Annotated in this window: 107 protein-coding genes, 1 tRNA gene and 1 pseudogene (1 of these 109 running past the window's edge); 57 read left to right on the plus strand and 52 right to left on the minus strand. The window is 52.3% G+C overall.

Translation table 11 applies throughout. The features are described 5' to 3' along the window. Positions 1 to 318: CoA transferase (locus AB1K62_RS11530; protein WP_367003708.1), on the plus strand; the 318-nt coding region annotated here is incomplete at its 5' end. Between the two features lie 480 nt (positions 319 to 798). Here AB1K62_RS11530 and AB1K62_RS11535 read toward each other — a convergent pair. Next, positions 799 to 1,020 (minus strand): AlpA family transcriptional regulator, encoded by a 222-nt coding sequence (locus tag AB1K62_RS11535; protein WP_367004045.1) that lies wholly within the window; start codon positions 1,018 to 1,020, stop codon positions 799 to 801. After that, positions 1,013 to 1,504 carry a helix-turn-helix domain-containing protein gene (locus tag AB1K62_RS11540; RefSeq protein ID WP_367003710.1) on the minus strand — a complete coding sequence of 164 codons (492 nt, stop codon included), beginning with the start codon at positions 1,502 to 1,504 and terminating at the stop codon, positions 1,013 to 1,015. The genes AB1K62_RS11535 and AB1K62_RS11540 overlap by 8 nt, the downstream gene beginning before the upstream one ends. Positions 1,505 to 1,868: 364 nt before the next feature. On the opposite strand from AB1K62_RS11540, the gene AB1K62_RS11545 reads away from it, so the two are divergent. From AB1K62_RS11545 to AB1K62_RS11630, 18 genes are all read left to right on the plus strand, one after another. Then, positions 1,869 to 2,180: a hypothetical protein gene (locus AB1K62_RS11545; protein ID WP_367003711.1), complete on the plus strand. Its 312-nt coding sequence runs from the start codon at positions 1,869 to 1,871 to the stop codon at positions 2,178 to 2,180. A gap of 29 nt (positions 2,181 to 2,209) precedes the next feature. After that, positions 2,210 to 2,497: a type IV conjugative transfer system protein TraL gene (gene traL, locus AB1K62_RS11550; RefSeq protein ID WP_367003713.1), complete on the plus strand. Its 288-nt coding sequence runs from the start codon at positions 2,210 to 2,212 to the stop codon at positions 2,495 to 2,497. 12 nt (positions 2,498 to 2,509) lie between these two features. Further along, complete coding sequence (locus AB1K62_RS11555) at positions 2,510 to 3,076, plus strand: type IV conjugative transfer system protein TraE (protein ID WP_367003715.1); 567 nt, start codon at positions 2,510 to 2,512, stop codon at positions 3,074 to 3,076. Between the two features lie 6 nt (positions 3,077 to 3,082). Continuing rightward, the gene (locus AB1K62_RS11560; RefSeq protein ID WP_367003717.1) at positions 3,083 to 3,898 is read left to right on the plus strand and encodes a type-F conjugative transfer system secretin TraK; all 816 of its coding nucleotides are present in this window, start codon (positions 3,083 to 3,085) and stop codon (positions 3,896 to 3,898) included. After that, positions 3,898 to 5,220 (plus strand): TraB/VirB10 family protein, encoded by a 1,323-nt coding sequence (locus tag AB1K62_RS11565; RefSeq protein ID WP_367003719.1) that lies wholly within the window; start codon positions 3,898 to 3,900, stop codon positions 5,218 to 5,220. The genes AB1K62_RS11560 and AB1K62_RS11565 overlap by 1 nt, the downstream gene beginning before the upstream one ends. Further along, on the plus strand, positions 5,217 to 6,095 hold the full coding sequence (locus AB1K62_RS11570; protein WP_367003720.1) for a DsbC family protein: 879 nt from the start codon (positions 5,217 to 5,219) through the stop codon (positions 6,093 to 6,095). Before AB1K62_RS11565 ends, AB1K62_RS11570 begins: the two co-directional genes overlap by 4 nt. Beyond that, complete coding sequence (locus tag AB1K62_RS11575; RefSeq protein WP_367003722.1) at positions 6,095 to 6,685, plus strand: hypothetical protein; 591 nt, start codon at positions 6,095 to 6,097, stop codon at positions 6,683 to 6,685. The genes AB1K62_RS11570 and AB1K62_RS11575 overlap by 1 nt, the downstream gene beginning before the upstream one ends. Continuing rightward, the gene (traC, locus tag AB1K62_RS11580; RefSeq protein WP_367003724.1) at positions 6,682 to 9,240 is read left to right on the plus strand and encodes a type IV secretion system protein TraC; all 2,559 of its coding nucleotides are present in this window, start codon (positions 6,682 to 6,684) and stop codon (positions 9,238 to 9,240) included. The genes AB1K62_RS11575 and traC overlap by 4 nt, the downstream gene beginning before the upstream one ends. Continuing rightward, positions 9,240 to 9,632 carry a hypothetical protein gene (locus tag AB1K62_RS11585; protein ID WP_367003726.1) on the plus strand — a complete coding sequence of 131 codons (393 nt, stop codon included), beginning with the start codon at positions 9,240 to 9,242 and terminating at the stop codon, positions 9,630 to 9,632. Before traC ends, AB1K62_RS11585 begins: the two co-directional genes overlap by 1 nt. Next, positions 9,629 to 10,015, plus strand: coding sequence for a type-F conjugative transfer system protein TrbI (locus AB1K62_RS11590; RefSeq protein WP_367003728.1), 387 nt, complete (start codon positions 9,629 to 9,631; stop codon positions 10,013 to 10,015). Before AB1K62_RS11585 ends, AB1K62_RS11590 begins: the two co-directional genes overlap by 4 nt. A gap of 2 nt (positions 10,016 to 10,017) precedes the next feature. After that, a complete protein-coding gene (locus AB1K62_RS11595; protein ID WP_367003730.1) occupies positions 10,018 to 10,539 on the plus strand; it encodes a S26 family signal peptidase in 522 nt (173 codons plus the stop codon). 11 nt (positions 10,540 to 10,550) lie between these two features. Beyond that, entirely contained in the window at positions 10,551 to 11,168 is a 618-nt protein-coding gene (gene traW / locus AB1K62_RS11600) for a type-F conjugative transfer system protein TraW (RefSeq protein WP_367004046.1), read from the plus strand. A gap of 47 nt (positions 11,169 to 11,215) precedes the next feature. Then, positions 11,216 to 12,190, plus strand: a complete 975-nt coding sequence (gene traU, locus AB1K62_RS11605) for a conjugal transfer pilus assembly protein TraU (RefSeq protein WP_367004047.1) — start codon at positions 11,216 to 11,218, stop codon at positions 12,188 to 12,190. 32 nt (positions 12,191 to 12,222) lie between these two features. Continuing rightward, positions 12,223 to 12,945: a type-F conjugative transfer system pilin assembly protein TrbC gene (gene trbC, locus AB1K62_RS11610; protein ID WP_367003731.1), complete on the plus strand. Its 723-nt coding sequence runs from the start codon at positions 12,223 to 12,225 to the stop codon at positions 12,943 to 12,945. Then, positions 12,942 to 14,681 carry a conjugal transfer protein TraN gene (locus tag AB1K62_RS11615; RefSeq protein WP_367003733.1) on the plus strand — a complete coding sequence of 580 codons (1,740 nt, stop codon included), beginning with the start codon at positions 12,942 to 12,944 and terminating at the stop codon, positions 14,679 to 14,681. Before trbC ends, AB1K62_RS11615 begins: the two co-directional genes overlap by 4 nt. 53 nt (positions 14,682 to 14,734) lie before the next feature. After that, complete coding sequence (locus AB1K62_RS11620; RefSeq protein WP_367004049.1) at positions 14,735 to 15,520, plus strand: conjugal transfer protein TraF; 786 nt, start codon at positions 14,735 to 14,737, stop codon at positions 15,518 to 15,520. Between the two features lie 76 nt (positions 15,521 to 15,596). Then, the gene (locus AB1K62_RS11625) at positions 15,597 to 16,946 is read left to right on the plus strand and encodes a conjugal transfer protein TraH (RefSeq protein ID WP_367004050.1); all 1,350 of its coding nucleotides are present in this window, start codon (positions 15,597 to 15,599) and stop codon (positions 16,944 to 16,946) included. Positions 16,947 to 16,963: 17 nt separating this feature from the next. Beyond that, entirely contained in the window at positions 16,964 to 19,666 is a 2,703-nt protein-coding gene (locus AB1K62_RS11630; RefSeq protein WP_367003734.1) for a conjugal transfer protein TraG N-terminal domain-containing protein, read from the plus strand. A 658-nt stretch (positions 19,667 to 20,324) separates the two neighbouring features. Here the strand turns inward: AB1K62_RS11630 and brxL are convergent. Genes brxL through AB1K62_RS11665 form a run of 7 tightly spaced genes read right to left on the minus strand, consistent with a single transcriptional unit; the run spans position 20,325 to position 33,103 of the window. Beyond that, positions 20,325 to 22,400, minus strand: a complete 2,076-nt coding sequence (brxL, locus tag AB1K62_RS11635) for a BREX system Lon protease-like protein BrxL (RefSeq protein WP_367003735.1) — start codon at positions 22,398 to 22,400, stop codon at positions 20,325 to 20,327. Positions 22,401 to 22,409: 9 nt separating this feature from the next. Beyond that, positions 22,410 to 24,905, minus strand: a complete 2,496-nt coding sequence (gene pglZ / locus AB1K62_RS11640) for a BREX-1 system phosphatase PglZ type A (protein WP_367003737.1) — start codon at positions 24,903 to 24,905, stop codon at positions 22,410 to 22,412. After that, the gene (locus tag AB1K62_RS11645; protein ID WP_367003738.1) at positions 24,902 to 25,585 is read right to left on the minus strand and encodes a hypothetical protein; all 684 of its coding nucleotides are present in this window, start codon (positions 25,583 to 25,585) and stop codon (positions 24,902 to 24,904) included. Before AB1K62_RS11645 ends, pglZ begins: the two co-directional genes overlap by 4 nt. After that, positions 25,546 to 28,362, minus strand: a complete 2,817-nt coding sequence (gene pglX / locus AB1K62_RS11650; RefSeq protein WP_367003740.1) for a BREX-1 system adenine-specific DNA-methyltransferase PglX — start codon at positions 28,360 to 28,362, stop codon at positions 25,546 to 25,548. The genes AB1K62_RS11645 and pglX overlap by 40 nt, the downstream gene beginning before the upstream one ends. After that, positions 28,362 to 31,880, minus strand: a complete 3,519-nt coding sequence (gene brxC, locus AB1K62_RS11655) for a BREX system P-loop protein BrxC (RefSeq protein ID WP_367003742.1) — start codon at positions 31,878 to 31,880, stop codon at positions 28,362 to 28,364. Before brxC ends, pglX begins: the two co-directional genes overlap by 1 nt. Positions 31,881 to 31,884: 4 nt before the next feature. Continuing rightward, the gene (locus AB1K62_RS11660; protein ID WP_367003744.1) at positions 31,885 to 32,487 is read right to left on the minus strand and encodes a DUF1788 domain-containing protein; all 603 of its coding nucleotides are present in this window, start codon (positions 32,485 to 32,487) and stop codon (positions 31,885 to 31,887) included. A 1-nt stretch (position 32,488) separates the two neighbouring features. After that, the gene (locus AB1K62_RS11665) at positions 32,489 to 33,103 is read right to left on the minus strand and encodes a DUF1819 family protein (protein WP_367003746.1); all 615 of its coding nucleotides are present in this window, start codon (positions 33,101 to 33,103) and stop codon (positions 32,489 to 32,491) included. 128 nt (positions 33,104 to 33,231) lie between these two features. Between AB1K62_RS11665 and AB1K62_RS11670 the strand changes: the two genes are divergently transcribed. Both AB1K62_RS11670 and AB1K62_RS11675 read left to right on the plus strand, forming a co-directional pair. Then, positions 33,232 to 33,510, plus strand: a complete 279-nt coding sequence (locus tag AB1K62_RS11670; protein WP_367003748.1) for a hypothetical protein — start codon at positions 33,232 to 33,234, stop codon at positions 33,508 to 33,510. A 470-nt stretch (positions 33,511 to 33,980) separates the two neighbouring features. Next, positions 33,981 to 34,616, plus strand: a complete 636-nt coding sequence (locus AB1K62_RS11675) for a S24 family peptidase (protein WP_367003750.1) — start codon at positions 33,981 to 33,983, stop codon at positions 34,614 to 34,616. A gap of 636 nt (positions 34,617 to 35,252) precedes the next feature. Here the strand turns inward: AB1K62_RS11675 and mobF are convergent. From mobF to AB1K62_RS11690, 3 genes are read right to left on the minus strand one after another with little or no spacing between them, the layout of a single operon-like run. Further along, complete coding sequence (gene mobF / locus AB1K62_RS11680; protein ID WP_367003751.1) at positions 35,253 to 38,180, minus strand: MobF family relaxase; 2,928 nt, start codon at positions 38,178 to 38,180, stop codon at positions 35,253 to 35,255. 46 nt (positions 38,181 to 38,226) lie between these two features. Continuing rightward, positions 38,227 to 40,560 (minus strand): type IV secretion system DNA-binding domain-containing protein, encoded by a 2,334-nt coding sequence (locus AB1K62_RS11685; protein WP_367004051.1) that lies wholly within the window; start codon positions 40,558 to 40,560, stop codon positions 38,227 to 38,229. Then, positions 40,550 to 40,879, minus strand: coding sequence for a hypothetical protein (locus AB1K62_RS11690; RefSeq protein WP_367003752.1), 330 nt, complete (start codon positions 40,877 to 40,879; stop codon positions 40,550 to 40,552). Before AB1K62_RS11690 ends, AB1K62_RS11685 begins: the two co-directional genes overlap by 11 nt. A gap of 555 nt (positions 40,880 to 41,434) precedes the next feature. Here AB1K62_RS11690 and AB1K62_RS11695 point away from each other — a divergent pair. Then, positions 41,435 to 42,364: a HEPN domain-containing protein gene (locus tag AB1K62_RS11695; RefSeq protein WP_367004053.1), complete on the plus strand. Its 930-nt coding sequence runs from the start codon at positions 41,435 to 41,437 to the stop codon at positions 42,362 to 42,364. 654 nt (positions 42,365 to 43,018) lie between these two features. Beyond that, positions 43,019 to 44,980 (plus strand): AAA family ATPase, encoded by a 1,962-nt coding sequence (locus tag AB1K62_RS11700; protein WP_367003754.1) that lies wholly within the window; start codon positions 43,019 to 43,021, stop codon positions 44,978 to 44,980. A 100-nt stretch (positions 44,981 to 45,080) separates the two neighbouring features. Here AB1K62_RS11700 and AB1K62_RS11705 read toward each other — a convergent pair whose 3' ends face one another. Then, entirely contained in the window at positions 45,081 to 45,473 is a 393-nt protein-coding gene (locus tag AB1K62_RS11705; RefSeq protein WP_367003755.1) for a hypothetical protein, read from the minus strand. Continuing rightward, a complete protein-coding gene (locus tag AB1K62_RS11710) occupies positions 45,470 to 45,820 on the minus strand; it encodes a hypothetical protein (RefSeq protein WP_367003756.1) in 351 nt (116 codons plus the stop codon). The genes AB1K62_RS11705 and AB1K62_RS11710 overlap by 4 nt, the downstream gene beginning before the upstream one ends. A gap of 475 nt (positions 45,821 to 46,295) precedes the next feature. On the opposite strand from AB1K62_RS11710, the gene AB1K62_RS11715 reads away from it, so the two are divergent. Further along, on the plus strand, positions 46,296 to 46,529 hold the full coding sequence (locus AB1K62_RS11715) for a DUF6437 family protein (RefSeq protein WP_367003757.1): 234 nt from the start codon (positions 46,296 to 46,298) through the stop codon (positions 46,527 to 46,529). A 99-nt stretch (positions 46,530 to 46,628) separates the two neighbouring features. On the opposite strand, the gene AB1K62_RS11720 is transcribed toward AB1K62_RS11715, so the two are convergent. The 6 genes from AB1K62_RS11720 to AB1K62_RS11745 form a co-directional block, all read right to left on the minus strand. Then, positions 46,629 to 47,015, minus strand: coding sequence for a single-stranded DNA-binding protein (locus AB1K62_RS11720; RefSeq protein WP_367003759.1), 387 nt, complete (start codon positions 47,013 to 47,015; stop codon positions 46,629 to 46,631). A 489-nt stretch (positions 47,016 to 47,504) separates the two neighbouring features. Further along, complete coding sequence (locus AB1K62_RS11725; RefSeq protein WP_367003761.1) at positions 47,505 to 47,855, minus strand: HNH endonuclease; 351 nt, start codon at positions 47,853 to 47,855, stop codon at positions 47,505 to 47,507. A 927-nt stretch (positions 47,856 to 48,782) separates the two neighbouring features. Continuing rightward, positions 48,783 to 49,724, minus strand: coding sequence for a DUF2493 domain-containing protein (locus AB1K62_RS11730; RefSeq protein WP_367003762.1), 942 nt, complete (start codon positions 49,722 to 49,724; stop codon positions 48,783 to 48,785). Between the two features lie 319 nt (positions 49,725 to 50,043). Further along, entirely contained in the window at positions 50,044 to 50,463 is a 420-nt protein-coding gene (locus tag AB1K62_RS11735) for a hypothetical protein (protein ID WP_367003763.1), read from the minus strand. 13 nt (positions 50,464 to 50,476) lie between these two features. After that, positions 50,477 to 51,430, minus strand: coding sequence for a zincin-like metallopeptidase domain-containing protein (locus AB1K62_RS11740; protein ID WP_367003764.1), 954 nt, complete (start codon positions 51,428 to 51,430; stop codon positions 50,477 to 50,479). Between the two features lie 393 nt (positions 51,431 to 51,823). Continuing rightward, positions 51,824 to 52,735 carry a toprim domain-containing protein gene (locus AB1K62_RS11745; protein ID WP_367003765.1) on the minus strand — a complete coding sequence of 304 codons (912 nt, stop codon included), beginning with the start codon at positions 52,733 to 52,735 and terminating at the stop codon, positions 51,824 to 51,826. Positions 52,736 to 52,868: 133 nt separating this feature from the next. Between AB1K62_RS11745 and AB1K62_RS11750 the strand changes: the two genes are divergently transcribed. After that, the gene (locus AB1K62_RS11750) at positions 52,869 to 53,495 is read left to right on the plus strand and encodes a lytic transglycosylase domain-containing protein (RefSeq protein ID WP_367003766.1); all 627 of its coding nucleotides are present in this window, start codon (positions 52,869 to 52,871) and stop codon (positions 53,493 to 53,495) included. A 96-nt stretch (positions 53,496 to 53,591) separates the two neighbouring features. On the opposite strand, the gene AB1K62_RS11755 is transcribed toward AB1K62_RS11750, so the two are convergent. After that, positions 53,592 to 54,743, minus strand: a complete 1,152-nt coding sequence (locus AB1K62_RS11755) for an integrase arm-type DNA-binding domain-containing protein (RefSeq protein ID WP_367003768.1) — start codon at positions 54,741 to 54,743, stop codon at positions 53,592 to 53,594. A gap of 153 nt (positions 54,744 to 54,896) precedes the next feature. After that, positions 54,897 to 54,984: transfer RNA gene (locus tag AB1K62_RS11760), tRNA-Ser, on the minus strand. A gap of 118 nt (positions 54,985 to 55,102) precedes the next feature. Between AB1K62_RS11760 and AB1K62_RS11765 the strand changes: the two genes are divergently transcribed. The 5 genes from AB1K62_RS11765 to AB1K62_RS11785 all read left to right on the plus strand — a co-directional run bounded on the left by AB1K62_RS11765 (position 55,103) and on the right by AB1K62_RS11785 (position 59,541). Then, positions 55,103 to 56,182, plus strand: coding sequence for a peptidylprolyl isomerase (locus tag AB1K62_RS11765; protein ID WP_367003770.1), 1,080 nt, complete (start codon positions 55,103 to 55,105; stop codon positions 56,180 to 56,182). Positions 56,183 to 56,600: 418 nt separating this feature from the next. Then, positions 56,601 to 57,572, plus strand: coding sequence for a peptidylprolyl isomerase (locus AB1K62_RS11770; RefSeq protein ID WP_367003771.1), 972 nt, complete (start codon positions 56,601 to 56,603; stop codon positions 57,570 to 57,572). A gap of 87 nt (positions 57,573 to 57,659) precedes the next feature. Continuing rightward, complete coding sequence (gene ald, locus AB1K62_RS11775) at positions 57,660 to 58,772, plus strand: alanine dehydrogenase (RefSeq protein ID WP_367003772.1); 1,113 nt, start codon at positions 57,660 to 57,662, stop codon at positions 58,770 to 58,772. A gap of 8 nt (positions 58,773 to 58,780) precedes the next feature. Next, a complete protein-coding gene (locus tag AB1K62_RS11780; RefSeq protein WP_367003774.1) occupies positions 58,781 to 58,984 on the plus strand; it encodes a DUF5818 domain-containing protein in 204 nt (67 codons plus the stop codon). Between the two features lie 2 nt (positions 58,985 to 58,986). Continuing rightward, positions 58,987 to 59,541, plus strand: a complete 555-nt coding sequence (locus AB1K62_RS11785; protein ID WP_367003776.1) for a GNAT family N-acetyltransferase — start codon at positions 58,987 to 58,989, stop codon at positions 59,539 to 59,541. 157 nt (positions 59,542 to 59,698) lie between these two features. On the opposite strand, the gene rpoN is transcribed toward AB1K62_RS11785, so the two are convergent. The 5 genes from rpoN to AB1K62_RS11810 all read right to left on the minus strand — a co-directional run bounded on the left by rpoN (position 59,699) and on the right by AB1K62_RS11810 (position 64,137). Next, the gene (gene rpoN / locus AB1K62_RS11790; protein ID WP_367003777.1) at positions 59,699 to 61,240 is read right to left on the minus strand and encodes an RNA polymerase factor sigma-54; all 1,542 of its coding nucleotides are present in this window, start codon (positions 61,238 to 61,240) and stop codon (positions 59,699 to 59,701) included. Between the two features lie 19 nt (positions 61,241 to 61,259). Then, positions 61,260 to 62,066, minus strand: a complete 807-nt coding sequence (gene lptB / locus AB1K62_RS11795) for an LPS export ABC transporter ATP-binding protein (protein WP_367003779.1) — start codon at positions 62,064 to 62,066, stop codon at positions 61,260 to 61,262. A gap of 207 nt (positions 62,067 to 62,273) precedes the next feature. Beyond that, on the minus strand, positions 62,274 to 62,822 hold the full coding sequence (locus AB1K62_RS11800; protein WP_367003780.1) for an LptA/OstA family protein: 549 nt from the start codon (positions 62,820 to 62,822) through the stop codon (positions 62,274 to 62,276). Further along, entirely contained in the window at positions 62,823 to 63,467 is a 645-nt protein-coding gene (gene lptC, locus AB1K62_RS11805) for an LPS export ABC transporter periplasmic protein LptC (protein ID WP_367003781.1), read from the minus strand. Positions 63,468 to 63,519: 52 nt separating this feature from the next. Continuing rightward, complete coding sequence (locus AB1K62_RS11810) at positions 63,520 to 64,137, minus strand: ribonuclease D (protein WP_367003782.1); 618 nt, start codon at positions 64,135 to 64,137, stop codon at positions 63,520 to 63,522. A 145-nt stretch (positions 64,138 to 64,282) separates the two neighbouring features. Here AB1K62_RS11810 and AB1K62_RS11815 point away from each other — a divergent pair, with 145 nt between their 5' ends. Together AB1K62_RS11815 and AB1K62_RS11820 are read left to right on the plus strand one after the other, a co-directional pair. Continuing rightward, a complete protein-coding gene (locus AB1K62_RS11815; RefSeq protein WP_367003783.1) occupies positions 64,283 to 64,645 on the plus strand; it encodes a DUF4870 domain-containing protein in 363 nt (120 codons plus the stop codon). Positions 64,646 to 64,833: 188 nt separating this feature from the next. Further along, positions 64,834 to 65,505, plus strand: coding sequence for a cold-shock protein (locus AB1K62_RS11820; RefSeq protein ID WP_367003784.1), 672 nt, complete (start codon positions 64,834 to 64,836; stop codon positions 65,503 to 65,505). Positions 65,506 to 65,712: 207 nt separating this feature from the next. On the opposite strand, the gene AB1K62_RS11825 is transcribed toward AB1K62_RS11820, so the two are convergent. The 3 genes from AB1K62_RS11825 to AB1K62_RS11835 form a co-directional block, all read right to left on the minus strand. Beyond that, on the minus strand, positions 65,713 to 66,177 hold the full coding sequence (locus AB1K62_RS11825) for a DNA starvation/stationary phase protection protein (RefSeq protein ID WP_367003785.1): 465 nt from the start codon (positions 66,175 to 66,177) through the stop codon (positions 65,713 to 65,715). 135 nt (positions 66,178 to 66,312) lie between these two features. Then, positions 66,313 to 66,879 (minus strand): TMEM165/GDT1 family protein, encoded by a 567-nt coding sequence (locus AB1K62_RS11830; protein WP_367003787.1) that lies wholly within the window; start codon positions 66,877 to 66,879, stop codon positions 66,313 to 66,315. A 3-nt stretch (positions 66,880 to 66,882) separates the two neighbouring features. After that, complete coding sequence (locus AB1K62_RS11835) at positions 66,883 to 67,341, minus strand: hypothetical protein (protein ID WP_367003788.1); 459 nt, start codon at positions 67,339 to 67,341, stop codon at positions 66,883 to 66,885. Positions 67,342 to 67,423: 82 nt separating this feature from the next. On the opposite strand from AB1K62_RS11835, the gene rpmG reads away from it, so the two are divergent. Further along, entirely contained in the window at positions 67,424 to 67,591 is a 168-nt protein-coding gene (rpmG, locus tag AB1K62_RS11840; protein ID WP_367003789.1) for a 50S ribosomal protein L33, read from the plus strand. 39 nt (positions 67,592 to 67,630) lie between these two features. On the opposite strand, the gene AB1K62_RS11845 is transcribed toward rpmG, so the two are convergent. Further along, on the minus strand, positions 67,631 to 67,999 hold the full coding sequence (locus tag AB1K62_RS11845; protein ID WP_367003790.1) for a response regulator: 369 nt from the start codon (positions 67,997 to 67,999) through the stop codon (positions 67,631 to 67,633). A 54-nt stretch (positions 68,000 to 68,053) separates the two neighbouring features. Here AB1K62_RS11845 and AB1K62_RS11850 point away from each other — a divergent pair, with 54 nt between their 5' ends. Genes AB1K62_RS11850 through AB1K62_RS11870 form a run of 5 tightly spaced genes read left to right on the plus strand, consistent with a single transcriptional unit; the run spans position 68,054 to position 71,420 of the window. After that, entirely contained in the window at positions 68,054 to 68,341 is a 288-nt protein-coding gene (locus AB1K62_RS11850; protein ID WP_367003791.1) for a DUF3572 domain-containing protein, read from the plus strand. Beyond that, positions 68,338 to 69,012: an HAD family hydrolase gene (locus AB1K62_RS11855; RefSeq protein WP_367003792.1), complete on the plus strand. Its 675-nt coding sequence runs from the start codon at positions 68,338 to 68,340 to the stop codon at positions 69,010 to 69,012. The genes AB1K62_RS11850 and AB1K62_RS11855 overlap by 4 nt, the downstream gene beginning before the upstream one ends. A gap of 13 nt (positions 69,013 to 69,025) precedes the next feature. Beyond that, positions 69,026 to 69,493: a RidA family protein gene (locus tag AB1K62_RS11860; protein WP_367003794.1), complete on the plus strand. Its 468-nt coding sequence runs from the start codon at positions 69,026 to 69,028 to the stop codon at positions 69,491 to 69,493. Continuing rightward, a complete protein-coding gene (locus AB1K62_RS11865) occupies positions 69,465 to 70,244 on the plus strand; it encodes a glycerophosphodiester phosphodiesterase family protein (protein ID WP_367003795.1) in 780 nt (259 codons plus the stop codon). Before AB1K62_RS11860 ends, AB1K62_RS11865 begins: the two co-directional genes overlap by 29 nt. Before the next feature lie 6 nt (positions 70,245 to 70,250). Next, complete coding sequence (locus AB1K62_RS11870; protein WP_367003796.1) at positions 70,251 to 71,420, plus strand: GNAT family N-acetyltransferase; 1,170 nt, start codon at positions 70,251 to 70,253, stop codon at positions 71,418 to 71,420. 17 nt (positions 71,421 to 71,437) lie between these two features. On the opposite strand, the gene AB1K62_RS11875 is transcribed toward AB1K62_RS11870, so the two are convergent. The 5 genes from AB1K62_RS11875 to AB1K62_RS11895 all read right to left on the minus strand — a co-directional run bounded on the left by AB1K62_RS11875 (position 71,438) and on the right by AB1K62_RS11895 (position 75,373). Continuing rightward, positions 71,438 to 71,734, minus strand: coding sequence for an SEL1-like repeat protein (locus tag AB1K62_RS11875; RefSeq protein ID WP_367003797.1), 297 nt, complete (start codon positions 71,732 to 71,734; stop codon positions 71,438 to 71,440). A 163-nt stretch (positions 71,735 to 71,897) separates the two neighbouring features. Further along, positions 71,898 to 72,746: a pantoate--beta-alanine ligase gene (panC, locus tag AB1K62_RS11880; RefSeq protein ID WP_367003799.1), complete on the minus strand. Its 849-nt coding sequence runs from the start codon at positions 72,744 to 72,746 to the stop codon at positions 71,898 to 71,900. Positions 72,747 to 73,132: 386 nt separating this feature from the next. Further along, positions 73,133 to 73,360: a hypothetical protein gene (locus AB1K62_RS11885; protein ID WP_367003801.1), complete on the minus strand. Its 228-nt coding sequence runs from the start codon at positions 73,358 to 73,360 to the stop codon at positions 73,133 to 73,135. Between the two features lie 124 nt (positions 73,361 to 73,484). Continuing rightward, entirely contained in the window at positions 73,485 to 74,984 is a 1,500-nt protein-coding gene (locus AB1K62_RS11890) for an HWE histidine kinase domain-containing protein (RefSeq protein WP_367003803.1), read from the minus strand. A 98-nt stretch (positions 74,985 to 75,082) separates the two neighbouring features. Continuing rightward, the gene (locus AB1K62_RS11895) at positions 75,083 to 75,373 is read right to left on the minus strand and encodes a hypothetical protein (protein WP_367003804.1); all 291 of its coding nucleotides are present in this window, start codon (positions 75,371 to 75,373) and stop codon (positions 75,083 to 75,085) included. A gap of 171 nt (positions 75,374 to 75,544) precedes the next feature. On the opposite strand from AB1K62_RS11895, the gene AB1K62_RS11900 reads away from it, so the two are divergent. Next, complete coding sequence (locus AB1K62_RS11900; protein WP_367003805.1) at positions 75,545 to 76,375, plus strand: response regulator; 831 nt, start codon at positions 75,545 to 75,547, stop codon at positions 76,373 to 76,375. 152 nt (positions 76,376 to 76,527) lie between these two features. Here the strand turns inward: AB1K62_RS11900 and AB1K62_RS11905 are convergent, their stop codons facing one another. The 6 genes from AB1K62_RS11905 to AB1K62_RS11930 form a co-directional block, all read right to left on the minus strand. Continuing rightward, positions 76,528 to 77,124, minus strand: coding sequence for a sigma-70 family RNA polymerase sigma factor (locus tag AB1K62_RS11905; RefSeq protein WP_367003807.1), 597 nt, complete (start codon positions 77,122 to 77,124; stop codon positions 76,528 to 76,530). Next, positions 77,117 to 77,365, minus strand: coding sequence for a NepR family anti-sigma factor (locus tag AB1K62_RS11910; RefSeq protein WP_367003808.1), 249 nt, complete (start codon positions 77,363 to 77,365; stop codon positions 77,117 to 77,119). Before AB1K62_RS11910 ends, AB1K62_RS11905 begins: the two co-directional genes overlap by 8 nt. Before the next feature lie 399 nt (positions 77,366 to 77,764). Then, positions 77,765 to 81,964: a translocation/assembly module TamB domain-containing protein gene (locus tag AB1K62_RS11915; RefSeq protein ID WP_367003809.1), complete on the minus strand. Its 4,200-nt coding sequence runs from the start codon at positions 81,962 to 81,964 to the stop codon at positions 77,765 to 77,767. Then, the gene (locus AB1K62_RS11920) at positions 81,964 to 84,102 is read right to left on the minus strand and encodes a BamA/TamA family outer membrane protein (protein WP_367003811.1); all 2,139 of its coding nucleotides are present in this window, start codon (positions 84,100 to 84,102) and stop codon (positions 81,964 to 81,966) included. Before AB1K62_RS11920 ends, AB1K62_RS11915 begins: the two co-directional genes overlap by 1 nt. Before the next feature lie 201 nt (positions 84,103 to 84,303). Then, positions 84,304 to 85,224, minus strand: a complete 921-nt coding sequence (locus AB1K62_RS11925) for a DMT family transporter (RefSeq protein ID WP_367003813.1) — start codon at positions 85,222 to 85,224, stop codon at positions 84,304 to 84,306. A gap of 221 nt (positions 85,225 to 85,445) precedes the next feature. Beyond that, positions 85,446 to 88,019: a TonB-dependent receptor gene (locus AB1K62_RS11930; RefSeq protein ID WP_367003815.1), complete on the minus strand. Its 2,574-nt coding sequence runs from the start codon at positions 88,017 to 88,019 to the stop codon at positions 85,446 to 85,448. Positions 88,020 to 88,355: 336 nt separating this feature from the next. On the opposite strand from AB1K62_RS11930, the gene gpmA reads away from it, so the two are divergent. Next, positions 88,356 to 89,042: a 2,3-diphosphoglycerate-dependent phosphoglycerate mutase gene (gene gpmA / locus AB1K62_RS11935; protein WP_367003817.1), complete on the plus strand. Its 687-nt coding sequence runs from the start codon at positions 88,356 to 88,358 to the stop codon at positions 89,040 to 89,042. Between the two features lie 124 nt (positions 89,043 to 89,166). On the opposite strand, the gene AB1K62_RS11940 is transcribed toward gpmA, so the two are convergent. After that, positions 89,167 to 89,661: a GGDEF domain-containing protein gene (locus AB1K62_RS11940; protein ID WP_367003819.1), complete on the minus strand. Its 495-nt coding sequence runs from the start codon at positions 89,659 to 89,661 to the stop codon at positions 89,167 to 89,169. Positions 89,662 to 89,952: 291 nt separating this feature from the next. On the opposite strand from AB1K62_RS11940, the gene purE reads away from it, so the two are divergent. The 8 genes from purE to AB1K62_RS11980 all read left to right on the plus strand — a co-directional run bounded on the left by purE (position 89,953) and on the right by AB1K62_RS11980 (position 98,345). Then, positions 89,953 to 90,465 carry a 5-(carboxyamino)imidazole ribonucleotide mutase gene (gene purE / locus AB1K62_RS11945; RefSeq protein WP_367003820.1) on the plus strand — a complete coding sequence of 171 codons (513 nt, stop codon included), beginning with the start codon at positions 89,953 to 89,955 and terminating at the stop codon, positions 90,463 to 90,465. Positions 90,466 to 90,472: 7 nt separating this feature from the next. Continuing rightward, positions 90,473 to 91,543, plus strand: coding sequence for a 5-(carboxyamino)imidazole ribonucleotide synthase (locus AB1K62_RS11950; RefSeq protein WP_367003821.1), 1,071 nt, complete (start codon positions 90,473 to 90,475; stop codon positions 91,541 to 91,543). Between the two features lie 35 nt (positions 91,544 to 91,578). After that, positions 91,579 to 92,073 (plus strand): dihydrofolate reductase, encoded by a 495-nt coding sequence (locus AB1K62_RS11955; RefSeq protein ID WP_367003823.1) that lies wholly within the window; start codon positions 91,579 to 91,581, stop codon positions 92,071 to 92,073. Next, entirely contained in the window at positions 92,070 to 93,290 is a 1,221-nt protein-coding gene (locus AB1K62_RS11960) for a dipeptidase (RefSeq protein ID WP_367003824.1), read from the plus strand. Before AB1K62_RS11955 ends, AB1K62_RS11960 begins: the two co-directional genes overlap by 4 nt. 9 nt (positions 93,291 to 93,299) lie before the next feature. Beyond that, a complete protein-coding gene (locus AB1K62_RS11965; protein WP_367003825.1) occupies positions 93,300 to 94,220 on the plus strand; it encodes a bifunctional riboflavin kinase/FAD synthetase in 921 nt (306 codons plus the stop codon). 64 nt (positions 94,221 to 94,284) lie between these two features. After that, positions 94,285 to 97,353, plus strand: coding sequence for an isoleucine--tRNA ligase (locus tag AB1K62_RS11970; RefSeq protein ID WP_367003827.1), 3,069 nt, complete (start codon positions 94,285 to 94,287; stop codon positions 97,351 to 97,353). Further along, on the plus strand, positions 97,350 to 97,871 hold the full coding sequence (gene lspA, locus AB1K62_RS11975) for a signal peptidase II (protein ID WP_367003828.1): 522 nt from the start codon (positions 97,350 to 97,352) through the stop codon (positions 97,869 to 97,871). The genes AB1K62_RS11970 and lspA overlap by 4 nt, the downstream gene beginning before the upstream one ends. Before the next feature lie 66 nt (positions 97,872 to 97,937). Then, positions 97,938 to 98,345: a DUF3035 domain-containing protein gene (locus tag AB1K62_RS11980; protein WP_367003829.1), complete on the plus strand. Its 408-nt coding sequence runs from the start codon at positions 97,938 to 97,940 to the stop codon at positions 98,343 to 98,345. 33 nt (positions 98,346 to 98,378) lie between these two features. Here AB1K62_RS11980 and purH read toward each other — a convergent pair whose 3' ends face one another. From purH to AB1K62_RS12005, 5 genes are all read right to left on the minus strand, one after another. After that, entirely contained in the window at positions 98,379 to 99,971 is a 1,593-nt protein-coding gene (purH, locus tag AB1K62_RS11985; RefSeq protein ID WP_367003831.1) for a bifunctional phosphoribosylaminoimidazolecarboxamide formyltransferase/IMP cyclohydrolase, read from the minus strand. Positions 99,972 to 99,980: 9 nt separating this feature from the next. Beyond that, positions 99,981 to 101,786 (minus strand): heparinase II/III family protein, encoded by a 1,806-nt coding sequence (locus AB1K62_RS11990; protein ID WP_367003832.1) that lies wholly within the window; start codon positions 101,784 to 101,786, stop codon positions 99,981 to 99,983. After that, on the minus strand, positions 101,783 to 102,460 hold the full coding sequence (rpe, locus tag AB1K62_RS11995; RefSeq protein ID WP_367003834.1) for a ribulose-phosphate 3-epimerase: 678 nt from the start codon (positions 102,458 to 102,460) through the stop codon (positions 101,783 to 101,785). The genes AB1K62_RS11990 and rpe overlap by 4 nt, the downstream gene beginning before the upstream one ends. 108 nt (positions 102,461 to 102,568) lie before the next feature. Continuing rightward, entirely contained in the window at positions 102,569 to 103,864 is a 1,296-nt protein-coding gene (locus AB1K62_RS12000; protein WP_367003835.1) for an RsmB/NOP family class I SAM-dependent RNA methyltransferase, read from the minus strand. A gap of 90 nt (positions 103,865 to 103,954) precedes the next feature. Next, positions 103,955 to 104,860, minus strand: coding sequence for a M48 family metalloprotease (locus tag AB1K62_RS12005; RefSeq protein WP_367003837.1), 906 nt, complete (start codon positions 104,858 to 104,860; stop codon positions 103,955 to 103,957). Between the two features lie 176 nt (positions 104,861 to 105,036). Here AB1K62_RS12005 and AB1K62_RS12010 point away from each other — a divergent pair. From AB1K62_RS12010 to AB1K62_RS12040, 7 genes and pseudogenes are all read left to right on the plus strand, one after another. After that, positions 105,037 to 105,201: pseudogene (locus tag AB1K62_RS12010) on the plus strand (DUF1674 domain-containing protein); the annotation flags it as partial. Positions 105,202 to 105,218: 17 nt separating this feature from the next. Next, the gene (locus AB1K62_RS12015) at positions 105,219 to 106,217 is read left to right on the plus strand and encodes a nitronate monooxygenase (protein ID WP_367003839.1); all 999 of its coding nucleotides are present in this window, start codon (positions 105,219 to 105,221) and stop codon (positions 106,215 to 106,217) included. An 86-nt stretch (positions 106,218 to 106,303) separates the two neighbouring features. After that, on the plus strand, positions 106,304 to 107,128 hold the full coding sequence (locus AB1K62_RS12020; protein WP_367003840.1) for a TauD/TfdA family dioxygenase: 825 nt from the start codon (positions 106,304 to 106,306) through the stop codon (positions 107,126 to 107,128). Positions 107,129 to 107,336: 208 nt separating this feature from the next. Beyond that, positions 107,337 to 108,149: a division plane positioning ATPase MipZ gene (locus AB1K62_RS12025; RefSeq protein WP_367003841.1), complete on the plus strand. Its 813-nt coding sequence runs from the start codon at positions 107,337 to 107,339 to the stop codon at positions 108,147 to 108,149. Between the two features lie 4 nt (positions 108,150 to 108,153). Further along, a complete protein-coding gene (locus AB1K62_RS12030) occupies positions 108,154 to 108,579 on the plus strand; it encodes a J domain-containing protein (RefSeq protein ID WP_367003843.1) in 426 nt (141 codons plus the stop codon). An 82-nt stretch (positions 108,580 to 108,661) separates the two neighbouring features. Further along, positions 108,662 to 110,071 carry a phosphoglucomutase/phosphomannomutase PgmG gene (gene pgmG / locus AB1K62_RS12035; RefSeq protein WP_367003845.1) on the plus strand — a complete coding sequence of 470 codons (1,410 nt, stop codon included), beginning with the start codon at positions 108,662 to 108,664 and terminating at the stop codon, positions 110,069 to 110,071. Between the two features lie 6 nt (positions 110,072 to 110,077). Next, entirely contained in the window at positions 110,078 to 110,800 is a 723-nt protein-coding gene (locus AB1K62_RS12040; RefSeq protein WP_367003847.1) for a pentapeptide repeat-containing protein, read from the plus strand. 20 nt (positions 110,801 to 110,820) lie between these two features. Here the strand turns inward: AB1K62_RS12040 and AB1K62_RS12045 are convergent, their stop codons facing one another. Continuing rightward, complete coding sequence (locus AB1K62_RS12045) at positions 110,821 to 111,900, minus strand: AI-2E family transporter (RefSeq protein ID WP_367003849.1); 1,080 nt, start codon at positions 111,898 to 111,900, stop codon at positions 110,821 to 110,823. Positions 111,901 to 112,037: 137 nt separating this feature from the next. Between AB1K62_RS12045 and AB1K62_RS12050 the strand changes: the two genes are divergently transcribed. Further along, positions 112,038 to 113,012 carry an aspartyl protease family protein gene (locus tag AB1K62_RS12050; protein ID WP_367003850.1) on the plus strand — a complete coding sequence of 325 codons (975 nt, stop codon included), beginning with the start codon at positions 112,038 to 112,040 and terminating at the stop codon, positions 113,010 to 113,012. Positions 113,013 to 113,088: 76 nt separating this feature from the next. Next, a complete protein-coding gene (locus AB1K62_RS12055) occupies positions 113,089 to 114,063 on the plus strand; it encodes a retroviral-like aspartic protease family protein (RefSeq protein ID WP_367003852.1) in 975 nt (324 codons plus the stop codon). A 2-nt stretch (positions 114,064 to 114,065) separates the two neighbouring features. On the opposite strand, the gene AB1K62_RS12060 is transcribed toward AB1K62_RS12055, so the two are convergent. The 3 genes in view from AB1K62_RS12060 to AB1K62_RS12070 are tightly spaced (at most 35 nt apart) and all read right to left on the minus strand, a layout consistent with a single transcriptional unit that may run on beyond the window. Beyond that, positions 114,066 to 114,335, minus strand: a complete 270-nt coding sequence (locus tag AB1K62_RS12060; RefSeq protein WP_367003854.1) for a hypothetical protein — start codon at positions 114,333 to 114,335, stop codon at positions 114,066 to 114,068. Between the two features lie 35 nt (positions 114,336 to 114,370). Next, positions 114,371 to 115,018, minus strand: a complete 648-nt coding sequence (locus AB1K62_RS12065; protein WP_367003855.1) for a glutathione S-transferase — start codon at positions 115,016 to 115,018, stop codon at positions 114,371 to 114,373. Beyond that, positions 115,015 to 115,343: the 3' end of a rhodanese-related sulfurtransferase gene (locus tag AB1K62_RS12070; protein WP_367003857.1), read on the minus strand. 622 nt of this gene lie beyond the right edge of the window; 329 of the gene's 951 nt are visible here — the last part of the coding sequence; the start codon falls outside the window, past its right edge; its stop codon occupies positions 115,015 to 115,017. The genes AB1K62_RS12065 and AB1K62_RS12070 overlap by 4 nt, the downstream gene beginning before the upstream one ends.

Here is a 115,343-nt window from a genome sequence, read left to right on the forward strand (position 1 = left end):
GAGCTGATCAGCAGTTATACCCGTGATGAACTGATTACCAAACTGGAAGGCACCGGCCTGCCCTTCGCGCCTATCGGTCGCCCCCAGGACATGTTTGATGATCCCCACCTTAACAACGGAGACGGGCTTGAGGAAACAATATTACCTGACGGCACAGCGACAAAGCTTCCTGCCCTGCCCATAGCGATGGGCGGCAAACGTTCCTCACAATCATTCACCATGCCCGAACCGGGCGCAGATGTGCATGAAACTCTAGCTGCTTTGGGATATGACGATAAAACTATTGAAGACTTACTTTCCACTGATGCTGTCGGCTAAGATAAATTTTTATTATAATATAAAGATAATGATTGCACGAGTAACATTGGGTCTTGTTAGGGTAAGGACCCATTAGCTTAGCCAGAATCTGATGATGGCTGCGATTACGATGGGTGACATACAGATGTGAGCGCACCGGCGGTATAGGTTCTTGGCGCAACTGGTCGGTAAATCCGTCCCGGGTTGAATTTAATTAAATTAATAGCTTATCGGAAGATAAGAAGTGATGTTCTATGTGGCAAAACGTAGGTTCGCCCAAACTAGGCAAGATATTTAGGCATAAACAGACGCACGATGAAGAGCTCTATGCGACATCGACTTGAGCGATTGTTACAGCAAGAATTAGATAACGAGATATAGATGTTAGGGCTATAATGCGGTTTTGTGCATAATAGAGCTATTTGAACATGCTAATATAACTTACACATTAATCTCTGTCACTAACCAAGAAATCCACGGACGGTAAGCTGTATGGATAGATCAATCGTGCGGTGCTATTCGCTGCGCGATCCATTCATCGATCTCTTGCTCGAGCCAGGCGACAGCATGACCGCCAAGCTGATAAGGTTTGGGGAAACGGTTATCGCTCATCCACCGGTAAATGGTTGATCGCCCAAGGCCAACGCGTTTCTGGACTTCTGTTAGTCTTATGAGCCGCGCAGCTGAAGAGCGATCTTGTATCTGGATTGATGGCTCAGGCATCGACGCCACTTTCGAGCCCCGCATATATGTCGCCAAGCAATGCGTCTTTGCGCTCGAGCTCTTCGAGGTGATCGGACAAAAGCCGTGCCAGTCGCTGCGCGGTCCCTTTGGCCCAGCGCGATTTGACATTGTTAATCTGATTTCCCAAGATGCGCTCAAGGGCGTTGGGTAGCTCGCAGAAAAACTCTTCAAAAAATAAAGCTATATCTGTGTGAAGCCAATCGGACGAACGCTCGCTGCCCGCCACCAGAAAAAGTACAAGATGTGCATGCGGCGAAGCGCCGGATGCGCGCATAATCCGCAGTGCCTCGGCTATGCTCGCTGAGCGCTTTCCTTCCAATATACGGCGCAGGGCATCTTTATGTATGCCTGCTTCCTTGCCAATATCCGTGCGGGTCCGGCCGCTGTCGGTCACTGCCGCGAGCAACAATCCTGCAAGGTCACCGCGTATCTTATGTTCGGCGAGCATCTCCATTTCTACCATCACTTCATATCCTTTCCGTGTTTTTGAAAACCGACTCAGCAAATAAGCCAAGAGGAAAACTGTAGGAAAACAAAAAGAACATATAAGGAACAAATAGGAGGAGCCGAATCATCTCACATTGAGATTCGCGGGATCTGCGGCAGGCAAATCGCAATAGCCGCCTTACCGAGCGCATATCGCGGTAATATGAGCGCAATTTGTCATCATGGCCGCGCCAATATTCAATTCCGCATGCCGATTTGTCGGTTTTTGCTTGGAAAGCCTATATAACCACACGTCCTGTTTTCCTACAGGCCGGACGCTATTCCAGAAAGAACATACAGCGAACGATTGGTCGCTGTCCGTTCATCAACTGGAGTATCCTATGACACAAATCTCTCGCAAATCCCGCAGCCGATTTACTGACTATATTATTCCTGCATGCGCCGCTTTGATTTGCGCCGGTGCAGCTTATGCGGGCGCTGACACGACCTTTGATCCTGCGCTTACAAAATTCACTGACTTTCTCGAAGGCTCAGGCGGTAAGATTATCACCGTTCTCAGCCTCGCTGCTGGCCTGATCGGTCTTGCCTCCGGTCGCTTCTCGCTGGGCCAAATCGCTGTGCCAGTCGGTGTCGGGATCGGCGTCGGAACCGGTGTTCCGATTGTCACCTCGGTCGTGACGGCGATCATTTAAGCCTTAGCGAAAAACAGGAGGGCGGCATCATGGCTGACAGATATTTAATCCCCAAGAGACTGGATGATCCTGAACTTATTGGTCTTTGGACCATCGATGAGTTTGCCGGGATACTCATTCCTTTTGCCTGGGGTATATTAGCCCAGCATATCATTATCGGCATCGCTCTTTCCTGTATTTCCTGGTTTGCTTTGCGGAAGGCTAAATCCGGTGGGAAAGCAGCGCGGCTTATCCATGCTGTCTATTGGTATCTCCCAGCCGGATTTCTAGGCCTCAAAGCCACGCCTCCCTCCTGTCACCGTCTTTTAGGCGGTTGAGGAGATAGGAACATGCGCGCCCAAGTCGCCCACGAACAGGCCCAATCCTATTTACGCCAACGCAACCGTCTTGCCGTGCTCGCGAGTGCAGCGGGTCTAGCCGCGATCATCATGTCCGGTTTTGCGATGACCAAATCACGCGAAATCGTGCTGGTGCCCGTCACCGCGCAGCAAATAAGCGTTTCTACTGCGGGCGTCACCGCACCGTATCTCGAACTCGTGACTCGCGACACCGCGTTGATGCTGCTTAATCGCTCGCCGCAAAGCCTCGACTATTGGATGGATGAAATCCTTAAAGTTGCCGATCCGGCAACGCACGGCCGTCTCAAAGCCGAGCTGGTTAAAATCGTCGAAGAACAGCGCGGCTCCGATATCAGTCAGACCTTCATTATCCGCGCGCTCACCGTCGACCCCGCATCACTAATTTCAACCGCAACCGGCACGCTCAAAACCTTTGTTGGCGCGCAGGTGATTGCTAGCGAGGACCGGGTCTTTGAATTTAGCTGGTCGCAGCGCGGCCTGAGCCTTGCGCTCACCGGTTTCCGCCGGCTCCCCCAAGATAAATCGAACAAGGACTAACGCGATATGAACCTGATTTCCTCTTGTACTTCTGGCGCGCTCGCAGGCACGGGACTTGCTCTCTTCAGCTTTGGCGTATCGCGCAGGCTCGACTTAGGCTTTAAGCCGTTGGGCTTAGCGATGCTGGCCTTTGCCGTAACCGTAGCGCCTGCTCATGCCGACCAGTTTGTCGAGGCGGCTGACAATGCCCAGATTGATTGTTTGCTTTCACGCGGGGAACTGACGCGCATTGCTTTGGTGGACGACGGCTTTGCCAATGTGTCTAAAATAGCCAGCGGCTATCCCTATAATGATTTCAGCGTGACCCATGAGCCGGTGCGCGGCGATATTTATATCTCGGTGCCGGTGCAATATGCTTCGGACCGGATCAGCTTCTTTGCCACCTCGAAGGCTGGTTATGTCTATAAATTTGCCTGTCGCGCACAGATGGCGGACGCAAGCCAGATATTCATTACCAACGCCGCGCTCGCCAAAAGCGAAGCCAGGGATTGGGAAAATGAAACCGATCCGCAAATGGCTGAAATTCGCCTCATCGAAGCCATGGCGTCGGACGCAGTACTGCCCGGCTTCACTGTTACGCAGAAAATCGGGCATCCGAAAGTCACGGCAGGTCTCGAAGTCCAGTTGATCGGGCAATATGAGGGCGCGCAGCTCTTTGGCCAGCATTTTTTGATCCGCAACAAAAGCAGCGAGACGCTTGACCTCACGCGCGAGCGCGATGCGCCTGCTGGCGCGCGCGCCTTTGCTTACGGAGCCGAAACGCTCGAACCCGGCCAGAGCGCCAGCGCCTTCCTTGTCTTTGCAAAAGGAGGGATAGATTAATGGATATTCAGCCAGAAAAACAAGCGGCGGAAACACCGCCAGACGCGCAGCGTCAAATTGCTCGGCGCGGTTTGAACCGGCAAATTGCCCAGCGCCAGAAATTGCTTCTGGGCGGTATCGGCGCGCTCGCTCTCATCAGCGGAAGCTGGATCCTTTTTGGCGACGACAGCGATGATGGCAGCGAAGGCAGTAAAGGCGCCGTCACCATTGACACTGGCGGGCTGGTCAACCGCGATCTCGCTAGCCGCGAATTCGTTGCAAGCTACGGCAACCGGCTCGATGCGCTGGCGCGCGAGCAAAAGACGCTGAAAGATGCGCAGTTGCCGCGGCCTGCCATTGAACAAGAATTAGATGCGTTGCGCCAAGAAAATGCGCAGATGCGCAGCGACGGTCAGGCGGCAATTGATGCTATTTCGGCAGAAAATTCTTCGCTTAAGAGCGAGCTCCAAAAAGCAGCGGCTGCGCCGCCGCCCGTATTAGCTCCTCCACCTGATTTTGGTCCCGGTACAGGAGGCCCCAATAACAGAGTAAATCCATCTGGTCCCCCGAACGCCGCAGCGCTCGGCCCGGAGAGTGACGCCAAAGTCAGCCTGTTGAGCTTTGCAGGCAGCGCGCCGTCTAAAGACGGCAAAGGCGCAGCAAAGACCTCTGTTTCGCCATTGCTGCTCGAAGACAGCCTAGAATATCTGCCACCCAATAGTTATGCTCCGGCGCGCGTGATTGTTGGCGTCGATGCCTCCACCGGCGTTGCCAGCCAAAGTGATCCTCTCCCTGTGGTGCTGCGCATCACTGGCCCGGCACGCTCGGTGATGAGAGGCAATAAGCTGCTCACCACCGACATCACCGGGTGCCTCGTCAACGGGTCAGCGCGCGGCGATCTCTCCGCTGAGAAGGTTTATGTGAAGCTGGCGCGAATGACCTGCGCGCAGCCGGGGGGACGTTATGCCATCAGCGAAGTAAAAGGCTTTATCAGCTTTGCTGGGAAATCAGGCGTGCGCGGACGGATTGTCAGCCGCGAGGGCAGTCTTGTCAGTCAAGCCCTGCTTGCTGGAATAGTGGGCGGCTTCGGACGCGGTTTTTCAGCCAATGCCAATGGCATCTTTGCCGGCAATATTGGAGAAGATGGCAGACGCAGCAATTTGTCCGGGGCTGACATCCTAACCGGCGGCCTTGGTCAAGGCGGTGCGCAAGCCGCCGACACGGTGAGCAAATATCTCATTGAACGCGCAGAACAATATCAACCCGTCGTCGAGATGCCGACCGGCATTTCTGTTGAGATCGTCTTTCTTGATGGCGTCCATGTGAGGAGCAAAAGCAAATGAATATTGCCGATTTTACCACCCAAGAACGATGCCTGAAGACAACGGCAATAGCAGCGTTGCTCGCTGTTACCAGCGCCGGGATTGTCGGCGCATCGGCGATCGCAGCGGTCACCGGCGTGAGTGGATTTACTCAAAGCAGCAAAAACCTAGTCATTGCCGCACTAAAATTACGGCTTCCCAAAACACCGGTCACCAGCATTGAGTGCGCAGGATTTGGCGGGCTGTGCGAAGTGATATCACGCAAGGCGCTTTTTTATATCGATGAGCGCGCGCGGTATCTGTTTGTCGGGCGGCTTTATGATATGGAGACCCGCGCGGATCTAACGGCGGCAAAATTGCTGGCGATAAATCCCGACATGTTGGTCGCAAGCACGGCTTCTGCCAGCCAAAAAACAAATGTCCACATGCCCGCTGCCAATGCAGCGCCGCAATATGTCAATCTCGAGGGTCTGCCCAAAGAGGGCGCAATTACTTGGGGTAAGCCCGGTGGTCCCAAGGTCATAGTCTTTTCCGATTTCCAGTGTGGTTATTGTAAACGTCTGGCGGGCGAACTCAAAAAGGCGCGCGTCCATGTGGAAGAGCGGCCGATTTCAATTTTCGGCGCAGCGAGCCGCGCCATCTCCCAAAGCGTAATCTGCGCAAAAGACACAGAAGCGGCCCTACAGCGTGCTTATGCCGGAGAAAAAACAAAAACCCGCGCATCGTGCGATACCAACGGACTTGATGCCAATGAAGCCTTTGCAAGGGAGAACGGCTTTTCCGGAACGCCGGTCATGGTCCGCGCCTCTGATGGCGCGGTGATGCAAGGCTATCGCAGCGCGCCAGAAATACGGGCATTTCTAAACGCATCTAACGCCCAAGAAGGAGCACGCTAATGGCTAAGCTTCTCCTCTTTGCTGCGCTTACATCAGCAGCACTTTCCTTAAGCGGCTGCGCCAGTCTTGGCGGCAATATTAGCGGCAGCTTTGATTGCCGCGCGCCGGGCGGAACTTGCGCCCCCACTTCGGCCATTGATGTCGAGGCGACCGGGCAAGATCTGTCGCCCGTCCTATCCGCCACGCCAAAGCCCCGCGCGGCCAAGGCAAATGGGCTGATGCTCAGGGTCGTGCTGGCGGGATACCGCGACGCGGAAGGCCGTCTGCATGATGCGCGCGTCGTCCATGTCGCGCTGCCGGAGGCGGCCAGCGCTAACTTTCAGCCCGCCAAGAGCGCTGCAGATATCGGCAAGGCCATCGCGCGGACCATAAGAGCCCCGCAACAGCAATTGCCTGATGAAACCAACCTACCCAACCCTTTCTCTTTGCCGGACGCGATGGTTTTCCCCTCGCCAAAGCCGATGGCAGATCCCGGTGTCCTCCTGCCGGGACACGAGGGGTCCGGCGTGATTGCTCCCCTGCATGACCGGGCCCCTTACTTTAAATTGCCGCAAACAGACACAGCCAAGAAAGAGGATGTGCATCCATGAGATTTTCCCTTGCAACAGCACGCAATGCGCTACTTTCTGGTTTATTTGCTGATACCGCCAAACCTGAAAGCGTCCGTCCGCAGATGGCAATTGATATGCTGTCAGACTGGCTTCCTTACCGGGCGTTCGATGAGGAGGCGAAACTCTATTATAATGCGCGGTCCAAAGGCTTTATCCTGGAGGTGACGCCGCTCATCGGCGCGGACGAGCGTACCGGCGAAATATTGGCGCAATTTTTCTCTGAAGGCATGCCGCAAGGCAGCAGTCTGCAGATCCTCAATTTCGCGTCCTCAAGAATTGGGCATATCGTCGGACCTTGGTTTGCCAAGCGCTATGAGCAAGGCGGCATATATGAAGATATTGCCCGTGCGCGCACCGACCGGCTCTATGATCTTGTCTGGAAATCGGGCTCAGCGCATGCACCGTTTCATGCCCGCGCGACCCGGTTGGTGATTTCCTTGGGCGTACCAGCAGATGCGGGCACCGAGGACAGCGAACTGGTGCAATGCCGCGAAGGTCTTATCGGGATGTTGCAGTCTTTGGGGCTTACCGCACGCGAAACCCCGCCGGCTGAACTGCTCAGTCTTATTGATGATCTTACCTCGCCGACGAGCGCGAGGGATACCGAAGCTTCCTATTGGAACCCGCTCGATCCAATAGCCGATCAAGCGATACGGCGCGATATTGAACTGGAAGTGGAAGACGACCGGCTCATCTTGCGGACCGAGAGATTTAGAAGCCTTGGCCGCGATAGCGATGGCAGCCCGCAGATTGGCGAAACATATCCAGACCGCTTTGATTTGCGTCATTACGGCGTTCGCGCAATGCCCGAGCGCTGGAGCCCTTGGGAATGCGCGCGGCTGATCGGCGATATGTTCACCGACAAGCTGCGTTTTCCCTGCCCAGTGGCAACGATGCTGTGCCTCCAATATCCTGATCAAGAAGCCGCGTCTGCAAAAGCGGGCTATAAATTCATGCGGACAACCAGCCTTAGCCAGACCAAAAGCGCTCGCTTTTTACCCCGCCTTGCCGAACAGTCTGCCGAATGGAGCCATGTCCAAGCAGAATTGCAGGCAGGCAAAAGACTGGTTAAACTTTTTTACGGCCTCACCAGCTACTCGCCTTTCGGCCAAGGCGACGCGCATGAACGTACCGTCAAGGCCCTCTATAAGGCCGCAGGTTGGGATCTGACCGATGAGCGTTTCCTGCAACTGCAAGGCCTGATCGCATCCTTCCCCTTGAGCCTCGCCGATGGGCTGGGCGATGACATGCAGCGGCTCAAACGCTTCCGCACGATGCTCTCGACAACAGCGGCGCATATAGCGCCGATGCAGGGCGAGTTTCTGGGCGGAAATATCCCCCATCTGCTGCTCATCGGACGGCGCGGCCAGCCCTTCTGGTGGTCGCCATTTGAAAATGATGCAGGCAACCATAATATTGCGATCTGCGGCAAATCAGGTTCGGGAAAATCAGTACTGCTTCAGGAATTATGCGCGGCGCTTCGCGGCGCAGGCGCTAAGGTTGTGGTGATTGATGATGGCCGCTCGTTTGAGCATTCGGTAAAATTACAAGGCGGACGCTTTGTTGAGTTTACGCTCAAATCGGGCTTTTCGCTCAATCCCTTTTCGATGGTCGATGATGCGCGCGCGCTTGATGAGGAGGATTACCGGCTTGATTGTTTTGCGATGATCAAAGCGATCATTGCGCAGATGGCGCGGCATAGCGAAGCGCCAAGTGATGTCGAGCGCGGATTGATCGATCAGGCCGTGACCAAGATCTGGGAAAGCCTTGGTAGTGGAGCGAGCATTGACGATGTCGCCCGCGCGCTCGTGGCAACAGCAAACCCGATTGCCGAGAATCTCGCCGTATCGATTGCGCCTTATATTGAAGGCGGCAGCTATGGCGGCTTTTTCACAGGGCCTGCCAGCTTTGCGCTCGATGATGCTTTTACCGTTTTTGAGATGTCGGATCTAGCCTCGCGCGAAGACCTACGCAGCGTGGTTCTCTCGGCTATCATGTTCATGACCAGCCAGGCGATGACGCGCGGGCCGCGCAGTACCAGAAAGATGCTGTTGATCGATGAGGCCTGGAGCATGCTGCGCGGCGGCTCAATGGGCGAGTTTGTCGAGACCTATGCCCGCACGGCGCGTAAATATGGCGGCGCGCTGGCAACGGCCACCCAGTCGCTCAATGATTATTATAAATCAGACGGCGCGCGCGCGGCGCTAGAAAATAGCGACTGGATGCTGGTCTTGCAGCAAAAGGCCGAGACCATTGCAGATTTTCGCAAGAATGACCGGCTCGATATGGATGACCGGACAGAAACGCTGATCCGCAGCCTCAAACGCTCCGGCACCGAATATAGCGAGGTCTTTATCAAGGGCCCGGATACGCAGGCGATTGGGCGGCTGGTGCTCGATCCCTTTTCGGCCACGGTCTATTCCTCCTCTCCCGATGTCTATGCGGCGATCGAAGAAGCGCAATCAAATGGCCAAACACTGGCGAAAGCCATTTCCCATGTCTTCAGCCAAACAGACATGCAAGGAGAGCGCTGATGGCGAGCCTCATAGAAGCATCAATAGCTCGGCGGCCTCGCAAAGAGCCCGCAGCAACCATCGATATTAAAAGCATAGCGCAGGGTAGCTGCATTGTTTTCCTCGAGACAGCGCGGCTAGCCATTTCAACCATGTTCATGGTTCTGGGACTGCCGCTGTTCGTCTTTCTGTTTCTGGTGGGCTGGGACTTGGGGCTATTCTTCACCCAGCTTGGCAATCTGGCTGCGCATTATCTTAGCGCCGAGCCGGGTCAGCGGCTGCTATTTTCAGCTGATCTTAAAATCACCTTCATCCTGCTTTCCAGCGGCCTGCTACTCGTCCGTATGCCGCGCTTTTTTGCGATACTGGACCAGGCTTTTCCCGACAATAACGAGAGAGGGCCAAGCCAGTGACCGAGCCAGCATCATTATTATCACCAAAGCCACATCTGCCCCGGCTTGCCTTGCTGCTTGGCTGCATCGTTGCGGTGCTGTGGGCAGGATGGGTAAGCCGCGCGATTTTAGAGCCTGACAAACCGCAGATCGTCACAGTCCGATTGGCACAGACAATGGGGAAATTTGTCGAAGCGCAGGCGCGCGGCTCAAAAGACCCAGAAGCAACCAAAGCCAATATTGCCGTCTTCCTGCGCGCTAGCGAGCAAGCTGTCCAGGATATGGGCCGAGATGGCCGGATCATTCTGGTCGACCAAGCCGTTCTGGCCGGAAATGCGCCCGATGCAACACCCGAACTTGAACGCCGGATAGCTACGCGTCTGATAGCAGGAGAGGCTCGGTGAAAATGGCATGCTCAAAAAGCAAAGCACCGCGCCGTATCAAACATGTTGTGCTTTTAACCGCGCTGATCGCTGTGCCCCTCGCGTTGCAGCCCTTTGAGAATTTTCGCGACAATCATGCGTTTCTGCTTAACGCCAGCCCCAGCCTGCCCAACTGGGCCTTCTGGCTTGACAAGCGGGCGCCGATCAAACGCGGCGGGCTGATCTTTTTCGAACCTAAAAAATCCAAAATACTGACCTCGCATTTTGGCAGCAAGCCGCAGCTCTTTGGCAAATATGTGCTTGGCATGCCCGGTGACCGCGTGGCGCATGTGGGCCAAGATGTCCTGATCAACGGCAAAATCATTGCCCGAACAAAGACAAAAACGCGCCTTGGCCTGCCGCTTAGCATAGGTCCATCGGGTAAAATCCCGCACGGATGCTATTATGCCGGAAGCTCGCATAAGTACGGTTTTGATAGCCGTTATGCCGAGATCGGCTTTGTTTGCAGGCCCCAGATATTAGGCAGCGGGAGGGCGATCCTGTGAAATTAGCTGCCATGCTCAGTGTTGGTATTCTCATTTGCTCGCCGCAAGTTCAGGCCCGGGATTACGGGCAGCACGGCGCGATATTTCCGGTGATCGAGCGCGACCTTCTCAAGCAAATTCAATCGCGGCTCATCGCAATGCAGAAGAGCGGAGAAATGGACCGGCGCAATGCCGAGCTCAAAAGCCGCACATTGGCAAAGGTTGAAAGGCCCGCGCCAGTGGCAGGGCTCATAAATGCGCGCGCCACTCGCAGCTGGCAATTTGATCCGACAATCATGCTGGCCGATGATATATTGGACGCCAAGGGAAAGCGCATCTGGGCGCGCGGTGCGCGGGTCAATCCGCTCGACAGTGTGCGCCTCAGATCGGATTTACTCTTTCTCGACGGCGATGATGCGGGACAGCTCAAATGGGCGCTCGCGCATCAGAAGAAAGCCAAGCTCATCCTCACTAAAGGCGCACCGCTCTTACTCATGCGCACACAAAAAAGACGCTTCTATTTTGATCAAGGCGGCAAGCTCGTTCGCCATTTTGGCATCAAAGCCCTGCCTGCGCGCGTGCGCCAGAATGGGCGTATGCTTGAAATCAGTGAGATTGCCCTATTGCCTGATCGGAGGTCCGCGCAATGACAATAGGAACAGCTATAACTCGCAAAATCGCATGTCTGTTATCGATAATGATGATGGTCAGCCTTGCCAGTCCCGCACGAGCGGATGCAGGCCCGGGCCGCTGCACGGGCAGTTTTGTCAATCCCATCACCGACATTTGCTGGTCGTGCATGTTCCCGATTTCGGTTGGTGGTCTTAAAATCTGGCCTTCCAGCCGTCCAGATCCCAAAAACCCCGCCAGTCCCTTATGTCTGTGCGGAATTCGTCCCGGTATTGCTATGGGATTTTGGGAGCCCGTGCGGCTTGCTGATGTGTCGATGAAGCCATGGTGTTTTGTCAATTTGGCCGGGGCAAAGCTCGATCCCGGATTTGACATTGGCTACCGGTCTATTACGGGACCATCGGCGGTCGGCGGTGCAAGCCAATATTATTCCAGCTGGCATGTGCATTGGTATGCCTATCCGCTGATCTACTGGATGGAAATTGTTGCTGATTTCCTGTGCCTCGAGCCCGGATCCATCGATATTCTTTACATCAGTGAGATTGATCCGCTCTGGCAGGATTCCGAGCTTACCGCGATCATCAACCCAGAAGCCGTCCTGTTTGCCAACCCGCTGGCGCTGGCGGCCTGCGCGGCCGACTGCGTTGCTGCCACCGCTACTCTCCCGCGCGACGAACTCTTCTGGTGTGCGGGCTGCCAGGGATCAATGTACCCGATGAATGGCAATGTCTCGGCTTCCATCGGTCATGTTCAGGCCTCACGGCTCGTATTGTCCCGCTTTGCTTATAAGCTTCACCGTGAACTGGTGGCCTGGGGCACGATGGGGAGCAAAGGTCTGTGCGGCAAATATCTGATGCCGGTGATGCGAAAGCAGCAATATCGCTTTCAGGCCACCAATCCTAATCCTGCCACCAAAGGCCGCTTTGCTTGCCCCCCTATTGGTACGTCGACCACCTTTCAAGTCGCCGGACAGGTCATTCCCGCTATTGGCGAAGATATGGGCTATCTCGTCTGGCGCAAACGGAACTGCTGTGCGTTATGAAAAAATTGATCCCCATTTTAGGCCTTCTAACTATGGCCATATGCGGCATCGCCTTTGCGCAGCAACAGACCGATGACAGCCTTGATATCGCAACGATTCGTGCGAATGCAAAGAGCCACGCAGGGGAAGCTGAGGCGCTTGCTGCCAATATCCGGAAACGCGCACAGGAAATCGAGCCACAAGTGCGATCCTTACAAGACAATGCGCGGCAGAATGCCGACAATTACAAACAAAGCGTGAAAGCTGTTTCAGTCAAAAGCGAGCTGCCATTTGATTTTGATGCCATGATCCGCGATCATGCAGACGCCGAACAGACAGCTTTTCAAGATACACCGCGCTTCATTGCTTTTGCCAGCCTGTCGATGCCGGTGCAAAGTCTAAAAATATTGCTCAAAGACATGAGCAATGCAGGCGGCGTTGTCGTGCTACGCGGTTTCCCCGAAGGCGATGCGGCCAAATTCAAAGCGCGCCTTGCTGCCATGTGGGAAAGCGCAGAAGCGGCGGATGGTCTCGGGATCGATCCCCGCCTATTTCGCGCATTCAAGGTCACCGCCGCGCCGACTTTCGTGATGGCCTCTTCCGATTTTGAGCCATGTGACGGTTTTGATTGCACCAGCATCGTCCCGCCCTTTGACCGTATGACCGGGAATGTCTCTGTTGCCTATGTTCTGGAACGCTTTGCTGTCGGGGGCGGTTCCGGCGCGCAGTTAGCAAGCCTTCACCTCAAACGCCTGCGGGCGGGAACGCGGCCATGATACCAAGATATTTCTCCAATATATTTTTCATGGGTTTGGGCTGCATCGCGCTTTCCTTATCTGCGCATGCCCAGACTCAGGATAGTGCGCGGGCTGATGGCAAGGCTTTTGGTCAGTCGCAGATTGCAAAAGCAAAAACAGCAGCGCAAGCCAATCCTGATGCTAATCGCATTCCCAATTTTGACGCTGATCGAGTCAAGTCGCTTGCAGATCTGGCAGAGCAGCCTGAACGGATTGAAGCCAAAGCGCGGAGCGCTGCGCTTACGCATTCAGGCCTTCAGGCGATTGACGAAAGCGTCCGGCGGCGCGCGCGTTTCACGCCAGCTGAGATTGAACAGGTCATTGCGCGGGCCGGGGCGATCAATGAAACACCGCTTGATTTTACCAGCGGCATGTCGATCGGTGGCGGCAAAGGCAAATGCGTGCCCTTGCCTTTAGGTAGCGGCTCTGCGGGCAGCTATTTTGCGACCTGCAACACTGGCACGATGTTTGAGCAAACAAGCGGCCAATGTCCGGTCGCGCTATACGCGCAAGTGGAGAAGCAAACCCGCTATCATTATTTGTGCAGCCGGTTAGGTGAATTTAATTTCGACGGCGTGCCGAGCTGCGATATCTATGCAGGCGAGTCCTGTCGGGCAATCGGGACGAGGCCGGGAACATGTTTACAATGGTCCGGCGATGACCGGAACCGCTGGTGTGTGGAGCCTGGCGAACCGGTTACCGAAATGCGATGCGATGCACCGACCGGCACCGCTGTTCCCATTGGTATCAGCACAGAAAATAGCATCACAACCAGCCGTGACGAGAGGCAATGCCAAAGCTGGAACAATCAAGCGGATTGTGCCATCGAATCCGAGACCTGCACCGATGCAAATCCGCAAACGCGACTAGTAGATGGTGTTGCCGTCACACAAAGTTGTTGGGGTTGGGAGCGCCGCTACCAGTGCGTTCGCCGGAGCGCTGGCAATGACTGCGGTGAGCTTGATAACAAGCCAGATTGCAGTCTCGTACACGAGGATTGTATAAGCGAGGATATACCCTGTTCAACAATCGAGCGCATCTATAAATGCGCGCTCCCCGGAAATGAAAGCACTGACACGCAATATGTCTGCAACGGCGATGTCTATTGCATCGATGGATCATGCGAGACAATTGAGCGCACCGCCAATGATGAGTTTAAAGACGCGGTCACTGCGCTCCATGCGATGGACGAGGCGCGCGGACAATTTGATCCCGATACATTGACCTTATTCAAAGGAACGCGCGAAACCTGTTCCTCTAAAGTTTTTGGTATCCTCAATTGCTGCAAGGGAAAAGGTTTTCCGCTGATCCCCGGTGTCAGCCTGCTGGTCGCGCTGGGCTGCGACCGCGAGGAGATATTGCTGCACCAGCGCGATGCGCAGGGGTTGTGCGCCTATGTTGGTACTTATTGTTCAAGCAAGTTTCTTGGGGTCTGCACCACCAAGCGCAAAGCCTATTGCTGCTTTGAATCGAAACTGTCGCGCATCCTGCAAGAGCAAGGCCGCAAACAGCTTCCCAAACCCTGGAACAGCGCGAAGAACGAGCAATGCGAGGGTTTTACGATCGAAGAATTCGCACATTTAGACCTCAGCCAAATGGATTTCAGCGAGGTCTATGCAGAGTTTACTGAAGCTGCGCGGCTTCCCGATGAGCTCGAGGCTAGCAAACTGATTCAGCAAAAGATCAATGATTTTTATGAACGGAGCGGCCCATGAAACAGCGTGTTTCTCTTTTCAGCCCACAGCAATATTTCACTGCTTTGGCGTTCATGGTCCTGGTTGTCTGCGCTTGCCTTGAAGCAGCGGCCAGCCCCGCAAAAGCACAGACAAGCGCCAGCAATGCGGCGGATACGCTTTATTGTGAGCAACGGCAGCTCGGCTACTGGTTTTATTGCGTGAGGCCAAAAGCTGCCGCGCCAGAAAAGCCCGAGCAAGTGGCCCCGCCGCCAAGCGCGACACTGCAGATGGATGCGATCACCAAATCCTTGCGCGAGCTAAAAGCCAGGGCGATTATCGAGCCGACCCCGGAAAATGTGACGGCCTATATTCGGTTCCAGCGCGAGCAACTCGACCGCGCTTCGCTTTTCTCAGATGTTTGGCAGCGGGCGATTTGGCAGGATCCGGATCTTGATTATACGCTGGAGCGCCCGGTTTCGACGCTGGCCAAAAGACAGTGGCAGGATAGCAGACAGCGGAGCCGCAATGCGGTGATGGCGGGCCTTTCGAAGCGCTACGGGCTTTTCTACTTTTTTGCGCAAAGCTGCGGCGTTTGCGAAGTCATGAGCCCGATTGTCAAATCGGTAGCTGGCCGGTGGAATATTACCATACGCGCGATATCCACCGACGGCGGCCCGTCGCGGCATTTTCCCGGATATAAAGTCGAAACCGGGCAACGCGCGCACATGGGACTGGAAGCGAAAATAACGCCCGCGCTGGTGCTGTGGGATAGCCAGAAAAAACACCCCATCCCGATTGGTTACGGCGTGCTTTCTGCTGATGAGCTGCAGGACCGCATCTATCTTCTCACCTCTAAGGAAGCCGGACATGATTACTAAGCTCCCCAAAATTACAGCGCTGTTTGCGGCCATAAATCTTGCCATCAACCCGGTAGCGGCAAATGTCGGCGACAGCATGGACCGGTTCATGGATGATATGGGCGGCGCTGCGAATGTGACTGGGCCTACGGCTTTTGAAGGCCAATCGGCCGGTTATTATAGTCTTGGCAATGTGTGGACACGCTTCCCACAAAAAACCACCAACATCGCAAATCTCCAACTGCCGCGCGCTCGGGCGGGCTGCGGCGGGATCGATATATTCGCCGGCAGCTTTTCCTTCATCAATGCCAGTGAAATCGTCGCGATGCTCAAAGCTGTGGCCAATAACGCGGTCGGCTTTGCCTTCAGCCTCGCCATCGATACGGTGTGTCCCGAATGCTCAAAAATCATGCAGGAGTTTTCCCAAAAAGCCCAGCTGATGAACAATCTTAATATCAACAGCTGCGAGATGGCGCAGGGACTGGTGGGCGGTGTTTGGCCCAAGGGCGATCTGGCAGACAAAGCGATCTGCGAAGCCATTGGTAATTCAGAAGGCATTTTTACCGATTATGCCGCAGCCAAACATGGCTGCGGCACGAGAGGTCAGAGAAGTTCTACCAATGAACAAGCAGGCGCTGATTATGCCGATGTCAATCCCGGCACCCCGCGAAATTATACATGGCATATTCTCAAAAAATCAGCATTTTTCAATCCGAATGGAACTTTTGACCGCGAGCTTGCCGAATATGCGATGACGCTTATCGGTACAGTGATTTATGTGCCGCCCAAAGATGATGCACAAGGCAAGTTCACCCCCTTTGGCGGCGATGCTTCCTCGAGTTTGGTCACCGCTCTGCTCGACGGGACGCAGGGCCAGACCATCAAGGTTTTCGACTGCAACGAGGCCGACGAGTGTCTTAATCCAACATTCCGCAATATGAGTCTCGCAACTTCAAAAGCGATCCGTCCCAGGGTGGCAGCAATGATTGGTAATATGGTCGATGCGATCCGCGTGGATAGCGCGATAGGTGATGCCGAAAAAGAACTTCTGCAGGTAGCTTCGGTGCCGCTCTATAAGATCCTCACCGTACAGGCAGCCTATGGCCGCGGCATGCCCACCGATGACCGTGAAACGTTGGCGGAAATTGCCAGCATTGATTTGCTCTTTGCGATCTTGGAACGGATCGTATCAGAATCGGGCCGGTCGATGGCAAGCTTCATTGCGGCTGATGAAGCGAAGCTCAGCCTTTGGCGCGGCCAGCTTGCCGATATTCGCGCTAGTCTTGCGCAGCGGCAAGCCACTGGTCAGGCGAAAGTCTCGGCCATCATGCAGCTTATTGAAAAAACAGCGATGATCGAGAATTTGCTCGCAGCTTCCATGTCTCCATCAATGGCAGCTGCACTTGACTGGTCGCGTGGCGTTCAGACCCGCAGCCTCGTTCCGTGAGTAAGGAGTAATTAGGCATGCTGGAGATTTTCACGGTCGGCGGCGGCGAATATATCGTCAATGTATTTAATGCAGTTGCGAGTTGGACGGGCTCGGGCGGCTATAAGAGCCTCATTCAGGTGACTATGGTAATGGGGCTTGCATTGGCTGTGATCGTGCTGGCGTTCAACCAAGATTGGCGCGCTTGGCTTAATTGGTTTTTGGGCGCAACGCTTATATATATGTGCCTGATGGTGCCGCGGATGGATGTGCAGGTCACCGACCGCGTCAATCCCAGCCTTGCTCCATCGACGGTCGCGAATGTGCCCTTGGGCTTAGCGCTGATGGCAAGCTTTACTAGCCAGATTGGTGATTATCTCGTGCGCTCGTCGGAGGTCGTATTTGGGCTACCGAATGATCTCAATTATTCCAAAAATGGCATGATCTACGGCGCGCGCCTGTTGGAGGCGACGAAATCTCTGCGCATATCTGATCCGGAATTTGCCACCAATCTCGACGAACATTTTCGGCAATGTGTTTTCTATGATCTGCTGCTTGGCCGGGTATCGATGAAAGAACTGTCCCAGAGCAATAATATCTGGACCACAATCGCGCCGGGCAGTCAGGCGCGCGCGCAGAAGTTTCTGAAGCGGCAGGCCGATGACAGTGTCATAGCGAATATCATTACCTGCCGTGAGGCATATACCAGTTTAAACGCACAGTGGACGGGTCTGATTGATGCCATGAGCAGCACTTTTGGGCGTCAATTATACCCTAAGCAGACCGCCGCGCTCGCTAAAGCGAAGCTGATGGCTGATTTGCCCATTGCTTATAACTATCTTACGGGCGTCTCTAATAATGCCAGCGATATTTTCCGGCAGGTATTGACGATCAATGCGATGAACCAGGCGATGCACGGGATGGCGGGGGCCAGCGGAACATCGAGCGTTGATGTATTTGCGCAGACCCGCGCGGATATCCAGACCGAACGCACTTATGCCTCGATCGCCCATAATGCGATGAAATGGGTACCGATCCTCAATGTGGTGCTGACCGTGGTTTTCTACGCTCTGTTCCCGGTGCTGTTTCCACTGTTTCTGATGCCTAAAACCGGACCGGTTGCACTTCGCGGCTATGTGACCGGCTTTTTCTATCTTGCGGCCTGGGGGCCGTTGTTTGTGATATTGCACATGATCCTGATGTTCAAAGGTGCAAGTGAGGTTAGCGCTGTTGCAGGCGGCAGCGGTCTTAGCCTTGCGACCTTTACCGGCATGACCGATGTCAACAGCGATATTGGTATATTAGCTGGCTATCTGGTCGCATCGATACCCTTTTTGGCCGGCGGCGTGGCCAAAGGCGCGATGGCGATCTCCTCGCAGGCTACCTCGTATCTTAACCCGAGCCAGAATGCCGCTGAAGAAGCTGCGCGGGAAGCCAGCACAGGCAATGTCTCGATTGGCAATAGCAATATCGACAATAGCAGTGTGTTTTCACGGCAATTTGCGCAAGCTTCGCTTAATCCAAATGTTGGTTACGGTGCGGCGCAGACACGCAGCTTCAGTGAAAGCGGCACACAAAGCACTAGCTTTGCAGGCGCAGAATTTGCGACCGTACCGAATTCGCAATATCCCTTCACCCCGACATTGGGGCAGGATTTCACATCGCGGTTATCGACGCTTGCAAGTACCAGTCGCAGTCAGAGCGAGACTTTCTCGAATATGGCTCAGCAATCGTGGAGTTCGGCGGTCACGAGATTCAATGAACTGCGTGACACTTTTAGTCGCGGAACGTCGTCTGAAACCTCTAATGGCCAAGGTTCCAACAGCAGCATTGGCAGTGCTTTTAGCGAAGTCGACAATGCCTCCAAAGGCCTGCAACAGCAATATGGTCTATCGCGACGGGCTTCGGATGACATTACCGTATCATGGTTTCTCAATGGCGATGCAGGATTGGGTGTGAAGGGAGAAAAAGGAGCAGTAAAAGGGAATGTAGGCCTTAAAGGTGGTCGCAACCAGAATTGGACAGACAGTGATATAGGGATTGCTTCGGAAGATCGCAGCAAGATTATGGGGTCCCTGAAACAGATTTCTGATAGCAATAATTGGTCAAAGACGCGCGACAGTTTCGTGCGCAGTGTGAGCAATAGCAGCAGTTCACAAGTTTCGAGCAGCGCGTTGGGACTCACCAAGTCGCTTACCGAAGCGCAAAGCTATACAGTTGAAGCAAGGCGTGTGCAGGAGATTGCCAGCAGGCTTGAGAACCAAGCCACTTGGTATGAAAATAATGTTGTCGCAGGCTCGCTGAACCTCAGTCAGGCTTATCGTGTCTGGGGCATGGCAGAAATTGATGCCAACCGTGATTATTATGGTCAGGTACGCTTTGATGACATTGATTTTCAAATGAGCGCGAAGGGTCAACAGTTGCAGGCGCGTTTCGTCGAGGGCTATGCTGATCAACTGCATGATGAAGTTGCGAGCGATCTCAGCCTTCCTGCCTTTGCGCCTGTTAGCAAACCGAGTGTTGGCGGCGCTGGAGATGTGCGTGGCAGCGTATCGCTCTCACAATCTGGACGCGGTCCAGTGGGTGGTTCATCCAATGACGGCTCAATAGCCGAGGAGGTAGCTAATGTGCAGCAGCATGGCCGCCAACGGATCGGCACAGTGAAAGGATATCTCAGTGGTCAGACTAAGGGAGTAACAGGTGCCAGCGAAAAAGCCGCAGACGATATCAAAGAATGGTGAGAACTTATACTAAGGCGTGAGATCATATATCACTACGAAGGCGATAAATGACATGATCAAGGCAAACTCCGTTATCAATTGGAGCCAGCCCCAAGGATCAGCCCAAGACTTTTTCTATGTATATGCGGCCACTCGGTTTTCGGCGATCGCACGGTCAATATTTTTGAGCCCCTACCATTTGGTATCTTCAGAACGTATCTGGGATAGCCTTACAGTTCGTCTCGGGTGAGGTCCCTGAGGTTGGCCCACGCGATGGAGACTGTATCTAAGGCACAGACTGCGGAGATGCTGCGCAACCTCGCAAGCACTCTGCTAGGCTTGGACGAGAAAGACGGCAAGAACTTCTGAGATCGCTGCGATGTTCTCTTCGTCAACACAGACGACAGCGGCAACATCACCTCCATCCACGTCAACACTGCATGTTCCCCGATGTTGAGATGGTAGCTTTCCCGTGCCGGGACGGAGATCCGGTCACCGAATGACTAATTTCTGCGCATCTGCAATTTTGGTTCGTTCGCAAGCCGCTCCTGCAAATCGCTGCGCGCACAGGTTCAAGTCGGCGAAGTGTTTCTGGGAGAGACGGGATAAACGATTCTGGTTCAAAATCCACGCGGACCATGGCTTGGTTCTATTCTGAAATATCTACGCAGCTTCACCGTTAGTCTTGCCGCACATAGGTCACATAGAAGTTCTTCAGCATGCGGTGCTCCTGTAGGCGATCGCCCAGGCTGAATCCGTCACGTCGCATGGGCGCTTGGAAAATATCCAGACCGCGATCGAGAACGATTTTCCAGCCGGTATCGGTGACGATATCTCTCGAGTGAGCGGTCCCTGAACCATCAAATGCCCAGGTAAAATCAACACCTGAACCGATACATGCCTCGGTAATGCTCTCGAGCAATTCACTTTGCTTTTGCTCATTGCCGTCATCAGGTCCGGTGACAAGATGGATGGCCACTTGATCTTCCAACGCCTTGCGCTGGATAACCATCTCGACAAATTCCATCATGTTTTTGATCTGGTAAAAATAGCGAATGTAAGGGTCTGTCACTACGATCCGCGATGCACCGTCCAGATAAGGACCAAACAGTTTATTGTAGCTAATGCCCTTCCGGTTTTCGACGAAAACGTGGTGACCCTCTTCGGCGCGCAATTTGACGGGCGCTGAGGTCTCCGATGTGTCTCGCGGCTCATTTTCGACTTCGATGACGTCATCTTCGACAGCATTAGTGGATTGATCCTGCTGCTTCGGGTCTAAGGCAGGTTTCAGATAGTAGAATTGGGGGAACTCTTGCTCTTCGACGGTTTGGACACGCCGCTTTTCCCCGTCAGAGCCAGTGTAGAAGAAGTCCACATCTGGATAGGTCGCATCTATCCGGAACAGTTGGTCCTTTACGCGCTTTCGACTTTCAAGTGCGAGCTGCAAGAGCTCTTCAACATCTTCTGCTGTTTCATCTCCGGCAGGGAAAATCACCTTCAGGAAGCCCGACATGGTTTTATAGACGGCGTCCCGATCACGGGTTGAAATCTTCTCGCTGACTTTGAAATGCAGGTCCGGCCGGTTGGAAAAGTCTTCTTGGCGCAAATGGCGAAGGATCTCGGCGAGGTAGTCGACAATGAACCCATAACCAGTGGTGAACATCTCTCCTCGGATCACATCTATCTCCCAGCCAGGCAGATAAGCGTGGAGACGGTCAATGAATGCAGAGTCATGGAACTGGGGCGGCAGTGCTTCGAACAGGTCGCTGTTCTTGAGCATATAAGGCACATTATGGTCTGTGTTGCCTACAAAAGCAAAGCTCGCTTCTGCCCCCATGGGATTAATCCCTCGCGAGAAGGTCTTGTTAGCCATGTAATTTTTCATGATGTCGACCAAGGCCTTGTTCGCGGTTTTCTCGCGTCCGGCGAATTCATCAAAGGCCACTACATCCCAGTAGCCGACCAGTCCGATACGGCCATTCGAATTGTTTACGAAGAGTTTCGGGATGGTCACTTCGCCGCCGGAGATCAACTGTCCGTGAGGCGAAAACTCTGAGTAAATATGCGATTTACCCGTTCCCTTGGGGCCAAGTTCAATGATGTTGTAGTTTCGTTCGACAAAGGGGATCAGTCGCATCAGCTGCAAAAGCTTACTTCGACGCCCAAAGGCTTCGGGATTAAAACCAATTGACTGCATGAGGAGATCGATCCACTCGTCTTTGGAAAATTGCGCGCGCGCAGCCTTGTACCCCTCATAATCGACCTTGGCGATTTGGATGGGTTTGATGGTCTCTAACCCCCACGGGGATGTTCGCGCGTCCTCTGAAAACTCGTATTGGACATCAGCGATACACCATACGCCGGTCACAAGTAGCTTTGGATGCGCTTTAACCGTGCCGCTATCCACCGCAACCTTTTTGATGCCCAGGTTGTCAAACGTGGCTTCGTAGCTGTCTGTTTTTTCGTTCAGCGAGACGCTAATCTGGTCGATGACCTTGTAGCGTCCCTTTTCCTTGATCGTGGATTGGATCAGTCCCGCTTCACTTCTGTGAACGTAGTGCTTTCTGAGGATTTCTTTGACGGTTTCGATGCCGCTCTCGATCGATGCTTCATCGTCAGTCGCACAGTACTGCCCGAGCAAGTATTCGAGAACATAGGTTGGAACGATTGCGTTGCCCTTGACCGCTTTCACAAGGTCTTTTCGGACCACGTAGCCCGCGAAATGCTCGTTAATTTTTTCGTCGAGTGCGCTCATGATAGGTCCTTAAAAGTCGAAATCTGTCGATATGCCACGACGCAGGTGGAAACGGTGGCTTGTGTAATCCTCGAAGTGGCTCGTCTTGCCGATGCGCTCGCGAAGCTTGAGAAAGACGTCCTGGTTGTTGAACCGATCAGCATCGCGAGAAAGCAAGAATTTGATGGGCAGCTCCCGTTCGCGCGCATTTTGCGAGGTGTAGTCGAAGGTCAGCTGATGCTCATCTGAGATGAGCGTGCTGTCCGCAGCGTAAATCCCAGCAAGAACATCACGCTGTTGCTGTTTCTCTGAAACTGGCTGCGTTTGATAGAGTGTGAGAGCAGTCTGACCGGAAGAGATCAAACTTTTGCCAGTGACTATGATCTGCACTTCAACTTTTTTAACATCTGCTTCGCGTCGTTTGCCAACGCGTAGTACGGGAACAATGATCTCTTGAAGCGTGGCCCCGCCATGCACAAACCGGCTTCCCGCCCCCTTGACTCGCATACGATTGATCGAATTGGGCAGCAGCACATCCAAGTCGCCTGATAGACCCAGATCTGCTGAGGAGAACTTCTTCATTCCAGATGTAGCCTGAAGGCCACGCCCGATAATAAATCGACGATTTTTAACAAGGATTTCTGCACCAGCAGGAACCGCTACCGAAAACTCTGTCTCATCCAACGCCCGGTGTTGATAGATAAACCCGTGATCGGCCGTCACTAGAATGTTCGAGAAGTTGGCTGTCGTGAGTTTGCGGACAAGTTTGGTCAGATCGTCGATGGCGTCTTCTGCGGCGCTGGTGGTGTGCTCCTCAGTGGCAAGCTTGTCACCAATGTTGTCGATCCTGTTATGGTAGAGATAGAGAATGTCGTGGTCGCGAAAAATCTCTTTGCCCTCATCCGCTTTCAAGCTCATGAAATCATCGGCCTTCATGGCTTTGGCGCGGTCTCCAGAGCGCCCCATGCCCAGAACCTTTTCGCGGTTAGCGGTTCCCTGAGTAGGCAAGCCAAACGAAGATACGTTACCGTCCTCCGACAGCTCCAGATCCTTGTTCGGTAAGAGAGCAGCCATGCCGAGTTGCGTGTAGCTGGGCAGCGCAGAAATCATCGGCTTTAGGTCGGCGTCGAACCGGTTCAGCTTGCGGATCTCGCGCAGGGCTTCTTCTGCAACCTCATAGCGCAACGCGTCTGAGATGATCACCACCACCTTCTGATCGCGGCGGCGGAATTCGGCGGCCTGGTCCATGTAAAAATCGGTCTGATGAGCAAAACCCGATATCTTCCAATCGCCCAGTCCAGCGATCTGATCCTGCCAGGCATCATTGACGGCAGATAGGAAGTTGGTCGTGTATCGGTTCTCTACGCTATCGAACAACGCACTAAGCAGCGAGGCCTGACCGCTCTTTTGCATATGAAAGATGAATTTGCGGTAGAGCTGGTCGATCTTGTACCAGTGCGAAACATAGCGCTTCACCCCCTCAGCGGGGGAGGTCATGGTCAGGTTCGCCTCAGCCAGCGCCTGCTGGAATTCTGTGGCATAGCCGATGGCTTGATAAATATCCTCATAGGTCGGATACCAATGGCTTTGCCGCCTCTCTCGCACGGTCTTCAGCACCTCGGCTGATGAGACCGTTTGGCTTGCCATCTCACGCACCAGAGAGCGGATGATCTGCCGGTCGATCTCTTCAAAATGGTCGATGGCACGCAAGGCCTTCATGTCGCGCTCTTGCACGTCTTCTGGGATCCGCAGGATTTCTTGATACTTCCCGCTGAGGGTTTCAAATGCTTTCGCCCCCAGCCGGTTGTTCTTCCAGCGGCGGAAGACAAGAAGCGCTTCGCCGTTCAGCTTGCCATCTTCGCCCAAGGCGCGGGCATAGCAGGACTGGAACAGCGTGATCGCAAAATCCTCAAAGTCAGGCGCATCGCTGACATAGCCGTAGGCATTCTCAACCTGCTTCCAGAAGAACTCTGTCAGACCGGACCGCTCCATCAGGCGCATAGCGTCGTCGCGCTCGTCCGCGAGCTCTGCCAGCAGCTCCTCGATGACCGTGTCGAGGGCACCTTCAGCCCCGGCGCAGACGGCCAGCATGCGGCGCAGCACATCGGTCTTCGTGTCGGACGGGGTGATCATCTGCTTCAGCGCCTCGATGCGGCCCTTGGCGCGGTAGAACTCCATGTGGTCACGCACCACGTCTTCGAACTGTAGCGGCAGGCCCAGTTCAGCCAGCCAGATTGCAGCTTGATCAGCTTTGAAGACCCCGCAGGCGAAATAGAGATCCAGCAGCCAGTTGTCGGCCATCTCGGGCGCGGGGCCGTCGTGGAACACCAGAAACTTCTGTTTCGGCTCTTGCCGCAGCATCCGGTACTTCAGACCGAACTCGTTATTGGCGATCTCCACCTTTTCCACATCCGGCAGATCCACGGCGTCATATTCGGCCCGCATGTCGCGCGCGGCGTCGTACCAGAAGACGATCCGGTGATCGATGAACAGCCGCTCTAGGCCCGCGTTGATCCGGTCTGTCATGAAAGCCCCGCGATCTTCTTCAAGGCCGTGCCGAACTTCGGATAATTCGCCTTCACCCCGTCATCCAGATCGATCTCGATCTTTTGCTGCGCCAGCGGGAAGATCACGTCGCGTTCCCACTCGTTCAGCTCGTCGATCTGCTTGGCAACCTTGGCCACATCCTTCAGCGCCTTGGTCTTCTGGCCCTGCGTCGCTGTCGGATCATCGGACAGTTTTTCCAGCCGCGCGCGTTCGCCCTCCAACTTGGTGATGAATTCGCGCAGGTAGTAGTTCAGCAGGACCGACACCGTGTCGCCGCGATAGCGGTGCATGTAGATCAGAGCGTTGAACGTGCCCTTGGGGCTGGAGAACATCCAGTAGATCGGGCGCTTCTTGTAGCGCTTCACGTGGTCGGCGTAGAAATCCTTGGTGAGGTATTTGCGGATGTCCTTGCCAAGGCTGTCCTCGATGAACTTCAGGTTCTCGCGGAAATGCGCCTCGCCGAAGGTCACGCGCAGGAACAGGCGGAAGCGGTCGGTGATGTCGTCGGCGAACCAGTTGGCGTCGAGTACGGGGATGACGTTGTCCTCGTCCGGCATGAACTGCGGGTCTGGAATGCGGGCGAGGTAGTCCGCCAGCGTTTCGCCCTGATTGGCGAGGATCAGGCCGGGGGCGTCGAGGCTGTAGCGGCCGAACTGCATCCCACGGCATAGCTGAGGAACTCCTCCATAGTGCGCTTGCAAAGGTCCGCATCACGCGCAGCGTCGGTCTTGTCGCCCTTGATCGAATAGACGGGGTTGCAGGTGAGGGTGATCTCGTTCAGCGGCACCTCGGGGGTCAGCTCGTCTTGCAGGCCATAGGCGTCGATGAAGATGCGGTTGTTCTCTTCCTCCAGCCGCTGCATCTCGTCCGTCATGGACTGCCAATGGGCGCGCAGCGTGGCATAGCTGTCCGCCAGCGTCTCGCCACGATGACCCACTGAGAGCAGCGGAAGCGAGGTGAAATCCCAGGAGGTTTCGTAGGCGTCCCAGTCGGAACGAGCCAACTCGATTAGATTACCCGTCACCAAAGGTTGCGACAGGCACTTCTCCAAAAAAAGTGCTTTCCCAATGTCGCCGGGCTGAAAATTCAATGTGGGAGACAGAAATGCAAGATAGCGCTTCATTACCGCGCTGTTAAGAAACGCCCCCACTGGCATGAGATGATCTGATGAGAATAGTGTGCAACCACCATTGTCGAACATTGCACCCTCGGGCGTCCAGCGAGCTGAAAAACCACCGGATGAAACAGTGGTCCAAGTGAAACCCTCGCGGAAGAAATATTCCTTATTTCGAATAGTCGGCTTCTTTGACTTCCAGTCCAAGCGAGCCTTGATCGCAGATCCATTATTCTGCCAGTTTACCAAGAACTCCCGATTTCCATACCAACGCCGAAAATCCCCCCCTTTATTGTAAGGGAACCATTTGACGTCGGAGGAACCGGCAAGCTCGGAAAATGAGATTGCCGACGGTTCATGCCAAGCTCTCAAAAATAGATTGTTGTCACCAGTATCGATCCCTTTGCGAGGTTCGGCGACGCTTGAGACCAATTCCCCGCTGGCATATTTGTCGCGCTCATCTGCACTCACCCAGTATGCGATTGGGCCACCAGGAATCTTTGTAAATTCTGAAGCTGGTACGCTTGATCGGCGTTCGTTTTCGACTGGAAAATTTAAAGGCACTCCATCCGAGTCAGTTTCATAGTATCTCACACAAACGTATTCGCCAGAAAGATCCGGTCTTGGTTTCTTTTCAAGTACGAAGGCTACGGTCCCAAAGTTAATGCCCATGCTCGTGCCGCCTTTCCCAAGGTACGGCATGTGAACCATCGAATGGATCGCTGCATGGCTCAGTATCTTGGAGCGCATTGCTTCATATGAGAAAAGAAACATCCAGCTTTCCATCGTCACCATTGATGAAAAACCAGACTGAGAAATGAGCGTTAACCCCCTTTCTATGAAGGCTGCGAATAGATCCGCTTTTCCATCAGGGTAGTTATCTTTCAGCCAGTTGGCTGTGGTTGCAGTCATTCCCTTGCCGCCCATATATGGCGGGTTGGCCACCACTACGTGATACTTCGGTGACAGCGCCTCGGCCATGCGCAGCACGGCGATGACACGTTCCTGCACCTCCTTCAGCAGCAGGTCGCCGCCGAAGTCCCGCGCCGCCACCACCCGCAGCGTCTCGGCCGGGTCGCGCAGTTTCGGTACGATCAGCGAGCCGAAGTTCTTGGCCTGCTCGAACTGCCCCAGCGTCTCTCGCAGCTCATCGGTGAACAGATCCTTGCCCACCACGGCGGCCACGTCCTGCATCTCGGCATCCGTAAAGGCCACGTTCTGCAACACGCAGATGTCGGGTTTTGCCTCCATCCGCAGAAACCGCCGCCGCCCGAGCCGCGCCGCCGCCTTCATCGCCAGCGCAAAGGCCGCCAGCGCGCCCGCGCGGTCGTCGATCTCCACCCCCGTCAGGTTGTGCGTCAGGATCAGCGCGGGGATCTCTGTCGCGTCATATCCCTCTTCCTCGTAGATGGCGTAGAGCAGGTCAAAGGCATAGGTCAGCATGTGCCCCGAGCCCGCCGCCGGATCGCAGATGCGGATCTCTTCGGGTTTGGTGATTTTCAGGAAGTCCGTCTCGGGCTCTTCTGGTGCGATGTAATAGTCCATCTTGGCCGCCAGCCCGCTGTCCGGATTGTTCAGCAGCCAGAGCTGCCCCAGCGAGTTCTCCACCAGATAGCGGACGATCCAGTGCGGGGTGAACAGCTGCGTCGCGGCGGGGATATTCTCGGCCGTGATTTTTTGGTTCTTCTTGAGGCCCGCGAAGACTTCGTCCTTCTTTTCCGAGATGTAGAACTGGTAGAGCCAGCCGATGATCTCGACGTCTTTGCAGGCGTCTTCGGTCATGACCTTGCGCAGTTCGGCCAGGATGGAGGTCTGCGACAGCAGATCCTCGGGCATCAGCAGTTCGGTGTAGTCGTCGATTTCCTCGAACAGGAAGGGCATAGGCCCGTGCCACTGGTTGCAGGTGTGGACGAGGAGGAGGCGGTAGGCTTCGGCCTGTGGGTCATGGGACGGCGTGCGCCCGTCGAGGAGGGATTGGATGGTCGTGGGGGCACCGTCCGGCAGGTTGCCCGCCATCGCCTCTGACAACAGCTCGGGCCGGGTTGCGCCGTCAGCTGGGGAGACGGTACGGACCTGCGAGTAGCCGTTGGCATCCATGAAGCGCAGAGCGGTGAAGCGGTTGAACCAGGTGTATGCGACCTGTTCGATGACCTGCTGTTTGTCGGCTTTGTTGATGGCGTTCTCGAGGTCTTTGACCGCCTTTGGAGCCTCGCGCCGCGCGGCGCTGCCCTCGGCCAGCACGACGTCGAGCTTGGAGGCAACTTGATCGATCAGAAGGTTGCGGGCAGCCTGGGCGAATTTCTTGAGCGCGTTGGTATCCATTACACAATAACTTTCTTACCCGCGCGGATTTCGGCCAGCAGGGTCTTTTTCATTTCTTCAAGGTATTGGTCGACGTCGGCCTCATCGGTCAGCAGCGTTTTGGGGGCTGTGACCTTCAACTGCGAGGCGAGGACCGTAGTGGGGGGCTGCGGTGCGGGTGCTGGCCGGTCCGACATGCCGGGCTGTGGCTCGGGCGCAGGTGCCGGGCGCGCGAGGCGGTCGAGTTCAGTGACAACGTCCGACAGCAGGTTGGTGCGCGCGCCATTGGCACGGTCGCGCAGCACGGGGATCAGTGTGACCGTGTCGAGACCTGCCTTATGGCTCTCGATGCGCGCAGTGATGCGAGCTTGTTTGTCCGTATCGAGTGCCTGGAAGTCCGGCATTTGTGCGATCTTGGTAGAGACGTCTTCGACCTCTGCGATGACGGCTTTGCGTTCCTCAAGAACCTTGAGTTCGACCTTGTTTTTCAGATCAAACAGGTCGGATTTGAGGTTCTGGATCGATGAGCCCTTAAAGCAGCCCGGATCCTCCAATGCGGCGCGCAGCTTCGCCCCAGCATCAGGATCGACATAGTCGATGTTGGCAAATTCGCTGGCGAGCATATCGCGGGCATCATCGTAGATACCTTTTTGTGCACCACCCATGAAGGACTTCACCTTGTCCAGGAGATCCTCCTTCGCGTTTAGAAGGTCATCCTCGCGCTTGGGCGCGTCGGAAATATACCAGTTCGCTGGCTTGCCTTTCATGCCCCGCAGCAGTTCATGGAACGGCTCAAGCGCGGTCAGAAATGGGTATCTGTGCGACTGGCGAACAAGACCGTCTACCTCGGCTTCGAGCGCATCAATACTTGTAGTCCACTCTGCGCCCAAACTGCGCGCATCTGTTCCTGATGAGGGGTGCGCAAAGAGCTCCTGATAAAGTTCCTTCGCTCGACGAATTTCTGCAGCGGAGAATTCCGTCTGAGGGGTCAATAGTATGTTCGGAAGCGCGTGACTGTTGTTCAACGCCTTGGCAAGTTCCAACCCCTCCTTGATGGCGCTGTCGACGCGCGCTTCGATTTTTCCTTTGGCGACCAAGCTGCCTGCAAGGCAAAGGACTGCGGTTACTGGCCAGCCGTAGGGTTTGGATGTGAATCGATCAGTCATATATTTGACGGAAACCTTCACCCCGTTGCGTGCCTGTGCGTTGATGAAGCTGAGGACGTCTTGTTCAGCTTCGTTGATACCCGTGCCGTCAGAACCGAAGAGCCCGCTTTCCGACTGTACCGCTTTGTTGATATCGGCCTCGGTATAGCTGACGCCGCGCAGCATCGGGAGATTGGTGTAGACTTTGTCGACCAGGGACTGGAACGCCTTGCTGATGCGTTCTTGAGCATCTTCTCCGCCGATCTCCAATTCGTCACCCCTAACGAAAAGTCGGGCGCTTCCCATCAACTTGCGGAGCCGCATTTCTAGGTCTTTTGCACGGCGGCCGTTTTGTTCGCCTTTTTCTGCTACGATACGGTCGCGGACCGGCTGCGGAGAACCGCTGCGAGACTGACGGATGAACTTGTCGGTTTGCTTGAACAAGATCAGGTCGCGGACGAAGTTCGCATCCGGTTTCATGGCAACCGCGAGCTCTTCCAGAGACATGGTTTTCATTCGAATGCCATCTGGGCTTTCAACCTCGTCGCTGAGGGGCGAAACGAGATTGATTGCTAGTTCGTACTCACGTCCAACCGCGTGATCATCAAGCTTCCGGGTAAAGGCGTATTCGCTATTCGTGGCGAGATGCTTGATCTTACGATGTCGCAGAATGGTATCGAATGCGAGTGTTTCGAGTTCTTTCGAGAGCTCAGAAGGGTCTATGTCGAGGGCTTTGATTTCCGCTTCGACATCCTTTTCCTCATTGGTGAGGAACTCATAGACCTCACCGTTCCGTTGGATATAGGTTTCCCTTTCCAGACGGCTCAATGCTTCCTCGATCTTGCGGCGTTGGCTCGTCTGGTCCGCCTCAAACTCTGACAGGAGCAGAATTCCGATGTTTCGAACCGACGGTTTGAAGCCTTTGACGTATTTGACGAGGAACAAGGATTTCAAAACCCGAACGGCAAAAGGATCGTCCAGGTTTTTTTCGGCAATCTGAATACTCTGTTGAACCGAAGATTTCAGTGCAGTGCGGATCCCTTCGAACATGAGATCGAAAGTAGCCAACCCTCCGACTTCTTTGTCTTTCAGCTTCTTCGAGACCTCTTGGAAAACGCCCAACATCGAGCGCTCGCCGACCGAGCTGTGTTTGCCTTCAAATGCGTTGTGCTCCGACAAAGACGTGATTGCCATTTGAAAGAGGTCATACTGATAGGGGGGGAAAGGATAACTTGAGATGAAGTGGTCGCGACCCCGGTAGTTTTTGAGCTTCATCGAGCCGTCAGCAAAATCGAACAGGGTCTTGAGGTTGTTTTCTTCGCGGTCATGAAGGTTGCCAAGCGTTACTTGCCCTTCTGACGTCTTGGCGAGGAGGCGGCGCTGGATCACTTCGGCGACATCGGCCGAGTTCAGTGGCATGCGGTTGCTGAAGCGGGCCTGGATTTTGGAGAAGTCATTCTCTTGCTGCTGCGTCATGTCGCCGATAACCGACGCCATGTCTTGCTGCGCAGTTACTATGATCCAAGCTTGCCCGTTGCATTTGGTGTTAAGGCTCTCAGCGATGGTTTGCAGATTGGTCATGAGCTTTACATTGTCCGCAATATACTGGCCGACCTCGTCAACGAAGAAGTTGAGCCGGAAGCCCTTGGGCTGATTGTCTATCCAAGCTTTGACTGTGCCAGCGAAGTCCTCAATCGAGACGCGTGTGTCCTTACGGTAATGGCTCAGGATGTCTTTTGCATCTGAAGGATCACCACCGGTTGCTTCTGCAAACGCTGTTGCAATATTTTTGGCTTCGAGCAGCGCCTGTTCTCGACCACGTTCCCAGTCTTTCCCGGCAGCGCTTCGAAAAGCTTCTTTGAATGCCTCGAATTGCCCACGTCCCTGCAAGTCGCGTTCGAATTGCGCGATATGAGGCTGTTTGCCATAGAACCCGCAGGCTTCGTCAAAGACCTTTTGGAAGACAGATAGAAGCGCATCTACATCCGTCTTGGAGATCACATCTGCCTTCTGGTCAATATTGAACAAGATCGACTTCGACGGGATGGAAACGGCCTTGTTGAGTGCGCCTGCCAGCATTGGCTCGCCTTTGAGCTTTTCAGCAAAGATCTCGTGAGCGGTTTTGCCGTCGACCTCACGATTTTCAAGCAGTAGAGCCAGCATCTTCAGCAAGTGCGATTTACCAGAGCCAAAGAAGCCAGAAATCCAGACGCCATTTGAAGTGTCATAGTTGTTGTAGGCATCGAGGAACTGTTCCAGCCGTTGGCCGATCTCCCCTGTGATGACGTACTCGTCGAGTTCGATGCGAAGACTTGCTTCGTCGTCGGCCTTGATGACACCGTCAATGGCGCGATCAACGGGTTTCTCAAAAATGTCTTTTAGCAGCTGGGCCATGGGCTTAGACCTCGTAATTCAGAATGTTGAAGGCGCGGTAATATTTGTCGTCATGAAGCTGACCAAAGAGATCCAATGACGCGCCAGTCGCCAAAGCATGGGTGTAGCTTCCTGGGAAGAAAAGAACGGTTGGCGCGTCTTTCGCAGTGCTTTGTAGGTTGTTCAGCACGTTGTGAGAGCGGATGTAAGGGTATACCTCACCGACGCCTGACAAGAAAATGACATCATGTGGGGTCGCTTGGATCGCCTGGCCAATATGCGGGATCAGGTGAGCTTGTGGGTCCAAGACACCTTGTAGAAGTTCCTTTATCTCACCCTTACTACTGTCGGCCTCAATTTCGAGAACCTGCTCTAAGATCCCGCGTTCTGAAAGTATGTCGAGCGCGAGATCGTAGAGGTTCAGGTCCAACACTCGAGTGCCGGAGTGCTGAATTCGGGTCACAAGATCTTCACGGTCCTCAACCATGGTAAGCCCTTCCTCGGCGGGAAAGGGGTAGATAAAAAATGGCACTTCATTCCCTAGGCCTTGTTTGGTCAGGAAGCGTTCACTGGTGATCACGTGGTAGAGGTGTTCGGCCCGCTCTTTTCGGTTTAGTCCTCGTTTCAAATTAAGCTCCCTCGAGCGGAACGCTAGGGAAAATGGCCAGATCGCCGGGGTTGTGGTCTTCAATCATGTGTTTCAAACGTGTGGAAATAATCGCGGTTTGAATGCGATCATCTTCTGAAATGATTCCGGCTTCACGCATCATGCGAAACATGATTTGACGAAGTTTCAAGCGGGTCGACCGACTTAATCCGGCCAGTCCCTCATCCCATTCAGCTTTCGCTTCAAAAAGAATGTCAAAGCTTTCGAGCGGTAAATCGAGTTGGTAAGACAGGTATCGCTCTCTCACCACTTCCACCGCAAATTCACGAACGAACCGATATGCGCGGCATGTGGCGATCCACAACAGCGCCTGCTGCTCGGAGCGATCCGCCCCTTCCAAAAGGTAAGTGCGTTCCTCATTGGTAAGAGTAAGCAGGCGGTTAGCAATTTCGCGCAACGATCGACGGTTCGAAGTTGATTTCGGCAGACTGGTTGTGCCTTCCTCCATGGCTCTGAGAATTGTGTCTTCCCAAGGCTCGCCGTCTTCATGCAAGCGCGCGAGTTCAAGGCTTTCGTTCAGGAAGAGTCCGCCAGTGCTAAATGACATCTTGTAGTCTTGTATTGCTGAAGCACTCACCACCGCATAGCCCCTCCCCTCAAAATCCCCATTGTTTGCTGGCGCCCTAGCCCTTCTGTAACTATTCGTCATTATAATAAGTTAGACAAATTGAGGCTTAACTTTTGTTATTGTTTGGCCTTTTTGCCATGTTGACATTAATCAACAAACGTTCGGTGTTGCAAGCGCTCTTGTGCAATTGTTTGTTTGATCAATTATCGTTGTTGGGTGATTTTCTGACCCCTTCCAAGTTAGGCACTTTTTTGGGGTGGGAGCATGTTATTCAAGCTCTCATGGCAGCGCTTGTAGTAACGGCACTCGATGTAAGCTTCGATCTGGTCGTCAAGATCAACGGATTAGGCGTAGATTGTGAGCAGGATGCTGTTTTGAGCGTCTGGTGCCGGTCTTTAATTTTACCTTGCGCTTGAAGATGCGGCGTTGCGCCGCTTATATGGCTTATGCCCTAAGCGCTCATATAACTCACAAGATTGAATATAATATAACTGAAGTCATTGGACATCAAACTTCCAACGTTTACATCTAAAATATAGCTTAGATATTAGGTAAGGTTTTAAAGAGACTCTCCAAAGCTTGCTAGATCATTTTACCACTTGTCTCGCTTAAGTAATTTTCAACTTTCTCCACCGTCCGCCGCCTCGGTCTTCGCCCCATTCTAAGATCCAGCACAAATCTAGGATCCCCCACGGCCCGCCTGCCAAATCGCGTCGCAGAAATATGCGTTTGCTTCAAGTGCAGCTCAATACGGTCTAATAATTTCATTGTCTTCCTCGAATCAGCTTTCACTTGCGTTCTTGTTATGCTCCTATTAGGAAGAATCTATATTGTCTAGGATAATTCCTATTACTAAGATGACTGGATTGAATGAAAGGCATTGCCGATGGACAATGTGAGAGAAGAGCTGGACCGGCTTATTCAGCATAACAAAGATGATTATTCAGGCCTATCACGGCTTCTCGGTCGCAACCCTGCTTACATCCAGCAATTCATAAAACGTGGCAGCCCTCGCAAGCTCGACGACGAAGATCGCCGTAAGCTAGCGCGTTATTTTGGCGTCGATGAGCAGCTGCTTGGTGGACCGCCGCCTGCGATCCATAACGGTCTAGTCGAAATCGCTACTTTAGACGTGGATGCGTCCGCTGGATTTGGCGCGATTGCTGAAAGCGAAAATAGCCAGACGCGTTTTGGATTTGACGAGCGATGGCTCAAAAAGCTGACACCGTCCAAGAGCTCAAGCCTTTCGATTGTCCGTGTGATCGGCGATTCTATGGAACCAACCCTTAGTCACCGAGATGAGGTGCTTGTTGATGCGTCCGATCATGGCGCGCGTCTTAGAGATGGCATCTACGTCTTGCGTTCAGACGATACGCTCGTGGTTAAACGGGTTGCTCTTAAACCTGGCGGTAAACAAATCACGATCTCCAGTGATAATATAGCCTATCCGACTTGGGATGACGTGGACCGCGCTTCCATTCATATCATTGGCAGGGTTATCTGGTTTTGCCGCGCGATATAAACAATTATAGCTTGGTGATTAGCCAGCGAACGAGCGTGTAAAGTGGCCAGCCCAATATTATAATAGCTATAAAACCCACCTCAAGATAGAGGAGCTTGGCGCTCCAGCTATTGTTTGACCTGTTCGGCTGATCACGCACAGCGATGCCGCTTCCAATATTTATTCCACCGGGCGGCCCAGCCGCCGCGCACCATAGCGCAGTTGATGTCGCCGCTTTTAGGCGAAATGCACCATGCTGCGGTTCTCGTTCCGCCAGCTCCGCCGTCTGACCTACACTGCATAGCGGGTCCGCTCACCAATATATGCCCTTCACTGGAAGCGCCGACCGGACGTCCAACAAGATTTACGAGCGCATTGCGGGCTTTTTTTGCTGCTGCCTTTGGGCAAGGGTGGCTAGGTCTGCAGGTGCGATCCAATTCACGAGCGGCAATGCCGGAAAGTCTGATTCTTGGACCTTCAGAGCACCATACTCGGTCCATCGCCATCCCATACCCGTATAGGCGTGCAGGTAAATGTTTCACCGCTTGGAACAATGGCCACTTTTAAGGCGAGGAGCAGGATTAGATTAAACATGACCCAAATCACATGCGATAGTCCCAGAAATATGTCCAGCGATGACGCACCCCCCGTTGCCTCTTAAATCCCGATCTCAAAAGGTTTTAACATGTCTTTTGTAATTTCTGGCTTATCTGTTCCAGAGGCCTTGTCTTGGACCTGCGACTTGCCCGCTTTCAACCCCGTTGCCGCAGCTTGGCGGAGCCGCTCGGTCACTTCCAGTGCGGAAGTCTTGGTACCTGTATTTTGCGCTACTGCGCGGCCGAGTTTGCCAGCGTTATCAACAAATAGGGTCAGACTGTCGCGTAGTCGGGTTATCGTCACGAGAAATGTCTGCTGATTGGAGAGGTTTTTTTCGCGGCTATCCATGACGGCGATACCGTGGTCCGAAGTCAGGCCTTGGGCCATATGGGCATTAAGCGCATAGGCTAGATCAAGCCTTTTGAGCATAGGATCACTGCGTTTCAGCCTATGTTCCATACCTGCTGATGTTACCAGCGTGAGATGAGTCTTGTCGATATCCGTAATTTTTGCCTGATCGGCATTGAAAAGACCGCGTTTATGGTCGTTTTTGGTCCAACGAATGCGCTCGCTGCTATGAATGTCTAGCTGCTTTTCTTCTAATAATGCCAGCCGATCTTCGCTTTTCCCGGCGCATATTTTCGAGGGATGAAACTGCACCATCTTTCCTTTGGGATCCCGCAATTTGATTATTTTGCGTTGTGCATCAACCGCGGCCACATGGTACTGACCTTGCCTCAGGCCCTGACTACGAACCCTTCCTGCAACCTCAAGCACCATGCCAGCTTTATAGCCCGAGACATAGCGCAGCTCTTCACGCGTGGTGTTCACGCGGGAGAGCGTAGACAAGCGCAAAGGCTCCGCTCCAAGTTCACCATTGGCCTTTAAACCGGTTTGAACAGCTTGGTTGACCGTGGATCGCAGTGCACGCCCTGAAGCATAAATAGCGGTATTTTCGCGCGCGGAAGGCGAAAGCGACAACCAGTGTTCGGCGGCCATGACCGCGCTGTCGTCATTGGTTTCGATGGTATAATCCTTGAGATAGCCCATAGCTTTGGTCACAAGTCCTGATTGCGCGGCGCTTTGGGCGCGGCGCAATCCTAAGTTCCTTGCCCTCAGATTGACGTCCATCACCGCACGTTCGGCGCCAGCCTGCTGAATAAGGTCAAACGGCTTTCCGGCATCAACAGCACCGAGCTGCTTACGATCCCCGATAAGCACCAGCCTGTCGACACGCACTAGGTTTGCGAGGCGCACAAGCTTCTCTTTGTCGGTACTCGATACCATCGAGGCCTCATCAAGAAAGAGAACATGATCTTTGAGCTGTTGCCTTGCTTCTGAAAGCAGCGCGCGGTCGGTCGGTGCATGCAGCAATTTGGCGTGTTTCCCCAAAAATCGGGCAAGCGTCATTGACGAGATGCCTGTGTCGCGTTCGAGCATTTGGACAAGTGTATTTTGAACAGCAAGGCCGAAGACTTGTTTGCCTTGCTCTCGTAACAGCTCTGATACGGGTTTAAGGAGGCTGGACTTACCAGCGCCGGCAATCCCCTGGACCGCTACGGTCCGATTGGTAGATGACATGATGAGCCGGGCGCCAGCTTCCTGTCCCTCGTTCAGGGTGAAACCATAGTTAAGCGCAGAAATCGCCTGAACGCGCTGGGCTGCGACATCGCTACTGATAACGGGCGAAACCGCAGACCGGCCGCTTTCGACTTGGACAAGTATTTGCTCCTCGAGCGTTATGGCATCCTGCGAGGTAAACCAGTCTTTCTTGCCGCCTGCGCCTTTGACAAGGGCCCCTGAGCGGACCAGAGACCGCACCCGCTGTTCGACATGATCGATTGTCGTAGGCAATCCAAAGTCGAGCGCGGTTTTAAGCAAAGTTTCGCGCGGGAAGGCGGCCTCTCGTTCTCCAAGATGCCTGATGGCAGAGGCAACCGACTGCGCCGCTGCAATGGTTTCAGCATCTTTCTTTAATATATGGTCTGGAATTAGCGGGTCATCCGCATTCCCGCGAATAACAGCGGCGAAATCACGCAGCAGCTTTTTACCGCGTTCGGCCAGACTTTTCGCAAAGCTGGGAACCGCATTCAGCATTTCCGTGCGGGCCAGCGCAGACGAAACCCTCCCTTGTAGGTCCATTCCGATATCATCAGTTGCGCCGCGCCAACTCGACGCTAACGCATCGCGGTCAGCAATGGGAGATTTTGCCGACCTGGTTTGAAGCGCGGCAATATCCCGCGCTTTGGGCGTTTGAATTCCGAGCTGGCGGACCGCATCGATAATTTCTTGACGCCTTGATGAAAACGCCATGATGTCGGCTCTTGTGAAACCTTCTGCTTCAAAATTGCCATGCTTGCCGACCGCGCCCGGCTGATAACCAAGCTTTTCTACCGCGATTTTAAACCGCGCCATGGTCATACTGTTCAGCAATGTATTGAGCGACCAGAGACGATCGTTTTTCAGACTGAGCCATTTCCCATCTGGGCCCTGCGTGACATTGGCGACCACAGCATGAAAATGCAGATTGGGTTCTTGATTGCGATTGGTATCGTGTTGAAAAAGTCCAATAGCGAGATTGCCGGTGGGCACTGTTTTAATCTTACCTTTTTGTACAATTCGCGTTTCTGCTGCATTCTTTTCTGCCCATGCCAAAGTGGCAATCACGGCTTCACGATAGGCTTCGATAATACGCTTATCACCGCCAACCAATGCCAAAAGCGACCAGCTTTTCGGCAACGAAAATGTGAGATCGGTGCCGGGCCGATGCGGCTGATTAGGATTGCCAATCTGAATTCCTGCAGGCAGCCTACCGCTCAGCAAAGCATCGAAGGCCTTGGCCTCCACTTGCCCTTCAAGGCCAAGCTTTTCGGCAGCCTGGCCGACCCACATCCCTGACCGGTCGGCATCATTCGTAGCGTAATAATTGTCAGTTGCAAAATAAGTTGCAGCGGCAGAAGAGGAGCGGACGTTGGCAATGGAGAGCATAGAAATGGCCTTTTTTCATGAGCCCCTCGCTACCCCTTTATGAAAACTACATATCAGGCTCCCAGTCACCGAGCTCAGGTTCTTGTCCAGGATCAACGGCGCCTTCTAATAGGTCTCTTTCTGGCGGTGGGCGGGTCTTGACCCGGTTGGTGGGCTCAGAATTTTCGGGCTTGTGCGATCTTGATGCTAATCTTGAAACCTGACCTTCCCCATTTTGAACTTGACCTTCATTTACGGCTTCTTGGGCAGCTTGGTCGTCGCCAGTGACGAAGCTGATCAAAGGAAGCGCCGCGTGAGTGCCAGTAGGCTTTGAGGACGGATTGATAGCCTGAGGTTCTGCATGTGCGCTGATGCTGCGCTTTAACATTTCTTTCGAGTTTCCCCGAGTTTCGGTATCACGCGATTTTTCGGGATCATCGTCATTTTTTTTTAAATCCGATAATAGGTCCATTTGACGCAATTCCACTGGCTTACCGGCGCCATCATCGTTGGCGGATGGATGTGCATTGCTTTCGCTTGTTCCGCCTGCAGTTTGCAGTTTTTCAACCGATCCACGGTCCAATACATCCTTGTTCGCTTTGACGGCTTCGCGGGTTATAAAGCCTTCGGCAATACGCGGCCAATTGCGGGGCGAAAGAGCGACAGGTGCCGCCGGGAATCCATCGGGAAACTTGATATAGCCCGACAGGCTTGGTAGGTTCATAAACTGGTCTGGCAAGAGCAATGGCTCGACCTGACGACGCGGCGTCAGGCTCACCGCATCGCGGGCATTATTATAGCCATAGCTATAGCCTTCTTCCATATCCTTTACCTGCCGGTGCCCGATAAAATCAGAGCACCAGGCCGCAGTCTCCCGGTCAGCAGTGCCAAGGATAAGTTTTGTCCTTGCGAGAGAAGAGAGAGTCATAGCCATATTCTCTCCATAGACTTCCTTTAGCTTGGCAAAAGCGTGCACACCGGTGATGATTGCACCGCCAAAATTTCGGGCCGTTTGCAGGCCTTTCTCGAGGGCCGGTAAGCGGTGCAGTGCGCCAAGTTCATCGATGAGGAACCAGAGTCGCAGATCTTTCGTTCGCTCCATCGTCATCAGGGTATTCATCGCGGTATCCATCCATAAAGTGAGGAGCTGGGAAGAGATGCTCATCTCGACATAGCGCGCTGAAATAAACAATATTGACCCGGCTTTGCAGTTACCGCGCACCCAATCTCGAAGGGAAAATGCAGGCCCATCGGTGGGCAATAATTTGAGCGCCTTGGCATTTGCGTTAAATACCGCGCGGATTGACTCGGCCATACGCGCAGCTTCGGGAGCCGTCAGCGGATCGGCCATAGTTCCGCGCATGAGTTTATGCACTTGGGCCAGATCAGCGGTCATTAATTTGGTCGCCAGCGCTTCGTTAGTCGTTTCGCCCTTGGCCCGCAAATGAAGGCACATTTCTACAAATAGCATGCGCGCTGCGAGTACCCAGAACTGCTCACTACCGCCGCCATCTTGGGGCACCAATGCTTCTGCTGCTGCATGAAACTCGCCTTCACTTGCGCAATCATTGAAGACGCTCCAGGCCGGGCAGCGCTCATCAAGAGGGTTAAGAATGATGTCGCGAGAATCATCATAGAATGTCTCGATAAAAGCCCCGGTCAAATCAAAGATCACCGCCCGTTGACCACGCCCGCGCGCTTCAGAAACCAGATCAAAAAGCGCAACAGTTTTACCGGTTCCGGTCGTGCCAATAATCATTGCATGACTTTGTTCGAGGCGCCATGGGTAGCTCAATCCAGCCAGATGTGAAGGAACATAATAGCCCGCTTGTTCTAAAGCCGCGCGACCTGCCAGGCGCCATTTTACGCCCAGTTCGGCGCGCATCTCACGCCCTTGCTCCAGCCTGTTATGCCGTTCAATTTCATTTTCCAGTTCAAGCAAGCTTACCAGCATCGCGCCGCGTTCATGTTTGCGTTCTTTGGATTTCCCGCCGAAATGTTCGGCAAACCAATAGAAGAAAATGAAGATCGGTGTCAGGATAGAGGCACTGAGAATACACGCAAAACTAGCCGTATTCCAAAAAGCGCCAACCGCTTCCCTCATTGGCGGGAATTCACGGATCACGGACATCGGGAGCTGCGCATCGCCGCCAGTTGCCAATTTGAGGTTTACCAGCTTTACCGGATCAAACTCCATAAAAGCATACAGACTGGCATATAAATGCATCCATACGAGGTAGAGCTGATGATCATCCAGTGCGCTCGCTACGTTCCACCAGCACAGCCCCAGCGTTACTATTGCTGCGATGATTACCGGTCCTTTTAGCCCAGCGGCAAACATGTATATAAAATGCCCTAGTAGCTGACTGCCGCGGGTGAAATTAAGGAGGTTACGCTTCATCATTGCCTCCTGAAACAGGCGCCGAAGTCAGACCTAGACGGGCGAGTTTGCGGTGATAAGCCTCAAGCGTTCGTTTCCTCAGGCTGCTATCAGAATGCCCTGTCAAGAGAGCGTCAAGCGCAATGCTAATAAAAATATTCTGGCGCTGCGGATCAAGGGGAAGGATCTTGCCACCGGCCGAATTTTGCGTGTGCCATGCATCGACCAGAAGGTCACGCACAACAATGCTGACACTGACTTTACGGTCATCTGCTTGTGATTTTACCCAAGCGGCAAGTGGCATTGGGACGTAGGTTTGAAGACTGATATGCTTGTTCATGATCAGGTTCCTGTAGAAACTGTGGAACCTGGCTCACCTTACGGAAGATGCGATGAGAATAAATCGTGAACAAAGCAAAGTCAATGGAAATATAACCACGATATCCCAATATCTTAGATAGCCGTAAGTTACCGGTAATTTGCGAATCCGGCATTTAAATCACGGTCAAATTGTTTGACGCCAATACCGATTTTGCCATTTAAAACATTGACTTTAAATCATATTGTGAAGGCAGCCCGCTGCGTAGGGTGTGCTCTGACTTTGTCCACAGCTCGGCAGTCTTTTCCGGCTCATTTTATTCTCCCCTATTTCGCAGTTTTGCAGGAGTTTGCGGATGATCTCTTAGCCTATCGGGCGTCTGAAATCTATAAAAACGTACTCAGAAAATTCTGCTTTAATGGCTATTGGTGACCAAATAGCCTTGCTCGGTCCCAAACTTGCCAATGACATTATCTTGATCCTTTTGAGGGATCGAGGCATCAATTTTTCGTGGATATAGCTATTGTGCGAAGCCACTTGCCAATGCAGGCGCAAAACTCCACAATAATGATTGATATGCGCACTGACCTCGATCATCTTCCGGCAGCCAAGCAACGCGAGATTGAACGCGTGAAGGCGATCATCTTCGAAGAGTTCGAAGACGCGCTAGCGCTCGCGCAGCACGAGTGGAAAAAGAAAGGGAAGATCGAGAAGATCATCCTCTATGGAAGCTACGCAAGGGGCGGCTGGGTAGACGAACCGCACACCGCCAAAGGCTACCGCTCCGACTTCGATATCCTGATTATTGTCAACGATAAGCGTCTTACCGACAAGGTCGATTACTGGCTGAAGCTCGACAACCGCCTTATCCGCGAACTTGCCATCGACAAGACACTGCGCACGCCGGTCAACTTCATCGTCCATACCCTTGGTGAAGTGAATGACGGTCTCGCGCATGGCCGCTACTTCTTCATGGACGTCGCAAAAGACGGCATCGCGCTTTACGAAGCCGATGACCGCTTACTTCACGTACCCAAGCCCAAGACGCCCGACCAAGCGCTCGTCATGGCGAGAGAGTATTTTGAAGAATGGTTTCCTGCATCAATGAAGCGGTTCAATATCGCCAAGTTTGATATCGAGAAGGGCTATTTGAAAGATGCGGCGTTCGACATGCATCAAACTGCGGAACGATTATATCACACTGTTTTACTCGTTTGCACCTTCTACACGCCACATGTTCACAATCTAGGTTTTCTACGAACGCAGGCAGAACGTCTTGATTTGCGCTTGGTTGACTGCTGGCCGCGTGAACTTCGTGCCGACCGAGCAAGGTTCGAAAAGCTGAAAGAAGCTTACGTAAAGGCTCGCTACTCGAAGCATTACCGTATCAGCGAGGAAGAACTTATATGGCTGGGTGAGCAGATCGAGGAACTCGGTCGCGTGGTGCACACAATCTGCTCGGAACGGATCACCGCACTGGAAAATAAAGCTCAGGCAACGGGGTAATTCGGACCTCATGTGGCAAGGGGATCTCACTTAACGCCGATAAAGCATTGATGTAGTAGTTAGGAATGCCGAGCCCACGCTCTAACCCTTGGCGGGATGTCCGGATAGTCGACGGATCCTGACAGCCCGATATTAACTCGGCGATCGCGATAAGCGGTGATTCGTTCATCCGCGGCCGCGATGGCAGCTTAGCGCCCCAATTGTCGCCATTCCGAAGGATTAAGTTCGTGCCTGAAAGCGGCCATTGCCTGAAGTCGCTGCGCTTAAAGGACCGCTATTGGGGCGTTAGCTGACCGGCAGCTACTGTTGCTGTAATTTCACCCTTTGCCTACAGTACCCCCTCTCATTGCGATACGCGCAGGCATCGGCCGCTCGATCATCGCGGGCGACACGGTTCGCCGTTGCACTGGAGTTAAAATCGGGATTTACGGGGTTTGAACGTGAGGCAGGGCCCGTCGATTACACGCGCAGTAGGCTGAGGGTCGGTTTACGTTTCGGTATGATGGATCGTCATTCGAATGGCTTTCACACTGTGGTCACAATAATGCTCTTCAAGTATTCGACAACTTGGTCATTAACACTTTGGAAAACTTGACTTCAACTAAGTTTTCTGACCGACTAAACTAATACCGAACCTCTATACAGGATAGAACCATGAAACTGACCAATGCCCACGCTACAAACTATAGGAACATTGTAGATTCGGGACAGGTGAAAATTGTCGGAACAACCTGTCTGGTAGGTAAAAACGAAGCAGGAAAAACCGCTTTCCTTAAAGCATTGGAAGGCCTTCGATCGACTGATCCGGAATTCAACGACTACGGGAAGACCGAAAATTATCCGCGTAGATTTCTCTCTGATTACGACGAGCGTCACAATGGTTACGAAGCGCGAGTAATCAAAACACAATGGCAACTGAGCGAGGCCGATATAAAAGCTGTTGAGGCCATTCTCGGAATAGGATCGGTCACGGCGAAAGTGATTAGCGTTTCGAAAACATACGAAACACAATCCACGACATGGGTTGTCGGTGTAGATCACAAGAAAGTGATTGCCCATCTCAGTAAGCGTTTCAACCTTACCAAGGATGAAAAAGAACCTTTCAATGAGTGCGATGATACAAAAGACGTTTTCATAATTTTGGATGAACTAGAACGGACAGACTCACAAAATGAAATGTTCGAAGCAATTGGAAATTACAGAAAGAACGATGCCGATCTGAAGGCCATTGATATCCTAAGCGCCAGAATGCCTAAGTTTTTATACTTTTCGCATTACGATAGAATGAGTGGAGAGATTTCTATCAATAAACTGAATGCCGACAAAACGAGTGGCGAGGGCATCACAAGCGGCGATCAGGTATTTTTGGACTTTCTGGAATATGCTGGGACTGATTTGGATGAACTTACAGAATCTACAAAGTTCGAAGAGTTAAATGCCAAGTGTGAAGGCGCAGCGAATAAAATCACAGATCAGATATTCGAATATTGGACTCAGAACGATGAACTGCAAATCAAGGTTCTACTGACCGAGGGTAAGGCTGAAGACAAGCCTCCCTTTAATAGTGGGGCTGTTGCGCGTGCTCGTGTCGAAAACAACCTTCACCGAGTGACCGTGCCATTTTCGGAACGATCAGCTGGCTTCATTTGGTTTTTTTCGTTTTTGGTGAAATTTGCACAGATCAAAAAGTCGGAAGGAAACGTTATCCTACTACTTGATGAACCTGGACTAACACTGCACGGTACGGCCCAAAAGGATTTGCTTCGATACTTCAAAGAGCAGATCGAGCCACATCATCAGCTGATTTTTACGACTCACTCGCCTTTTATGGTGCCCGCAGATGAACTGAATACAGTTCGAACAGTCGAAGATGTTGTAACGCTGGATGATCGGAGCAGAAAGGTATCACAAGGAACGAAGGTTAGAGGTGATGTTCTAACAACCGATCCACAGACGAATTTTCCGATCTTTGGAGCCATGGGCTTTGAAGTAACCCAAAACCTTATCATCGGCGAAAATACCTTACTAGTAGAGGGACCGAGTGACATCCTCTATCTACAAGCTGCATCAGCGGTATTGAAAAAGAATGGTAGAGAACATCTCAATCCGCACTGGGCGATTTGTCCATCAGGCGGGATTGATAAAGTACTACCTTTCGTTCGGTTGTTCTATGGCAACAAACTAAACGTTGTGGTTTTGACAGATTTTGAGAGAGGTCAAAAACGTAAGCTTGATGACCTCTACAAAGCTGAGTTGCTGGAAAATGATCGCATTCTTTTGGCTACAGAAATTGCCGAAAAGGAAGAAGCAGATATTGAAGATTTCTTCGAGCCTTCAGTTTTTGTAAAACTCGTAAATGCGACTTATGCGTTAAAGGGCACGCATGCTCTCACCGTGGAAAAATTAATGAATGCTGATGATAAAACGGAACGATTGGTGAAAAAGGCAGAAGCCTATTTTAGACTTCTACCTGATACTTTCCCAACATATAGTCACTTTGATCCATCGATGCATATTCTCTCAAACCCACAATTTTTGGAAGCGAAAAACACGAGCGTCGAAAAAACACTTGCTTGTTTCGAGAACGCATTTCAGCGCATCAATAAGTTCATTTAGGGGGTGGGCGTTTTGCCTCTCATAACGCAAGTACGAGCGTAATTTAATGCAATCGGGGTAACTAGGTCGCGCCGATGTTAAGTGGCGGGGAAAAGTGCTATTAATTCGGCGCAATATTCAGAGGATCGGGGCCTCGTCCGCTCAAATAACGATCCGGCCAAGTCTTTGACCAATGATAGAACGGGTTTTTCTCGCCAGCCATCACATGCTCAAAGAACGTGCCATAAACCAGTGAATCGGTCGTGTTTGGAAATAGGCTCGGCAATTCTAATTTTTCCCTTATGCGGCCTTCTTCCGCGGCCAGTTGTGCCTCTACGAACGGCTTGTACCAATCGGGATCAGATTCATCTTTCAATGCCAGCCGAACGATATTCATTCCATTAGCGTAGTAAAGCAGAACGGTTGAACGAGCCATACAGAAATCGATCAGCTCTTGTCCGGCGACTTCATCCTCTTCCCATTTATACCGCTCAAGCTCGTCGTAGCCTGTCACCGCCTCATCAATATGTTTACATAGGGTTCCTGATATGTACGGGCATGGGCCATATATCGGATGCGCCTTTGGTCATTTTCGCCCATCGATAAAATGACCAAAGGCGCATATTCCAAAACATATTCGCACAACTTTTCTCGCACCGCCATGACAGGATTTTCGGATTGAATTGCATTGAACACCTGCTGATGGAAGTCTCCTGTTATCCGAGTTTTCGCATCTTCTGAAAAATATGCCAGTGCCTGATCGCGATAGAAGAACTCGCGAGTGTGCTCACGCAAAGCAAGTCCCACCTCCGAACGCTTCCATTTCCACATTGCGAATAGGTGTTTAAGATATGCAAGCATAATGCGCTTTCTCCGATTGAAGGGAACTTAATATCCGGCGACCTTGATTTGGGCAAGAGACGCCCGACGTCGAGAATACTGTTTTGAATGATAACGACGAATACGGACGCTCTTGGCGTTCAGTGCCATTCGATCAGCAGTCGAGGCTCGCTCCACATTGCGACCCCTAGACGGCAATTAATGGGTGGAAATCGGACATAAAGATCCCGATTCCTAGTGGCTGCGATGTAGGTTAAATGCGGATAGTCCGCTATCGGCCCAATTCCCGCCGCTATGAAATGCGCTTAATCCCAGTCATTCGCCAAGGCATGGCTAAGTCACAAAAACTTCGTAATTAGTGAACAGGACACATCCCTATCCTCCGCCAAAACTGACAATCGCGAAGTTCACAGAATTTGTTTTCCTACAGGCTCAGGTGTGTGTCACTAAGCTATCAGGGCGAGCAAAAGTGAGGGGGATTTGAAAGGATCCTACAATGCCCACAAAACGCAGCGCACTTGCCGCACTGAAAAGACTCGAAACCCAAAAAGCGGCGCTTGCTGATAAGCAGCGCATATTGGAACAAAATGCAGCGCTTGAAATTGGCCAGATATTTCTGGGCAGTGGGGTTGAGAGCTTCGCACCTAAAAATTTGAAGCGGATGGCGGTCGTGTTGGGCTCTTTGAGCGAAGCTGACGCGCTTGTGCGACTTGGTATCACAGAAAATTAAGAACAGCGATTACAAATCAGACTCGCGGAAAAAGCCAAAAAAAGGCCCCGCCGATTGCCCGGCGAGGCCTGAAATTTGCGGCTGTGATACAATCCGCTGTCAATCGATTTCAGGCGCATCCTGATTGTCTGACGATTTGCCTTTGGTGAGAAAATCAACCTTGTCGGCGAGGATCTCACAGCCGTAGCGTTTGACGCCTTCCTGATCTTCCCACTGGGTATAGTGGACGCGGCCTTCGACCGCGACCAGTTGGCCCTTGGTGCAATATTGCGCGACGTTTTTGCCAAGCCCGTTGAAGCAGGTCACGCGATGAAATTCGCTATCCTTGACGGTATAGCCATTGTCATCCTTATAGGTTTTGCCATCCTTGTTCCGGGCTGGGCGGTCGGTCACAACGGTGATTGATGTAACGGTAATTTCGCCCTGAGTTTTTCGTGTCTCGGGATCGCGTGCGATGCGGCCGGTTAGTATTGCAATATTGGTCATGATATTTCTCCTTAAGTAACAAGTCCGGAAACCATTTCCGGCTTGCGAACAGTCAAAAGAAGCAGGGCATGAGGGAACTGCACCGAAGGGGAACCTACTTTGCCCGGGTGGTGCGGGCAGCATGGCGCAGCCATGCAACACGGCCGGAAGCAAAGTGGGTTGCATGTTTCCTGCTGTCCTGATTCAGACAGGATCGCGAAAAAGCCGGATTGGGTTTCGGATTGGCGATTCGGTAATCGTCAAAACCAATGGAATAGTGACCGGTTATCTTGGTAGCAATTGACAGAACTTAACAAGGCGAAGCAGCTAACTCTCACAGCATGGTGCAATGTGACGCCCAGCATAACTTGATGGTTGAATCAGAGGATGAAACATTGGCACTGCTATCTAGCGCATTTCAACCGTTCTCATCATCTCGGCTATGCAAAATTAAGTCTCACTTCCAATATTGGCTGGTCAACTGCTGAATCACGAAACCCCTGACTTTAGCTATAACGGGAAGATGAAAATGCCATGCCACCTTCCAGATCTGAGCCGTGTTGTTGCCTTTTTGGCATAGAGAAAAGGATCTAGCGGCTTCTTTGAGCGATGCCGGTTGGAATTACAGAAATAGCATGCGGCCACGACGTTCTGAGGCGAATCCTGCCCCCCAGTGCATCGCGCATCTAGATGCTCAGCGGTACATCGGAGCAGTAAGGCCTGCCGTGATGTAATCCGAAATCGTCTAGCGAAGTTATCCTGATTGCCACCGCACATTGGTTGTCTGCAATAATAGCAAAGCCCGCTTTGGGCATGCATCTTTTTAGTACGTATTTTTTGTAGTTGGTTTCCCATAAACATCCTGTCTTTGAATTGCTTCAAAGCGGATGCGCAGCGGTCTTTAAAAGATACCGCCCCTCAGTCGGGAGCCTTGGCTCGCGCTGGACAACGCCGTTTATACGTTACCCCGCAGTCTCTTGTCGGCAGACGTTTAAAACGCCCATAAAGTTACCAATGTAGGTTCCCGCGAAGAATTAAGTTCTTCGCCCGCATCCCCTTAGTTAAACTAGCCTGCCGATGTTTCAAGGTCACAATTCACTCGTATTTGACCGTCCTGTAACGAACTGGGTCAAAACCTTATGTATTATTTTGAATGATAGAATGATGACAAAATTGGGAAATGGAGAAATTTTCTGTGACACAAATACCCGGGTCTGGAAGCCGGGCGGAGACTGCAGCAACGCAATTGCGCAAAGACGCTGAGAAAGTAGCAAATGCGACCGTTCCATTATTTTAGGAGAAGAACGAATCAGCTTCGAAAAATTAAAGGAAGAAGCGAATGCTGCGATTGAGCGATTGATCTCTTAAGAACGGATTGATCGGGATCGTTGTCTGCATAATTTTTGCTAGACGGAGGATCTGACCCTGATGCCCTGAAGAAGGTTTTCATCGCTAGCAAGCGGCGAGACGACCTTAAGCTCCCGCAGGATAACTGTTCGCTATCGAGCGTATTATATATTGGAAGTTCGTGCATCACTGAAAAACGCAGACATACACTGCGCACTCGTTTGCGCCAGCATCTCATCAAGTCATATAAACGCACCGACACCCTATCTTTGGCCTGATCTACCGGGGGATTTATCGTAAAAGGGCGGCAATATTCATCAGTGGGCCAAGGGCCAAAAGGGGATGTCGCCGCGCGGAATATCGTGCTGACAGTCGAAAATCGGCTTTCGGCAGAGATCATACCAATGCTTGGACGGCGCGGATCGAGAAATTAGTCCCTGCTCACCCCGGCGATTTTAGAGAAGTGCCAAGGAAGCCGCGGCGGTCCACAACCGTTATGCGGCGAGATTTGGCTTCAATAACAAGTCGTTCGAGTACACCTGTTCCGGGAAAGGCAATAAGATAGCGCGGATTCAGGGAAAGCATCTGTTCATTGCGTTTAAAACCAGCGCGTGCTCCCAATCTGCGGTCCAGTGAGAATACAAGCTGCTGAATACTGCGTCGTTCAGCCCATGAAGCTGCCAAGCGATCAGCGCCTTTAGTGTCACCGCCGTGGACAAGGACCATGTCAGGAACGTTGTGTAACACCTTGTCTAACGTAGCCCAGATGTTGCCTGCAAATATCTTAGCATCGTCACCACTATCTTGAGTGGTCCGGCCACCGGCAAAGATTACTGGCGTGCCAGTCGGGATATGGGCTTTGTGTCGGCTCTGAGCGCGAGCGCGAAGAAAGTCGCGGCCATTAATCACTGCCGAGGTGATGCCTTTGGCGTGATTTGGACGGGAACCCGTCATTGGTCTCCACGATGAGCCCGTTTCATGGATATATAGCGATGCAGCCGTTTCACGCATCGCCTCAAAAGTAATCATGCTTGCTTCTGCAGCCTGTGCGCGTTCGATTTGCTCTTCGAGATTGGAGGTGTGGATTTCTGATCCGTCTGCGCTTGCAAGCAAAGCTCGAATTTCGTCGGTTGCGCGGTCAAGGGCCGATAATTTGCGCGAAGCGGCGCGGTGGAAGAGATTGACGAAGCCCCAGGCAATATCTTCGCTATCAGCTTCAAGAGCAGTATCGCTGAACAGCGAAAAGAGATCGGACCAAACGCCAGCGAGCGTTTGCTGAATGGCATCATCGCATGGGAAATCTGCGCTGCCAAATGTTGGAGCGGAGATTGAGAAGCCTGACAGGTCAAAACCGGACAGGGACTGGGTAAAATTATCGTACATTATATTGCCTCCTGAAATTGGAAGCAAAGCGAGCAGCTGAATTACGGCCCGCTTTTGCCTCCGGCAGAGCCCGCAAAGGACCGGGAACAGGCAGACATGCCGCACCGCCAACGGCGGGAAACCTCAAAAGCTAGGCTGGCGCGGGCCACACGGGCCGCAGTCCTTTGAGGTTGCGGCTGGCTGACGACCGGTCCAAGGGTCTTTCCTGACAGGAGACAAGAGGCGCGCCGAATTGCTGGAGTTCGTAATGTTCAGTTGGCATTAGAAATGTTCGCTTGAAACACCCAATTCATAGTCGGTACTTCAAAAGGCTATCGATTTACGCAGCTACCGGTTCATAGATTGCTTCCCCATTCGAGAAACGGCCAATGCAGCGATATTGAGAGAAAAGCGTCAGAAAACAGCGCTCAATTTGGGAGAGCCATTGATCTGTGCGTCCCTTCAAGGAGACGATGCTATCACTATCCCAATAGTGATTGTCATCGCGTGCCACAATCCAGATTGCGCAAAGCCCGCAATATACCGAGATGCCAAAATCAGCAAAAGCATTGCGGAGTAGGATACGATCCTCGCGTCCGCGCCAGCCATTAAATTGCTCAAGCGAAGGAAATGCCTCTCTGGCTTGGGCCATAATATCTTCGACCAATACTTGATATTTAAAGTCCCAGTCATCGTCGTCAACTTCAATCACTTGGTAAGCGACGACAGCACCGGTTGGAAAACTCACTGAGCGTCCCATGACTGGTTCTCCTTCATGCTGCTTTAGTGGTCAATGGCGCTCTGTCGGATTGAGGCATTCGCGACTTTCCACCCAGATGGATAAGTAGCGAAGAGGCTTCTTCTGCCTTCGCTGCTGCGGTCAGGATGGCTCGATCATCTGACTTCAGTAATTTGAGCCAATGCCCAATATAGCTTGCGTGACTGTCAAGATGACTGACTGGCAGGCCCAGTTCGCCGCCGAGCATTGCGCTCGATAATTCGGCCACAAGTTCTTCGGCAGCATAAGCAGCGCTGCCGAAACGGTTTTTGAGGTCGCGATCAAGACGGGAGCTGTGCCCTGTCCAATGGGATAATTCATGCGCTAGCGTGGCGTAATAGTGATCGAAGCTGTTGAACAGCTCGGGCTTTGGCATCGTGATACGGTCCAGACCGGATTGGTAAAATGCGTGACTGCCACAATGAACGATCTTGGCACCGACGGATTCAAAGAATTGATCAAGCTCGGCGACCCGGCCTTCCGGTTGCACCGTTACATCTTCAGGCAGGGGATGATAAAATTCTGGCAAGCCCTCGCATTGGTCAGCATTGAAGACAGCATATGCCTTTGATACGCGGCGGGTTTCTTTGGTCTCTTCGTTATCGGAACCATCTATATCTTTGGTATAGCTCTTGTAAAATATTGCGATTGTCGACTTTTCGCCCTTGCGGACCTGCCCGCCAAGCTTGGCGCATTGGCGATATGTCATCCAGTAGGGCGAGCCAAAACCAGAGGTTTCTGCGACCATCCACAGCCAAATGACATTCATGCCTTTATACGGTGTACCGCAGCTGCGAAGTGGACGGGAAACCGGAATTCCGCGCCAAGGCTGAACCCAAGGCTTAGTGCCGGCTTCCAGTTTTTCGATAATTGCAGCGGTAATCTGCTCGGCAGGTGATATAGCGGTTTTCTGGCTATATTTGCGTCGTGAAACTTTTCTTTTTGCCATGAATATTCTCCTGATACATCCGGGCGCTATTGCCGGGATCATTCAGGCCAGAGCTTTGCTCTCCTCTTTTTCGCGGCTGTGGTTAGCGCGTACAGAGCGCGGCGAATATGAAGGATCGCAATCAAACAAACGATGAAATGGCGGCCCATCCTTATAGGATGGACCGCCTCTACCGATCACACAAACCTGTCAGGAGGAAACCAGCAGGTGGCTAAGCTATTCGCAATTTGTTATGCTGCTGCAATAAATGATAGCTTATTGGCTTCGTTGGCAAGTTTTCCGTCGGCAAAAAGAGATGCATTAAAGTTCATTCTGGGCCAGCGGAAAATAGAAAAACCGACCAGACGTTATTGTCATACCTGATTGTCGCACATCAGTAAGCGCTTTTTCCTCCTATATATTGTGCCGCGCAGTCCAGTTTACCAATTCGTCATTCCAGTCGGTACCGGGCGATGACGGTTTGCGAATATGTATGCATCGATCTTCTCGAGAATAAATGGACAGTCCTCGTTTTGCAGCAAGCTCGCCTCCTTTGTCCGCATCGACAAACAGGTACAGTTCAGTCACGCTTTCGGGAACGGTGACCTTGCCAAAGCGCTCGTTCCCGAGCGTCGCCCAGCAAGGAATACCCGTAAGCGCACTTGCTGATAGGGCGCTTTCAATTCCTTCTGCCAAACCAAGGCGGCCATTTATTGGCTGGAACAGCCGTACTGCGCTTTCGCCCAAGCGGCCTAGAGCACGTTTCGGTTTTTCGAAGCTGGCTTTGCAGGGGAGCTTGTCGTGCAGAAAGGTCCTGTGCACAGCAACAACTCCCTCGTCGAGACTTGTCGCAGCGATAAGAGCAGGCAGAAAGCGGACTGCGCCTTTCGGGCCTAAAGGGGTTTGAGCGTGAAAACGCAGCATGGGTGATGACGCTAATATGGCTCGTGCTTCAAGGTACGCTTTTGCTTGAGTACCCGAAATATCTGTGGATTCCCGCCATATTCGTAATGCCGCACGGTGCGGTCTCGGTTCTATCTGCACCCTTTGGGAAAAGGCTTGGCTGTTGCCATTAAACAGATCGCATTGATTGACCCCGGTGCGGGCCAAAGCGGCTAAAACCTCGCTTTGTGCGCAACCAGCGAAACAGTGAAAGAGGATCGCACTTCGGCCGATGGTAACTCCAAGAGAAGGCGTGCGATCATCATGTGCGGGGCAACAAGCCATGCCTTTTGCGCCCGACCAATGGCCGCCAAGCTTAATGCAAAGCTCTCGGGCCGTTGCTTCAAGAGACGACCGGGTGCGGTCAGAGAGAATTTTAGACATGGGGTGGCTTCCTTTCACAAAATTTTGCTCCCGAAGCTAGCTCACTCCCCTCTCACACCCTCAAATGCATTTTCCTACAACCCTATGTTCGCCTTATGTTCTTATTTGATTCGAAACAACACAGAGATCAAATATGCATAAACTATATTGGGCATTATTACCTGTAGCCGTGCTACCTGGCGCTGCAACATCTGAAGAAGTCATACAAGAATCCATAACAGATACCGCGAAAACACTTATTTCTTCGACGGGGGATTTTGAACTATTTCAACACGGCATCTGGCCACGCGTTAATAGTAGCGCAGAGGCGATTGATGTCTATGCCAACCCCGTTTCTCTAGCTGAGCGTCGCGTTAAAACCAGATCTTTGTTCCGAGAGAAGCTATATGAAGCAGAAATTCGAGAAGCCGAATTACGTCATGGTATTCCATTAAGGCTGTTGCAGGCTTTAATCTGGCAGGAATCGCGTTTTAATCCGATGGCAATAAGTCCCGCAGGCGCTGCAGGCTTGGCCCAGCTAATGCCAGGTACGGCCCGTTATCTTGGAGTGATGAACCGACACGATCCTAAATCGAGTATTGATGGCGGCGCAAGATATTTAAAAGAAATGCTTGGCAAATTTGGAGCTATCGATCTGGCGCTTGCTGCCTATAATGCGGGTCCAGGAGCAGTAGAACGTGCAAGAGGTATACCACAAAATCATGAAACGCCGGATTATGTAACCAAGGTATTAGCCCGCTGGAAGGCTATTGTCAGGTGATTTGCAGCCAAATATGTGAATGGGAGTAAGCTGGTGTGCTTACTTCTAAATCGTGTTAATAACACAGTTTAACTGGCATTTTGCTGCCGCGCCTGATTATATTTTTGACATACAATAATCAGCCCAATCATCCATCAAGGCACGACGTTTTTCTAAAAAATCAGTCCGGCGGTAAGCTGCTTCTACCTTGTTCGGTACCGCATGAGCCAGTGCCGCCTCAGCCACCTCTCTTGGATAGTCCGTTTGATCTGCCACCCAGTCCCGAAAAGATGATCTTAAACCATGGACTGTTGAATTAATCTCCATATCTCGAATTACCTTGAGTAAGGTCATGTCAGACAGAGGTTTAGTCGGTTTCTGACCGGGAAATATGAGATCACTCACCGGTGAATAAAACATTCTTGCATGATCCAAAGTGTCAAACGCCGCTAAAGATAAGGGCACAACGTGAGCTCTTCCCATTTTCATACGTTCAGCAGGGATTGTCCAGAGAGCTCTTGCAGTATCAACTTCGGCATGTCTGGCACCTCGGATTTCACCTGAACGCGCTGCGGTTAGAATGAGTAATTCGAGCGCTACTCTTCCAATCGAAACCCGCTTGCGAAGAGCAGCAATGAAATCGGGAATTTCCTCATAGGGCAGAGCAGCAAAATGTCCGTTTTTACTGGGCTGTCTTGGTAGACCTTTACTCACTGAACGTAATGGTGCCTCGCTACTGCGAAATCCCTTGGCATAGGACCAGTCGAGTACAGTCGCGATCCGCTGGCGAACACGGCGAGCCGTTTCCGGTTTTTCTAGCCAGATTTGAATGAGAACATCGCGAATCGCGGGACCTTCAATTTCATTCACGAACCGGTCACCTATAATCGGAAATGCATAGGTTTCCAGCGTTGATATCCACTGCGCCTGATGTTTGCCGTTTTTCCAGCTCTTTTTATGCTCTGCGTGAACCAGATAAGCCGCTTCACGAAAGCTTGGTAGTACGTCAGCCTTTCTTTTACGTTTGGCGACAGGATCAATACCCGCCTTTACTAGTCTACGTATCTCAGCTGCTTTTTCCCGCGCCTCTGCCAGCGATACATCAGCTATTGATCCTAATCCTATGTCACGTCGTTTGCCTTGTGATTGAACACGCACTGTCCAGGATCCGCGACCAGATTTTCCGATCTCCAACAGCAGACCATTTCCATCAGAATATCGTCCCGGCTCTTTAAGGCTTCTTATTTTTTGAAAAGTTAGATTACCCATACGTCCGCCAAACTTCTTTCCCCACAGTTTTCCCCACACCACTACGGAGAACCTGCAGAACATATTAGGAACATAGGAGAGAGCTATAAGCTTGACAAGCCTCAGATTCCTGTACCTTACGAGACTATATGAGATTACATGAGATTTGATAGTTGGCGGAGACGGAGGGATTCGAACCCTCGATAGGTTGCCCTATACACGCTTTCCAAGCGTGCGCGATCGACCACTCTGCCACGTCTCCGCATTGCTGGCCAGAATCATAAGTGGTGCGAAACTCTGACAGCGCCGCCTCCCCTAGTGTGCGAAACGATCTTTCGCAAGAGCTTGATGATAGTTAAGGTGCAGTGATGGAGAAAAATATGACAAAAAGCATCCTGATCGCGCCGCTTGCAGGGCTTCTCGCGCTCTCACCGCTTTTGGCGCAAACCCCGCAGGAACAGGAGCATCCCGGCCCCGGTGCCATTGTGGAAAGCGCCCCGGCGAGCGACTGGAAAACCATTGCCGCCAGCGATCTGTTAATCATGGATTTAGCCCCAAATGCCAAAGGCGAAGCGCGCCGCGTGATCATCCAGTTGATGCCGCCACCATTTTCGCAAGGGTGGATTGACAATATCCGCAAACTTGCCGCCGCCAAATTCTGGGACGGGACCAGCATCAACCGGGTACAGGATAATTATGTCGTGCAATGGGGCGATGCCGGTTACGATAATCCGGAATCGGGTGAGGTTAAGCAAAAAGCGCTTCCGGACGGGCTGATGAACGTGCCGGAAAGTGCGTATGAGATGACCGCTGAGCAATATAATCAATTTATGGAAATTGAAGCTAAGTCAGCAAGCGCCATGGATGCCGCTGAAGAAGCAGTCAACCAAATGGCTGTTATAGCGATCGAGGATAAAATGCGCGCGGCCAATCCCAACTACAGACGATGGGAAGAGCGCGACCCTTATTCGGAATATGCCCAATTCCTAGAAGGGTGGCCTATCGCAAACAGCGGGGATAGCGATGAAGCCCGTTTATGGCCCGTCCATTGCTATGGCGCAGTGGGTGTGGGCCGCAACCTGTCGCCCGATACCGGAACAGGCGCAGAGCTTTACACCGTTATCGGCCATGCTCCGCGCCATCTCGACCGCAATATCGCGGTGGTCGGACGGATTATCGAAGGGATGGAGCATCTGTCCAGCCTGCCGCGCGGCAAGGGGCAACTTGGCTTTTATGCCGATGCCAAGAAACGGGTGCCGATCCGCTCTATCCGTATCGGCGATACCCTGCCCAAAGCAGAGCAGCCGCAGTTTGAATATCTTGACTCAATGAGCGTATCTTTTGCCCAATATACTATGGCCCGCGCCAATCGCCGCGATCCGTTTTTTATCACTCCGGCGGGCGGGGCGGATATTTGTAATATTCCAGTGCCGGTGCGGCGGGTGAAACTGGATAGGTAGCACAGCCATTTGGGAAGGGGCGATATATTGGAACATAGCAAAATGCCTTGGTTTTCTGCTGTGTTTGTGATTTAGAAACGTGGTTCGACAGGCTCACCACTAACGGTATCATTTATAGCATTTTCCCTCCCCGGAGAGCATGGTCTCCGGACAATTTCCCCTTTCCTACATGAACCAGAAACAGTAGTTTCCCGTCATGTTTATACATATAGCCTTTCCAGCCCGATGTTTAATGTCTGCAAATAGCTCTTCCGGCAGCAGATATTTTGCGGCAGGATCATACCCGTGTGAATTGTGTGAACTTTGGCCGCTACACGGACAGAATTTATGTCTGTGAATTGTGTGAACTTTGGTCGCAGCCCGATAGGAATTTGGGCTGTGAATTGTGTGAACTTTCAAATGGAGGATTGTTGAAATCATGACATGGCGCGTCCCATATGGCTTTCACTTTCTGTTACTCCCTTTAGCGCTGATGACCCTCATTTCCGGTCCTGCCCGGGCAGAGCAATATGACACACCCACGCCGGAGCAGGTTCTGGCCGCTGCCCCTGCTGACCATTGGCTACCGATTCCGGTTAATGACCTCATGGTCCTCACCTTGCCCGATGATGCACAGGGTAATGAACGCAAGGCCATCATCCAGTTAATTCCCGCTGCAATGTCCGGCGCGCATGTTCGCAATGTCCGAAAGCTGGCCGCTGCCCGTTGGTGGGACGGAACGAAAATTTACCGCGTTGCCAAGGATTTTGTCACGCAATTTGGCGGCAATCCGGATAATAAAGCTGTTCCAAAAACCCTCGAAACCGTGCCGGAAAGCGACTATTTCAACGCGGCATTGGGCGCAAAGCGCGATAGTGATATGGCAGCGCTGGATGCGGCGGTGCAATATAGCAATGAATATCAGGGCACGGATATCCGGCCGCTGATGAAGATGATTTACGAAAGCTATGGCAGCACAGTGGGCTTTGGTGGCGGCTGGCCCATCGGATCGCAGGACGGGAAAAGCTTTCCGATTACCTGCCGCGGCGCTTTATCACCGGCCCATTATGATCCACCCGATGCCGGTAGCGGTTCGGAAATTTCCATCGTCACCGCACAGGCAGCGCGTAGTCTTGATATGACATTCGGCATGGTCGGGCGGGTGATTGACGGGCTGGAACATGTTACCGACCTGCCCCTTGGCACCGCAGCGGGCGGCTTCTATGCAGAGAAATCACAGCATATTCCGATCACATCCATCCGTCTGGCCAGTGAATTGCCCTTGGCCGATCAGCCGCAATATGAATATCTCGCCAGCTATAGCCCCGCGATGTTGCAATATATTGCGGCCCATGGCGGTTATGGCAATATTTGTACCGTAGCTGTGCCGATTAGGAAAGTTACCAAATAATGTAACTTTATTACAACCCTCTCTCGCGCAGGGTCTGTTTTGCTGTTATTGCTTTGCGTCAAGACTCGACAAAAGAGGAAACTGCCCATGCGTGTCGGCACACCAAAAGAAGTCAAAAACCATGAATATCGCGTCGGTTTAACGCCGGAATCAGCGCGTGAATTAGTCGCCCACGGGCATGATGTTCTAGTCGAAACCGGGGCTGGCATGGGCATTGGCGCAGAGGATAGCGAATATATTGATGCCGGTGCGACCATTGCCCAAGCCGCATCCCAAGTGTTTGAACAATGCGATATGGTCGTAAAGGTGAAAGAGCCCCAGCCCGCCGAACGCGCGATGCTGCGCGAAGGGCAGATTTTGTTCACCTATCTGCATCTTGCCCCCGATCCGGATCAAACCGCCGATCTTATAAAATCGCGGGCGACCTGCATCGCCTATGAAACCGTGACAGGCCCGACCGGCCTGCCCCTGCTGAAACCGATGAGTCAGGTGGCCGGACGCATGTCGATACAAGCAGGGGCCACCGCGCTTGAAAAAGCGCATGGCGGGCGCGGCATATTATTGGGCGGTGTACCGGGCGTTGCTCCCGGCAAAGTGACGGTGATCGGCGGCGGTGTTGTCGGGTTTAACGCCGCGCAAATGGCTGCCGGACTGGGCGCCGATGTTACGATATTGGACCGTGATCCGGCCGTATTGGAAACATTGGGAAATTATTTCGAAACGCGGGCGAAAACCCGTTTTTCAAACAAGGCCAATCTGGCCGAATGTGTGGCCGAGGCTGATCTTGTTATCGGCGCGGTGCTGATCCCCGGTGCCGAAGCACCCAAACTGGTCACGCGGGACATGCTTTCGACCATGCGGCCCGGCTCTGTGCTGGCCGATGTGGCGATTGACCAGGGCGGATGTTTTGAAACGTCCAAAGCGACCACGCATCAGGACCCGACCTATGTGGTGGATGATGTGGTCCATTATTGCGTTGCGAATATGCCCGGCGCGGTGTCACGGACATCCACCTATGCGCTCAATAATGTCACGCTTCCCCATACGCTTGCGATTGCAGACAAGGGTTGGGAAGCGGCCATGCGCGATGATCCGCACCTCGCCAACGGGCTAAACGTGTGGAACGGCCATATCACCTATCGCGCAGTGGCAGAGGATCTGGGCTATGATTATATGCCGGCATCAGAGGTTCTGGAATGAAAGCGCACATGAATCAGGCGAATATATTTTCCGGCCTGTTGGTCCGTGACGCGGGCGGCTTTGTGTTACAGGCCGATGGCGGCCAGCGCTATCGCCTGACCTTGCTACGCACACCGATTGACGAAGTGGAAAAACGGGTCATTGTCACCGGAACGTTGATCGGGGATGACCAGATAGAGGCCGAGGGTGTTCGGCTGGTCGATGATAGCTGACTATGGCGCAGGATATCGGGATTCGCGTCGCACAGGAGCAGGATATTGCCCGGCTTCATTCGTTGATCGAAAGCGCTTACCGCGGGGACAGCGCCCGGCGCGGCTGGACACATGAAGCTGATTTGCTTGGCGGGCAAAGAACCGATGTCGAGGCTTTGCAGGCTATAGTCGGTGATAAAGGAGAGAATGAAGGCAGTGACCAGATCCTGTTGCTCGCCCTGGATGGGCGGGACATTGCCGGTTGCGTGCATTTGCAGCAGGTTGATCGGCGCCTCGCCTATCTAGGCTTGCTGACCGTCGATCCCGACCGTCAGGCGGGCGGGCTAGGCAAAATATTGTTGCGCGTGGCAGAACGCCATGTTGGAGAAAACTGGCATGGCCGGGAGATAGAAATGACCGTCATCCGCCAGCGCCGCGACCTGATCGCTTATTATGAAAGGCGCGGATATGTCCCGACGGGAGAGCGGCGACCATTTCCGCTTAATGATCCGCGCTATGGCCTGCCCAAAACACAGGATCTGCAATTTGTGGTATTGAGAAAGGAGATTAACGGATAGGTTATAAGCAATTGCCAAGGAATCCCCATGCCGTTCACCCTGATCCTGTCGAAGGGGGTTTATGGGCTTGATGCCGCGCTTGCCTTGGATACGTGGTTCGACAAGCTCACCACTAACGGATTCTTACTCAGCCAAACGGTATAATCACGATAGGCGTTCAGGCCGCTTTGCCAGCCAGCGCTTTTTGCCTGCGACGCTGCACGGAGCTGCCCAGTCCCAAAGCCTCGCGATATTTTGCAACCGTTCGCCGCGCAATATCAAAGCCCCTGCCCCGCAGCAACGTAACCAGCTTGTCGTCGGAGAGGATTTTTTTCGGATCCTCATTATCAATCAGGGATTTTATATGGCTTTTCACTGCTTCTGCCGATGCCGCTTCCCCGCCGGTGGATGATTGGATACCGCTGGTGAAGAAATATTTAAGTTCAAACGTCCCGCGCGAACAGGAGAGATATTTGTTGGATGTCACCCGGCTAACGGTCGATTCATGCATCTCGATTTTGTCAGCTACATTTTTTAGCGTCAACGGGCGCAGATGCGCGACGCCGTCATGAAAAAAGCTTTCCTGCTGTTTCACGATTTCGGTCGCGACCTTGATGATCGTGCGTTGCCGCTGGTCGAGCGCCTTGACCAGCCAACTGGCGTCGGCAAGACAATCATTGAGCCATTCTTTCGAAGCCTTGTCCTGAGCGCCGTCTTTCAATTCGGCCAGATAAGTGCGGTTTACCAGCACCTTGGGCAGGGTCGCACTGTTAATCTCGACAACCCATTTGCCGCTGCGCTCCGCAACAAAAATATCCGGCACAACCACCTGAACATCACCGCCGCCTATCTTGCAGCCCGGCTTTGGGTCATAGGCCCTGATTTCGGCAATCATGTCCATCAGGTCTTCATCATCAACCCCGCAAATCCGCTTAAGCTGCGGTAGAGCGCCCTTTGCCAGCAGATCAAGATTATCAATCAACTGCGCCATTGCCGGATCATAACGGTCTGCTTCCTGTGCCTGTAGCGCCAGGCACTCCGCCAAGTCTCTCGCACCGACACCAACCGGATCAAATGTCTGAACCTGATTCAATATACGTTGGACATCATCAAGCTGCACACCCAAACGATTCGCGAATTCCAGCAGATCCGCCTGTAAATAGCCGCATTCATCAATCTGGTCGATAAGATGCCGGGCAATGAACAGATCGCTGCCCGACAATATCGCCCCCGCCTGCTCCATCAGATATTCAGCCAGCGTGGTTTCAGCAGCCAGCATATTGTCAAAGTCAGGCGCCTCTCCGCCAATCGCGCCGCTTGATGAAGAACCGCTAAGCCCCCCATTCAAACTAAGCCCCCCATCCAGCGCACTATCGAGCACACCGTCGCTCTCACTCAGGCTGTTATTTGAAAACTGGTCCGCATCTCCCGCCATATCAAGCGCGGATTCGCTCGCCGCCGGACCAGAGGATAATATTTCGTCACTACCCTGACTTCCCGGTTCGGGCAGAGTGTCGGTATCGCTTTCACCGCCTTCATTACTCTTTTCCTCAACGGTAAGATCACCGGTTTCAAGCAGCGGGTTCTTCTCAATCTCTTCGGCAATATAGGTTTCAAGTTCGAGATTGGACAAAGCCAGCAACTTTATCGCCTGCTGCAATTGCGGCGTCATCACCAGCGATTGGCTTTGCCTAAGATCGAGGCGGGGACCTAAGGCCATTATTCTGGTCGCCACCTAATCACAGCGAGAATCCCTCGCCCAAATAAAGTCTCCGGACATTTTCATCCTTAACCAATGCTTCTGGACTACCGGCAAACAACACCTGACCATCATAGATGATGCAAGCCCGGTCCACGATATCCAGTGTTTCACGAACATTATGGTCGGTAATCAATACACCGATCCCACGGTTTTTCAATTGTACAACAAGGTCACGAATATCCGAAATGGAGATTGGATCAATCCCGGCAAAAGGCTCATCAAGCAATATGATCGAAGGGTCGGCGGCTAAAGCGCGGGCAATTTCACAGCGGCGGCGCTCACCACCAGACAGCGCCATGGCCGGGGACATACGCAATTTGGTCAGACCAAATTCGTCAAGTAAGCGGTCGAGCGCTTCATCGCGCACCGCTTTGTCGTTTTCAACCATTTCCAAAACGGCCAGAATATTCTGTTCCACTGTCATGCCGCGGAAAATAGAGGTTTCCTGAGGCAAGTAGCCCAGCCCCAATATTGCGCGGCGATACATAGGTAACGGCGTTATATCTTCCCCGTCCAGCATGATCCGACCTGCATCGGGACGGACAAGCCCCATAACCGAATAGAAACAAGTAGTCTTACCAGCGCCATTAGGGCCAAGCAGTCCAACTACTTCACCGCGTGCCACAGACAGGGACACGTCCGACAATACTGTGCGTTTGTCATAGCTTTTTGCAATCGACACTACGGCGAGGCCATGCTCCATCGCATCGCTGGCCATCGCTGAACCGGGATCAGCGCCAGGGCCGCCCGTCGCTGGAGTTTCAATTAATGTCGCATCGTTCATCTTAGTCCTTCGATCCAGATATAGTCTGAACCCGATTAGAATTTCTAACAGGTAATAACATGGCCCAAGTTACCCGAAATTGGCAAGCTTTATGCCTGTTTAGTCAATAATGGTTCTTTTCGGTGCCGAGCAATGACTCTTAGGGCCTCAACCGACCTCCATATTGCAAGTATGTTACGACGAAAACCACAGCTAATCAGGACGTGCCTAATCGGGTCGTTGCGGAACCGTGAATGTTCCCGAAACCCGGCCACCGGAATTTTGTGTGCCCGGAACAGAGCCACCAGCAGAACGGCCATCAATAGTCGATCGGCCCGATGCCAGATCAACTATCGCACGTCCGCCGGACAAACGGTTGCTGCCCTGCGTCAGTGTGACATTGCCGATCAGGGTTATCAGCCGCCGGTTCAGGTCATAAATTGCTGTATTCCCTTTGGCCGTATCACCGCCTTTACGGATCGTCACGCCGCCAGAAGCATCAATCCGGTCAACCTGAATCCCGTCTCCGCTGCGATAAGCGACCGTCATTCGCGCCGAGTTTAAAACCAGACCAGCCTGTTCTACCCGAACAGCACCGGACAGCACAACGCGATCCGCGCGGTCCTGTAATTCAATGCGGCCCGCATCAAAATTCACCGGAGCATTACTATTATGACCGCCAAAAACCTGTGCCGGCGCAGCACCGGCAAATGTTAGCACCATCGCCGCTGCTACAAGCGCTCCGGTGGAGGCTGCAAGAAAAGAACGCCTGATCATTTATTGCCCCCTTAATCCGTTTTGCGTGATACGCAGTTTTGCATTTCCATCGAGTGTGACTGTCCGCTCGGTCATATCAGCTTTCAAGCTATCCGCGCGAAAGGTTCCGATATTTGTTCGCCCTTCCACAGGAGCATCACTATTCAATGTCCTCTGTTTCAGATCCACGGTTACCTGACGTGTTGTCAACCGATAACCTCCAGCGCTTTCAACCTGCACGGTTCCGGGCACTCTGACATCTTCCTTGTCCATGTCATATAGCCCCCGGCCCGCACGGATCTGGGCCGGGCCATCATTTAACAATATTCGCGCTGACAGATCTCTCAAATCTACCACTGCTTCACGGGAACTTTTCTGAACAGCAGAGCCTGCCTTGATCGAAAATGGCCTGCCCTGACTATCCTCTCCGCGATAAATAGCTTCGGTCACCCGCATACGTTCCCCGGCCACATCAACGCTATTCTTATCAAGAACAAAGCTCAGTTCACCGCTGGTAGTAAATGGAGCCAGCGCAAGTATCGCGGCCAAAGCACCAACACCTAGCGGTAGCAAGACCCGCAACAGCCGGATGTTGCGATCATGTTTGCTGCCGGGAGCAGCAAATTGCTGTCGTTTGCTTTGGATATGTTCGGTCGCGATCGTCATTTATATGTGAGGACACTGCAAAAAATATATGTTTGCTGATTTACAAGATGGCTCAGGCATGGGCAAAAATATCCGTTTCCGGCCAGCCTGCAATATCAAGCCGCGCCCGGTGCGGTAGAAAATCGAAACAGGCCTGTGCCATTGCTGTGCGCCCTTCCCGCTCCAGACGGATTTCCAGCTCGTCCTTCAAACGATGCAAATAGCGAACATCGGATGCGGCATAATCGCGCTGTGCCTCGCTGAGTTCGGGCCCGCCCCAGTCACTCGACTGTTGCTGTTTTGAAATATCTTGTCCCAACAACTCACGCACCAGCTCTTTCAATCCGTGACGGTCCGTATAGGTCCGGATCAGTCGTGACGCGATTTTTGTGCAGAATACCGGCTGTGCCACCACACCCATATAATATTCGATGGCGGCAAGATCAAAGCGTGCGAAATGATATAATTTCGTTCGCGCAGGGTCGGCTAATATCTGCTTGAGATTGGGCGCGGCATAATCGCTTCCCGGACTGAACCTTACAAGATGCTCGTCACCATTACCGTCGGATATCTGGAGTAGGCAGAGCCGGTCCCGCAAGGTTTGCAGACCCATGGTTTCCGTATCAACGGCAACCGGCCCTTCCGCTAATACGCCCGCAGGCAAATCTTCTTCATGAAAAAAAACCGCCATTACGCTTCGCTCCGTACTGCTGGACTCGAAAAGACTATAAATAAATTACGCATAAGATATGGTATGTGCCGCACCATAGAATAAACAGCAAGAGCAAGATTGCTATAAAAGCACAGAATATGAAGCGATAGCGAGGTAAACCACAATGACAGACCAATCACCACATCCGGCGCCGGGAGGCTTTGATCTGAACAAGGCGACGATCATATCCCTACTGTATATTGCCGGTTTCTTTGTTGGCATTACCGGCTTAGTCGGTGTCATCCTTGCTTTTGTCTGGAAAAGCGAAGTCGCCGGAACATGGGAAGAAAGTCATATGCAGTTCCATATCATGACTTTTGTGATTGGTTTGATCGGTAGCGTCATCGGAATAATCCTGTCGATTATCCTGATCGGAATACCGCTGCTAATCTTAGTGGCTATCTGGGTTTTGGTGCGGTCGGTTCTGGCACTGTTAAAAGCCCAGAAACACGAGCCTATTGCCGATCCAAAGACCTTGCTTTTTTAAATTATAGTGAAGACCATACCCAATATTAGAGCGAAATTTACATTGTGAGGAATTTTATTCGCATAAGCCATGGTTTTTCTATATAGTTACAGCGCGCGGTATAAAGATTCGCGTAAGAAAATACTCTGGCCATCGTCCGCTTGAGTATTGGATTTAATTTATCGGACGTAGTGAAAGACGATTCTAGAATGGGTTTTGACAGAAACCGGCGTGGCAGAGGCCGGGATAAGCGCGATAGCTTTGGTGATGAGAATTTTGACGGATATCAAGGTGATAGCTCCCCACCAATAGAAAGATACACCCGACCAGATACAGGCTATGGCGGCGGACAACGTGGCGGCCCAGGCGGCGGAATGCCGGATCAGGTAGTCGGAGAAGGTACCGGCAAGGTAAAATTTTTTAATGCCCAAAAGGGCTTTGGTTTCATTGTTCAGGATACCGGCGGCGAGGATGTGTTTGTTCATATCAGCCAAGTCGAGCGTGCGGGCCTTAAAGGACTTGCAGAGGGTCAGGGACTGCGTTTCTCGCTGGTTGACCGCGGCGGCAAAGTATCCGCTTCCGATATTCAAATTGAAGGCGAACTGATCGAAGTATCCGCACCTGCGGCGCGCGAAGACCGCGGCGGACCACCGCAACGCGAACTGACTGGTGAGAAAGCAACCGGCACGGTCAAATTCTTTAACAGCATGAAAGGTTTCGGCTTCATCCAGCGTGATGATGGTCAGCCAGATGCGTTTGTCCATATCTCCGCAGTTGAACGCGCGGGAATGCGCGGGTTGGAAGAAGGCGACAAACTCGAATTTGAATTGGAAGCAGATCGTCGCGGCAAAACCGCTGCGGTCAATCTGGTACCCAAATAATTCAGGGAAACACTTCCAACAATAATATATTTTCTACCGATGGTAGAATTACAAAATTTAGCGGGCGAAAGTCCGCTATTTTTTCACTCTGTACCCTTACAAAGCATCGCCGCGAAGCGAGTAGGCTTCATAACAAAGAGGACCAGCAAAAAAAGAGCCTACAAAAACAGGGCCAGCAAACGCTGGCCCCGATCTCAATTTATCTGATCAGCTATCCTGAGAAGCCTCCAGCAGGAACCAGGCGCGCTCTTCCGCTTGATCGGTCCAGTCATCGATAACACCGTCAGTTGCATTATCGCCGGCTTCTCCAGCCAGCTCCTTGGCTTTACGCAGTACCTCTACAAGCTTCAGATTGTCCGCTCGCAATTCGCTGAGCATATCGGCAGCACTTAATTTCTTGGCATCATTGTCTGCAATAGTCTGCTTTTTGGATATATCGCCAATAGAGGTCAACGTCCGCTGACCGTTTTTGCGTACACGCTCGGCAATCGCATCCGTCGTCTGCAAGATTTGGGCTGCCTGCTCATCAAACATCAAGTGATAGTCACGGAAATGCGGACCGGACACATGCCAGTGAAAGTTTTTTGATTTGAAATACAGCGCGAAGCTGTCTGCCAACACCGTATTCAAAACATCTGCGAGAGCTTTTGTTGCATTGTCACCAGTTGTCATCTCAATCTCCATCGTTGTTTCAGGACATTATTTAGGCTTTCCCGTATGATATGGCCAACATAAAGCCTAATTATGAGTGATCGCCTTTATCGATGTATATGGTGAAGTATGATCGATTTATGAGTTTAACCGATCTTAAAAAATACCCCATGCACTAAGTGCTATAATCCCACCAATCACCAGAAAGGCCCCTCCTCCTGTATAGCGAATAGCCACAATCGGTATTATCTTCGCCAGTTTTTCCTGAAGTAACACAGCGGGAACACAGGCCAGCATCACCCCGATCCATCCGCCCGCAGCGGCAAAGCCCCATGCGTCGGTGCGGGCTGCGGTTGCAGCCAGTATAAATTGGCCCTTGTCCCCGAATTGCAGGATGAACAGCCCTAGAAAGGATGTCCAAAATGGTCCTAATGTCCATTCTTCAAGCAAATCAACCGGCCGCCGCCATGCCACCATGCCAATTCCTGCCAGCAACAGGGATATGGCATAAAATAGCTGCAACGGGTCTTCGCTAATCCATTCATTCACCGCCGATCCGGCTATAGCAGCAATCATGCAGTTAAGGAGAGTTGCCACACCCAGCCCCCAGATAACCGGCGTAGCGCGGCCATAACGGATGACCAGGGCCGCACATAATATTTGCGGCCTATCACCGATTTCAGAAATCAGCAGAGCGAATAAAGATGTAAAAAAAGCATCCACTCGTTACGGCTGGCCGCCCAGTCGCAATGCCACATGAGCCAGTAATGCTTCTGTCATAGTGTGATCCACAGGGCCGCATTCCAATGCATCACGCATGGCGCCAAGATACGAATCGGCTACTACCAAAGCTGCGCCACTTTGCAGGGCCCGTTGCAAGGTTGATTCAAATGCACAGATTAGGTCATGCAGGGCCGTCAGGTGATGCTGCACGGCCTTTTCCCGAATTTGATCCAGATGCATCAAAAACTGCACGGGATGCTTTTCTAGCAAATTAGATGGTATCCCCTCAATCAACGCTAGCATTTCTGCCTGAACAAGTAGGTTTTTATCATGATCCATAGGATTGCCTCGTTTCCCGGTTGACCATGCAAAAATATGATTAAGGGATGGTAAATAGGGATCGGGCGGTGTCGGACAGACCAATAGCGGCTTTTCCTTGACAATCGTCGCCAGTTTCAGCATTAGCCCGCTCAATTACAGCGGATTGCACCGGAGTTTCCGGACAAATCGTTTTTTCCGAAAATAGCTTTTGAAGGAATGCGCCATGGCGAAACCAGCCAATGTAAAAATCAAACTTGTCAGCACGGCGGATACCGGCTTTTACTATGTAACGCGCAAAAACCCGCGTAATCTCACCGAAAAAATGGTGCAGCGCAAATATGATCCCGTCGTTCGCAAACATGTCGAGTTTAAAGAAGCAAAAATCAAATAAGCTGCTTTTTACTGGAATCCGACATCAAATCGCGTGTGATCACCGGGACAGCACGCCCTCTACCGATTCGATAAACTTTGCTACCGAGATGGGCTTGGAAACATAGGCCTCCGCTCCTGCACTGAGAATCCGGTCTTCATCGCCCTTGCCGGCATAAGCCGTAACTGCCATGATCGGGATGGATTTGAGATCAGTATCTTTTTTGATCTGCTCGATCAGGTCCAGCCCGCTGACATGGGGCAACTGAATATCCATCACCACCAGTTCAGGCACGAAACTCCGCGCCTTTGCAATTACTTCCCGGCCATCATTGACCGGCTCGACGACATAATCGTGCGCCCGCAACAAATCACAGAATAGCTTCAGGTTCAGTTCGTTATCTTCAACCACTAAAACTCTTTTTGCCACTGTGCGACTTGCCCCCTTCCAAACGTCCGGTTAACCCTCTAGGCGAAAGCCCTGATGGAAACAAATAACAATATCTCTGCCGACGCCGAAATTATAGCGCTGCAGGCTCTTGGCTGGGTCTTGCAGGACGAAGATCGCGCACAGCGCCTGCTCGCATTGACCGGACTGGACCCCAGAGAATTACGTTCCGGCCTTGAGGATCCAGTCATGCTGTCTTCATTATTGGGTTTCCTAGCCAACCATGAACCTGACCTTATCGCTTGTGCAGAGGCAATCGGGGTCACGCCAGAGAAACTGGCAGCGACTGCACAACATCTGAATAACACCGGAGACTTTACATGAGCCAGAAGCCGTTGCTGATTAGCGACTGTGACGAAGTTTTGTTGCACATGGTTGTGCCGTTCCGGGAATGGCTGGATACTGACAAGCATATCCATTTTGATCTGGAATCAGGTGATTTTGTTGATGCGTTGCGGCACAAGCATGATGGTACATTGGTCGGGCGTGATTCCGTCTGGCCAATGCTAAAAGAGTTTTTTGATAGTGAGATGCACCGGCAAAAGGCAATTGACGGCGCTGTTGATGCGATTAACAAATTAGCTGAGGTCGCGGATGTAGTGATCCTGACCAACCTGCTGGACGACCGCCGCGAAGCACGCGCCGAACAATTACGCGCAGTCGGCATTGATTTTCCGGTCTATTGCAACCAAGGTGGCAAGGGTGAGCCATTGGCGAAGATCGTCGCAGATTATAATCCCACTGTGACCGTGTTTGTGGACGACCTTGGCCACCAACATCGCAGCGTTGCGAAACATGCTCCCGATGTCTGGCGTCTTCATATGGTTGGCGAACCGATACTGGCAAAACATATCAAAACCAATCCCGCCGCCCATGACCGGATTGACCTTTGGAGCGAGGCGTTTGACTGGATCACCGATAAATTTAAAGCAGGAAAAGCCGCGCCCTTGCTGGATTTACCCGCGGAAGATCTTGACCAGTTTGCCAAGACGTGATTGATTCAAAGCCATGACAGACACAATCGAAAAAGCATTGAACAATAAAGGCATTGAGCTTCCCGAAGCCGCTGCCCCCGTGGCTTCTTATGTTCCGGCCGTCGAAATAAACGGGCTACTGCATATCAGCGGACAAGTATCAATGGCTGATGGTAAGCTTATTACCGGGCGGTTGGGCGATGACATGACACTGGAAGAGGGCCAGCAAGCTGCTAAAGCCTGCGCCCTGATGGTAGCGGCCCAGATCAAACAGGCGATAGGTTCGCTCGACCGGGTAGACCGGATCGTAAAGCTCGGCGTTTACGTCAACAGCACCGCCGAATATACCGACCACCCCAAAGTCGCTAATGGATGTTCAGACATGATGGAAGTCATTTTTGGCGCAGCAGGGCAACATGCCCGTAGCGCAGTTGGTGTCGCTTCGCTTCCGCTGGGCGTTGCGGTTGAGGTTGATGCCATTGTCGCTATCAAGCCAGCTTGATGCGTTATTCGCACCGGCACCGGCACCGGGACGCACCGCGTTCCTGAAAGGTCAGCCTTATGCCCACCGCGGACTGCACGGCACTTCACAAGGTCGAAATATCCTGGAAAACAGCCCCGCCGCTTTTAATGCAGCCATAAAATTGGGCCACGGGATTGAATGTGATGTGCAAGGAGCAAAAGACGGTACAGCTTTTGTTTTCCATGATTATGAACTGGACCGCTTAACTGCTCATACAGGAAAGCTAGCCAATCTAAGTGCAATCAACATTGACCGGATTGACCTGAATGACGGGCACGGCAAGATTCCTCGTTTGCCAGCAATATTAAAACAGGTTGCCGGACAAGTCCCGATCCTGATTGAAATCAAATCCAATAATATGCGCGTAGGACCGCTTTGTCTGTCGGTACGCAGCGCACTGGAAGGCTACACCGGCAAAGCAGCCGTCATGTCCTTCAATCCTTTGGTCGGAGCATGGATGCGTAAAAATGCTGCACACATCGTGCGTGGGCTGGTTGTGACCGAAGAGGGTAGCAAGACCCTGAAAGGACGGATAGCACGACACCGGAACCTGTGGATAGCCAAACCGGATTTTCTGGCTTATGATGTCCGTGATTTTCCATCCCGTTTCGCAGCCTCGAACCGCGCCAGAGGCTTGCCAGTGGTCACATGGACCGTCCGCACAGCTGAGCAGAAAAAAAATGCAGCTATATATGCCGATGAACCGGTTTATGAGATACCGCAGACCTGATAAAATATGTCAAATCCCCCACCATCACAACCTGTAGAGCGTAACTCCGAAATTGTTGCACGTGTAGCAGACGATATTGCCAGCTTACCAGCCGCCGAATGGGATAGCTGTGCGGGAGACGCCAACCCGTTTGTTTCCCACGCTTTTCTATCCGCCATGGAAGAGTCAGGCAGCGTTGGCCCTGGCACAGGCTGGAAATCGCTGCCGATCATTATCGAGGACGAGAACGGAGCCATTGCCGCCTGTTTACCCAGCTATCTGAAGTCCCATAGTCAGGGCGAATATATTTTTGATCAGCAATGGGCCCATGCGTTCGAAAGTGCGGGCGGGCAATATTATCCAAAGATCCAGATTGCCTCGCCTTTTTCGCCTGTGCCGGGCCCGCGCCTGTTACTACGTGATGAAACCATGGCCGTGCCGCTATTGCGCGCCGCCGAACAGCTTGCAAAAAATAACGGTATATCTTCGGTGCATGCAACATTTGTCACCGAGGAACAGTTGGACCATTTCCGGGCTGCCGGATGGATGATCCGCGCCGATAGCCAGTTCCACTGGCGCAATGATGGTTATGCAGATTTTGATGGTTTTTTAGCGGCCTTATCTTCGCGCAAGCGCAAAGCAATCAGACGTGAGCGTAAAAAAGCACAAGAAACTGTCCAAATCACCCACGTCTCCGGTGATGATATTACCGCCGAGCATTGGGATTATTTCTGGGAATTCTATCAGGACACCGGCGCGCGCAAATGGGGCACGCCCTATCTGACTCGCGCAGCATTTGATTTACTTCATCAAAAAATGGGTGAAAAACTTCTGCTGATATTAGCGCTTCAGGACAACATCCCTATTGCCGGGGCTCTCAATGTCATCGGGGCTGATACATTATATGGCCGCTATTGGGGTTGCACACGCGATATACCGTTTCTGCATTTCGAGATTTGCTATTATCAGGCGATTGATGCCGCAATCACACGCGGCTTGAAATTTGTCGAAGCAGGAGCGCAGGGCAGCCACAAATTAGCGCGTGGTTATCAACCCGTGCCGACATGGTCTGCTCATTATGTGGTTGATCCGGGCTTCCGGTCGGCCATTGCCGACTATCTGGACCGGGAGCGACAAGCGGTAGCCGCTGATATTGAATTTCTGGCCGAAATGGGCCCGTTCAAGAAATCCACGTAGCTTTTGGTTTGATCCGATTACGCGGCGCGGCGCGTGGTTTCCTGCAACCAACTACGGGCCTCGCGCTGTGCTTCGGCAATTTCTCTGGCGGTCATTTCCAGCGAAATCTCTGCGCGACAGGCTTTGCTTTCATCGTGGCCGGATAATGCCGCCAGATTAAACCATTTGTGCGCTTCAATCATATCCACATCAGCTCCGTCTGATCCGGTCGAATAAATTACGCCAAGATCAAAATATGCGTTGCTGTTACCTTTTGCCGCTTCTGCAAGACGGCTTTCTATTAAAAAGGCTGCGCTTTTCATGCTGTTGCCCATAATTTACAAGTCCCTGTTCCTAACGTGCCGCAATAGGCATCAGGGCAACTTCACAACAAATCTTTAAAAAAATGGTTAACAGGCTTGTAAGAATCTAGCCGAAGTGAAGCCGAGAATACTATAAAACAGCCAGTTGCGCTATCACATACGGTTAACGCAGCCCTCATGTGCCCTTGGTTACAGCGATATTGTCAATCAATCTTGTGCCACCAATATGTGCGGCCGCCAATAATCGCGCCGGCTCTACAAAAACGGTCATATTTTCAAGCGTATCGGCGTGTTTCAGTTCAAAATAATCAATTTTTTCGAAGCCGGCAGCTAGTAAATTAGCTTTGGCATTGGCTAAAATAACGCCGATATCACCGCCCTTGATAATCTCCTTGGATGCCTCCTGCATTATATCAGGCAGGGCAACCGCCTGTTCGCGCTGTTCCGGCGTCAAATAAGCATTGCGGGATGACAAGGCCAAGCCATCCTCTGCACGCACAGTAGGCACACCGATAATATCATGTGTGAAATCAAGGTCGCGTGCCATTCGCCGAATGACGGCCAGTTGCTGAAAGTCTTTTTCGCCAAAAAAAGCAGCATCCGGTCTAATCTGGTTGAATAATTTTGCCACTACGGTCGCTACACCATCAAAATGGCCGGGCCGTGATCCGCCGCATAGACCGGAACTGACGCCGCTGACACTGATATTGGTGGAGAAACCGTCAGGATAGACCTGATCCACAGAGGGCGCCCAGACCATGTCCACGGCTGCCGCCTCCAAAAGAGCAATATCCGCTGCCTCTTGCCGTGGATAGCTATCCAGATCCTCGTCTTCACCAAATTGGGCCGGATTGACGAAGATGGAAGCTACCACCCTGTCACAACGCGCAGTCGCGGCCTTCACAAGTTGCATATGTCCATCGTGCAGAGCGCCCATTGTGGGGACCAGCCCCAGTGTGGATCCGGAATCGCGGATCACACCCAACGCCTCACGTAATGGGCCTAACTCTCTTATAATCTGCATGTGCGTGTCCGTAAGCTAAGTTGTAAATTTTTCGCGCACATAGCGTATTTTAAAAATATCGACCATCACAAATAAATCTAAGTAGCTGTCGGGAACCAAAGTATTTTTCTGGAGTATTACTAACATAGTGGCTCTCCCACTTGTTTTTGTAAGCCTGTCTTACAAAAAGCCGGGAAATGGAACGCGTTAAATCGTCCCAAATCCCCCTTGGAAACGAAGCTCTTCCATTTTCCGGCACCTTTTATTTGCGTTTGTTTAATTTCTATATTGGCCTTCTAAGCGAATAGCTGGCCTTCAGCCGAACAAATAAATCCGGTTATATAAAAAAGGCCGGACAAATATGCCCAGCCTTTTCATATTCTATTTTCAGAAAATATAGTTTGTGACTATTTCTCGGAAGGCATCGTCACATCAACATCCGGAACTTCAATAGTTTTTTCTTCACTACCGACTTCAACGTCCGCGGTTTCTACATCTATTTCCGGCAATTCACCCGCGTCACCAGACACATCAACGTCCATAGAAGGCATTTCACCTTCTTCTTTTACGTCGGCTTCACATGCAGTTAACGCAAGTCCGGTGATAACCATAGCTGCGATTGAAATCTTTTTCATAATAACTCCCATTGTTTGGTAACGAACCTACGCATATAAAAAGCTAAGGTTCCCATATATCAGCAGTATTTATTTCGGACTGTCCACTATTATTCATAAATATTTCAAGCTGCCCGGTTTACCATTACTCACGAGAGGGTAACGGAAAACTGATCGAGCAGACTAATCCCTCTTTCTGCCAGTCCTTAACTATTTTGCCATTGAGATTTCGGGTTATGCTTTGCCTGATGAGCGAAGAACCAAAGCCCTTAGGTATTGGCGTTGTGTGTAACAAAGGGCCACCACGTTCTATCCAGGTCAATGATAAGACAGGCGATTTACCTTCATAATCTATGACCCAGCTGATTTTAACCGACCCACTGGCATTTTTTAATCCGCCATATTTGGCAGCATTAGTTGCCAGTTCGTTGAGCACCAGAGAAATCGCTACCATGGCATTTTCAGGCAAGCTGACGTCTGGTCCCGTCCATGTCAGTCGAGGATATATCGCGCAGAGATCGTTGACCAAAGAAGCAAAAGAGCCCGTTACAAAATCAGAATCAAGCAATATTTGCTGGGTGCGGTTGAGTGCGCCCAAACGTCCGGAAATCCGTTCAATATAATCATCAATTGATGTTGCAGAGTTTCTGGTCAGTGCCATGATAGATTGTAAAGTCGCGAACAGGTTACGCAGACGATGATGGAGTTCACGTGTATGAAGCTTCTGCTGCTCTTCTTGCCGGACGGAGTCCGTTATATCATAACTTATGCCCGTCACTGCATCATCGCCGTGGTTACGGAAAAAATTACCGCGTCCTGACAACCAGCGGACTTCTCCCGACGGCAATATTATCCGGAAGGTTTCCGAAAAACTCTGGTTTTTCTCTAAGCTCGTGTCGCTGAGCGCTTCGCGAATCTTCTGTCTGTCCTTAGGGTGGATTCTGGCGAATGTATCTTCACCAGTGGTCAGTGCCTCATCGGCATCCTCACCCCAGACTTCACAATAGGCACCGCCCCAACTGACTTCATCGCTCGACAAGTTCAACTTCCAACTGGCTGTTGAGCTAAGCGCAAGTGCCAACTCCAGATCGGTTCTTGCCTCAGCTGCATCAAGCTGAGCCTCTTGACGTTGCTGAATTTCTCGCCTCAGTTCAAGCTCGCTCATCACAATATCGGCCATGCTGCGTAATTGATCCAGCTCATCATCGGATAAGCGCGGGCGCTCCTCCATATCGCCAATCCATAATGAGCCCAGAACCATATTATTGGGCGCGACCAACGGACAGCCGGCATAAAATTTTATATGCGGTGCTCGGGTTACAAGCGGGCTGTCCGAAAATCGCTCATCATTTATGGCATCTTCGGCAACGACTGCACCTTGATTCTCGAGGATAAAAGAACAAAGGGCCGTTTCTCGCGGCACTTCTTTCGCATCAATTCCAACTGATGATTTATGCCACTGGCGCCTATCATCGATAAAAGAAATTGCTGCTACAGGAACCTCAAAAACACCGGCAGCCAGACGGGCAATCCTGTCGAAACCCTTTTCTGGCGGTGTATCCATTATCTGGTAATTAGCCAGAGTAGCCAGACGCTCTTTTTCCAATACCAACGATAAATTGCTTTGCTGCATCATTTCGCCCATTGTTTACCGCTGATTGCCTATTACCGGCGTAAAAGAAATGCTTGTTACGCACAATATATACCCGGAACAGGCTATATACGGGCCAGCAGAGGCTTTATTTATCGACGGGCGAATAATGCTCCCACGATCAGCGCTACACCTGCGGTTGCAGCAAGACTGACAAGCGGGTTGGCTGCAACGGTTTGATGCGCCCTGTCCCTACTCTGGACACTAAGCTCTTTGGTCCGCTTGGATGCAGATTTAGCTCTTTTCTTTGCCTTGGAGCTCAACTCATTAGCATTGTTCTGAGCATCGCTAGCAGCAGTTTTAGTCAATTTGACAATATCCTGTTTTAGCTGCTGGAGGTCTGATTTCACCGCATTTATTTCGTCGGTATAACCTGTTGTCATTAATTCTGCTCCTTGATTTTATTGGCTATGCTATCTCAACGCAAGGAAGTCATTTGAGTTCCCTTTCGACAAAATAGTTGCCAGAACAACGAAGTTGAATAGTATGCTAAAATCTATTTTGGAACAAACTGTTGGATCGCACGTTTGCGAACCAACAAGGGAGCTTTGTTAATGCCGTTAGCCACTACGATTAAACCACACCTTCCTTATTTGCGGAGATATGCCCGTGCATTGACGGGTTCGCAAACAAGTGGGGATGCTTATGTCAGGGCGACGTTGGAGGCGATCATTGCTGATCCGGATAGCTTGAACAGCGATGGTGCGAATAAGAATGTTACACCGCGCGTACAATTGCATAAGGTTTTTCACCGGATTTGGGAAACATCCAATGTAGATCCGGGAAATTTCGATTCGGATACATCTTTGGCCGGCAATGAAACAATCGCCAAAGAAGACAAGTTACGAAAAATTGCACCCATAGGGCGCCAAATATTACTGTTAACCGCACTTGAAGGCTTCTCGTTAGAAGAAGTGGCCCAGATTACCAATGTAGAACAAGATTCCGTGAATGGTCTGCTTGAAGACGCCATTACCGATATTGATCAGGAAATACGGACTAACGTCCTGATTATCGAGGATGAGACTTTGATCTCAATGGAGTTGGCACAAATTGTTACCGACCTTGGTCACACCGTTTCGGGAACAGCAATTACACATACCGAAGCATTGAAAGAGGTTGCACGGAATAAGCCCGGACTGGTTCTTGCTGATATACAGTTAGCGGATGGAAGTTCCGGCATTGATGCCGTTAAAGACATATTGGAACAATTTTCGGTGCCGGTCATATTTGTTACCGCTTTTCCCGAGCGCTTATTGACCGGAGAACGTCCAGAGCCGACTTTCTTGATTACAAAACCGTTTCAGCCAAATGCTATTCGCGCTGCTATCAGCCAGGCCATGTTTTTTACTGCCGAAGGCCATGAAATAGAAGCTCAATCTTAGCATGAAATAAGCGATAGCGGCGTAAGAATATGAGTTTAGGTCCGCACGGAAAGCGGGCCACATATCCTTATGCGGGGCTAGAACTAAGTATATATGATCCACGGCCTCTGATGCTCGGGCTCACGGTTATTATGTTTAAGATAGACAGCGGGTCAGGAAGACAGCTCTGTAACCGCATCGATTATATTGTCCCATGCCGTAGAGCTGTCCTTGCCATCATCTGTGACAGCTGACTCCTGTGCAAAACTACCGTCGGATAAAATGCCTTCCAGCGCCTTGCGCGCACGCGAAACGCGGCTTTTCATGGTACCAGTGGCACATCCTGCGATCTCTGCGGCTTCCTCATAGGAATAGCCGCCGGCTCCTACCAGAATAACAGCCTCCCGTTGATCTTCGGATATTTCCATCAATGCACGCTGCAAGTCCGCTAAATGCAGCGGATCCTGTTGTGGTGCAGGCGCAGACAAAACACGCTCGGCAACAATTTCATCATAATCGGCGGTGAATTTCTTGCGACGCATATTAGAAAAATATGTGTTCCGCAGGATAACGAACGTCCATGCCTTCATCGACGTACCGGCAACAAACCGGTCACGCGCACGCCATGCTTTTAACAACGTATCCTGGACAAGATCGTCAGCCACATCAAGATTACCTGACAAGCTGCGACCAAAAGCCCTGAGATGCGGTATAGCTTCTGATAATTGGTGCTTAAAGTCTGCCGCAGACAATCTCGGAGTTTCAGTCACACCGGTCCTGGCATGCTTGCGACGGACTTTGTCCCGTTCCTTCAGTTTCTTCGAGTTTATCCAAAAGTGCGAGCATATCTGCGGGTAATGGTTCCTCCAGAACACTACGGTACATTGACCGTAAACCAAAACCCAATCGCTCTTTAACCTCGACCAGATTTTTCACCGTCGTAGAATCAACATTATTTTCGGCACTGCTATCCTGTTGATCAGATTCTCGATTGTTTCTCAGGTTGGGCAAAACAGGCCTCTTTATTTTTACGTCTTTGTGATCAAAACTCCTGATCACGCTGTTAGTTCCATATTAATTATGGACCGAAAAGTCCAATAGGGAATCAATTTATACAATTGGGCACATTAATCTTTACATAACGGATAGCCGCAGAAAAAATTCTCGTAAACATGCATTGCTACCGAATTGAATGTATCATAGCGCAGCGATTTCAATCAATTAAGTAAATAATGGGGCCGGGACAACTCACGCATAAGGTCAGGCATCCCGGCCAAATATCAAGCCCAAAGTAGCGTGTGAATTCGGCCGCCCTTTGTGCTTCCATCCCTTTAACGGCTTCCTATGCATTAGGTTCCCGTTTATTGATGTATTTATTTCACATATATGATTGCAAGCAAAATATAGCTGTCAATAATCCTTGGACACCTGGATATTCGCGCTTTGTCGCCCCAATGTCGAAATACTCGACAAAATCGACAACCAGCGGGTTATCTGAAACTCAAGCGTCGTAGCGCTATAGCCTTTGCCATCGGTAATCAATTCAACATAAGCACGGCGGAATATATATTTACCAGCAGCAATCGACGTTCCCTGACCGCGGTCATTGTCGGAAGGCAGAATACGTAACCGATCAAGACCGACCGCTTTGCGAAGGGCATTGATCGGATCAATCCCGCCGCCGCTGTTGAGAGAGGCAACGGCTGCGGCCAGTTGAACCGCCTCTGGTGCGGACAGGTCGGATATGGAGGCACCGAATAATATGCGGGACAATAGTTCATCCTGTGGCAAAGCAGGCACACTGTTAAATGCAATATTCGGACTATTGCCGCTTCCGGTCACATTGATTGTGGCATTCAGGCCGGTCAGATTCGCTTCCGCTTCGATATCAAGCACGGGGTTGGGTGGTCGATTGCCAACAAAGCGGATACGCCCCCGTTCCAACTGAAAACGGCGACCAGCAAAGGTATAATTCCCTCTAATGAGTTCCGCGCTCCCCCTCATGGCAAAATTGTCCACGGGGCCGCTTACTTCAAGATTCGCGCGCCATTCACTGTCAAGGCCCAATCCTTCGACCTGCAAGCGGCTTGGCGCATTGGCGCTTAGTGCAAATCGCCATGGCCTGCTTCGCACAACAGGCGGACGTTCATCTGCCCGGCGATTAATCTCTCGAACCTTGAATTGCGGCAGGTTTACGGTTTCACTGGCATTGCCGAACTGGAAAAAACTGCGATTCAAAGTCACGTCACCGGAAATCAAACCACCATCGGCATTGCTGGCAATCCGTATGGGGCCGGTGACAGTAGCAGCAAAGTCATCCCGCGCTATCAATCGCGCATTTTTAGCCGAAAGGTTCAGCTTTATGCCGATTCCTTCTCCCGCCGCGACAGCAAAGTTAAAACTGCCACTGCCGCTGACCGATCCTCCACCTCTGGTCGAGCCGGTAATATCGGGCAAGACCAGCCGCGAGCCATTAAATTGTCCCTGTGCCTTGATTCCGGTTATAACAGTCCCGGTCAATGGGCTTTCAAGCCGAGCGTCATTTGTGCGTATCTGACCGCTGATCTGCGGATTGGCCAATGAACCGTGAACATCGGCATTTATCGCCATCGGCCCGGTCAGGTCAAATGTCTCAACCCCTGTCAATCGCCAGAGCGCATCCGCTGCGCCGTTAAATCGGGCTTGTGCAAACAACGGTCGGTGCAGCAATTCACTCCGCCAGTTATCACGGCCAAAACCGCTTATCCGTCCCTGAAACCGGCCAATTGTCCGCGATTGCGATTTGATAATCCCCCGCGCCGCTGCATTGCGCGAAGATAACGCTATATTCAGTCCCAGATCAACCGGAGTAGAGGTTAGAACAAGCCCCGAACGGGTCAAGCTTCTGATCGTTAACCGGGCTTCTCCCGATGGCATTTGTGAGCCGGTTTGTGATAGTTTCACCGTGCCATTTGCTTCCCCGCCAAGACCAAGATCGCCGCCCATAATATCCACCAAAGACAATGGCATTTTATCAAGTTTCAGATCGAGCGATGATTCATCGCCCCAAGTACCGGAAAATCTGGCCGTACCATTTCCATAGGTCAATCGTGTCCGTGACGCTGTCCAGCCACTATTGGTGCGGCGCAGTTCAAGCGGGTTTTGCAATTTTATCCTACGTCCTTCAAATAATCCGCTGCCTGTCACTACACGGCGATCCGGTGTAATGTCGGCATTGGCATTGAAGTTAAACGTGCTGCCCCGTGTGCCCGCTATGGCAAAGGAGGCTTTGCCCGTACCGTTCGACAATCTGGCTTCACCGGAAATGCGGCCGATAATCAGATCGCCCCGGCTGATCCCTTGCGCGCTGACACTCGCAGTAACATCGGACTGTTCATCAATCAGGACAAGATCGGCGTCAAGCGAGCCAACCCTGATGAGAATTGGCGGTTCTCCGACAAATCGCGCATTTTTGGCGGAAAGCTTGGCGCGAATCAATTGGCGGTCCGCACGCGGTTCGAACAGGACATTTCCACTGACACCGCCGCCACTAATCGCCAGATTACCCGCCAGGCCCAAATCGTCTTCTTCATCACCGGGACGAATAATACCCTTCGCCACTGTGTCGGACACCTGCAAGCGTTCCACACGCACCTCGGTCCCCGATTCCGATAACGTGACAATCGTTCCATCACCATCAAAGGGACCCAGCGTCGATCCGCCAGCCGCAGTAAAAGAGAAGCCGTCTTTTATCGGTTCAAGATTGAGCTGCACAGCAGAAAGCCCCGCAGCGGGCAGGGGACTTTCCAGTAAAACTGCAATATTGGGCCGGTCCAGCGCCCCTTTCAGATCAAGTTTGAAGCGGCCATATTGGTCATGCTCGCCGTTACCTGAAAATGCGAATAGCTCAGCGCTTTGCTGAACACCGGATCCGGCAAAACGTAATTCTGGTGCCCGGATATTCAAATCGGGAAATCGCAATTTCCCATCATTTCCCAATAGCAAACCTGTCTTGACCACAGGCAATCCGCCCGCCAATTGGCGGAGAAAAACATTATCGAACCGCCGCAAACTGGCTCTCGCATCGCCTGTTAATAACAATCCCCCGCTACCGGGTTTCAGGTCAATCGAAGCCAGAATATCTGTTATTCCGACATCTTCTATGGAAAATTTACCGGCCTGTGCGTTTATGCCAATCCGAAATTCACCGGTGGCCAAATATGCCACTATATCCGCCGTGCCCCGCGCCGTTTTTGTCGTGATGGCTGCGTTATCTGCGAATATCCGGTCCTTTTCCAGACGCAGAAATGCTTTACCGTTAAATCCGGACAAAAGCCGTTTAAGCAAATCACCATTGCCGCTCAGCGATCCCACGGTCAATTCCACCGGAATATCAAAGCCATCATCATCACGGCGCCCTTCACCGGATGCCTCGACCTTGCCAAGCAAGGTTTTTCCAAATGCTAGCTGCGGTGCAGTCAACAAATACCTGTAACGCAACTGTGAAAACTTGCCGTTGAGCAGCATTTTAAGATTTAGATCCTGCGCCCTCATATTGGAGGTCAGTGCTTGCGGGTTACGCAAGACAAAATCCACTCTCAGCGCATCCAGAGCATTACGGGCAAGATCAATACCACCGGTTGCGTTTAGAGTCGCAGCGCTGGAACCCACTTCCAGATCAATGGTGGCTAGCCGCTCTTCTATTGATGCCGTTCCATTAAGCGCCAGCCGGGGTGCTGCCAATTTCCGTGCCAGTCCCGAAGGCAACAAGGCCGATGCAATATTTCCATCATAACCGAAAAGCCCATTACGTGCTTCCAGTATAATTTCGGCTAGCGGTTCATCGGAACTTTTTACAAATAGTTGACCATCCCATTTTGTCCAATCCCCCTTGCCAGAAAGCGTAATGGCAAAATCCCGCTGTAGCTTAAGGTAGCTTGCAATTGCGCCGCCTATTGGCGCTGTGACTTCGGCGTTCAGGTCGAACCTTTCGCGCTCCGGCTCAGCATTGAGTATCAAGTTAATCTTGTCACCACTTCGCGTCGTTGCCGCATCCAGAGCAACCATCGCACGACCCGCCCGAATATCAATCGCACCGACTAAGTCAGCGCGTTGTTCTTCACCGGTAATAGCCTTACCCAGAATCAAATTATCCGCCCGGAACGCACCTAGATAAATATTAAAGCCCGGCAATAATGGCGTATCTTTTTGCGTCTCGATCAGTTGCGGCAATCGGTCCAGCCGCGCCTTGAAAAGAACAGCATCAGAAATATTCAGTTCGTTAAAAATCCACGCCAGCGGATTCCAGTCTACCGCCAGGCGGTCGGCCTGAAAAAACCGTCCCTTGGAATCGAAAAGCTCAAGATCGACCACTTCCATTTCTTTATAAATGGACCCCTCGATCGCACCGATCCCGATACGCAGACCACTTTCGGGCGCCGACGCTTCAACCCGTTTGATAATAAAGCTATGGCCGCTATCACTGTCGAGCCAATATGCTCCCGCCGCGATTGCGATTACCAGTATCAACAGCCCCGTCCCCAGCATAATCAGCAGGCCGCGTTTTATCGGCTGGCCTTTCTTAAGGGGGCTGTCTCTTTTCATATCCGGTGGTAAGCCTTCATCCTCCATCAAAATGCCTGACCCAGCGAGACATAGACTGCAATCCGCGAATCCCCCGGTTGCGGGTTAATCGGCGTCCCGACATCAACACGAATAGGACCGAAATCGCTATAATAGCGCACACCCAGACCCGTGCCAAAACGTAGCCCGTCAAAGTCGGGAATGGAATCACGGTAAACATTGCCTGCATCAATGAACGGCACGACGCCGAAATTACCGCCCAGCATATCCAGCCGCACTCTGGCTTCCAGCGATAATTCGACTAGCGATCGCCCACCGAGAGGATCGTTGTTGATATCGCGCGGACCAATCTGTTGATAGCCGAACCCGCGAACTGATCCGCCACCACCGGAATAAAGCCGTCTGGAAGGCGCTATCCGGTTTCGTCCTGCTCCGGTAATCGTAGCCACTCTGGCGCGTCCCGCTAATATTATTTTTTCTGAAGCCGGATAATAAACGCTACTGTCAAACTGGCTGCGGATATAATAGAAACTGCCCGCCTGTAATGATGCTTCTGGAGATATTCTGGCACCAAGACGGAAACCAGTGCTCGGGTTTAACAGATCGTCACTTCCATCATAGGTCAGGGTCGCAGGCAAAGCACCGATGAAAAATATATTGCGCTTGGTCGTCTGGTTATTGCCGCTAATATCCCGCTCTTGCGAGGCAAGCAATTCAATCCCCAGTGACCAGTTCCATTTTTTCTGCAAGATGAGATTACTTTGCCGCTCAATATTTGCGGAAACGGCAAATGTTCGCGCTTCATAGGCGGGATTGTTGATATTGCTGAGCCGAAGCTGACCATTCAGCACATTATCCCGTCTGCGGTAATTATTGCGGCGAAAGGTAACGCTACCGGATTGTTCCTGCGTTGCCATAACCCCGGTCAGCCTGATCAATCCTTCGGGCGGAAATAAATTACGGTGTTCCCAGCTAATCTCCGAGCGCAATCCTTCGCTGGTGCCATAGCCAAGCGCGCCCGATATAGTGCGAAGCGGGGCCGGTGTAATCTCGGCTAACAGATCCACGGCTTCGCGCCGGGTTTCCGATACGACAGGTTCCAGATTGACTGTCGATACCAATCCGGTAGCGATAAGCGCCTGACGCAGATCCTCCACATCTGAGCGGTTATAGAGATCTCCTTCATCAAATCGCGCAATTAACGCGGCATGCTCCGGTCCGAATAATTCGGTATTGGGCATAATGATGGAGCCAAAAACATATTTGCCTCCGGGCGCGACAACTATCTTGAGATCACCCTCGCGGCTCTCATGGTCGATGATCAGTTCCGGCTGATGCGTTTTGGCAAAAGCATATCCGTTTTCGGCCATTTCATTATCAAGTCTGGCGCGGCCTTGGGCAATCGCATCGCTATCGACAATATCGCCTGATTCCAATCCGAATATGCGGCGCAATTGCTGTGGATCATCACCTTGGGCTAGCTCAAGACCGGGCAGGCTGATGTCATCCAGCTTATATTGCGGCCCTGCGGTTACCGCGATAGTCACGGCAATATCTCCCGTCTTGCCCGCACCGAAACGGCTGCGAACGGTTGCATCATAATAGCCTTCGATATGCAGCAACTGTTCAACCAGTTTGATATCGGTTTCCGCGCGGCGCTTTATTTGGGCAAAATTGGCTTCATCGCCCTTATATTTTTCCAAAGCCGACAGCTGTTTGAAACGGTCATAGAATATCTCGTCCAGATTTTCGGGCAGGCCGACAAGGCGGACTCCGTAATCCTGCTCTGCAAGTGCATCTTCTGGCTGATAATCTTCTGCAGCGACAGCAATCCTTGCCGCATCCTGACGCTCGCTGTCTGTCGTCCCGGAAACTTCAGCCACTATTTCATCTTCAGAAAGGCGACGATCCATTTCCATATCGTGCGCGCTTACCTGCGCCTCCACATCATCGGATGGAGTTTCATCACGCAGCGCGTCATCAAGATCCGGCCACTCCACGCCAAAGTCGGGGAATTCGGTCAGCGGCTTATCGGGATCGAGAGGACTTGAGGCGTCAGCAGGGCTATGTGTGCGGTCATCAGTATTTTGTGCAAAAACTACCGACGATATGACCAATGAACAGCCCGCAAGAACATATCCGACCAGCATCCCGGAAAAGCGGTAACAATAAGCGGACAAGCCCATAGCCGTGTCTTTAGCCTTTCATATTCAACTAAGCTAATAAATTAGGCTGGGTTTCGCGTAATTTTACTCTTCAGCTGACAACATATGAATCATGCCATTAAAGCAGGAGCATGAACCGTTCATGACAGGGGGAAGGATCATGCTTTGTTACATGGGCGAATCTTCCCACTAGTTGGGACATACAGAATTAAACTACGGTGATTAAACTACGGTCGATTCTATATGGACCACTGGTCGGCGGCGGGTGGCCAATATACAGCCTGTTACGATCAACACCGCGCCCGAAACTGTCGGCAGAGTGACCGGTTCCCTGAAAAATACCCAGCCAAAAATCGCGGCCCAGACAAATGCGCTATATTCCAGATTGATCAGAACCTGCGCCTCCGCCCGCGCATAGCCCCAGGCAAAGAACATTCCGGAAATGATCGACAATAATGCTGCAGCAAGCAACAACGGTGCATATTGCATGTCGGGCGCTACTGCGAAAAACGGAGCAACAACCGCATAGCACACACCAACGACGAGATTTTGGAAAAAACTAATCTCAATCGGGCCGGCTAACAGCGCCTGACTGCGCTGAATCACCAGATTGCCGGCATAGAGCAACGCCGCTAGTAATACCGCCCCGAAACCGAGCAGTTCGTCATCGCTATATTCCCCGCTCATCTTGCCCCAGCCAATAATGACCACCCCGGCCAGTCCTAGAACAGACGCAATAATCGCATTGCGATGTATCGTTTCACCCAGAAAAACCGCTGCCATATATAGCGCGATAATCGGAGCAATAAATGTCAGCGCCACCGCTTCGGCAAGCGGCACTCGCACCAGCGCCCAGAAAAACAGGAACGCCATAAAAACGGTAATAATCCCCCGCTGTATATGAATTTTCAGCGTACTACCGGAGGGCATTCTCGGTCGGCGGGCAAAATAAAGCATCCCCACCAGAATGATGGACAGCAATCCTCGCCAGAACATCGCATTATAAGCACCCAGTGAAATACTGAGGCTTTTCATTGTCACATCCATCAAACTGAAAAACATCAGCCCGGTCAGCACAGAACCAATGGGAAAGATGGGCGCAGAGACCCCAAGAATTTTTGTGTCGGAACCCGGTAAAGCCATCGTAAAATCCGTTAACCCTAAGCTCTAAGAGCGCCAAAAATCGGTTAATTCACCGTGAGATACAGGCTATTAAGGCCACAACCAGTAACTTGATAGGCTGCCCAGATAAAGCTCTATTAAAAACTCACGGTATCGACAGCAGGATCTTTATTGCATTATATAAAAAAAGGGACCGGAAAAACCGGTCCCTCCCTGATGGTGACGAATAGCCCCCTAAACTCCTAGAACTTGCCGCGAAGCGTCAAGCCATACATGCGGGGCTCCTGAACGAATGCCGAACGCGAACCTGAACGCAGGACCGTGTTAAAGGTCACGCCGCGTGTAACTTCATTGGTCAGGTTGGTAACCCAGGCTTCAAGACCCCATGCCCCGTCAATATCACCGATACCGGCACGCATATTGATCTTGATATTGCCATCCTGAACATCAAACGGTGCCAGTGGCGCAGCATCTATTGCCGCCTGAAGGCTTCCCGCCGCCGCAACATCAGCAGCATCAGGAACAATGATCGCCTGTGTTGAAGTCCGGCGGTCACTTTCCATACGGACCTGGCCATTAATAAAGAAGTTCAGGCTATCACCAATATCCCGGTCATAGGTTGCGCCCATGATACCGACCCATTTCGGAGCATTGGTCAGCGAATTGCCGCAAAGACTTGCAACCTGGTCAACATTTGACTGCGAACCGGCACAATCCGACGGATAGCGCGCATCGGTATAAGTTAATCCACCGTTGATTGTGAAATTACGATCCGGACGGATGACTGTTTCAATCTCAACACCGGTTGTTTTCGCACTGGGGACGTTGAACGTCTCAAATTGTGCACCTGTAAATTCCAGCACCTGGAAATTGCTGAATTCCTCGTGGAAGCCGGCAACGTTAAGCGTTACCGCATTGTCGAGGAACTTTGCTTTCAGACCAACTTCATAAGCGTCTACTTCTTCCGAAGCAAAGCGCGGATCCGCGCCGCCTGCCGCTGCGGTGGAGTCAAGGTTGAAACCACCGGACTTATAGCCGTGTGTGAAACTACCATAGACAGTAACCGGTGCAGCAAACTCATAGCTCACTTTGCCGGTATAGATCAGTTCATTGTCCTTAAACTCGCTGTTGAACAGACGTGGTAACGGGAAAGGATTGGCATTCGACCCGATCGCCGGTGCGGTGAAAGGGAAACAACCTAGTCCGTAAACACCGTTAGTCAGAGGTCCCGGAACATTACCTGCGCCAATCTGTCCCAAAATTGCCGGACAGAGATTGTTGTTAATCGCTGGCTGGGCAAACGAGCCGTCTTTGGTTTCATCCGAATAACGCAAACCGAGCGTCAGTTTCAGGCCTTGAGTCACTTCCAATGTATTATGCGTAAAAATCGACCAGCTTTTGCTGTTCTGCTTATAGACATTGGTCGTCCGCACTGTGGCAGGATCAACCCCGGTCAGATTCTGTAATGGGGTTGCACCTAAAAAGAGCGGGCTATTCGGATTTAGACTCGCTCCTCCGGTTGCGGCAGCAAATAGTGCGCCTGCTAGCTGGTCAAATTCCGTGCCCAGACCAAAGTTGACGACCTGTGAAATATCCTCTTTGGAATAATAGCCACCGACCAACCAGTTGAGCGCACCGTTAAAGGCTTCACCTTGAACCCGAAGCTCGTGGGTCATTGTGTCGATGTCGGTTCCACCGCCCGGTAGAACGCTAAAAACATCCAGTCCGGAGAAGTCCGAATCATAAGAATCGGTGGATCGATATTCCCGATATGACCCGATATAAACCAAATCGGCACTATCGCTGAGCGGGACTTCGATTTCGCCGGTCAAACCCCATTGGTCGATATCAGGAGATGATCTTTGATCCGATGTAGCGATGCGATTATCGGTTGCGCGCTGTGCCGTTGCTGTATCGAACGGGTTCACCGCAACGACCGGCGCAGACATGCCGCCCCGTGGTCCCAAGCCCACTGCGGCGAATAATCCGGCTGTTTCAACCGGAGATTGGTAAAGTTCGACCGGAGCACAGCAGCTAGCCGTGCTCTTGGAATAATCCGCGATCAAACGGGCACGAATCCCGCCATCACTTTCATAGCCCAATTGTCCCCGGACAAGATATTGATCAATCTCGTTGGACTCGCCGACACGGTCACCATTCCGGTCAATAATATCAACATAGCCATCGCGTTTCCGGTAAGCGCCAGTGACACGCAGAGCCAGCGTATCTTCAACTAGCGGCGCGTTGATGGCACCCTGCACGCTCATATGGTCATAATTGCCATAGGTCGCATTCACAAAACCGCCAAATTCACTTAGGTCAGGGCGCTTGTTGGTGATATTCAATGCACCCGCCGACGTGTTACGTCCAAACAAAGTGCCCTGTGGCCCACGCAGGACTTCAACCCGCTCGACGTCCACAAATTCACCTAGCGCAACGCCGGGACGGGACTGATAAGCACCGTCGATAAAAATACCAACCGCTGATTCGAAGCCGATATTATTTGATGTTGTTCCGACACCACGAATCCGCAGAACAACCGTACCTGAGGCCGTTTGTGCATTAGAAGTAGAGAAGCTTGGTGAAACGCTACCGATATTCTGTACGTTGAGAACGCCTTGCTGTTCCAGTTGAACCGGGCTGACAGCCGTTACGGCAACCGGAATATCCTGTACGTCTTCTGCACGGCGAGTAGCGGTCACGATGATGATACTATCATCCATATCTGCGGCCCCGGCATCCTGTTGGGCATAGGCCGGAGCAGTCATGGCGCTGGTACATAATGCCGCCATAAGTACGCGATTCAAGCTTTTCATAAAAATTCTCTCCTGTTAAACATACCGCCACCTGCCATGTTCCTGAATATTTTCAAGGAAAGGTCATGGTCTTTGGGTCAGCTACAGAGTCACTGCTCCTTTAATCAGACGATTAAATCAAGTTACTATCGACATTATCGTGAATAATCAGAGAGAATACTCAAAAACGTGGCAAAAATAACACTGTGCATAGAGTCCAATGATGGACATGGGCATAGTAGTGCTCTTCTCGCTCCCCACATCACAGGCCAAAGGCAAGCGCGCGTCAAAAATCTTGCTTGGCTGGAAATGCCGCTGACGCTAAGGGTGCCGCAACAGTAAAAACAAGGACCGAACATGCCACAACTCATCCTTCTTCGCCACGGCCAGTCACAATGGAATCTGGAAAACCGCTTCACCGGCTGGTGGGACATTGATGTCACAGAGAAAGGGGTTGAGGAAGCCAAGGCAGCCGGACGCCTGATGAAGGAAAAAGGCATTGACGCGGACCTGTGTTTTACCAGCTTGCAAACCCGTGCGATCAAAACGCTGAATCTGGCGCTTGAGGAAATGGAACGGCTCTGGTTGCCGGTGGAGAAAAACTACCGGCTTAACGAACGTCATTATGGTGGGTTGACCGGCCTGAATAAACAGGAAACCCGTGACAAGCATGGCGATGAGCAGGTGCATATCTGGCGCCGCAGCTTTGCCACACCGCCACCACCCATGGCCGCTGACAGTCCCTATCAAATGTCATCCGATCCGCGTTATGCCGGAATTGAAGTCCCTACATCAGAAAGCCTGAAAGACACCATTGCCCGTGTGTTGCCTTATTGGAAAACGCGCATTGCACCGGAACTAAAATCCGGCAAACGCGTCCTTATTTCTGCCCATGGCAACAGCTTGCGCGCACTGGTCAAACATCTTTCGGGCATCTCCGATGATGAAATTACCGGACTGGAAATCCCGACCGGTCAACCGATTATCTATGATCTGGATGATGATCTGAACGAAATTGAGCGTTATTATTTGTCTGAGCGGTAGGGCGCTTTAGTCTGCAATAGGTATTTTACGGCTGGCGATACTAAGGCTGGTAATAATTAGCCCTTTATATATCTATCATTTATATATGGCCTTCATATATCTGAAAGTCTTCATCAAAGTTTATCTATAGATTCTTCGATCTATACATGGCTTCATCCGCGCGTGACATCAGGGCGGACACTGTATCTGCCGGTCCGACAAAGCTGTAACCTATGGCCGCTCCGCATTGCAGGATATGGCCATTATATACTGGATTTGCTGATTTAATTAGCGCGATCAGGGACAGGATCTTTTGTTCCACCCGGTCCGCATCCAGATTGTCAAGCAGCAAAGCAAATTCATCGCCGCCGATGCGCGCGACCATATCGCTGCACCGTATATTATGTTTCAATATATCTGCCAGACGGGCCAGCAAAACATCTCCTGCAGCATGACCATAAGTATCGTTAATTGCTTTTAGATTATCTACATCAAGAAAAAGCAGCGCGGTAATATCGCCATAGCGCTGACAGCGTTTGATCCGCTTTTCCAGACTCTCGATAAAATAACGCCGGTTCGGCAAGTCCGTCAGCACATCATGATTGGCGCGCATTTCCATTTCAGCCAGCTCTTCTTTCAATCTCTTGTTCTCTGACTGTAAAATGTGGCATTGTAAACAAATTTGCTCGGCTTGATTACTATGACTTGCTTCATTGATCAATATTCTGCCCCCGATGTAATGTTTTTATTCATCTCTATTTATAATTTATCGCCCTTTAGTTTGTTGAAAGTGGTATAGTCAACTAAACAGATAACGGCGGTTGCTCAAATCGTAGCAGCAGAAAAACACTATTCATTGTATTGGCGCATTGCGTGGACAGCATTTCCTGTCTAAACGGTCATGCTTCCGCGACACTATTCAGGTATAAATATGACCGAAGCCACTCCGCAAAGCGGGCTACAAACACCCCCTCGGGTCGGAATTATCATGGGCAGCCAGTCCGACTGGGCCACCATGAAGCTTGCTGCTGAAATATTGGAGCAGCTTGATATCGCGCATGAAATCAAAATCATCTCTGCGCACCGCACCCCGGACCGGCTGTATGATTATGCCACAACCGCAGCGGCGCGAGAATTAAAAGTAATTATCGCCGGTGCAGGCGGCGCGGCCCATTTGCCCGGCATGGCGGCTGCGATGACCCGTGTGCCAGTGCTGGGTGTGCCCATCCAGTCGCGGACACTGAATGGAGTTGATAGCCTGCTCTCCATCGCGCAGATGCCCGCAGGTGTTCCGGTGGGGACACTGGCCATTGGGGACGCTGGCGCGAAGAACGCTGCGCTGCTGGCTGCGGCCATTCTGGCCAATGAGGATGCCGCTCTCGCCACTCGCCTGGACGCATGGCGAACAGCGCAAAGCGCGGCTGTAGCCGACGAACCGGAATAACCCAGTAATGACTCCACTTCCTCCAGGATCGACTATCGGAATATTGGGCGGCGGCCAATTGGGCCGCATGCTAGCGGTTGCTGCATCGCGCCTTGGCTATCGCTGCCATATATATGCATCGGATGAAAACAGTGTCGCCGCCGAAGTCGCTGAACGATTCACATGTGCATCGGATGAAGATATCGAATCGCTGCGAACATTTGCCGATACATGCGATGTCATTACCTTTGAATTTGAAAATGTACCCGTCGACCCGCTAATCGCGATAAAGGATTATGCGCCGCTCCATCCGCCTGTTGGCGCACTGGACATTGCGCAAAACCGTGTCGCAGAGAAAGAGTTTGCACGTACCCATGGCGGTAAGACTGCTCCCTTTGCTAAAGTCACTGATCGCACATCGCTGGATAACGCTATTGACCAAGTGGGCACACCTGCAATCCTCAAAACCATCCGCATGGGCTATGACGGCAAAGGCCAAGCACGCATCAAGGCAGGCGATGACCCTGAAGTGCATTGGGACACAGTCGCTCATCAACCTTGCGTGGCAGAAGGTTTCGTCACATTCAGCCATGAATTCTCCGTGATACTGGTGCGCGGGCAGGACGGTACAATCCGCTATTGGGATACGCCGCATAATATTCACACAGATGGTATATTGGCGAAATCCTTGATCCCCGCTCCCGCCGAAATTATTGAACAGGAAACGGCAGCCCGTGCACTTGCCGCCAAAATGGCAAATGCAATGAATTATGTCGGCGTTCTGACTTCGGAATTTTTCGCTACCGCCAATGGACCCGTTTTTAACGAAATGGCTCCACGAGTTCATAATAGCGGTCACTGGACGATAGAAGGCTCCATCACCAGCCAGTTTGAAAATCATATCCGGGCGATATGCGGTTTGCCGCTGGGCGATACCGGACGCGCCGCTGAAAAAATTGAAATGACAAACCTGATCGGCGGTACCGCAAGTGAATGGCAGGCGGTGTTAAATGATCCGGGAAACCGTCTCCACCTCTATGGCAAAAAGGAAAGTCGGTCGGGCCGGAAAATGGGTCATGTAACGAAATTATTTTTCTGATTTGCACGTAATTCGATCTGGGCTAGGCCCATATTATGAATCATCCCGAAATCATTATGATCCTCGCGCGCGCCGATAATGGAGTTATTGGAGACGATGGAGGCATGCCTTGGCATTTGCCCGCGGACCTGCGCCATTTCAAATCCCTCACACAGGGGAAGCCCATGATCATGGGCCGCAAGACGTTTGACAGCTTGCCCGGTCTGCTACCGGGGCGGCGACACATTGTGTTAACCCGCGACACAGAGTGGGAGGCTGAAGGCGTTGAGGTGGCGAGCAGCGTTTCTGAAGCCCTGAAAATAGCCAATGCGCCGCAAATTGCCGTCATTGGCGGAGCAGAGATTTACCGGCTGTTCCTGCCAAAAGCAGACCGGATTGCACTCACAGAAATACACATTAATGTCGAGGGTGATACGGCTATTGATGGTTTCGATCCCGAAATCTGGCAAGAACATGAACGGGAATCCTATGCTCCTAAAAACGGGAAGCCGGGATATTCCTTTGTAACGTTAAAAAGAAAAGGCGGATGAAAAAGCTATTGATGCCTTTGCTGGTCGTTCTGATCATCCTGGCCATCGGTTTTTTCACCTTCGCGCCCTCGATATTTGACAAGCAGACAAACAAGATCGACGGCAATGCTTTACCGGAAATCACAGCCGAAGCACAGAAACTGCATGACAGCCTGATGATTGTCGATCTGCACAGCGACACATTGTTATGGAAGCGGAAAATTACCGACAGTGTTGATTATGGCCATGTTGACCTTGCGCGTATGCAAGCGGGTAATGTCGGTTTGCAGATATTCTCCAGCGTTACCAAAACACCCCGCGGCCAGAATTATGACAGCAACAGCGCCAAAACCGATAATATCACTTTGCTCGCCATAGCACAGTTGCAACCGCTACGCACATGGGCTTCTCTTTTGGAACGGCAGTTGTGGCACGCCACAAAATTGGACCGCGCAGTCACGGCTTCCAAAGGCGCTATGACCGCGATTAACACTGTAAGTGATATTGATAAGCTGACCCGGCATCAACCGCGTTCCAAATCGAAAAAGCCCATTGGGGTGTTATTCTCTGCTGAAGGACTGCAATCACTGGAAGGCAAGCGCGAGAATCTTGATGCGCTCTATGAGGCCGGTATGCGTATGGCAGGTCTAGTCCATTTCTTCGATAATGAACTGGCCGGTTCCATGCATGGAATGGAAAAAGGCGGGCTAACCGATTTTGGCAAACAAATTATCCGCGATATGGAAGACAAGGGCATGATTGTTGATATTGCCCACAGCAGTCATCAAACAGTTGCAGATATTCTGAAAATAGCGCGCCGTCCTGTAGTATCAAGCCATGGCGGAGTGCAAGCGGTCTGCGGGGTGAACCGCAATCTCACCGACGCGGAGATCAAGGGTGTCGCAGCGACCGGCGGTATCATTGGTCTGGGCTATTGGGATGGCGCGATGTGCGATACCGACCCCAAAACCGTTGCAAAAGCGGTCAAACATGTCCGCGATCTGGTGGGTATCGAACATGCTGCATTGGGCAGTGATTTTGACGGTGCGGTAACAACACGCTTTGACACCAGTGGCATTGCCCATATTACCCAGGCTTTGATAGAAGCTGGCTTTACCGAGGCGGAAATTCGCGCTGTAATGAGCGGCAATGCCATGCGGGTTTTGCGGCAAGGTCTGATCCCGTTCAAACAATTACCCAAACGAGTTGTTGAACAAACTGCCGAAACTCGCCAATAGCGCAAAACCATGCGTTTGAACGGACAAAACAGAATCTCGGACGAGTTGCGCGGCGCGATCATTGCGCTTGGCAATTTCGACGGCTTTCACAAGGGGCATCAGGCCGTAGCACAAGCGGCAATCGACTGGGCGAAACCGGAAAACCGGCCCGTCATTATCGCGACCTTTGATCCGCACCCGGTGCGCCATTTCAAACCGGATACGCCGCCTTTTCGCTTGACCACATTGGACCAGCGGGAGCGGCTGTTCATGGCCGCCGGAGCGGACGCGATGCTGGTATTCGAATTTGGCGAGGAGCTGGCCACAACAACGGCTGAAGATTTTGTTAAAAAGCTGCTCGTCGAGCGCTTTGGCGCAGCAGCTATTGTCACCGGCGAAGATTTCACCTTTGGCAAGGGCCGCGCAGGCAATGTAAATGTGATGAAAGAGCTTGGCGCCCCATTGGGCCTATCAACAAAGGCGGTCAAACCGGTTAACGATGGAGAGGAAGTTATTTCCTCAAGTCGCATCCGCGAAGCGCTGAAATCCGGCGACCCCGAAACCGCGACCAGATTGCTGACCCGGCCATTTGCCATAGAAGGTCCGATTATTCACGGTGATAAAAATGGCCGCAAGCTGGGCTTTCCTACCGCTAATATTGACATGGGCCAGTATCTGAGGCCGCAATATGGTATTTACGCTGTCAAGGGCCGTTTGCCCGATGGACGGGTTGTGAACGGAGCGGCCAATCTTGGTATCCGGCCAAGTTTTGATCCGCCTAAAGAATTGCTCGAACCGCATTTTTTTGACCTTAATGAAGATTTATACGGAAAGACTGTCGAGGTTGAGCTTCACCATTTTCTGCGCGCAGAGAAAAAGTTTGACGATCTCGACGCGCTGATAGAACAAATGGATAAGGATTGTGAGCGCGCTCGTTCGCTGCTGTCCTGAAATAGAAAATACGATGAAAAGCGTGCTTGCGTCGCCGCGCTCCCTCGCCTAATCCCCGCCAGTCATGACCGATAAAACATCTGCCACAGAGCAAGACTATAAAGACACGGTTTTCCTGCCGAAAACCGATTTCCCGATGAAGGCCGGCCTTGCGAACAAGGAACCGGCTATTTTGGAGCGTTGGCAGAAAATCGGCCTGTATGAAAAGCTGAGAAAAAGCCGGGAAGGCCGCGAAAAATTTATTTTTCACGACGGCCCTCCTTATGCCAATGGCAATATCCATATCGGGCACAGCCTGAACAAGACGCTCAAAGATCTTGTTGTCAGGTCACAGAATCTGCTCGGCAAGGATGCACCATTTGTGCCGGGCTGGGACTGTCATGGCCTGCCGATCGAATGGAAGATCGAAGAACAATATCGCAAGAAAAAGCGCAATAAGGACGAGGTTCCGCCCAGCGAATTTCGCGCCGAATGCCGTGAATATGCGGATAAATGGGTTGGTGTCCAGCGTGAGGAATTCAAACGGCTGGGCATATTGGCGCAGTGGGACAAGCCCTATCTGACCATGGATTATGACGCCGAAGCGGCGATTGTCACCGAATTGCTAAAATTTGCGGAAGCGGGTCATCTGTATCGCGGCGCGAAACCAGTGATGTGGTCGCCGGTCGAAAAAACCGCGCTGGCAGAGGCCGAAGTTGAATATGAGGATATTACATCCACGCAAATTGATGTGGCGTTCGAGATTGTCGAAGCGCCGAATGCACCGGAGCTGGTCGGCGCGCATGCGGTAGTCTGGACCACGACGCCTTGGACCATTCCGGTTAATCAGGCGCTCGCTTATGGGGCTGATATTGATTATGTTTTGGTTACGATTGGACTTGGTGCCAGCGGTGAGGGCGATGCCAATATTTCTCGTGCCCAAGATGAGCATCCACTAAAATCTTGGATGAACAAAAAAATTCTTATTGCTGCTGATTTGGAAGCAGAGTTTTGTGATCGTATTGATAGAACATTGTCCGCCATGCCAGATGGCGCGCGACCACGAATTGCCTTGCTAGACCGCAAATTGATTAAAGGTTCCCAACTCAAAGATGCAACTGCCAAACATCCGATGGCACACCTTTCTTCCTCCCTCCCCTTCAGGGGAGGGACCGAGGGTGGGGCCGTGCCTCAAAATCCATCTTCCGGCGATAGCCCCCACCCCAACCCCTCCCCTGAAGAGGAGGGGCTTAAGAATGCCGAATTTTATGCGCGTCCCCGCCCGTTCCTTGACGGATCACATTTTGTTACCACCGATGCGGGTACGGGCCTTGTCCACATGGCCCCCGACCACGGCGAGGACGATTTTGACCTATGCAAGAAAAACGGTATAAACCCTGTTTTTGCCGTCGATGCTGACGGTGTTTACCGTGACGATTGGGCATGGTTGCCACGCGGAGATGAACGGTCCGGCGGCGTAATTAACAAGAAATTTGTCAGCAGCACCGGCCCGATATGCCAAGATTTGCGCGAAGCGGGCGCTTTGCTGTCGGCCAGTGATGATTTCGTACATAGCTATCCGCATAGCTGGCGCTCGAAGGCCAAAATCATCTATCGTTGCACGCCGCAATGGTTTGTGCCGATGGACGTTCCTATCGACCATGATGTTCCGCGTTGTGCCGATGAAGCAGAAATCCGCGCGGCTCAAGGTGAGGGCGAAACCCTGCGCGAAACCGCGCTGCATGAGATCCGCGAGAAAATCCGCTTCGTGCCGGAACGCGGAAAACGCCGCCTTGAATCCATGGTGGAGGGCCGCCCCGACTGGGTCTTGTCCCGCCAACGCGCTTGGGGTGTGCCCATAGCGCTCTATGTGGACCGCAAGACTGGCGAATATCTGAATGATCCGGAAGTTAACCAGCGTATTATCGCGGCTTTCAAATCCGGCGGTGCCGATGCGTGGTTCAATGCCAACCATCAGGATTTCCTTGGCGATAAATATGTTCTTGATGATTATGAAGTCATCACCGACATCCTCGACGTGTGGTTTGACAGCGGCTGTACTCACGCATTCGTGCTGGAAAGCGGCAAATGGCCGGACCATCATTCGCCAGCTGATCTCTATCTGGAAGGCAGTGACCAGCATCGTGGCTGGTTCCAGTCAAGCCTGCTCGAATCGTGCGGCACGCGTGGTCGCGCACCCTATAAGGCCGTTCTGACCCACGGCATGACGCTCGACAAGGCGGGCAAGAAAATGTCGAAATCGCTCGGCAATACGCTTGATCCGCAAAAGATTATCAACGTCAATGGCGCGGATATTTTGCGTCTGTGGGCCGCGAGCGTCGATTTCACCGAGGATCACCGGATTGGTGACGAGATCCTGAAAGGTGTAACCGACAGCTACCGCAAATTGCGTAACACGTTCCGCTATATGCTGGGCGGCCTGAATGATTTTCAGGAGAGCGAGCGGGTTGCCGTGAGCGATATGCCGGAGCTGGAGCGTTATATTCTCCACCGTCTGGCCGAAGTCGATGCGAAGCTTAAACAGCATGTGAATGATTTTGCTTTCGGGCCGTATATCCGCGAACTGACCGCTTTTGCACAGGAAGACTTAAGCGCCTTTTTCTTCGATATCCGCAAAGACTGCCTCTATTGCGATGCCGCCGATGATCCCAAGCGCATGGCGTACCGCACGGTTATGGACATTTTATTCCACGCGCTGACCCGTTATATTGCACCAGTGCTGGTCTTTACCGCCGAAGAAATCTGGCAGAGCCGTTTTCCGGGTGAGGATGATTCGATTCATTTGAAAGAGTGGCCGGACGTTGACAGTGCTTGGACAGATGCTGCCTTGGCCGGTAAATGGGAAAGTATCCGGACTGCCCGAAACACCATCACCGAAGCGATTGAACCACTGCGCCGCGAAAAGACGATCCGTTCCAGTCTGGAAGCAGAAGTTACCTATCCGATGAGTGATCTGCCCATGGACGCTAGCGAACTTGCGGAACTATCCATTGTCGCAGAAGTCAGGGACGGCAGCGCGATTACGGTCACCAAAACCGCACATAATAAATGTGGCCGGTGCTGGCGCTTGTTGCCGGATGTGACGGAAGATGGCGCGCTATGTGATCGCTGTGACAAGGTTTTAAACACATGAGTCCTGTCAGGAACTACCGGATTATCGGTCTTGTCACTGCTTTCCTGATTTTTGCTTTGGACCAGTTTACCAAATATATGGTGATGCATCCGCTGGATCTGCGTTCCAAGGGACAGATAGAATTACTACCGTTTTTCAACCTGACATGGGCAGAAAATTACGGGGTCTCCATGGGGTTCCTCACCGCCTCCACCGATTTCCAGCGATGGGCACTGGTCGTTTTGACCGGATTGATCGGCATTGCCGTGCTGGTCTGGATGTGGCGGGAAAAAGCGAAGTGGGATATTTGGGCGCTGTCCCTTGTTCTTGGCGGGGCGATGGGCAATATTCTTGACCGGGCGCGGCTTGGCTATGTTGCGGATTTTGCGGATTTACATTTTGGTGACTTTCGCCCGTTCCTTATTTTCAACGTCGCCGATGCCTGCATTTCCATCGGAGTGGTAATCCTGCTTGCACGCGCGCTATTATTGCGCGACAAGCCGGACGAAGTTAAGAATATTCAGCTTGGTGACAGTTGACCCATGGCAAACTGCTTGTCAAAGTTCTGGCCAAAGACTCATAAAGAGATTTTAAGGGAAGTGATTATGCGTAAATCTATTATAGGTATCAGCCTGGTTTCGCTGGTCGGACTGTCTGCATGCGGGTCCAGCGGCCTGTTTGATCGCAACCGTCCCGACGAATTTGCCGTGACGCGTCAGCCGCCACTGGTTATCCCTCCCGACTTTGGCTTAACACCTCCACAACCTGGTCAACCACGTCCACAAACCGGCGGCGCACAGCAACAGACACTTGAAGCCATGTTTGGCGGTCCACAGAAGCGTAGCGTGACCGAGAGTGCCCTTGTCAGTCAGGCCGGTGAAGCCGATGCCGGAATCCGGTCCTCCGTCGGTGATGCAGAAACATTCACTGTTGATAAAGGCAGTGTAACCCGCGACATTATCGCCGCCCCTCAGGGCGACGGTCAAAACGCACAAGCCGCAACGCCGGAGTAATCTGCCACAATTTTGGCAGTTTATTTACCGCCCCTAATGCCGGAAATGGCGCATACCGGTGAACAGCATCGCCAGTCCGGCCTCGTCAGCCACGGCAATGACCTCGTCATCACGAATCGAGCCGCCGGGTTGGATTACTGCGGTTGCCCCCGCATCGACTGCGGCTATCAGGCCATCAGCAAAGGGGAAAAACGCATCCGAGGCGACCGCTGACCCAATTGTCCGCGCTTCGCTCCAACCCGCTTTCTCCGCTGCATCCTTAGCTTTCCACGCAGCAATCCGTGCGGATTCAAGCCTGTTCATCTGCCCTGCGCCAACACCGGCAGTAGAGCCATCCTTGGCATAAACAATGGCATTGGACTTTACATGTTTGGCAACGGTCCACGCGAACAGACAATCCGCCATTTCCTGTTCACTAGGCTCCCGTTTGGTAACGCATTTCAGGTCATCCTGCGTAATCTGGCCATTGTCCCGCGATTGCAGCAGATACCCCCCTGCGATTGATTTCACTCCCATGCCAACGCGCGCCGGATCGGGTAACTCGCCGGTCAACAAGAGACGCAGGTTTTTCTTTTTCGCAAAAATCGCCCGCGCATCAGCATCGGCATCGGGCGCGCAAACAACTTCGGTAAATATCCCCGTCATTGCTTCGGCTGCTGCGCCATCCAACGGGCGGTTGACGGCGATAATTCCGCCAAAGGCCGAAACGCTGTCACAGGCCAAAGCTGCCTGATATGCTTCCAATATACTGTCCCCGCTGGCTACGCCGCATGGATTGGCATGTTTGACAATCACCACTGTAGGCGGACCATCACGAAATTCGCTGACCAGTTCCAGCGCGGCATCGGCGTCATTATAATTATTATAACTAAGCGCCTTGCCCTGCAATTGTTCGGCCTGTGCTATGCCCTTGGCCGATGAACCATCGGGAATATAGAGCGCCGCGCTTTGATGCGGGTTTTCACCGTAGCGCAACTCTGTTGGCTGGCTCATTGTAAGCGGCAAGGTGGGCGGGAACATTTGTCCCTGATCGGAAAAACCGAACCACTGGGCAATCATGCCATCATAAGCCGCAGTGGCAGCAAAAGCTTTGGCTGCCATTTTTTTGCGGAAATCTATGCTGGTTGCGCCACCACTTTCTTTCAGTTCGGCAAGCAGGGTGTCATAGTCGGAAGGGTCGGTAACAATAGTGACAAAATCATGGTTTTTCGCCGCACTACGCACCATGCTGGGGCCGCCGATATCGATATTCTCGATAATCTCGTCACGCTGCGCCCCTTTGGCGACCGTCTGGGCAAACGGGTAGAGATTGACGATCACCAGATCAATACCTGCAATGTCGTGCTCCTCCATCGACGCGACATGCCCCGCATCATCGCGTCGGGCCAGCAAACCGCCATGCACTTTGGGATGAAGTGTTTTCACGCGACCATCCATCATTTCGGGAAAATCGGTAACATCGGATATATCGGCCACGTCCAGCCCTGCATCACGCAGCGCCTTGGCCGTGCCGCCGGTCGAGATCAAAGCCACACCCATTGCAGCCAGCTTCTTGCCCAGTTCCGCCAGTCCGCTTTTGTCCGATACCGAGAGCAGCGCCCGTTTAATCGCAATATTTTCCGTCATTATAATCTTTTATCCCATATGTTTGAGCAGCCAGCCGGCCGTTCCGCCGCCGCTACCCACTACATCCATAATTACCATCTGCATAACGCTATGGGGTATCCCCATGCCATCAACCCAGACACTGTCTTCCAGAACAATTTGGCCATTAGTCACACGAAATTGCCATAAATTGCCGTCTTTCAAGCGCAATAACACGCCCTTGCCCTCTGAAATAAGGTCGCTTTCAATATCAGGACCAAGATGAAAACGCAGCGCATATTCTATATCCTTATTTTTGCGTCGGCGTTTACGGCCTTGAGGGATAAGCATATCCTCGCCGCGCAGCTCCAATCCATCAGAGCGCATCATCAAAAGCCGCTTGTGGATAAGCCCGTAACGCCGGACATAACCGTCATGGCTAGCCTCTATCCGAGTCGCATTCTCGACATCGCGGCGGAACAACTCCACCTCGTTCACGCCGCGGCCCAGCTTGCCGTCCGGAAGGACAGATGTGCTGTTGCTATTTTCTATGCACAGGGTGCTGTGCGCTGCGGTTGTTCGCAAACCGCGCGCCAGTGCCGGTGGAATGGTCCCCCCGACCAGGCCCGCACCGCCGCAATTGCTGATGATCCGGCTGCCTCCGTTGGAAAATTCAAATGCCAATGTAGAGGCACATCCCGCGACCGCCATCCGGGCAATCGGTGGAGGGGCCGCATCAAGAATTAGAATAGAGCGCCCGGAGGATACCCGCTGATACCCCCAGTCACGCGCTTCACGAAGAGGCCGTGCACGAATCTCACTGGCCGTGATAACCTGTTCCACTTGCTCCGCCGAAGCCGCACCGCTGCCTTGCCAATTGCCCAAGCTGCCATCATAATGGGTAAGGCTTGTCAGTGGGGGCACAGCGTGAGCCAGTGCGTTTTCAAGAAATTCCGGCGGGTCTTCCCCGCGCGCAATATAAACCTGTTTCAGCATCGAGAGCAGGTTCACAGCATCTATCTGGTCAAGCGGAGAGCGTGATACACAGCCGCCATCGGCATGGAAAAACTCTCCCATGGTTTTTGCCAGAGCAGCTTCTCCGACAATCTGGCGTACGCGGCCTTCCGGGATTAGCAAGGATGCCGCAACCACTCCGCTCCATGCTACCAAACGACCAAGACTGGACGTTGCCTTATCTGCTGTCCGGTCAAGATGCCGGGCTGTACGGGCTATATTATTAAGCACTTTCGACCGATAAATCAGATCGCTGGAAGATAGGATCAGCGGTGCGTGGCTGGCCCAGATCAGCAGTCGCCAACCGCAATTATCCGGCCGCCATGCGGGCTGACGGATTTTCTTGCCATTCGCATCCAGCCAAGCCTCCATCAGCTTTTCCGCAACCGGTAGCGCCTGATCACGCGACGCCGCGGAATCAAGGTCACGCAACCAGTTAAAACGATGAATATAATCTTCAAAAGCCGGGGCCAGTTTCAACTCGGCAAAATCAATGTCATCCAGATTTTTTTTAAGGCCGCGAAACAGAAAATGTCCCGCGCGCACTGCCATACCCTGCACCCGGTTTCCTGCCACCGGATCGACCGGAACAGCAAGCAGCCGCAAAGGCAATTTGCCTGATAGCCGCAACTTGTGCAGCGGCATTCGCCATGTCATCCGGTAATAAAGTAGAGCCGTTTGCTGGGCCAATGATTGTCCGCGATCACCGTCTGCACGCAGAGTTAAGCTTCGCCCTTCCGGTGCTACACTTTCTTCTCCGCTATAACGCTCCACCCCACTGCCACTATCGGTATCGAAGGCGTCATTCGCGCGATTTTTCAGGTCAGGGTGATCCGCGCTCATTCACCCCTCAGACCACTAATATTGGCGGCATATTGATCAGGGCCGCCGCGGAATGTTGCCGTGCCAGCGACCAGTGTATCGGCCCCTGCCGCTATGGCTTTTGGAGCCGTGTTCAGATCAATTCCGCCATCAACCTCCAACCGGATATCCTTGCCCGTCGCGTCAATCCGTTTGCGAATCGCTTCAATCTTGCGAAGCTGGGTGTCGATAAAACTCTGCCCGCCAAAACCGGGGTTCACGCTCATCACCAGAATAAGGTCAAGATCATCGATAAGATAGTCGAGCACATCAAGAGAGGTCGCGGGATTCAATACCAGTCCGGCCTGTTTGCCAAGCGAGTGAATCGTCTGGACCGTGCGATGGGGGTGAGGGCCAGCCTCGGGATGGAAAGAGATAATATCAGCGCCAGCCTCTGCAAATGCTTCCAGATATTGATCCACCGGTGAAATCATCAGATGCACGTCGAAAGGCTTTTTACTGTGCGGGCGAAGCGCTTTCACAACGGCAGGACCGATCGTGATATTCGGCACAAAATGTCCATCCATGACATCGACATGCACCCAGTCACAGCCTGCCTCGTCAATCGCACGCACCTCTTCGCCAAGACGGGCAAAGTCGGCAGATAATATGGACGGAGCAATACGGACTGGGCCGGAAGATGTGGGACTGGTCATAACGGTTCCTTTGATATTTAGCGTCTAGAGTCTTTGCATCAGCCTCGCAAGCTACGATTCGGCACAAAACCCAAAGGGCTGTGGACAATGTGGGGAAGGATGAATCTGTCAGCCTTTCCGCCGCAAACGCGCAATGAAAAACCCGTCTAGATAACCGTGATCCGATAGCATACCGGGAAGCGTTCGCACGCATCCGTTTTCAGTCGGGCTGATACCGGTAGGAAGCGTTGCAGAATCCACCGGATCAATGGCAAAATCATCATGAGCTTCCAGAAATTGCTCGACCTGCTCCTCTCCCTCTTCGGGCTCGAGCGAACAGACAGCATAAACCAGTACCCCATCCGGTTTGACCCATGGTGCGACACGATCAAGCAGCGCCTTTTGCACTTCTGCGCGCTCGGCAATCTGGCGCGATCCGATACAATGCAAGACATCGGGATGGCGACGGAAAATGCCGGTGGCACTACACGGAGCATCCAGTAAAATGGCTTCGGATGGATGAGATGGAGTCCATTGCATCAAATCGGCAATGACAGCTTCGGCATTCAGACCGGTGCGCGCCAGATTGTCGGTGAAACGGTCCATCCGTTTTGCGCTATTGTCGAGCGATATCACCTTCCAGCCTGCCGCCGCGAGCTGCATTGTCTTGCCGCCCGGCGCGGCGCACAGGTCAAGCACGGTTTTGCCATGCCCCTCGCCCAGCAGACGCGCGGGCAGGGAGGCCGCAAAATCCTGTACCCAGAACGCGCCCTCGGCAAAGCCGGGCAGGCCGGTCACAGGTCCGTTAACATCCTCTGGCTTCATGCGGAGATGGCGGGGAGCCAGGCTTATTCCTTCAAGCGCCCCAAGCTCTGCGGGATCATTCTTGAAGCTCAGATCCAGTGGCGGAGGTTTTCCCCATGCCACTCCCGCAGCAGTGGCCACATCTTCACCCCAGATATAGGTCCAGCGGTCCAGCGTTTCGCCCGGAATTTCGGGATAATCGGGCAGCGCCAGCTTGCCGGATTCAATATCCCGCATCACAGTTGAAAATACTCCGTGCACCAACCGCCTTGGCCCGCCGTGGACCAGCGGCAATGCCGTTGCAATCGCCGCATGCTGGGGCGTTTCCAGCACCAGCACTTGTACCAGCGCAATACGCAGTGCCATTCGCGCTTTGGCATCATCGGGCAGGCGTTTTTTGGTGGCACTATCAATCATCATATCAAGCGCCGTCATCCAGCGCAGCGCGTTGGCGGCAATATTATGGGCCAGTGAACGGTCGGACGGATTATCCAGCTTGGCAGTGGCCACAGGCAATGCCTGATCAAATGTTTCCCCGCGCCGACAAACGGCGTCCAACAGGCGCAATGCCGCGGTTCGGGCAGGAAGGCCGGGAATTTTTGATGTGCTTTGAGTGTTCATATATTGCGTTCCGCTTGCTGCGGAATCCGGAGCGGATCACGCATGGCTGTCCATAGACGCCCCACACGTTAGATCAAGTGCACATAAAAGCTAACCCCGCCTTGTCGGATTCAGCGCGCTGGGCCTTTTTATGGGCTTTACGGACTGGCCCGATTGTTCATCCGTTCCTCCATACGGCCCGATACCACCACTGCGTGCCATGTCCTGCAAGGCTGCGATACGGTCTTCGGTAGCGGGGTGGGTGGAGAACATCTGTTTCACACCGCCGGGCACAATATAAAGCTGAGCCGCCGCCGGATTGCGCTGCGCCACCGGATTGGCAATGCGCTGCGCTTGCCCCGAAATCTTGTGTAGCGCAGAGGCAAGTGCAAGCGGGTTGCCGCTGATTTGCGCCGCCGAGCGGTCTGCCCCAAATTCGCGGGTGCGGCTGATCGCCATTTGCACGATCATCGCGGCAAAGGGCGCGACCAGCACCGCCAATATGCCCGCGACTCCGCGATTATCCCGAAAGAACAAGCCAAAATTGGCGAGCATCGACACCGCACCGGCGATTGTCGCTACCATGGTCATGATAAGCGTATCGCGGTTTTTCACATGGCCGAGTTCATGCGCCATCACGCCTTCAATCTCGTCATAGCTAAGCATATTGAGCAATCCCGTCGTTGCCGCCACTGCCGAATGTTCGGGATCGCGGCCCGTCGCAAAAGCATTGGGCTGGGCCTGATCGACAATATAGACTTTGGGCATCGGCAATCCGGCGCGCTGGGCCAGCCGCTGCACCATCATATAAAATTCCGGATGGCTGCGCCCGTCCACCTCTATCGCCTTGTGCATTTTCAAAACGATTTTATCGGCATTCCAATAGGTAAACAGGTTCATGCCCGCTGCGACCAAAAGCGCCAATATCGCACCGCGCGGACCGCCAAGCGAAAAGCCCATGACCATGAACAGCGCCGTAAGCGCCGCCAGCAACATTGTTGTCTTTAAAAAATTCATCCGGTTACTCGCTTGATTATAAACCAATCTCCTTCAATATAAGATTTGAGTCGGGCTTTTTAAATGCGCTGGAAATAGAAATCATGACGTCAGACGATAGAAAAACCGGAGCAAAAATATCCGGAACCGTAAATCCCGAGGCCAAAAATCCCGGAGCCAGAAATCCGGGAGCCAGAAATCCGGGAGAACGCCCCGCTCATGTTCAGCCACCTGCCCATCTTTCCAAAAGCCCGCCGGTGCCAGAACCCGATCCACTGGACAAAGAAGACGAGATTTTGAAAAAACACGGTCCCACCCGCTATGGTGACTGGGAATATAAAGGTCTGGCGATAGATTTTTAACTTTTAAAGGAACGGTCATGACAGGCTTTGCCGAGCATTTCGATTTGAAAGTCCCTTTGGCCCTTGCCCCGATGGCATTGGCATCGGGTGGCGACTTGGCCTCAGCCTGTGCAAAGGCGGGCGCTTTGGGGCTAGTCGGCGGCGGTTATGGCGATGTGGAATGGACGGCCCGGGAATATCAACTTGCCGTGGATAGCATCGCGAATGATGCAGCCGCCATGGGACGGCTTGGCTGCGGGTTTATTAGCTGGAAACTTTCAGAAAACTCTGATGCACTTGACTGGTTGCTTGACCATCACCGGCCCGCTGCCATCATGCTGTCTTTTGGCGATCCGCGTCCTTTTTCAAAACAAATATTAGAATCGGGCGCGCTGTTGATCTGCCAGATTCATAGTTTGAAAGATCTGCCTCTGGCGATTGAGGCGGGTGCAAAAGTCATTGTCGCACAAGGCACCGAAGCGGGCGGTCACGGTGCAACGCAGGATCTTGGCAGGGGGACATTTTCATTCATTCCGGAAGTGGCCGACTGGATTGAAGCCCACGCGCCGGGAACCAGCTTGCTGGGGGCGGGGGGTATAGCCGATGGTCGCGGCCTTGCCGCTGCAATGGCATTGGGCGCTGATGGCGTCATGATGGGATCACGGTTCTGGGCCACCAAGGAATCTCTTGCCAATTCAACGGCCAAGCAAATTGCAGCCGAAACCGATGGCGATAGCACGGCGCGCAGTGCGGTCTTTGATATATTGCGCCGCAAGAACTGGCCCGAAACTTTTGATTTCCGCGCTATCCGCAATGATCTTTATCGCCAATGGGAAGGCCGGATTGACGAGTTAAGAAAGGCACCCAAAGAAGGCCGGGCAGCCTATGATGAAGGTGTGCGTAACAAGGATTACAGCGCGGCGCATATCGGCATCGGCGAGGCTGCGGGCCTGATTTCCGACGTACCGGATGCAGCGGCCCTGATTGATGAGTTTCAATCCGAGATGAATGATGCGCTACAGCGGATCAAGCTCTGAGCAGGTTTCGCGAGCGGGCTTTTGGCGCAGATACTATCATCCTGTTAGAATCGGTTAGAAATATAATAAGAATCGGGAGAGCATGAATGAAAATAAGCAAAGCCAGTGAGGCAGTGGGCGCAATTGTTGAAGATGTGGATCTGAAATCATTGAGTGACAGCCAGTTTGCCGAGATACAGGCAGCTTTTTTTGACCATGGCGCTTTATTTTTTAGCGACCAGCAGCTTAGCCCCGAAGACCATATCGCCTTTGCGGAGCGTTGGAACGATATAGACATCAACCGCTTTTTTACGCCGGTAGAAGGCTATCCCCAAATCGCTAAAGTGTTGAAAGAACCCGATCAGGAAATGAATATCGGGGGCGGCTGGCACACGGACCACAGCTATGATGAGATACCCGCTATGGGATCAATTCTTTATGCGCTGGACATTCCGCCGAGCGGGGGCGACACATTATTTGCCGGAATGCACGCCGCCTATGAAGCCCTGTCGGATGATATGAAGGCACGTCTGGAGGGCCTGAATGCGCGGCACGGCAATGCACATATTTTCGGCAAGGACAGCGCCTATCAGAAACAAATGGGTGGCCGCTTTGGAAACATGGAATCAGCAGTGCAAGAGGCCATTCACCCTGTTGTGCTCAAACATCCTGAAACCGGGGTAAAAGGTCTTTATGTCAATCCGGGATTCACACTGAATATCGTGGATATGACACCGGAAGAGAGCAGCGCGTTGCTGAATGAACTTTATACCCATATCGCCCGGCCCGAATTCCATTTCCGCTTGCAATGGAAAGAAGGCATGTTGGCCATGTGGGATAACCGCTCCACCTGGCATTATGCGCTGAATGACTATCACGGGCACCGTCGTTCATTGCACCGGATTACCGTGGCGGGCGTTCCGCTCCATTAACCATAGGTTGTTGTAGCGTCAGGTTTCACCGCTATTTTTTTTAGCGCTGCTTTTTATCAGGAGCACTTTTATTCATCTCGCATTTGGGGTAGCTATCAAAATATGACCGAGAAGGGCTGGATTGTTAAAACCGCCTATCTGCGAAACGCGCAAGCGGCTCTATTATAAGATTTTGGCACCGGATTTTCCGCCAAGGGGGTTTAAGTACATGGCCGACAGCACAGCGCATCATATCGTCTTTGCCAATGAAAAAGGCGGGACCGGCAAATCCACAACCGCCGTCCATGTTGCCGTGGCGCTGGCGTATCAAGGGCACAAAGTCGCGGTCATGGACCTCGATCCGCGGCAACGGACACTCTACCGCTATCTGGAAAACCGCAAAGCGACGATGGACCGGCTGGATATAGAAGTTCCCCAGCCCGTTTTTGAAGTGTTCGAGGATGATAATCTGGCGCGGCTGCAACTGTTGATTGAGCAGATGAGCCAGAATGTCGATTTCCTACTCTATGATACGCCGGGCCGCGATGATAAATTTGCCCGATTTGTTGCCACCCGCGCCAATACGCTGGTGACGCCGATAAATGACAGCTTTGTCGATTTCGACCTGATCGGACAGGTTGATCCGGAAACTTTCAAAGTCCGCAAACTCAGCTTCTATGCCGAACTGATCTGGGAAGCCCGCAAAGCCCGCGCCAAATCCGATGGCCAGACGGTTGACTGGGTTGTGCTGCGTAACCGCACCCAGCATGTCGAGGCCCATAATATGCAGCGGGTCGTCTCTGCCCTGACCGAATTGTCGCAACGCGTAGGTTTCCGCGTCATTCCCGGATTAAGCGAACGGGTTATATACCGCGAACTATTTCCGGCCGGGCTGACCATGCTCGACAAAAAACATCTGGGCCGGCTGGCCACCAGCCATATTGCCGCGCGTCAGGAATTGCGCGAGCTGATCAAACATCTCGCTCTGCCGCAACCGGAAGGTGGCCGCCCAACGTTTGACAAGCCCCAACTCGTGGCCTGAATCCATGACTTTCATGCTCATTCTAGGCGGCTTGGTCATCGCGGCGCTGGTCCTGACGGGCCGCGTAAAATATATGAAGGCGAATGACTGGCTGGCCGTGGCTGTGGCTTTGCTTGGCGTTAATCTGTGCCGCGGCGGAAACTGGATAGCGGGCAGCGGATTGATCGCAATAGCCACCCTTTGGAGCAGATCCGTAATTTTCGGTAACGCGGGCAAAAAAACTAAGCCCAAGGCCCGCAGTTTCGAGGTCGAGCATGCGCGTTCTCTCTTAGGTCTTCCCGAAGGGGCGGATAAAGCTGCAATAAATGCGGCATGGCGTTCCCGCCTGAGCACACATCACCCCGATCGCGGCGGCGACGGGGAACTGGCACGCCAGTTAAACCACGCCCGCGAAATTTTACTTAAAGAAACCGGACCTGCCCGGGACTAGCTTTTATCCGGCGGTCTTTCTATGAACCGCCATCCTGTTGGCCGCTATGGCCCGAACCATCGCCCCCTAAAAGGAACATATCATGACAACGCGCCAATCCCATGAATTTGATCCAACCAGCCTGCGGGAATATGATATTCGCGGGATTATCGGCGAAACTCTGGGCAATGATGATGCCTATGCCATTGGCCGGGGCTTTGGCACATTGATCGCACGGGCAGGGGGAAGCGCAGTTGTGACCGGCTATGATGGCCGCACCAGCTCACCCATGCTGGAAGATGCATTGATCGAAGGGCTTAATGATGCCGGTATCCACGCAGTTTCCATTGGCATGGGACCAACGCCGATGCTCTATTATGCCGAATGTGTACTAGAACAGGTGCAGGGCGGCATCGAGATAACCGGCAGCCATAATCCCGCCAAATATAACGGCTTCAAAATGGTGTTTCAGGGGCGTCCGTTTTTCGGGGACGATATTCAAAAGCTCGGCGCGATGGCAGCAAGTGGTGACTGGGACAGCGCGGCTGATGACGCTATCGGGACCATCGAGCGCATCGACATCATGGATGAATATGTCGCGCGATTGGTCCGGAATTTTACCGGAAAGGCGATGAAAGTCGGCTGGGACGCGGGCAATGGCGCGGCGGGACCAATCATTGAAAAGCTCACCGCGCTGCTGCCGGGTGAGCATCATCTTCTATATACGGAAGTTGATGGCACTTTCCCCAATCATCATCCAGATCCAACGGAAGAAAAGAACCTTGCGGATCTAAAGGCACTTGTCGCGGACAAAAAGCTCGATTTCGGAGTAGCCTTTGATGGTGATGGCGACCGCATTGGTGCAATTGACGGTGAGGGCCATGTTATCTGGGGCGACCAATTGCTGCAAATCTATGCTGAAGATGTGTTGCAATCCCAGCCCGGCGCGACAATTATCGCTGACGTAAAAGCATCACAGGCGCTTTATGACCGTATAGCAGCACTGGGCGGCAAGCCGCTGATGTGGAAAACCGGCCATAGTTTGATCAAATCCAAAATGAGGGAAGTTTCTTCGCCGCTTGCCGGGGAAATGAGCGGCCATGTGTTTTTCAAACATGATTATTACGGTTTTGACGATGCGCCTTACGCGGCGGTGCGCCTGATTCAGGCTGCGACCAATATCGGCAAGAGCGTCACCCAATTGCGCCGCGACATGGCCGAGATGATCAACACACCTGAAATGCGGTTTCAAGTCGATGAGAGCCGTAAATTTGCAGTAATCGACGAAATATTGGAACGGCTGGCAGCCAGCGGCGCGGATGTAAATAATACCGACGGAGCGCGCGTTAATACCGAAGACGGCTGGTGGCTGCTACGCGCATCCAATACACAGGACGTGCTGGTCGCCCGCGCCGAAGCCAAATCCGAAGACGGGCTGAAACGCCTTATAGCCCAGATTGACGAGCAACTGGCCGCGAGCGGTTTGGAGCGCGGTGAAACGGTGGGGCATTAACGGCCTATGGATGATCTGTTTTCCGATCATGATTTGCCTGAAAGCTCGGGGTCCGATCATATTATACGTAACCAGACGCTTTCGAGCGATGACATAAAACATCTGGCAACCAAGTCTACACCGGCATATTTAATCGATTGCGACCTCGAAGACGCTAAACTGACCGACCTTGATCTGCCCGAGTGGGAATTTGAACGGTGCAATCTGCGCCGGGCCGACTTTTCCGGGACCAATCTTGAACGCACATCATGGCGGTCGTGCCGCGGTGCTTTTGCGGTGTTTGTAGGTGCTGATTTAACGGATGCCTCCTTCGCATCGAGCGATTTTAACAATGCGACGCTGCGCCGTTCGACGCTTTTGTCCGTATCATTCCGGGGCTGCAAACTGACTGGCGCCGATCTGTCGGAAAGCAGGGCGATGGGCGTGACGTTTGAAGAAACCCTGCTCATCAATGCCAAACTTCCTGACTATAATTTCCACAAACAAACATTGCGAAAAGTCGATTTCAGCCAAGCCGACCTGCACAAATGCGATTTTCGCAGCGCCATATTCGAAGATTGCAGTCTGCGTGATGCCAATATGACCGGATCACGGTTTGCCGGGGCTGATCTTCGGGGCGTGGACCTTGGTGGTTTGCGGCTCATTGACGCAGCTTTGTTCCGCGGCGCAACAATTTCAAGAGAGCAAGCCGGGCAATTGCTTGGCGAGCTTGGTTTGAACGTCTTATAATATCGAGATTCTGACCGACATCAGCCTTTCTTCCGCTCGGCCTTGTTCATTTCCGCGAATATTTGCCAAACCGCAATGAACAGGGCCGCGAGAAGCGGGCCGATCACAATGCCATTGAAACCGAAGAGTTGCAGACCGCCCAAAGTCGATATGAGCACGACATAATCCGGCATGCGCGTATCGCGTCCAACCAGCATCGGGCGGACCAGATTGTCGATCATGCTGATAATGAAGATCCCCGTAACGATCAGCACAATTCCCTGCCAGATTGAACCTGTGACCAACAGATAGATTGCAACAGGGACCCATACAAAACCCGTTCCGATCGCGGGGATCAGGGAGCAGGCCGCCATTAATACCGCCCAAAGCAGTGCCCCGCGAATATCAAGCGCCCAGAAAATTAACCCCCCCACAGTCCCCTGAAGCAAAGCGATGACAAAGCTGCCTTTAATCGTCGCAATGATGACGACGAAAAATTTTTCGGCCAATATGCTGCTTCTGCTTTCGGACAGCGGGACAAGATTTTCAATCTGCGCGGCCAGACCGCGCCCGTCGCGCAATAGAAAAAAGGTCAGATATAGCATCACGCCAAGCGCGAGCAGAAACCGGAACGCGCCTTGACCGACGCTGAAGGCCCGCGAGATCAGAAATTCAAGGCTGTTGCCAATGGCTTCTTCGATACGGGGCCGAAATGTCGTCAAATCACCATAGCCAAGGCCCGCAAGCTGGTTTTTAAGCCAGTCTGGCATACGCTCCTGAAAATCCACAAAGAAACCGCCAAAATCAATTTCTCCGGCTTGTATGCTGTTATAGGCACTCGTCGCCTCTTCCACCAAAGCTATGCCGAGCAGGATTGCAGGCACAATGACAAGCAGGATGACCAGAATCAGCGTCAGAAAAGCAGCAAAATTTCGCCGCGAAGGCAGCACATTCAATATATTGTCATAAACCGGCTGAAACAGAACCGCGACCACGACGCCCCAGAGAATCGCACCGAAAAACGGTTCGATCAACAATGCAAAGGCCAGCGAGATAATTATCAACAACGCCAGCACAAACAGGCGTTCTATTCCATATTGAGGGCGATCTGGTTCATTCATATGTTATGGAGTATCTTAATGGGATAAATATGCGTTGGACACAATAATATCCTGACTTGCGATTTTGGGACCAATCTCACGAACCGCTCAGGGATGCCGAATTGTCGGCGATCATAAATTGGAGTAAACATTCAACTGTGAGTGTGCTTTTCTCCATAAGCGCGGCCTTACCACTGCTATTTTTATCGCAAGTGGCTGAAACCATTGCGCCCTTAAAGCCACCTGCTTCTGAAATTTCCAAACCGGAAGCGATAGTGGCTGACCGGCTACCCGATCGATTTATTAAGCCTGACGCCGAACAGATCACCATTGACGAAGACCGGCTTTCGCGCATGACCGTGCCGGTAAATATCGGAGGCACAGGCCCTTATAGCTTCATCATCGACACAGCGTCCCAGCGGACCATTTTATCCACCGAAATTGCCGGGGAACTGTCACTGGAACCTGAAGACAAAGCCACAGTTGTTGCGCTGGCTGGAAACACGGTGGTCCAGACCGTCTATGTCCCCGAACTAACTTTGGGAAAACGCAGTTATGGCGGATTGATCTCGCCCACTTTCCGGTCATCCAATATTGGCGCAGATGGAATATTGGGCTTGGACAGCCTGCAGGGGCAACGCATCCTGTTCGACTTTCTGAACCGCATTATTTCGGTCGAGGATACTGAGAAAAAGCTGAAATCCCGGTCGCGGCGCGAAATTGTTGTTACTGCCAAACGGCGTTCTGGCCAGTTGATTTTCGCCAATGCCAGAATCTCCGATATTCGGGTCAATGTCATCATAGATACAGGCGGCGAAATATCCATCGGCAACAGGGCTTTGCAAAGGCGGCTGCGAATGCGGTCCTCGGCCATGCAGCAAATCAATCTGGTGGATATTACCGGGCGGGCGATGCCTGCGAATGTCGGCATAGCCAGTGAGCTGATAATTGGCCGGGCGCGGTTTAATGTGATCCCGGTTGCATTTGCCGATATCGCCCCTTTTGCCAAGCTAGGACTTCAGAATAAACCCGCGCTATTTCTGGGCATGGATGCACTTCGGAAGTTTGACCGAGTGGCGATTGATTTCGAAAACCGCAAAATCTATTTCCTGCTTCCCGAAGAGGCTCTGTGATTAGCGTTTTATGCGTTCCGATTTTGAGAAATGCGCTTTTAGTGGTAGAATGGCCCGTAATAATCCGGAGAGTTAGATGCCACTCTTGACCACCAGCCTGCCAAGCGCAATCGCTGCCTATGTCCTAGCTATGGCATATCCGGTCCCGATGGGGCAATCAGTTGAACTGGGCAGCCTCACCAAGCCGGACAGCGAAATAGTCGCCACAGAAAAAGACCGGGCGCAACGCATGACCGTTCCTGTCAGCATTGAAGGACGCGGGCCGTTTTCCTTTGTCATCGACACCGGCGCCGAGCGGACCATTCTTTCCCGCAAACTTGCGAAAAATCTGGCGTTGAGCGCAGAGGAACCGGCACAGCTCATGAGCATCGCCGGTAGCAGCATTGTCGATATGGTCTATGTCCCCGAACTGACTTTAGGTAAAACAAGCTATGGCAGCCTGGTCGCGCCGGTCCTGCTTGCCCATCATATTGGCGCAGACGGGATGCTGGGGCTCGACAGCTTGCAGAACCAGCGGATATTGTTCGATTTCACTGCCAATCAAATCACCATCGAGAATGCAAAAGAACCGCTGAAAATGGCATCGCGCCGTGAAATAGTGGTGACGGCAAGGCGGCGCTCAGGCCAATTGATCTTTACAGAGGCCACTATTTCCGGGCTAAAAGTCAATGTGATCGTCGATACCGGCGCACAAATTTCCATCGCCAATCCCGTCTTACAAAAACGGCTTATTCAACGCTCCAAAGAACTGGGCGAAGAAAACAGCCTGATCGCGGTAACGGGTGAAACACTGGGGGTGAAATTCGGAGTAGCGCGGGATTTCCGGATTGGCCGGGCGCAATTTACCACTCTGCCACTGGCATTTGCCGATGCGCCGCCGTTTGAACGCTTTGGCATGGCGAAAAAACCGGCGCTGTTACTGGGCATGGATATCTTACGCAAATTTGATCAGGTCGCCATTGATTTCAAAAACCGGAAAATCCATTTCCTGTTACCAAGGGATGCCCGCCACGTATACGAACATAGCGGCAAAAGCCGGATCGGATCATAGGTTTATTCGACCGCAGACGACCCGTTTTCAGCGGTCTGATCCCCATCGGCTCCGGCGCTGTTTTCCAGTGCTTTCCGCTGTGCTTCCAGATCTTCTAACGCAGCATCCACTTCATCTTCGGTCAGGATTTCATCAGTCAGCGGCTGCGAAATATCAGGCTGCGGCGGCATTTCCACCGGCTGCTCCTCATTATATACCGGAGCATCGGCTTCCTCGCTACAGGCGGATAGCACATATAATAGGGGCGCGATCATGATAAATGCGATTTTCATATTGGCCTCCTTCATTCTGTTCGCAGCGGAAAAACCTATGCTGCGAACATCGGTTCTGCATCGCCGGTTTTCCACTGGGGATATTTTTTCATAACGGCGGAAAACAGATCAGAATCCAGATGCGCGGCGAGCCATGTTTGTAACGCCGCTATCGGCTGCGCGTCAAACCAGTTGCGGTCATTATTGGCAAATTGCCGGATGAACGGAAAAATTGCATAGTCCGCCAGCCGCGGTTCTTTGCCCAGTAGCTGACCCTGCTGGGCAATGCATTTGTCCAGCTTTACCAGAAATTCAAGCCCCGCACTGCGGTGCGCTATCGGGTCGACATTTTCATAGCGGGTCGGATATTTATAACGGTCCAGATTATCCTTAAAATCGCTGTCCGCCTCTGCGATCAGGGCCGCGCTGGCTTCTTTATCTTCCAACCAATTTTGCGGATCGGAACGCTCCAGTGCCCAGTGCATGATCGACAGGCTTTCATCGACCACCCCGTCGCCATCTACACTATCATCCACCAATACCGGAACCGTCGCCTTGGGCGATACCGCGATCATTTCCTCCGGCTTGTCACGCAACACTACTTCACGCAGGCGCACTGGTGTTTTACTGATAAACAGGGCCATACGTGCCCGCATGGCATAGGGGCAGCGGCGGAAACTATAGAGTATCGGCGCTTTATTCATGCCGCCTCTATCTTCTGGGCCAGATGCTGGCGGCCCTCGCGCTCTGCTTTTTCTACCTGCCGCTGGCGCTCACGGTAACGCTGCCGCTGTTCTTCGGTTTTCGTATCATAACAATGGGGACATGCTTCGCCCGGCACATATTTTTCCGATGCCCGTTCCTCGGCATTCAGCGGCATCCGGCAGGCATGACACTGGTCATAGTCGCTTTCTTTCAAGCCGTGGCCAACCGCAACGCGCTGGTCAAACAGGAAACAATCGCCCTTCCAGCTGCTTTTTTCCTCTGGTACATTTTCAAGATATTTCAGTATGCCACCCTTCAGGTGAT

Origin of the sequence: Parasphingorhabdus sp. JC815 (assembly GCF_040717415.1) — a bacterium.
Lineage (GTDB): Bacteria > Pseudomonadota > Alphaproteobacteria > Sphingomonadales > Sphingomonadaceae > Parasphingorhabdus.

Bases quoted from the DNA above. Each gene is read 5' to 3' on its own strand.
- AB1K62_RS11750 (WP_367003766.1), top strand. From the start codon at position 52,869: ATGCATAAACTATATTGGGCATTATTACCTGTAGCCGTGCTACCTGGC.
- AB1K62_RS12000 (WP_367003835.1), bottom strand. From the start codon at position 103,864: ATGAACACTCAAAGCACATCAAAAATTCCCGGCCTTCCTGCCCGAACC.
- traL (WP_367003713.1), top strand. From the start codon at position 2,210: ATGGCTGACAGATATTTAATCCCCAAGAGACTGGATGATCCTGAACTT.
- brxC (WP_367003742.1), bottom strand. From the start codon at position 31,880: ATGGCCCAGCTGCTAAAAGACATTTTTGAGAAACCCGTTGATCGCGCC.
- AB1K62_RS11920 (WP_367003811.1), bottom strand. From the start codon at position 84,102: ATGGGCTTGTCCGCTTATTGTTACCGCTTTTCCGGGATGCTGGTCGGA.
- AB1K62_RS11810 (WP_367003782.1), bottom strand. From the start codon at position 64,137: ATGGCGGTTTTTTTTCATGAAGAAGATTTGCCTGCGGGCGTATTAGCG.
- AB1K62_RS11730 (WP_367003762.1), bottom strand. From the start codon at position 49,724: ATGTACGATAATTTTACCCAGTCCCTGTCCGGTTTTGACCTGTCAGGC.
- AB1K62_RS11620 (WP_367004049.1), top strand. From the start codon at position 14,735: ATGGTCCTGGTTGTCTGCGCTTGCCTTGAAGCAGCGGCCAGCCCCGCA.
- rpmG (WP_367003789.1), top strand. From the start codon at position 67,424: ATGGCGAAACCAGCCAATGTAAAAATCAAACTTGTCAGCACGGCGGAT.
- lptB (WP_367003779.1), bottom strand. From the start codon at position 62,066: ATGAACGATGCGACATTAATTGAAACTCCAGCGACGGGCGGCCCTGGC.
- AB1K62_RS12045 (WP_367003849.1), bottom strand. From the start codon at position 111,900: ATGAATGAACCAGATCGCCCTCAATATGGAATAGAACGCCTGTTTGTG.
- AB1K62_RS11780 (WP_367003774.1), top strand. From the start codon at position 58,781: ATGAATCAGGCGAATATATTTTCCGGCCTGTTGGTCCGTGACGCGGGC.
- AB1K62_RS11685 (WP_367004051.1), bottom strand. From the start codon at position 40,560: ATGAAGCGTAACCTCCTTAATTTCACCCGCGGCAGTCAGCTACTAGGG.
- AB1K62_RS11690 (WP_367003752.1), bottom strand. From the start codon at position 40,879: ATGAACAAGCATATCAGTCTTCAAACCTACGTCCCAATGCCACTTGCC.
- AB1K62_RS11740 (WP_367003764.1), bottom strand. From the start codon at position 51,430: ATGGCAAAAAGAAAAGTTTCACGACGCAAATATAGCCAGAAAACCGCT.
- AB1K62_RS11875 (WP_367003797.1), bottom strand. From the start codon at position 71,734: ATGGGCAACAGCATGAAAAGCGCAGCCTTTTTAATAGAAAGCCGTCTT.
- AB1K62_RS11820 (WP_367003784.1), top strand. From the start codon at position 64,834: ATGGGTTTTGACAGAAACCGGCGTGGCAGAGGCCGGGATAAGCGCGAT.
- AB1K62_RS11585 (WP_367003726.1), top strand. From the start codon at position 9,240: ATGGCGAGCCTCATAGAAGCATCAATAGCTCGGCGGCCTCGCAAAGAG.
- AB1K62_RS11770 (WP_367003771.1), top strand. From the start codon at position 56,601: ATGACATGGCGCGTCCCATATGGCTTTCACTTTCTGTTACTCCCTTTA.
- AB1K62_RS11990 (WP_367003832.1), bottom strand. From the start codon at position 101,786: ATGAGCGCGGATCACCCTGACCTGAAAAATCGCGCGAATGACGCCTTC.
- AB1K62_RS11800 (WP_367003780.1), bottom strand. From the start codon at position 62,822: ATGATCAGGCGTTCTTTTCTTGCAGCCTCCACCGGAGCGCTTGTAGCA.
- pgmG (WP_367003845.1), top strand. From the start codon at position 108,662: ATGACAACGCGCCAATCCCATGAATTTGATCCAACCAGCCTGCGGGAA.
- AB1K62_RS11565 (WP_367003719.1), top strand. From the start codon at position 3,898: ATGGATATTCAGCCAGAAAAACAAGCGGCGGAAACACCGCCAGACGCG.
- AB1K62_RS11725 (WP_367003761.1), bottom strand. From the start codon at position 47,855: ATGTTTATGGGAAACCAACTACAAAAAATACGTACTAAAAAGATGCAT.
- AB1K62_RS11670 (WP_367003748.1), top strand. From the start codon at position 33,232: ATGTTGACATTAATCAACAAACGTTCGGTGTTGCAAGCGCTCTTGTGC.
- AB1K62_RS11850 (WP_367003791.1), top strand. From the start codon at position 68,054: ATGGAAACAAATAACAATATCTCTGCCGACGCCGAAATTATAGCGCTG.
- AB1K62_RS11745 (WP_367003765.1), bottom strand. From the start codon at position 52,735: ATGTCTAAAATTCTCTCTGACCGCACCCGGTCGTCTCTTGAAGCAACG.
- gpmA (WP_367003817.1), top strand. From the start codon at position 88,356: ATGCCACAACTCATCCTTCTTCGCCACGGCCAGTCACAATGGAATCTG.
- AB1K62_RS11675 (WP_367003750.1), top strand. From the start codon at position 33,981: ATGGACAATGTGAGAGAAGAGCTGGACCGGCTTATTCAGCATAACAAA.
- AB1K62_RS11965 (WP_367003825.1), top strand. From the start codon at position 93,300: ATGCGTTTGAACGGACAAAACAGAATCTCGGACGAGTTGCGCGGCGCG.
- rpe (WP_367003834.1), bottom strand. From the start codon at position 102,460: ATGACCAGTCCCACATCTTCCGGCCCAGTCCGTATTGCTCCGTCCATA.
- AB1K62_RS11835 (WP_367003788.1), bottom strand. From the start codon at position 67,341: ATGCTGAAACTGGCGACGATTGTCAAGGAAAAGCCGCTATTGGTCTGT.
- brxL (WP_367003735.1), bottom strand. From the start codon at position 22,400: ATGAGCGCACTCGACGAAAAAATTAACGAGCATTTCGCGGGCTACGTG.
- AB1K62_RS11735 (WP_367003763.1), bottom strand. From the start codon at position 50,463: ATGGGACGCTCAGTGAGTTTTCCAACCGGTGCTGTCGTCGCTTACCAA.
- purH (WP_367003831.1), bottom strand. From the start codon at position 99,971: ATGACGGAAAATATTGCGATTAAACGGGCGCTGCTCTCGGTATCGGAC.
- AB1K62_RS12030 (WP_367003843.1), top strand. From the start codon at position 108,154: ATGACTTTCATGCTCATTCTAGGCGGCTTGGTCATCGCGGCGCTGGTC.
- AB1K62_RS11860 (WP_367003794.1), top strand. From the start codon at position 69,026: ATGACAGACACAATCGAAAAAGCATTGAACAATAAAGGCATTGAGCTT.
- lptC (WP_367003781.1), bottom strand. From the start codon at position 63,467: ATGACGATCGCGACCGAACATATCCAAAGCAAACGACAGCAATTTGCT.
- AB1K62_RS12060 (WP_367003854.1), bottom strand. From the start codon at position 114,335: ATGAAAATCGCATTTATCATGATCGCGCCCCTATTATATGTGCTATCC.
- AB1K62_RS11855 (WP_367003792.1), top strand. From the start codon at position 68,338: ATGAGCCAGAAGCCGTTGCTGATTAGCGACTGTGACGAAGTTTTGTTG.
- ald (WP_367003772.1), top strand. From the start codon at position 57,660: ATGCGTGTCGGCACACCAAAAGAAGTCAAAAACCATGAATATCGCGTC.
- AB1K62_RS11980 (WP_367003829.1), top strand. From the start codon at position 97,938: ATGCGTAAATCTATTATAGGTATCAGCCTGGTTTCGCTGGTCGGACTG.
- AB1K62_RS11765 (WP_367003770.1), top strand. From the start codon at position 55,103: ATGACAAAAAGCATCCTGATCGCGCCGCTTGCAGGGCTTCTCGCGCTC.
- AB1K62_RS11785 (WP_367003776.1), top strand. From the start codon at position 58,987: ATGGCGCAGGATATCGGGATTCGCGTCGCACAGGAGCAGGATATTGCC.
- AB1K62_RS11570 (WP_367003720.1), top strand. From the start codon at position 5,217: ATGAATATTGCCGATTTTACCACCCAAGAACGATGCCTGAAGACAACG.
- AB1K62_RS11895 (WP_367003804.1), bottom strand. From the start codon at position 75,373: ATGACAACAGGTTATACCGACGAAATAAATGCGGTGAAATCAGACCTC.
- mobF (WP_367003751.1), bottom strand. From the start codon at position 38,180: ATGCTCTCCATTGCCAACGTCCGCTCCTCTTCTGCCGCTGCAACTTAT.
- AB1K62_RS12055 (WP_367003852.1), top strand. From the start codon at position 113,089: ATGCCACTCTTGACCACCAGCCTGCCAAGCGCAATCGCTGCCTATGTC.
- AB1K62_RS11755 (WP_367003768.1), bottom strand. From the start codon at position 54,743: ATGGGTAATCTAACTTTTCAAAAAATAAGAAGCCTTAAAGAGCCGGGA.
- AB1K62_RS11720 (WP_367003759.1), bottom strand. From the start codon at position 47,015: ATGACCAATATTGCAATACTAACCGGCCGCATCGCACGCGATCCCGAG.
- AB1K62_RS12025 (WP_367003841.1), top strand. From the start codon at position 107,337: ATGGCCGACAGCACAGCGCATCATATCGTCTTTGCCAATGAAAAAGGC.
- rpoN (WP_367003777.1), bottom strand. From the start codon at position 61,240: ATGGCCTTAGGTCCCCGCCTCGATCTTAGGCAAAGCCAATCGCTGGTG.
- AB1K62_RS11700 (WP_367003754.1), top strand. From the start codon at position 43,019: ATGAAACTGACCAATGCCCACGCTACAAACTATAGGAACATTGTAGAT.
- AB1K62_RS11575 (WP_367003722.1), top strand. From the start codon at position 6,095: ATGGCTAAGCTTCTCCTCTTTGCTGCGCTTACATCAGCAGCACTTTCC.
- AB1K62_RS11915 (WP_367003809.1), bottom strand. From the start codon at position 81,964: ATGGAGGATGAAGGCTTACCACCGGATATGAAAAGAGACAGCCCCCTT.
- traC (WP_367003724.1), top strand. From the start codon at position 6,682: ATGAGATTTTCCCTTGCAACAGCACGCAATGCGCTACTTTCTGGTTTA.
- panC (WP_367003799.1), bottom strand. From the start codon at position 72,746: ATGCAGATTATAAGAGAGTTAGGCCCATTACGTGAGGCGTTGGGTGTG.
- pglX (WP_367003740.1), bottom strand. From the start codon at position 28,362: ATGGATACCAACGCGCTCAAGAAATTCGCCCAGGCTGCCCGCAACCTT.
- AB1K62_RS11885 (WP_367003801.1), bottom strand. From the start codon at position 73,360: ATGAAAAAGATTTCAATCGCAGCTATGGTTATCACCGGACTTGCGTTA.
- AB1K62_RS11950 (WP_367003821.1), top strand. From the start codon at position 90,473: ATGACTCCACTTCCTCCAGGATCGACTATCGGAATATTGGGCGGCGGC.
- pglZ (WP_367003737.1), bottom strand. From the start codon at position 24,905: ATGACAGACCGGATCAACGCGGGCCTAGAGCGGCTGTTCATCGATCAC.
- traW (WP_367004046.1), top strand. From the start codon at position 10,551: ATGCTCAGTGTTGGTATTCTCATTTGCTCGCCGCAAGTTCAGGCCCGG.
- AB1K62_RS12005 (WP_367003837.1), bottom strand. From the start codon at position 104,860: ATGAATTTTTTAAAGACAACAATGTTGCTGGCGGCGCTTACGGCGCTG.
- AB1K62_RS11695 (WP_367004053.1), top strand. From the start codon at position 41,435: ATGCGCACTGACCTCGATCATCTTCCGGCAGCCAAGCAACGCGAGATT.
- AB1K62_RS11545 (WP_367003711.1), top strand. From the start codon at position 1,869: ATGACACAAATCTCTCGCAAATCCCGCAGCCGATTTACTGACTATATT.
- AB1K62_RS11535 (WP_367004045.1), bottom strand. From the start codon at position 1,020: ATGCCTGAGCCATCAATCCAGATACAAGATCGCTCTTCAGCTGCGCGG.
- AB1K62_RS11555 (WP_367003715.1), top strand. From the start codon at position 2,510: ATGCGCGCCCAAGTCGCCCACGAACAGGCCCAATCCTATTTACGCCAA.
- AB1K62_RS11595 (WP_367003730.1), top strand. From the start codon at position 10,018: ATGGCATGCTCAAAAAGCAAAGCACCGCGCCGTATCAAACATGTTGTG.
- AB1K62_RS11925 (WP_367003813.1), bottom strand. From the start codon at position 85,224: ATGGCTTTACCGGGTTCCGACACAAAAATTCTTGGGGTCTCTGCGCCC.
- AB1K62_RS11930 (WP_367003815.1), bottom strand. From the start codon at position 88,019: ATGAAAAGCTTGAATCGCGTACTTATGGCGGCATTATGTACCAGCGCC.
- AB1K62_RS11615 (WP_367003733.1), top strand. From the start codon at position 12,942: ATGATACCAAGATATTTCTCCAATATATTTTTCATGGGTTTGGGCTGC.
- AB1K62_RS11970 (WP_367003827.1), top strand. From the start codon at position 94,285: ATGACCGATAAAACATCTGCCACAGAGCAAGACTATAAAGACACGGTT.
- trbC (WP_367003731.1), top strand. From the start codon at position 12,223: ATGGCCATATGCGGCATCGCCTTTGCGCAGCAACAGACCGATGACAGC.
- AB1K62_RS11645 (WP_367003738.1), bottom strand. From the start codon at position 25,585: ATGCAGTTCGGCCGCTACAGCCTCGACGCCCCCGGCCTGATCCTCGCC.
- purE (WP_367003820.1), top strand. From the start codon at position 89,953: ATGACCGAAGCCACTCCGCAAAGCGGGCTACAAACACCCCCTCGGGTC.
- AB1K62_RS11900 (WP_367003805.1), top strand. From the start codon at position 75,545: ATGCCGTTAGCCACTACGATTAAACCACACCTTCCTTATTTGCGGAGA.
- AB1K62_RS11955 (WP_367003823.1), top strand. From the start codon at position 91,579: ATGAATCATCCCGAAATCATTATGATCCTCGCGCGCGCCGATAATGGA.
- AB1K62_RS12020 (WP_367003840.1), top strand. From the start codon at position 106,304: ATGAAAATAAGCAAAGCCAGTGAGGCAGTGGGCGCAATTGTTGAAGAT.
- lspA (WP_367003828.1), top strand. From the start codon at position 97,350: ATGAGTCCTGTCAGGAACTACCGGATTATCGGTCTTGTCACTGCTTTC.
- AB1K62_RS11625 (WP_367004050.1), top strand. From the start codon at position 15,597: ATGGACCGGTTCATGGATGATATGGGCGGCGCTGCGAATGTGACTGGG.
- AB1K62_RS11960 (WP_367003824.1), top strand. From the start codon at position 92,070: ATGAAAAAGCTATTGATGCCTTTGCTGGTCGTTCTGATCATCCTGGCC.
- AB1K62_RS11825 (WP_367003785.1), bottom strand. From the start codon at position 66,177: ATGACAACTGGTGACAATGCAACAAAAGCTCTCGCAGATGTTTTGAAT.
- AB1K62_RS11560 (WP_367003717.1), top strand. From the start codon at position 3,083: ATGAACCTGATTTCCTCTTGTACTTCTGGCGCGCTCGCAGGCACGGGA.
- AB1K62_RS12065 (WP_367003855.1), bottom strand. From the start codon at position 115,018: ATGAATAAAGCGCCGATACTCTATAGTTTCCGCCGCTGCCCCTATGCC.
- AB1K62_RS12040 (WP_367003847.1), top strand. From the start codon at position 110,078: ATGGATGATCTGTTTTCCGATCATGATTTGCCTGAAAGCTCGGGGTCC.
- traU (WP_367004047.1), top strand. From the start codon at position 11,216: ATGATGATGGTCAGCCTTGCCAGTCCCGCACGAGCGGATGCAGGCCCG.
- AB1K62_RS11865 (WP_367003795.1), top strand. From the start codon at position 69,465: ATGCCATTGTCGCTATCAAGCCAGCTTGATGCGTTATTCGCACCGGCA.
- AB1K62_RS11710 (WP_367003756.1), bottom strand. From the start codon at position 45,820: ATGCTTGCATATCTTAAACACCTATTCGCAATGTGGAAATGGAAGCGT.
- AB1K62_RS11540 (WP_367003710.1), bottom strand. From the start codon at position 1,504: ATGGTAGAAATGGAGATGCTCGCCGAACATAAGATACGCGGTGACCTT.
- AB1K62_RS12015 (WP_367003839.1), top strand. From the start codon at position 105,219: ATGACAGGCTTTGCCGAGCATTTCGATTTGAAAGTCCCTTTGGCCCTT.
- AB1K62_RS11890 (WP_367003803.1), bottom strand. From the start codon at position 74,984: ATGGGCGAAATGATGCAGCAAAGCAATTTATCGTTGGTATTGGAAAAA.
- AB1K62_RS11715 (WP_367003757.1), top strand. From the start codon at position 46,296: ATGCCCACAAAACGCAGCGCACTTGCCGCACTGAAAAGACTCGAAACC.
- AB1K62_RS11870 (WP_367003796.1), top strand. From the start codon at position 70,251: ATGTCAAATCCCCCACCATCACAACCTGTAGAGCGTAACTCCGAAATT.
- AB1K62_RS11815 (WP_367003783.1), top strand. From the start codon at position 64,283: ATGACAGACCAATCACCACATCCGGCGCCGGGAGGCTTTGATCTGAAC.
- AB1K62_RS11630 (WP_367003734.1), top strand. From the start codon at position 16,964: ATGCTGGAGATTTTCACGGTCGGCGGCGGCGAATATATCGTCAATGTA.